97 protein-coding genes and 3 pseudogenes are annotated in these 105,517 nt (G+C 66.9%); 46 read left to right on the plus strand and 54 right to left on the minus strand.

The window, feature by feature from the left end; genetic code table 11:
• Positions 1-119 precede the first annotated feature (119 nt).
• The gene (locus tag DIE23_RS22135; protein WP_124614091.1) at positions 120-968 is read right to left on the minus strand and encodes a peptidoglycan DD-metalloendopeptidase family protein; all 849 of its coding nucleotides are present in this window, start codon (positions 966-968) and stop codon (positions 120-122) included.
• Between the two features lie 512 nt (positions 969-1,480).
• Between DIE23_RS22135 and DIE23_RS22140 the strand changes: the two genes are divergently transcribed.
• Both DIE23_RS22140 and DIE23_RS22145 read left to right on the plus strand, forming a co-directional pair.
• Entirely contained in the window at positions 1,481-2,377 is an 897-nt protein-coding gene (locus tag DIE23_RS22140; protein WP_124614092.1) for a LysR substrate-binding domain-containing protein, read from the plus strand.
• Between the two features lie 54 nt (positions 2,378-2,431).
• Positions 2,432-2,818 carry an ester cyclase gene (locus tag DIE23_RS22145; RefSeq protein ID WP_124614093.1) on the plus strand — a complete coding sequence of 129 codons (387 nt, stop codon included), beginning with the start codon at positions 2,432-2,434 and terminating at the stop codon, positions 2,816-2,818.
• 19 nt (positions 2,819-2,837) lie between these two features.
• Here DIE23_RS22145 and DIE23_RS22150 read toward each other — a convergent pair whose 3' ends face one another.
• A complete protein-coding gene (locus tag DIE23_RS22150; protein ID WP_124614094.1) occupies positions 2,838-3,578 on the minus strand; it encodes a sulfite exporter TauE/SafE family protein in 741 nt (246 codons plus the stop codon).
• 135 nt (positions 3,579-3,713) lie between these two features.
• A pseudogene (locus DIE23_RS40310) lies at positions 3,714-3,916 on the minus strand (aldo/keto reductase); the annotation flags it as partial.
• Between the two features lie 117 nt (positions 3,917-4,033).
• Here DIE23_RS40310 and DIE23_RS22160 point away from each other — a divergent pair.
• On the plus strand, positions 4,034-4,945 hold the full coding sequence (locus DIE23_RS22160; protein WP_124614095.1) for a LysR family transcriptional regulator: 912 nt from the start codon (positions 4,034-4,036) through the stop codon (positions 4,943-4,945).
• 50 nt (positions 4,946-4,995) lie between these two features.
• On the opposite strand, the gene DIE23_RS22165 is transcribed toward DIE23_RS22160, so the two are convergent.
• Complete coding sequence (locus DIE23_RS22165) at positions 4,996-6,150, minus strand: porin (RefSeq protein WP_124614096.1); 1,155 nt, start codon at positions 6,148-6,150, stop codon at positions 4,996-4,998.
• A 381-nt stretch (positions 6,151-6,531) separates the two neighbouring features.
• On the opposite strand from DIE23_RS22165, the gene DIE23_RS22170 reads away from it, so the two are divergent.
• Positions 6,532-7,635 carry an OpgC domain-containing protein gene (locus tag DIE23_RS22170; protein ID WP_124614097.1) on the plus strand — a complete coding sequence of 368 codons (1,104 nt, stop codon included), beginning with the start codon at positions 6,532-6,534 and terminating at the stop codon, positions 7,633-7,635.
• Between the two features lie 61 nt (positions 7,636-7,696).
• Positions 7,697-8,641, plus strand: a complete 945-nt coding sequence (locus tag DIE23_RS22175; protein WP_124614098.1) for an esterase family protein — start codon at positions 7,697-7,699, stop codon at positions 8,639-8,641.
• A gap of 117 nt (positions 8,642-8,758) precedes the next feature.
• Here the strand turns inward: DIE23_RS22175 and DIE23_RS22180 are convergent, their stop codons facing one another.
• The gene (locus DIE23_RS22180) at positions 8,759-9,997 is read right to left on the minus strand and encodes an SfnB family sulfur acquisition oxidoreductase (protein WP_124614099.1); all 1,239 of its coding nucleotides are present in this window, start codon (positions 9,995-9,997) and stop codon (positions 8,759-8,761) included.
• 294 nt (positions 9,998-10,291) lie between these two features.
• Here DIE23_RS22180 and DIE23_RS22185 point away from each other — a divergent pair, with 294 nt between their 5' ends.
• Both DIE23_RS22185 and DIE23_RS22190 read left to right on the plus strand, forming a co-directional pair.
• Entirely contained in the window at positions 10,292-11,557 is a 1,266-nt protein-coding gene (locus DIE23_RS22185; protein WP_124614100.1) for an acyl-CoA dehydrogenase family protein, read from the plus strand.
• A complete protein-coding gene (locus tag DIE23_RS22190) occupies positions 11,554-12,918 on the plus strand; it encodes an LLM class flavin-dependent oxidoreductase (RefSeq protein WP_124614101.1) in 1,365 nt (454 codons plus the stop codon). Before DIE23_RS22185 ends, DIE23_RS22190 begins: the two co-directional genes overlap by 4 nt.
• Before the next feature lie 96 nt (positions 12,919-13,014).
• On the opposite strand, the gene DIE23_RS22195 is transcribed toward DIE23_RS22190, so the two are convergent.
• On the minus strand, positions 13,015-14,229 hold the full coding sequence (locus tag DIE23_RS22195; protein ID WP_124614102.1) for an FAD-dependent monooxygenase: 1,215 nt from the start codon (positions 14,227-14,229) through the stop codon (positions 13,015-13,017).
• Positions 14,230-14,412: 183 nt separating this feature from the next.
• Here DIE23_RS22195 and DIE23_RS22200 point away from each other — a divergent pair, with 183 nt between their 5' ends.
• From DIE23_RS22200 to DIE23_RS22210, 3 genes are all read left to right on the plus strand, one after another.
• Positions 14,413-15,357 carry a LysR family transcriptional regulator gene (locus DIE23_RS22200; RefSeq protein ID WP_124614103.1) on the plus strand — a complete coding sequence of 315 codons (945 nt, stop codon included), beginning with the start codon at positions 14,413-14,415 and terminating at the stop codon, positions 15,355-15,357.
• 119 nt (positions 15,358-15,476) lie between these two features.
• Positions 15,477-16,235: an SDR family oxidoreductase gene (locus DIE23_RS22205; RefSeq protein ID WP_124614104.1), complete on the plus strand. Its 759-nt coding sequence runs from the start codon at positions 15,477-15,479 to the stop codon at positions 16,233-16,235.
• Between the two features lie 139 nt (positions 16,236-16,374).
• On the plus strand, positions 16,375-17,352 hold the full coding sequence (locus tag DIE23_RS22210) for a helix-turn-helix domain-containing GNAT family N-acetyltransferase (RefSeq protein ID WP_124614105.1): 978 nt from the start codon (positions 16,375-16,377) through the stop codon (positions 17,350-17,352).
• Positions 17,353-17,365: 13 nt separating this feature from the next.
• On the opposite strand, the gene DIE23_RS22215 is transcribed toward DIE23_RS22210, so the two are convergent.
• From DIE23_RS22215 to DIE23_RS22235, 5 genes are all read right to left on the minus strand, one after another.
• Positions 17,366-17,698: a cupin domain-containing protein gene (locus DIE23_RS22215; protein WP_124614106.1), complete on the minus strand. Its 333-nt coding sequence runs from the start codon at positions 17,696-17,698 to the stop codon at positions 17,366-17,368.
• A gap of 104 nt (positions 17,699-17,802) precedes the next feature.
• Positions 17,803-19,230 carry an MFS transporter gene (locus DIE23_RS22220; RefSeq protein WP_124614107.1) on the minus strand — a complete coding sequence of 476 codons (1,428 nt, stop codon included), beginning with the start codon at positions 19,228-19,230 and terminating at the stop codon, positions 17,803-17,805.
• 310 nt (positions 19,231-19,540) lie between these two features.
• Positions 19,541-21,019: a sensor domain-containing diguanylate cyclase gene (locus DIE23_RS22225; RefSeq protein WP_124614108.1), complete on the minus strand. Its 1,479-nt coding sequence runs from the start codon at positions 21,017-21,019 to the stop codon at positions 19,541-19,543.
• A gap of 145 nt (positions 21,020-21,164) precedes the next feature.
• Positions 21,165-22,259 carry a TrkA family potassium uptake protein gene (locus tag DIE23_RS22230; protein WP_124614109.1) on the minus strand — a complete coding sequence of 365 codons (1,095 nt, stop codon included), beginning with the start codon at positions 22,257-22,259 and terminating at the stop codon, positions 21,165-21,167.
• Positions 22,260-22,361: 102 nt separating this feature from the next.
• Complete coding sequence (locus tag DIE23_RS22235) at positions 22,362-23,696, minus strand: FAD-binding oxidoreductase (protein ID WP_124614110.1); 1,335 nt, start codon at positions 23,694-23,696, stop codon at positions 22,362-22,364.
• 247 nt (positions 23,697-23,943) lie between these two features.
• Between DIE23_RS22235 and DIE23_RS22240 the strand changes: the two genes are divergently transcribed.
• Positions 23,944-24,591, plus strand: coding sequence for a hypothetical protein (locus DIE23_RS22240; RefSeq protein ID WP_124614111.1), 648 nt, complete (start codon positions 23,944-23,946; stop codon positions 24,589-24,591).
• Between the two features lie 165 nt (positions 24,592-24,756).
• Here the strand turns inward: DIE23_RS22240 and DIE23_RS22245 are convergent, their stop codons facing one another.
• Positions 24,757-25,041 carry a hypothetical protein gene (locus DIE23_RS22245; protein ID WP_124614112.1) on the minus strand — a complete coding sequence of 95 codons (285 nt, stop codon included), beginning with the start codon at positions 25,039-25,041 and terminating at the stop codon, positions 24,757-24,759.
• A gap of 344 nt (positions 25,042-25,385) precedes the next feature.
• Positions 25,386-25,595 (minus strand): hypothetical protein, encoded by a 210-nt coding sequence (locus tag DIE23_RS22250; RefSeq protein WP_124614113.1) that lies wholly within the window; start codon positions 25,593-25,595, stop codon positions 25,386-25,388.
• 534 nt (positions 25,596-26,129) lie between these two features.
• Between DIE23_RS22250 and DIE23_RS22255 the strand changes: the two genes are divergently transcribed.
• The 4 genes from DIE23_RS22255 (at position 26,130) to DIE23_RS40315 (ending at position 30,579) form a co-directional block, all read left to right on the plus strand.
• The gene (locus tag DIE23_RS22255; protein WP_124614114.1) at positions 26,130-26,984 is read left to right on the plus strand and encodes a helix-turn-helix domain-containing protein; all 855 of its coding nucleotides are present in this window, start codon (positions 26,130-26,132) and stop codon (positions 26,982-26,984) included.
• A 120-nt stretch (positions 26,985-27,104) separates the two neighbouring features.
• Positions 27,105-28,772, plus strand: coding sequence for an ATP-dependent helicase (locus DIE23_RS22260; protein ID WP_124614115.1), 1,668 nt, complete (start codon positions 27,105-27,107; stop codon positions 28,770-28,772).
• Positions 28,773-28,963: 191 nt separating this feature from the next.
• Positions 28,964-30,181 (plus strand): DUF6402 family protein, encoded by a 1,218-nt coding sequence (locus tag DIE23_RS22265; RefSeq protein WP_185646515.1) that lies wholly within the window; start codon positions 28,964-28,966, stop codon positions 30,179-30,181.
• On the plus strand, positions 30,148-30,579 hold the full coding sequence (locus DIE23_RS40315; RefSeq protein ID WP_260436140.1) for a hypothetical protein: 432 nt from the start codon (positions 30,148-30,150) through the stop codon (positions 30,577-30,579). Before DIE23_RS22265 ends, DIE23_RS40315 begins: the two co-directional genes overlap by 34 nt.
• Positions 30,580-30,782: 203 nt before the next feature.
• Here DIE23_RS40315 and DIE23_RS22275 read toward each other — a convergent pair whose 3' ends face one another.
• Positions 30,783-32,342, minus strand: a complete 1,560-nt coding sequence (locus DIE23_RS22275; protein ID WP_124614116.1) for a methyl-accepting chemotaxis protein — start codon at positions 32,340-32,342, stop codon at positions 30,783-30,785.
• Between the two features lie 228 nt (positions 32,343-32,570).
• Between DIE23_RS22275 and DIE23_RS22280 the strand changes: the two genes are divergently transcribed.
• A complete protein-coding gene (locus tag DIE23_RS22280; RefSeq protein WP_124614117.1) occupies positions 32,571-34,085 on the plus strand; it encodes an MDR family MFS transporter in 1,515 nt (504 codons plus the stop codon).
• Positions 34,086-34,193: 108 nt separating this feature from the next.
• Here the strand turns inward: DIE23_RS22280 and DIE23_RS22285 are convergent, their stop codons facing one another.
• The gene (locus DIE23_RS22285; RefSeq protein ID WP_124614118.1) at positions 34,194-35,192 is read right to left on the minus strand and encodes a quinone oxidoreductase; all 999 of its coding nucleotides are present in this window, start codon (positions 35,190-35,192) and stop codon (positions 34,194-34,196) included.
• Positions 35,193-35,317: 125 nt separating this feature from the next.
• On the opposite strand from DIE23_RS22285, the gene DIE23_RS22290 reads away from it, so the two are divergent.
• The 4 genes from DIE23_RS22290 to DIE23_RS22305 all read left to right on the plus strand — a co-directional run bounded on the left by DIE23_RS22290 (position 35,318) and on the right by DIE23_RS22305 (position 38,852).
• Complete coding sequence (locus DIE23_RS22290; protein WP_124614119.1) at positions 35,318-36,232, plus strand: LysR family transcriptional regulator; 915 nt, start codon at positions 35,318-35,320, stop codon at positions 36,230-36,232.
• Between the two features lie 97 nt (positions 36,233-36,329).
• Positions 36,330-36,890, plus strand: coding sequence for a GNAT family N-acetyltransferase (locus tag DIE23_RS22295; protein WP_124614120.1), 561 nt, complete (start codon positions 36,330-36,332; stop codon positions 36,888-36,890).
• Positions 36,891-36,899: 9 nt separating this feature from the next.
• On the plus strand, positions 36,900-37,748 hold the full coding sequence (locus DIE23_RS22300) for a MerR family transcriptional regulator (protein WP_124614121.1): 849 nt from the start codon (positions 36,900-36,902) through the stop codon (positions 37,746-37,748).
• 123 nt (positions 37,749-37,871) lie between these two features.
• Positions 37,872-38,852 (plus strand): sulfonate ABC transporter substrate-binding protein, encoded by a 981-nt coding sequence (locus DIE23_RS22305; protein ID WP_124614122.1) that lies wholly within the window; start codon positions 37,872-37,874, stop codon positions 38,850-38,852.
• A 182-nt stretch (positions 38,853-39,034) separates the two neighbouring features.
• On the opposite strand, the gene DIE23_RS22310 is transcribed toward DIE23_RS22305, so the two are convergent.
• Positions 39,035-40,066 (minus strand): AraC family transcriptional regulator, encoded by a 1,032-nt coding sequence (locus DIE23_RS22310; RefSeq protein ID WP_124614123.1) that lies wholly within the window; start codon positions 40,064-40,066, stop codon positions 39,035-39,037.
• 179 nt (positions 40,067-40,245) lie between these two features.
• Between DIE23_RS22310 and fabF the strand changes: the two genes are divergently transcribed.
• Positions 40,246-41,514, plus strand: a complete 1,269-nt coding sequence (gene fabF / locus DIE23_RS22315; protein WP_124614124.1) for a beta-ketoacyl-ACP synthase II — start codon at positions 40,246-40,248, stop codon at positions 41,512-41,514.
• Between the two features lie 158 nt (positions 41,515-41,672).
• On the opposite strand, the gene DIE23_RS22320 is transcribed toward fabF, so the two are convergent.
• Together DIE23_RS22320 and speB are read right to left on the minus strand one after the other, a co-directional pair.
• On the minus strand, positions 41,673-42,038 hold the full coding sequence (locus tag DIE23_RS22320) for a nucleotide pyrophosphohydrolase (protein WP_185646517.1): 366 nt from the start codon (positions 42,036-42,038) through the stop codon (positions 41,673-41,675).
• 141 nt (positions 42,039-42,179) lie between these two features.
• Positions 42,180-43,142: an agmatinase gene (gene speB, locus DIE23_RS22325; protein ID WP_124614126.1), complete on the minus strand. Its 963-nt coding sequence runs from the start codon at positions 43,140-43,142 to the stop codon at positions 42,180-42,182.
• A 358-nt stretch (positions 43,143-43,500) separates the two neighbouring features.
• Here speB and DIE23_RS22330 point away from each other — a divergent pair, with 358 nt between their 5' ends.
• From DIE23_RS22330 to DIE23_RS22350, 5 genes are all read left to right on the plus strand, one after another.
• On the plus strand, positions 43,501-44,175 hold the full coding sequence (locus DIE23_RS22330) for a lysoplasmalogenase (RefSeq protein ID WP_124614127.1): 675 nt from the start codon (positions 43,501-43,503) through the stop codon (positions 44,173-44,175).
• A 243-nt stretch (positions 44,176-44,418) separates the two neighbouring features.
• Complete coding sequence (locus DIE23_RS22335; RefSeq protein WP_124614128.1) at positions 44,419-46,002, plus strand: NAD(P)/FAD-dependent oxidoreductase; 1,584 nt, start codon at positions 44,419-44,421, stop codon at positions 46,000-46,002.
• A 21-nt stretch (positions 46,003-46,023) separates the two neighbouring features.
• Positions 46,024-46,962, plus strand: a complete 939-nt coding sequence (locus DIE23_RS22340) for an SDR family oxidoreductase (protein ID WP_124614129.1) — start codon at positions 46,024-46,026, stop codon at positions 46,960-46,962.
• On the plus strand, positions 46,959-47,864 hold the full coding sequence (locus DIE23_RS22345) for a metal-dependent hydrolase (protein ID WP_124614130.1): 906 nt from the start codon (positions 46,959-46,961) through the stop codon (positions 47,862-47,864). The genes DIE23_RS22340 and DIE23_RS22345 overlap by 4 nt, the downstream gene beginning before the upstream one ends.
• A gap of 4 nt (positions 47,865-47,868) precedes the next feature.
• Complete coding sequence (locus tag DIE23_RS22350) at positions 47,869-48,792, plus strand: alpha/beta fold hydrolase (protein ID WP_124614131.1); 924 nt, start codon at positions 47,869-47,871, stop codon at positions 48,790-48,792.
• Here the strand turns inward: DIE23_RS22350 and DIE23_RS22355 are convergent.
• A complete protein-coding gene (locus tag DIE23_RS22355) occupies positions 48,753-49,307 on the minus strand; it encodes a putative glycolipid-binding domain-containing protein (protein ID WP_124614132.1) in 555 nt (184 codons plus the stop codon). The genes DIE23_RS22350 and DIE23_RS22355 overlap by 40 nt on opposite strands.
• Before the next feature lie 213 nt (positions 49,308-49,520).
• Between DIE23_RS22355 and DIE23_RS22360 the strand changes: the two genes are divergently transcribed.
• From DIE23_RS22360 to DIE23_RS22380, 5 genes are all read left to right on the plus strand, one after another.
• The gene (locus tag DIE23_RS22360; protein WP_124614133.1) at positions 49,521-50,414 is read left to right on the plus strand and encodes an urea transporter; all 894 of its coding nucleotides are present in this window, start codon (positions 49,521-49,523) and stop codon (positions 50,412-50,414) included.
• Positions 50,389-51,165, plus strand: coding sequence for a class II aldolase/adducin family protein (locus DIE23_RS22365; RefSeq protein ID WP_124614134.1), 777 nt, complete (start codon positions 50,389-50,391; stop codon positions 51,163-51,165). The genes DIE23_RS22360 and DIE23_RS22365 overlap by 26 nt, the downstream gene beginning before the upstream one ends.
• 52 nt (positions 51,166-51,217) lie before the next feature.
• A complete protein-coding gene (locus DIE23_RS22370; protein ID WP_014898956.1) occupies positions 51,218-51,406 on the plus strand; it encodes a 4-oxalocrotonate tautomerase in 189 nt (62 codons plus the stop codon).
• Between the two features lie 105 nt (positions 51,407-51,511).
• Positions 51,512-51,733 carry a hypothetical protein gene (locus DIE23_RS22375; protein WP_124614135.1) on the plus strand — a complete coding sequence of 74 codons (222 nt, stop codon included), beginning with the start codon at positions 51,512-51,514 and terminating at the stop codon, positions 51,731-51,733.
• Positions 51,734-51,895: 162 nt separating this feature from the next.
• Positions 51,896-56,737, plus strand: a complete 4,842-nt coding sequence (locus tag DIE23_RS22380) for an NAD-glutamate dehydrogenase (RefSeq protein WP_124614136.1) — start codon at positions 51,896-51,898, stop codon at positions 56,735-56,737.
• Positions 56,738-56,752: 15 nt separating this feature from the next.
• Here DIE23_RS22380 and DIE23_RS22385 read toward each other — a convergent pair whose 3' ends face one another.
• From DIE23_RS22385 to DIE23_RS22410, 6 genes are all read right to left on the minus strand, one after another.
• Entirely contained in the window at positions 56,753-57,613 is an 861-nt protein-coding gene (locus DIE23_RS22385; protein WP_124614137.1) for a class I SAM-dependent methyltransferase, read from the minus strand.
• A 10-nt stretch (positions 57,614-57,623) separates the two neighbouring features.
• Positions 57,624-57,974 (minus strand): glyoxalase/bleomycin resistance/extradiol dioxygenase family protein, encoded by a 351-nt coding sequence (locus DIE23_RS22390; RefSeq protein WP_124614138.1) that lies wholly within the window; start codon positions 57,972-57,974, stop codon positions 57,624-57,626.
• Between the two features lies 1 nt (position 57,975).
• Entirely contained in the window at positions 57,976-58,152 is a 177-nt protein-coding gene (locus tag DIE23_RS22395; RefSeq protein WP_124614139.1) for a ribbon-helix-helix domain-containing protein, read from the minus strand.
• 101 nt (positions 58,153-58,253) lie between these two features.
• On the minus strand, positions 58,254-59,087 hold the full coding sequence (locus DIE23_RS22400; RefSeq protein WP_124614140.1) for an arylamine N-acetyltransferase: 834 nt from the start codon (positions 59,085-59,087) through the stop codon (positions 58,254-58,256).
• A gap of 121 nt (positions 59,088-59,208) precedes the next feature.
• Positions 59,209-59,901 (minus strand): hypothetical protein, encoded by a 693-nt coding sequence (locus DIE23_RS22405; protein WP_124614141.1) that lies wholly within the window; start codon positions 59,899-59,901, stop codon positions 59,209-59,211.
• Between the two features lie 246 nt (positions 59,902-60,147).
• Positions 60,148-61,632 (minus strand): amidase, encoded by a 1,485-nt coding sequence (locus DIE23_RS22410; protein WP_124614142.1) that lies wholly within the window; start codon positions 61,630-61,632, stop codon positions 60,148-60,150.
• A gap of 396 nt (positions 61,633-62,028) precedes the next feature.
• Between DIE23_RS22410 and DIE23_RS22415 the strand changes: the two genes are divergently transcribed.
• The 3 genes from DIE23_RS22415 (at position 62,029) to DIE23_RS22425 (ending at position 65,066) form a co-directional block, all read left to right on the plus strand.
• Positions 62,029-62,463 (plus strand): universal stress protein, encoded by a 435-nt coding sequence (locus tag DIE23_RS22415; RefSeq protein ID WP_124614143.1) that lies wholly within the window; start codon positions 62,029-62,031, stop codon positions 62,461-62,463.
• 668 nt (positions 62,464-63,131) lie between these two features.
• Complete coding sequence (locus DIE23_RS22420; RefSeq protein WP_124614144.1) at positions 63,132-63,380, plus strand: adhesin; 249 nt, start codon at positions 63,132-63,134, stop codon at positions 63,378-63,380.
• A gap of 402 nt (positions 63,381-63,782) precedes the next feature.
• Positions 63,783-65,066, plus strand: a complete 1,284-nt coding sequence (locus tag DIE23_RS22425; protein ID WP_124614145.1) for an Nramp family divalent metal transporter — start codon at positions 63,783-63,785, stop codon at positions 65,064-65,066.
• Between the two features lie 36 nt (positions 65,067-65,102).
• Here the strand turns inward: DIE23_RS22425 and DIE23_RS22430 are convergent, their stop codons facing one another.
• The 18 genes from DIE23_RS22430 to DIE23_RS22515 all read right to left on the minus strand — a co-directional run bounded on the left by DIE23_RS22430 (position 65,103) and on the right by DIE23_RS22515 (position 82,300).
• Positions 65,103-65,504, minus strand: coding sequence for a PPC domain-containing DNA-binding protein (locus DIE23_RS22430; RefSeq protein ID WP_124614146.1), 402 nt, complete (start codon positions 65,502-65,504; stop codon positions 65,103-65,105).
• A 127-nt stretch (positions 65,505-65,631) separates the two neighbouring features.
• Positions 65,632-66,654, minus strand: a complete 1,023-nt coding sequence (locus tag DIE23_RS22435; protein ID WP_124614147.1) for a 2Fe-2S iron-sulfur cluster binding domain-containing protein — start codon at positions 66,652-66,654, stop codon at positions 65,632-65,634.
• A gap of 13 nt (positions 66,655-66,667) precedes the next feature.
• The gene (gene hcp, locus DIE23_RS22440) at positions 66,668-68,335 is read right to left on the minus strand and encodes a hydroxylamine reductase (RefSeq protein ID WP_124614148.1); all 1,668 of its coding nucleotides are present in this window, start codon (positions 68,333-68,335) and stop codon (positions 66,668-66,670) included.
• Positions 68,336-68,528: 193 nt separating this feature from the next.
• Positions 68,529-68,756 carry a DUF3079 domain-containing protein gene (locus DIE23_RS22445; protein WP_124614149.1) on the minus strand — a complete coding sequence of 76 codons (228 nt, stop codon included), beginning with the start codon at positions 68,754-68,756 and terminating at the stop codon, positions 68,529-68,531.
• A 167-nt stretch (positions 68,757-68,923) separates the two neighbouring features.
• Positions 68,924-70,324 (minus strand): MFS transporter, encoded by a 1,401-nt coding sequence (locus DIE23_RS22450; RefSeq protein WP_124614150.1) that lies wholly within the window; start codon positions 70,322-70,324, stop codon positions 68,924-68,926.
• A 38-nt stretch (positions 70,325-70,362) separates the two neighbouring features.
• Positions 70,363-71,607, minus strand: a complete 1,245-nt coding sequence (locus DIE23_RS22455) for an NAD(P)/FAD-dependent oxidoreductase (RefSeq protein WP_124614151.1) — start codon at positions 71,605-71,607, stop codon at positions 70,363-70,365.
• On the minus strand, positions 71,604-72,566 hold the full coding sequence (locus DIE23_RS22460) for a VOC family protein (RefSeq protein ID WP_124614152.1): 963 nt from the start codon (positions 72,564-72,566) through the stop codon (positions 71,604-71,606). Before DIE23_RS22460 ends, DIE23_RS22455 begins: the two co-directional genes overlap by 4 nt.
• Positions 72,567-72,584: 18 nt before the next feature.
• The gene (locus DIE23_RS22465) at positions 72,585-74,075 is read right to left on the minus strand and encodes an aldehyde dehydrogenase (protein WP_124614153.1); all 1,491 of its coding nucleotides are present in this window, start codon (positions 74,073-74,075) and stop codon (positions 72,585-72,587) included.
• 98 nt (positions 74,076-74,173) lie between these two features.
• Positions 74,174-75,001 carry an aspartate dehydrogenase gene (locus tag DIE23_RS22470; protein ID WP_124614154.1) on the minus strand — a complete coding sequence of 276 codons (828 nt, stop codon included), beginning with the start codon at positions 74,999-75,001 and terminating at the stop codon, positions 74,174-74,176.
• On the minus strand, positions 74,994-76,661 hold the full coding sequence (locus tag DIE23_RS22475; protein WP_124614155.1) for a thiamine pyrophosphate-binding protein: 1,668 nt from the start codon (positions 76,659-76,661) through the stop codon (positions 74,994-74,996). The genes DIE23_RS22470 and DIE23_RS22475 overlap by 8 nt, the downstream gene beginning before the upstream one ends.
• Complete coding sequence (locus DIE23_RS22480) at positions 76,654-77,451, minus strand: SDR family oxidoreductase (RefSeq protein WP_124614156.1); 798 nt, start codon at positions 77,449-77,451, stop codon at positions 76,654-76,656. The genes DIE23_RS22475 and DIE23_RS22480 overlap by 8 nt, the downstream gene beginning before the upstream one ends.
• Complete coding sequence (locus DIE23_RS22485) at positions 77,448-78,308, minus strand: IclR family transcriptional regulator (RefSeq protein ID WP_124614157.1); 861 nt, start codon at positions 78,306-78,308, stop codon at positions 77,448-77,450. Before DIE23_RS22485 ends, DIE23_RS22480 begins: the two co-directional genes overlap by 4 nt.
• Positions 78,305-79,201: an alpha/beta fold hydrolase gene (locus DIE23_RS22490; protein WP_124614158.1), complete on the minus strand. Its 897-nt coding sequence runs from the start codon at positions 79,199-79,201 to the stop codon at positions 78,305-78,307. The genes DIE23_RS22485 and DIE23_RS22490 overlap by 4 nt, the downstream gene beginning before the upstream one ends.
• A gap of 18 nt (positions 79,202-79,219) precedes the next feature.
• Positions 79,220-79,747, minus strand: coding sequence for a cupin domain-containing protein (locus DIE23_RS22495; RefSeq protein ID WP_124614159.1), 528 nt, complete (start codon positions 79,745-79,747; stop codon positions 79,220-79,222).
• Positions 79,748-79,781: 34 nt separating this feature from the next.
• On the minus strand, positions 79,782-80,552 hold the full coding sequence (locus DIE23_RS22500; protein ID WP_124614160.1) for an SDR family oxidoreductase: 771 nt from the start codon (positions 80,550-80,552) through the stop codon (positions 79,782-79,784).
• Positions 80,545-81,615, minus strand: a complete 1,071-nt coding sequence (locus DIE23_RS22505; protein WP_124614161.1) for an aromatic ring-hydroxylating dioxygenase subunit alpha — start codon at positions 81,613-81,615, stop codon at positions 80,545-80,547. The genes DIE23_RS22500 and DIE23_RS22505 overlap by 8 nt, the downstream gene beginning before the upstream one ends.
• A 54-nt stretch (positions 81,616-81,669) precedes the next feature.
• Positions 81,670-81,981, minus strand: a complete 312-nt coding sequence (locus tag DIE23_RS22510; RefSeq protein WP_059608472.1) for a recombinase-like helix-turn-helix domain-containing protein — start codon at positions 81,979-81,981, stop codon at positions 81,670-81,672.
• A gap of 1 nt (position 81,982) precedes the next feature.
• Positions 81,983-82,300, minus strand: a complete 318-nt coding sequence (locus DIE23_RS22515) for a non-heme iron oxygenase ferredoxin subunit (protein WP_124614162.1) — start codon at positions 82,298-82,300, stop codon at positions 81,983-81,985.
• 449 nt (positions 82,301-82,749) lie between these two features.
• Here DIE23_RS22515 and DIE23_RS22520 point away from each other — a divergent pair, with 449 nt between their 5' ends.
• On the plus strand, positions 82,750-83,829 hold the full coding sequence (locus DIE23_RS22520; RefSeq protein WP_124614163.1) for a porin: 1,080 nt from the start codon (positions 82,750-82,752) through the stop codon (positions 83,827-83,829).
• A 107-nt stretch (positions 83,830-83,936) separates the two neighbouring features.
• Here DIE23_RS22520 and DIE23_RS22525 read toward each other — a convergent pair whose 3' ends face one another.
• The 3 genes from DIE23_RS22525 to DIE23_RS22535 all read right to left on the minus strand — a co-directional run bounded on the left by DIE23_RS22525 (position 83,937) and on the right by DIE23_RS22535 (position 86,388).
• On the minus strand, positions 83,937-84,881 hold the full coding sequence (locus DIE23_RS22525) for an IclR family transcriptional regulator (RefSeq protein ID WP_124614164.1): 945 nt from the start codon (positions 84,879-84,881) through the stop codon (positions 83,937-83,939).
• Between the two features lie 375 nt (positions 84,882-85,256).
• Positions 85,257-85,463, minus strand: coding sequence for a hypothetical protein (locus tag DIE23_RS22530; RefSeq protein WP_124614165.1), 207 nt, complete (start codon positions 85,461-85,463; stop codon positions 85,257-85,259).
• Between the two features lie 319 nt (positions 85,464-85,782).
• Positions 85,783-86,388 carry an alpha-ketoglutarate-dependent dioxygenase AlkB gene (locus tag DIE23_RS22535; RefSeq protein WP_124614166.1) on the minus strand — a complete coding sequence of 202 codons (606 nt, stop codon included), beginning with the start codon at positions 86,386-86,388 and terminating at the stop codon, positions 85,783-85,785.
• Between the two features lie 253 nt (positions 86,389-86,641).
• Here DIE23_RS22535 and DIE23_RS22540 point away from each other — a divergent pair, with 253 nt between their 5' ends.
• On the plus strand, positions 86,642-87,226 hold the full coding sequence (locus DIE23_RS22540) for a malonic semialdehyde reductase (protein ID WP_124614167.1): 585 nt from the start codon (positions 86,642-86,644) through the stop codon (positions 87,224-87,226).
• A 6-nt stretch (positions 87,227-87,232) separates the two neighbouring features.
• Here DIE23_RS22540 and DIE23_RS22545 read toward each other — a convergent pair whose 3' ends face one another.
• Positions 87,233-88,381 carry a metallophosphoesterase gene (locus DIE23_RS22545; RefSeq protein WP_124614168.1) on the minus strand — a complete coding sequence of 383 codons (1,149 nt, stop codon included), beginning with the start codon at positions 88,379-88,381 and terminating at the stop codon, positions 87,233-87,235.
• A gap of 54 nt (positions 88,382-88,435) precedes the next feature.
• On the opposite strand from DIE23_RS22545, the gene DIE23_RS22550 reads away from it, so the two are divergent.
• From DIE23_RS22550 to DIE23_RS22580, 6 genes are all read left to right on the plus strand, one after another.
• Positions 88,436-88,852, plus strand: coding sequence for a hypothetical protein (locus DIE23_RS22550; protein WP_124614169.1), 417 nt, complete (start codon positions 88,436-88,438; stop codon positions 88,850-88,852).
• Entirely contained in the window at positions 88,849-89,142 is a 294-nt protein-coding gene (locus DIE23_RS22555) for a hypothetical protein (protein ID WP_124614170.1), read from the plus strand. The genes DIE23_RS22550 and DIE23_RS22555 overlap by 4 nt, the downstream gene beginning before the upstream one ends.
• The gene (gene mdtN, locus DIE23_RS22560; RefSeq protein WP_124614171.1) at positions 89,139-90,188 is read left to right on the plus strand and encodes a multidrug transporter subunit MdtN; all 1,050 of its coding nucleotides are present in this window, start codon (positions 89,139-89,141) and stop codon (positions 90,186-90,188) included. The genes DIE23_RS22555 and mdtN overlap by 4 nt, the downstream gene beginning before the upstream one ends.
• A complete protein-coding gene (locus DIE23_RS22565; protein ID WP_124614172.1) occupies positions 90,169-92,271 on the plus strand; it encodes an FUSC family protein in 2,103 nt (700 codons plus the stop codon). Before mdtN ends, DIE23_RS22565 begins: the two co-directional genes overlap by 20 nt.
• On the plus strand, positions 92,258-93,805 hold the full coding sequence (locus tag DIE23_RS22570; protein WP_124614173.1) for a TolC family protein: 1,548 nt from the start codon (positions 92,258-92,260) through the stop codon (positions 93,803-93,805). The genes DIE23_RS22565 and DIE23_RS22570 overlap by 14 nt, the downstream gene beginning before the upstream one ends.
• Positions 93,806-94,112: 307 nt before the next feature.
• Complete coding sequence (locus DIE23_RS22580) at positions 94,113-94,820, plus strand: MgtC/SapB family protein (protein WP_124614175.1); 708 nt, start codon at positions 94,113-94,115, stop codon at positions 94,818-94,820.
• A gap of 57 nt (positions 94,821-94,877) precedes the next feature.
• On the opposite strand, the gene DIE23_RS22585 is transcribed toward DIE23_RS22580, so the two are convergent.
• On the minus strand, positions 94,878-95,597 hold the full coding sequence (locus DIE23_RS22585) for an autoinducer binding domain-containing protein (protein WP_124614176.1): 720 nt from the start codon (positions 95,595-95,597) through the stop codon (positions 94,878-94,880).
• A gap of 73 nt (positions 95,598-95,670) precedes the next feature.
• Between DIE23_RS22585 and DIE23_RS22590 the strand changes: the two genes are divergently transcribed.
• The 3 genes from DIE23_RS22590 (at position 95,671) to DIE23_RS22600 (ending at position 97,746) form a co-directional block, all read left to right on the plus strand.
• Complete coding sequence (locus DIE23_RS22590) at positions 95,671-96,114, plus strand: DUF4902 domain-containing protein (RefSeq protein ID WP_124614177.1); 444 nt, start codon at positions 95,671-95,673, stop codon at positions 96,112-96,114.
• A gap of 209 nt (positions 96,115-96,323) precedes the next feature.
• Positions 96,324-96,932, plus strand: a complete 609-nt coding sequence (locus tag DIE23_RS22595) for an acyl-homoserine-lactone synthase (RefSeq protein ID WP_124614178.1) — start codon at positions 96,324-96,326, stop codon at positions 96,930-96,932.
• A gap of 52 nt (positions 96,933-96,984) precedes the next feature.
• Positions 96,985-97,746 (plus strand): hypothetical protein, encoded by a 762-nt coding sequence (locus DIE23_RS22600; protein ID WP_185646516.1) that lies wholly within the window; start codon positions 96,985-96,987, stop codon positions 97,744-97,746.
• A gap of 336 nt (positions 97,747-98,082) precedes the next feature.
• Here the strand turns inward: DIE23_RS22600 and DIE23_RS40860 are convergent.
• The 6 genes and pseudogenes from DIE23_RS40860 to DIE23_RS22630 all read right to left on the minus strand — a co-directional run bounded on the left by DIE23_RS40860 (position 98,083) and on the right by DIE23_RS22630 (position 103,972).
• A pseudogene (locus DIE23_RS40860) lies at positions 98,083-98,797 on the minus strand (GNAT family N-acetyltransferase).
• Between the two features lie 98 nt (positions 98,798-98,895).
• A complete protein-coding gene (locus DIE23_RS22610) occupies positions 98,896-100,119 on the minus strand; it encodes an MFS transporter (protein WP_124614179.1) in 1,224 nt (407 codons plus the stop codon).
• 146 nt (positions 100,120-100,265) lie between these two features.
• A complete protein-coding gene (locus tag DIE23_RS22615; protein WP_124614180.1) occupies positions 100,266-101,099 on the minus strand; it encodes a shikimate dehydrogenase in 834 nt (277 codons plus the stop codon).
• Positions 101,100-101,123: 24 nt separating this feature from the next.
• Entirely contained in the window at positions 101,124-102,509 is a 1,386-nt protein-coding gene (locus tag DIE23_RS22620; protein WP_124614181.1) for an MFS transporter, read from the minus strand.
• A gap of 834 nt (positions 102,510-103,343) precedes the next feature.
• Positions 103,344-103,853 (minus strand): annotated as a pseudogene (locus DIE23_RS22625) (tyrosine-type recombinase/integrase); the annotation flags it as partial.
• Complete coding sequence (locus DIE23_RS22630; protein ID WP_409364246.1) at positions 103,823-103,972, minus strand: transposase DNA-binding-containing protein; 150 nt, start codon at positions 103,970-103,972, stop codon at positions 103,823-103,825. The gene DIE23_RS22630 and the pseudogene DIE23_RS22625, both read right to left, overlap by 31 nt.
• Before the next feature lie 264 nt (positions 103,973-104,236).
• On the opposite strand from DIE23_RS22630, the gene DIE23_RS22635 reads away from it, so the two are divergent.
• On the plus strand, positions 104,237-105,352 hold the full coding sequence (locus tag DIE23_RS22635) for an HPP family protein (RefSeq protein ID WP_124614182.1): 1,116 nt from the start codon (positions 104,237-104,239) through the stop codon (positions 105,350-105,352).
• The last annotated feature ends 165 nt before the right edge of the window (positions 105,353-105,517 follow it).

Raw genomic sequence — 105,517 nt, forward strand, 5'->3', positions numbered from 1 at the left:
GCGACGGCATACGCCGCGCATCCCCGAAGACGTCCGTCGACCCCGCATGCGGCGGGACTCGCATGAACAGACCCTAGCGTAGCAGCGACCGCGGCCGCGTTCCAGCGGCGCGGCCCGTGTCAGCCTTGCGACGAAGGCAGGTACGGCATCGGATTGACGGGCTTGCCGTCGCGCCGCACTTCGAACAGCAGCGCGACACGCGAGTTGTCGAGGTCGCCCATCTCCGCGATCTCGTCGCCCTGGCGCACGATGTCGCCGGTCTTCACGAGCAGCTTGCGGTTGTGCGCATAGGCCGTGAGGAAATCCGCGTTGTGCTGGACGATGATCAAGGTGCCGTAATCGTTCAGGCCGGTGCCCGCGTACATCACGCGACCGTCGGCCGCCGCGCGAACCGGATCGCCCGGCCGGCCGGCGATCTGGATACCGCGGTTCTGCCCCGGCCGGAACGCGTCGACGATCCTGCCGCGCGCGGGCCACGAGAGCGCCACCGCGCCCGCATGCCGCCTGGTTTCCTTCACGACCTGCCGGTCGCTCGCCGTCGACGCGCTCGCCTGCGCGGTGCCCGCCGCACTGCTCGCGGCGACCGGCGCGGCCGCCTGTGTGCTGCCGTTCGTGCCCGGCGCCGGCAACGGCTGCTGCCGGACGATGCGCAGCACCTGCCCCATGCGCAACTTGCCGCGCGCGTCGAGCTTGTTCCACGTACGCAGGTCGGCGACGCTGCAGTCGTTCGCGGATGCGATGCCCGACAGCGTGTCACCGCGTTTCACCACGTACTTCTGCGCGACGAGAATAGGTGCCGGCGGCGCCGCTGGCGTGGCCACCGGCGCGGCGGCGGGCTGGCCCGACGGCGCGCCCGCCAGCGTGTCGCTCGGCGGAACGGACTGCGTGCCGGCACAACCGGCCATGACGAGCACGGCGGCCAGGCCGGACAGCCACGCCGACTTGCGGCAAATCTCGCGCAGTTTCATGGACGATCGACTCCGGTTTGACAATCTTTCAAGCATCTCAAAAACGGAACGGCCGACGTGTAACCGGATGCAAACAATGATGACAAACGATCACGAACCGGGCGCCGGCAGACGCTTGTTACCGGTAATACGGTCGAATTCGGAAAAACTTGACGGTATTGGGTGGGCAGTGCGGAAGAAATTTCGTGACGTGCCATTATTTCGAATGGCTTTCACCGCACGGCTGGTCGCGCCGGCCGCCCGCTCAACGCAGCCAGTCGACCAGCTCCGCGCAGGCCCACGCGACGCCGATGCACAGGAACAGCAGGTGCAGCGCGATCTTGAACGACACACCCCACGACGAATCGACGCGCATGACAGTCTCCCCCGGTTGATATGCGGCCATGATCCGGCATCGATCCCGCCCCGAAAATGCGGAACCGGCGAACGGGGTCTCAGGCCCAGCCTGAGACCGGCGCGGCGGTTCCTGCTAAGTTATCGGCCATACCAAACCTCACGCGCCCCACCCCACCATGCGCTTCGACCTGACCGACCTGCGGCTCTTCCTGAACATCTGCGAGGCCGGCACGATCACCGGCGGCGCCGAGCGGACCCACATCACGCTGCAGGCCGCGAGCGAGCGCATCCGCGGGATGGAGGACGAACTCGGCGTGCCGCTGCTGCACCGGACCAAGGCGGGCGCGCAGGTGACCGACGCCGGCCGCGCGCTCGAGCACCACGCGCGCACGGTGCTGCAGCAGATCGACCACATGCGCGGCGAACTGCAGCAATACGGCCAGGGGCTGCGCGGACACATCCGGCTGCTGTGCAACACGGCGTCGCTGAGCGAATACCTGCCCGACGCGCTTGCCGCGTATCTGCCGCATCATCCGAAACTGTCGATCAGCGTCGAGGAACGCTCGAGCCAGGAAATCGTGCATGCGATCCGCAACAAGACGGCCGAGGTCGGCATCGTCGCCGATTCGGTCGGGCTCGGCGGGCTCGAACAGAAGCCGTTCCGCGAGGACTGGCTGATCGCGGTCGTGCCGGCCGGACATCCGCTCGCCGCGCGCGACAAGGTCGCGTTCGACGAGATCGCCGACGTGGACTTCATCGGGCTGACCGACGGCAGCGCGCTGCAGGTCCATCTCGCGGACCAGGCGCGTGCGCTCGGCAAGCGGATCCGCTACCGTGTGCAGCTGAAGAGTTTCGATGCGATCTGCCGCGTGATCGAAAGCGGCGTGGGGATCGGCATCGTGTCGCGCCATGCGGCCGAGCGCGCGATGCAGACGATGGACGTGCGGCTCGTCGAGCTGTCCGACGCGTGGAGCCACCGCAAGCTGACGCTCTGCGCGCGATCGTTCGATGCACTGCCGAAGTACACGCAGGCATTCGTGTCGTATCTGTCGTGCGAAACACCGCCGCACTGAACGCCGCGCGCCCTCCGCAACAGCCTGGGCGATACACGAGGAGACACCGCCGCCATGACCGAACCCGACCTCGCCACGCACTACCGCGCCTACATCGACTGCCTGAACCGGCAGGACTGGCCGGCGCTCGGCCGGTACGTCGCCGACAACGTGATCCACAACGACCGGCCGCTCGGCCTCGCCGGTTACCGCGCGATGCTGGAGCAGGATTTTCGCGACATTCCGGATCTCCGTTTCGAGATCCGGCTGCTCGTCTGCGAACCGCCGAGCATCGCATGCCGGCTTCGCTTCGCCTGTGCGCCGAAAGGGACATTCATGGGACTCGCCGTGGACGGCACGCGCGTCACGTTCGCCGAGAACGTGTTCTACGAATTTCACGACGGCAGGATCCGGCAGGTATGGTCGGTGATCGACAAGGCCGCGATCGAAGCGCAGCTGTAACGATGCCGGCCGTCACGGCTTACCGCAGCCCCGACACGGCCATGTAGGCGCCGAGCGCGATCATCCCGACGAAGAAGCAGCGCTTGAACGCCTTCTCGCTCATCACGCGCCGCGCATATTGCCCGCCGATCATCCCGGCGAGCGCCGGCACGAGCGCCAGCGCGGATACGCCGAGATCGACCGTCTGCAGCGCGCCCGTCACGTGCAACTGCAGGCCGAGCGCGATCGTCGACGCGGTAAACGACAGCCCGAGCGCCTGGATCAGGTCGTCCTTCGACAGGCGCAGCGCCTGCAGGTATGGCACGGCCGGCACGACGAACACGCCGGTCGCGGCCGTCACGACGCCCGTCAGGTAGCCGACCGCGGCCGACAGCCACGGTTCGTGACGGCCCGGCGCGGGCAGCCGCGCGGCGGCGAGCCCCCAGCAGCCGTACGCGACCAGCACGATGCCGAGTGCCGCGTGGGTCCACGCGCTGCCGGCCGCGAGCGCCGGCAGCCCGCCCGTCAGCGTGCCGATCGTCAGCCCGGCGAGCAGCGGCCACAAGCGCCGCAGCAACGGCCCGAACGACGGGCCGAGCCACAACTGCCACACATTGGTGATGAACGACGGCACGAGCAGCAGGCTCGCCGCGGCGGACGGCGGCATCGCGAGCGTCAGCAGCCCCATCGCGATCGTCGGCAGCCCGAGGCCGATCATGCCCTTGACCGCGCCGGCCAGCAGAAAGACCAGCACGATGATCGTCAGCGTATGAACTTGCATGGAAGGCGCTCCGTCCGGTGAATACGGCGCCGATGGTGAACCACCGTCACGCCGCCCGCCATCTGGTTTTGCCTGAGGCTGGCTCGGGCTCGCCCAGCGCGCCCCGTCGCCTCATCACCCCGCCAGGCTCTCCGTTCAGGCCCCATGCGCCGGCCCCCGTCCCTGCTCGCTGTCGAGGCGCGCCATCCGGGGCCGGATAACGCTCGCCGACAGCCGCCCCGGCGGGAACCGCCGTTTCGATGTCATCGGGATCATTGACCGTTAGTTGCGAAATAGAGGATTGCAATGCGTCCTGAATCTGAATGCGCTTGCGCGCCGATCAGCGGCACGATGCCGTCGCGGTGCGGCCAGCACCCATGCGATCACGGATGCAATGAACGCGAAACGCCCAACCCAATCATTCGATGCTGATCAACAATGGAGGCTGCCCCCATCCGCCCACGCTCCCGCCCCGCATGGACCATCTGCATGCAATGCGCATCTTTGCGCGCGTCGCCCACCTCGGCAGCTTCACGAAAGCGGCCGAGCAGCTGCAATTGCCGCGCCCGACGGTCAGCAATGCCGTCCAGTATCTGGAGAAGCACCTGAACGTACGCCTGTTGCAGCGGACGACGCGGCGGGTCGCACTGACCGCCGAAGGCGCGACCTACTACGAGCGCTGCACGCGGCTGCTGGCCGATCTGGACGACGCCGAGACGCTGTTCGACGATGCCGGTGCATCGCCGCGCGGCCTGATCCGCGTCGACCTGCCCGAGCGCTTCGCGCTGGACAAGGTGATTCCGGCGCTGCCGGATTTCCACGCGCGATATCCCGACCTGCGCGTCGTGCTCGGCACGACCGACCGCTTCGTCGATCTCGTCGCCGATGGCGTCGACTGCGCGGTGCGGGTCGGCGTGCTGTCCGACACGTCGCTGGTCGCGCGCCGCGTCGGCGAGATGGCGCAGATCAACTGCGCGTCGCCCGCGTATCTTGCGCGATACGGCACGCCGCGCTCGCCGGATGATTTGCCCGACCACGTCGCGGTCGGCTATTTCTCGAGCCGCACGGGCCGCGAGCTGGACTGGGAATATGCGGACATGGATTCGGGCGCGCTGCAAACCGTGAAGATGCGCAGCGTGGTCGCGGTGAACAGCTCGCACGCGTATCTCGCGTGCTGCATCGCGGGCCTCGGGTTGATCCAGGCGCCGCGCGACGGGCTTGCACCGCTGCTCGAGGACGGCTCGCTGGTCGAGGTGCTGCCGGAATGGCATGCCGCGCCGCTGCCGGTGTCGGTCGTGTTTCCGAACAGCCGGCATCTCGCCCCGCGCGTGCGGATCTTCGTCGACTGGCTCGCGCACACGCTCGACGACACGCACCGGGCGGAATGACGACAGCCGGCGCCGGGGCAACCCGCCCCGGACACCGGCCGGTCAGCACATCAGAACTTGTGGCGAATCGCGGCGCGCACCGCGAACTGGTTCGCCGACGACGACGGACCGTCCGTCCCGATCACATAGCCACCGTCGGCCGCGGTGCCCGTCTTGTCGCCGGCGACCTTCTGCCACGCGCCCTGCAGGTAGACGTCGGTACGCTTGGACAGGCTGTAGTCGGCCATCAGCCCGACGGTGTGGTATTTCGGCTTGAACGGACCGGCCGCGGCATCGAACTTGCCGTCCGTGTATACGTACTGCGCTCCGAGATAGAAATCGGGCGTGAGCTGGTACTTGCCGTTGATCTCGAAGTTCTGGAACTTGGTCGCGGTCAGCCCGAGGCCCGAGAACGTCGACGCCGGCAGATAGACGGTCGACACCGGGTTCTTCACGTCCGTCTTCGTATAGACGAAGCCGACCGTCGCCGGGCCGAACGTGTAGTTCACGCCGCCGCCGAAGATGCGCAGGCGGTCGGCGATGAAATTCGCATCGTCGGCCGCGATCGCGCCCGCGCTGCCGACGCCCGGGCTGTTCGCCTGCAGATACGCGGCCGCGACCTGCAGCCCGGCGAGCGAATACTGCGCGCCGATGCTGTACTGGCGGTTGGTCGAGAAGCCGGTGCTGTTGCTGAAGCTGTAGGTGCCGCCGAACGACAGCCCGTTCCAGTCGGGGCTCGCGTACTTGACCGTGTTGTTGACGCGGAACGAGTTGTCCGTGTTGTCGTTGTCGAACGGGTGCGAGAACAGCGTGCCGCCCCAGTTGCCGTTCGCGGTCAGCGGCGCGAGATAGTCGACGACGGAATCGTACTGACGGCCGAACGTCAGCGTGCCGAAGCGCGACGCGCTCAGCCCGACGAATGCCTGGCGGCCGAACATCCGGCCGCCCTGGTTGAGCCGGCCGTTGTTCACGTCGAAGCCGTTTTCCAGCATGAAGATCGCCTTCAGCCCGCCACCCAGGTCCTCGCTGCCCTTCAGGCCCCAGCGGCTGCCCTGCGCATAGCCGCTCGCGAGCTGGTAATTCGCTTTTCCGACCCCATTCACGTTCACGTTGTTCGTGTAGTTGAAGCCCTCGTCGATCAGGCCGTACAGCGTCACGCTGTCCTGCGCGAAGGCCGGCGCGGCAAAAGCGGCCAGCGCGGCGGCAAAAATGACGTGCTTCTTCATGACGGATCTCCGGAGCCGGGTGCCGGGCAGGTCGTTCGCCCGGCGATTGTTTGGTCTGTTTTATAGGGGTGGCCCGCAGGGCGGACTGCGCGGTGTGCGGCCGCGAGGACAAAATGGTGTCACGTCGCAAACCGCCCGTCTATCGGGGCGTGGGCGCGGTGCGCAAAGCGTTGCGCTCGTCCAACTGCGCCGTTCGTCCGATTGCCTGACCAGGCTTGCCGGCAACGACTGGCCGGCCCGCCATCCGCGTAAACCCGGGCGGCGTCGCATCGGTGGCACAATGCGCATCCGTTCGTCATTTCTTCACGAAGTCATGCTTCACCCCGATTCATGCGCGGCGGGTGCCGGCCGCGCACGCGGCGCGCGCCGGGAGGCGGCCCGATGACCGCCGCCGCCCGGGCCGGTCGCTACGCCGAGCTCGATTTCTTCCGCGGCCTCGTGCTGCTGGTGATCGTCGTCGACCATATCGGCGGCAGCATCCTGTCGCGCGTGACGCTGCATGCGTACGCGCTCTGCGATGCGGCCGAGGTGTTCGTGTTCCTCGGCGGCTTCGCGACCGCCATCGCGTACAACTCGCTCGCCGAGCGGCACGACGAGGCCGCCGCGCGCCAGCGTTTCATCCGCCGTGCGTTCGAGATCTACCGTGCGTTCCTCGTGACGGCCGGCCTGATGCTGCTGATCACCGCCGTGCTGAACGCGTTCTCGATCGACGGCCCGAACATGCCGACCAACGATCTCGACGGCCTGCTCCACAAGCCGCTTGCCGCGCTGCGCGACATCCTGCTGTTCCGCCGCCAGCCGTATCTCGCGTCGGTGCTGCCGATGTATGCGTTCTTCGCGCTGCTGGTCCCGCTTGCGCTGCCGCTCGCACGCACGCAGCCGTGGCTGATGCTCGCGTTCAGCGGCTCGCTCTGGTACGCGGCGCCGCACATCGCGCGCTTCCTGCCGACGGTCGAAGGCGCGCCGTGGGACTTCAACCCGTTCGCGTGGCAGTTCCTGTTCGTGCTCGGCGTGATCGCGCGCTGCCAGCCCGTCTACCAGACCCTCGCGCCGAAGCCGCAGGGCTGGCTGCTGACGGCCGTGTCGCTCGCGATCGTCGCGGCCGGTGCGTACTACCGGCTGCGCATCGAGCCGTTCCCGACCGATCCGTCGATCAAGCAGAACCTCGGCGCGCTGCGGCTCGCGAACTTCCTCGCGATCGCGTGGCTCGCGGCCAAGCTCGTGCACCTCGGGTGGATGAAGAAGGTCGCGCACGCGATGCCGTGGATCGGCACGATCGGCCGCCAGGGGCTCCTGTGCTTCGTCGCCGGCACCGGCATCTCGCTCGCGGTCGACTCGCTGCTTTACCAGGCGACCGAAGGCTACCTGAACGTGCCGCTCGGCCTGGCCGCCGACGTCGTCGCGATGGGCCTGCTGTATCTCGTCGCGAAGCTCCATGCGCCGCTCGTGTCGCGGCTGCCGTTCCCGTTCCGTTCGCGGCGATGATGCGCCGCGCCGTCATGCGCCGCTGCTACGATAGCGGGCGCTTCTCCTGAAACGCTTCGCCATGCGCCGACTCGCCCTTCCGTTCGCCGTCGCCCTGATCGCCGGCTCCATCGCCACCGCCCACGCCACGCCGGGCGGGCCCGCCGTTTCGCCGGCGCCGTCCGTGCCAGCTGCCGCGATCGTCCCGCCTGCAACGGTCGCGCCGGCCGCCCAGGAGCCGCCGGTCAATCCGGGCAGCAGCGTCATGCTGCGCGCGTTCCGGTCGGCGTCCCTGAAGCGCGACTGGTCGTACACGGTCTACCTGCCGCCCGGCTACAACCCGGAAGGCGCGCGCTATCCGGTGCTGTACCTGCTGCACGGCAATGCCGGCAATGCGAACGACTGGATCACGCAGGGCCGGCTGCAGGCCACCGCCGACACGCTGATCGAGCGCCGCGAGATCCCGCCCGTCGTGATCGTGATGCCGCAAGGCGGCACCGACTGGTACGTCGACCGCAAGGAGAAGATGCAGAGCGCGTTCCTGAACGACCTGCTGCCGGAAGTTGAAGCGCACTTCGCGGTGTCGAACCAGCGCGCGGGCCGCGCGATCGGCGGCGTGTCGATGGGCGGCTTCGGCGCACTGCGATTCTCGCTGCTCGAACCGGGCCTGTTCTGTGGCGCGATGCTGCTGAGCCCCGCGATCTACGCGAACGAGCCGCCGCTCAATTCCGCCGCGCGCTATGTCGGCGTGTTCGGCGACCGGCAGTTCGATCCGCGCGTGTGGCACGAACTGAACTACCCGGCGCTGTTGCGCGGCTATTTCGCGCGCAACTGGCGCGTGCCGATGTTCATCGCGGCCGGTGACGACGACCTCACGATCCAGGCCGAATCGAGCGTGCTGTACACGCAACTGCGCCGCGCGCAGAACCCGGCCGAGCTGCGCATCGTCGACGGCGGGCATACGTGGGAAGTGTGGCGCGGGCTGCTCGGGCAGGGATTGAAGTACGCACTGGAGTGCGTGAAGTAACGAGACCGGATGACGCGTCAGGCAGCCGCACGCTGGCTATCCGACGCGTCATCCTCCATCGAGTCGCCGTTCCCGGTGCACCGCACGAGTCGGCGCGCCCGCCGGACCGCACGCGATTCAATTCCACGCATGACGCGCCGGCCGCACCCCGTTCAGGTAGTAGTTGCCGACGAGGTGATACTTCCACCGCACCGGATCGTGCAGCGTGTGCGTGCGCGCATTGCGCCAGTGCCGGTCGAGATTGTGTTCGGCGAGCGTCGACTGCGTGCCGGCCAGCTCGAACAGCTTCTCGCCCGCGAGCAGCGCGATCTCGGTCGTCAGCACCTTCGCCTCGCCGACCGCGACCGACGCACGCGCGACATCGTCGTCGGTCACCGTGCCGCGCGCGCCGATCGCGTCCAGCGTGCGCGCCGCGCGTTCGAGCAGCGCTTCGGCCGCATGCAGCTGGATATGCAGGCGGCCGATCTCGCGGACGATCAACGGATCGTCGGCCGCCCGCTCGACGCCGCTGTCGACCCACGGCCGCGTGCGGGTGCGCACGAACGCCTCCGTATCGGCGATCGCAGCCTTCGCGATGCCGGCATCGATCGCCGCCTGGATGATCTGCGACAGCGGGCCGTTGAGCGTCGGTTCGTCCGATACGCGCTGCGCGTTCAGCACATGTGAGGCCGGCACGCGCACGCCGTCGAGCACCACCGTGCCGCTCGCGGTCGTGCGCTGCCCGAAACCCGACCAGTCGTCGATCACGGTCAGCCCCGGCGTCGGCTGCGAAATGTAGGCGAGCCACGCCTGCCGTGCATCGTCGAGGCCGAGCACCGGCACGTAGTGCGCGAACAGCGCACCGGTCGAATAGAACTTCGTGCCGTCGACGACATAGTCGTCGCCGTCGCGCCGCACGCGTGTCTTCAGGTCGAGCACATGCTTCGTGCCCTTCTCCGAGAAGCCGTTGCCGAAGCGCTTGCCGCTGAGGATCTCCGCAAAGAAATGGCGCTTCTGCGCGTCGGTGCCAGTCAGCGCGATCACGTCGACCAGCCCGAAGTGGTTCTGCGGCAACTGCCCGAGCGACCCGTCGGCCGCCGCGACAATCTTGATCACCTCGGTGAGCGTCACATGCGACACACCCGCGCCGCCGTATGCCTTCGGCACCGTGATCGCCCACAGCCCCGACTGCGAGAACCATTCGATCTCGTCGCGCGGCAGCCGGCGCTCGCGATCGCGCTCGGCCGCCCCTTCCGCCAGCCGCTGCGCAAGTGCATGCGCAACCGCGATCGCCTGTGCGTCGTCGGCAATCACGCGGGCCACTTGCGGCTTTGCGTCGGCCGGTCGCGCCTGAATCGTCGCGCTCGTATCTGACATCAGGTTCTCCTGTCGAATGACGAAAGCATTCAATCTAGCAGCGCGCCGCAGGCCGGCAAACCGAGCGATTCTCGTAACGATATTCCTTCGGATAACAAACGACATGCCGAAGCACGGCGCGCGACCCCGTGCTTCGGCGTCGCAATCGATGCCCGAGCGTCGACGCCGCCCGTCGCCGATCCGCGTAATGCGCAGCGACGATAACGATCTGCGAATCCGTTATTGGAACGCGCGTGTCGTGCTTCCTATACTGACCTCCCGGTGCAAACGGCCCCGCCTTTCGAGGAACACCGCATGACTTCGTCGCACGCAGATACCGATCTTTCCACCGGCACCGACTACGACGCACTCGCGAGCCGGTTTCGCCCCCTCTTCGACCGCATCGCCGCCGGCACCGCCGAGCGCGAACGCCGCCGCGCACTGCCGCACGAAGCGATCGGCTGGCTGAAGGCCGCCGGCTTCGGCGCGGTACGGCTGCCGGTACGCGACGGCGGCGCCGGTGCGTCGCTGCCGCAGCTGTTCCGGCTGCTGACCGAGCTCGCCGCCGCGGACTCCAATCTGCCGCAAGCGTTGCGCGGCCACTTCGCGTTCGTCGAGGACTGGCTGAACGCGCCGCCCGGGCCGCAGCGCACGACGTGGCTCGATCGCTTCGCGAGCGGCCAGCTCGTCGGCAACGCGTGGTCGGAAGCTGGGGACGTCCCGCTCGGCCAGACCATCACGAAGGTATCGGAGCAGAACGGCCGGCTCGTGTTGAACGGCCGGAAGTTCTACAGCACCGGCAGCCTGTTCGCGGACTGGATCGACGTGTTCGCGCAGCGCGCACACGACGGCAGCGACGTGATCGTCGCGGTGGCCACCGCGCAGCCCGGCGTGATCCGCGACGACGACTGGGACGGCTTCGGCCAGACGACGACCGGCAGCGGCACGACGCGCTTCGAGAATGCGGCGGTCGACGCCGACAACGTGATCGATTTCGCGCGCCGCTTCAAATACCAGACCGCGTTCTACCAGCTGTTCCACGTCGCCACGCTGGCCGGCATCGGCCACGCAATCGTGCGCGACGCGGGCGAGCTCGTGCGCAACCGCACGCGCGTGTACAGCCACGGCAACGCCGCACGCGCCGGCGACGATGCGCAACTCCAGCAGGTGATCGGCGAAATCGCGTCGTGGTCCTATGCGGCCGATGCGCTCGCGCTGCGCGCCGCGCAGCCGTTGCAGCAGGCGTATGTCGCACGCTTCGGCGGCGACGACGAAGCCGAACACGCCGCGAACGTCGCGGCCGAAATCGAATCCGCGCAGAGCCAGCTCGTCGTGTCGGAACTCGTGCTGCGCGCGGCCACGCGCCTGTTCGACGCACTCGGCGCGTCCGCGACGCGCAGCACGACCGCGCTCGACCGGCACTGGCGCAACGCGCGCACGGTGTCGTCGCACAATCCGCTGGTGTACAAGGCGCGGATCGTCGGCGACTGGGTCATCAACGGACGCACGCCGCCGTTCGTCTGGCGCGTCGGCAACGGTGCAAGTGCAGACGCCGGCAAGGAAACGGAGGTCGCACGATGAGCAAGACCATCCGCTTCAACGCGTTCGAGATGAACTGCGTCGGCCATCAGTCACCCGGCCTGTGGGCGCATCCGCGCGATCGTTCGTGGCAATACAAGGATCTCGACTACTGGACCGATCTCGCGCGCGTGCTCGAACGCGGGATCTTCGACGCGATCTTCATCGCGGACGTGATCGGTTATTACGACGTCTACCAGGGCAGCAACTACCACGCGCTGCACCAGGCCGCGCCGATCGCGATGGCGACCGAGCATCTCGGCATCGGCATCACCGCGTCGACGACGTTCGAGCATCCGTACACGTTCGCGCGCCGGCTGTCGACCGCCGACCATCACACGAAAGGCCGGCTCGCGTGGAATATCGTCACGTCGTACCTGGAAAGCGGCGCGAAGAATGTCGGCGACAACGGACTGCGCACGCATGACGACCGCTATGCGGTCGCGGCCGAATACGTGGAGGTGCTGTACAAGCTGTTCGAAGGCAGCTGGGAAGACGGCGCGGTCGTGCGCGATCGCGACGGTCGCGTGTTCACGCATCCGGAGAAGGTGCACGAGATCGGCCACAAGGGGCGCTTCTTCGACGTGCCCGGCTATCACCTGTGCGAGCCGTCGCCGCAGCGCACGCCGGTGCTGTTCCAGGCCGGCGCGTCCGGCCCCGGCAAGGCGTTCGCCGCGCAGCACGCCGAATGCGTGTTCGTCGCCGCGCCGACCCGCCCGCAGCTTGCGCGCTATGTCGCCGACGTGCGCGCGCAGGCGGCGGCCGCGGGCCGCGACGCGCACGACGTGCTGATCTACAACCTCGTCACGGTGATCGTCGACGAGACCGACGAGAAGGCGCAAACCAAGTTCGACGAGTACCGCCGCTATGTGTCGTACGACGGCTCGCTCGTGTTCATGTCCGGCTGGACCGGCATCGATTTCGGCCAGTACGCGCCGACCGATCCCGTCAGACGCGTCGAGACGAATGCGATCGTGTCGGCCGTCGAGCATCTGGCGGGCGGCGACACCGCGTGGACGATCGAGGAACTGGCGGCCTGGGGCGGCATCGGCGGAATGGGGCCCGTGTTCGTCGGCTCCGCGCAGACCGTCGCGGACATCCTGCAGGAATGGGTCGCCGCGACCGACGTCGACGGCTTCAATCTCGCGTATGCCGTTGCGCACGAAACCTTCGAGGACATCGTCCGCTACCTCGTGCCGGAGTTGCAGCGGCGTGGCGTCTATCCGACCGAATACGCACCCGGCACGCTGCGCGAGAAGCTGTTCGGCAGCGCGGCGCGGCTGCCGGACGCGCATCCGGCCGCTCGGTTTCGCGACATCGAGCAGATCAAGCGCGATGCGCAACGAGTGGCCGACTACGCGTGACGGCAACGCGGCCGCCCCGCTTTCCCGGCGGACGACCGCGTCACTGTCGCACCGGTCGCCCGACGCACCACCGCTGATCGCGCCGCACCTTTCAGCTCAAAGCCACGTCCCGCCCTGCCGCTCGCTCGGTTCATCGGCGAGCGCGTCGAAATCGTGAATCCAGTCCAGGTGATGCAGCACGCTGTCGCGCTCGCCGAGACGCGCGTTGCGCGCCTGCGCGGCCGGCCCGTCGGGCAGATGCAGCACGTCGGCCGCGGAGATCGACGCGTACTGCACCTTGCGCGTGCGGCCGCGCCGCAGCCGCTCGTACGCTTCCTGCGCCTCGCGCCAGTTGCCGGGCCCCGCCTTCGCCAGTTGCGCGGCCAGCACCATCGCGTCCTCGATCGACTGATTCGCGCCCTGCCCGTGATGCGGCACCAGCGCATGCGCGGCGTCGCCGATCAGCGTCACGCGCCCGCGGCTCCAGCGGCCGAGCGGCGGCCGGTGGAACAGCCCCCAGCGCTGGCTGATCGGCACCGCGGTGATCATCTGCACCACCGCCGGATGCCAGTCCCTGAACAGGCGCAACTGCTCGCCCTCTTCCGCCGGCATCACCCAATCGCGCGACGGCCACGGCGACGGATGACGCTCGACCAGCAGGAAGTTCTGGTCGCCTTTGTCGCCGATCGGATAGTGCAGCAGGTGGCCGTGCGGTCCGACCCAGAACTGAATGGTCTCGGGATCGGGCAGCAGGTCCATCCGCTCGGCCGGCACCACGCCGCGAAAACCCGAGCAACCCGAATACAGCACGTCGTCGTAGCCGAGCATCCAGCGCCGCGTGATCGAACGCGCGCCGTCCGCGCCGATCACGAGATCGGCATCGACACGTTCGCCGTTGTCGAACGACAGCGTGACGCGATCCGGATGCTGCGCGAGATCGACGAGCCGATGGCCGAGATGAATCTGCTCGACCCCGACCGCCTTCGACAGGATCGCCTGCAGGTCCGCGCGGTGCACGCCCCAGTACGAGCCGCCGAACTGGCGGCGATAGTCGGGTTCGCCGCGATGATGGCCGATCACCGCACCGCTGCGCCCGTCGCGATAGACGAGGCCCGGAATCTCCGCGCACACCGCGTCGAAAGCCGGACGTAATCCCATCCGTTCGTAGAAGCGCGTCGCGTTGGCCGACAGCGCGACGGCCGCCCCTACCTCGCGCAACACGTCGGTCTGCTCGTACAGTTGCGCGTCGATGCCCTGCTCGCGCAAGGCGAGCGCCAGCGTCAGGCCGCCGATGCCGGCCCCGACGATCGCGATCTTCAGATTCGTCTGCATGATGAACGTGTCTCCGATATTCAGATGATGAATGGTCGAGGCCGCGGCGCGCGTGGCCTGCCAGGCGCGCCTGTCGAATGCAGGCGCCGTATCGGTATTGTCAGCAGCGCCCCCTCATCCCACAATAAAATGCACGGAATCTGCTTCATCACTGAACGGAATGACCGGAGGCCACGCCGAACCATGGAACTGAGCGAAATCGACCTCAACCTGCTGTTGCTGTTCCAGCGGCTGATGCAGGAGCGGCGCGTGTCGACCGTCGCCGAGCAGATGAACATGAGCCAGCCGGGCGTGAGCAACGCGCTCGCGAAGCTGCGCCGCCGGCTCGGCGATCCGCTGTTCGTGCGCGGGCCGGGCGGCGTGGTCCCGACGCCGTTCGCACTGCGCCTGGCCGAACCGGTTGCGCACGCGCTGTCGACGCTTCATGCCGCGCTCAACCCCGAGACCGGTTTCGATCCGCTGCGCGCGTCGCGCACGATGACGATCGGGATGACCGATATCGGCGAAGTCGTGTTCCTGCCCGCGCTGCTCGAACATCTTTCGCGCGCGGCACCGGGCATTGCACTCAATACTGTGCGCAACACGAGCGTCAACCTCGCCGACGAGATGGCCGACGGCCGCGTCGATCTCGCGATCGGGCTGTTGCCGCAACTGCAGGGCGGCTTCTATCAGCGCCGGCTGTTCGATCAGCGGTACGTGTGCCTGTTCCGGCGCGGGCATCCGCTCGAAGACGCGCCGCTGACGGTCGACGCGTGGCGGGACGCCGAGCATCTCGTCGTGGTGTCGGCCGGCACCGGTCACGGGCAGGTGGACGAATGGCTGAAGCGGCGTCGCGTGAAGCGCCGCGTGCGGCTGACGGTGCCGCATTTCATGAGCGTCGGCTATATCCTGCAGCGCACCGACCTGATCGCGACCGTGCCGGAACACCTCGCGTTGCAGCTCGCCGCGCCGTTTTCGCTGGGCTGGCGCGCGTTGCCGGTCACGCTGCCGGGCGCGCCGATTCACATGCTGTGGCATACGCGCGTGAATCAGGACGAAGGCAACCGGTGGTTGCGGGATGTCGTGGTCGGCCTGTTCGCGGAAGCCGGAACGCGCGGACGGAAGGCCGCACCGGCGCGCAGGAAATAGCGGCGCGCGCGGCGAAACCCGTGGTACGCCGCGGTACGATGTCGCTTCGACCGGCGCACGGCGAGTCCATCGCGCACCCGCCGCCTCTTTCCACCCCCCAACCCGCAGGGAATCAAGCCATGTCTGTCTCGAAGCAGTTCGCCGCCGTCACGGGCGCCGGCTCCGGCATCGGTCGTGCCGCAGCGATCGCGCTCGCCAACGCCGGATTTGCCGTCGCGCTGATCGGACGCAAGGAAGCATCGTTGCGTGAAACGAAAGAGGCGATCGTCGCCGCCCACGGCGACGCGCACATGTTTCCGGCCGACGTCACCGACGAAACGTCGGTCGAACATGCGTTCGCCCAGATCGCGCAGCGGTTCGGACGGCTGGACGTCCTCTTCAACAACGCCGGCCGCAACGCGCCGGCCGTTCCGCTCGACGAATACGACGTCGGCGTATGGAACGACGTCGTCGCGACGAACCTGACGGGCGTCTTTCTGTGTGCGCGGGCCGCGTGGCGCCTGATGAAGGCACAAACGCCGCAGGGTGGCCGGATCATCAACAACGGCTCGATCTCCGCCTATACCCCGCGCCCGAACACGATCGCGTACACGGCCACCAAGCATGCAGTGGCCGGCATCACCAAGTCGCTCGCGCTCGACGGCCGTGCGTACAACATCGCCTGCAGCCAGATCGACATCGGCAACGCGGCGACGTCGCTGACGGACCGGATGACGGAAGGCGTGCCGCAGGCGGACGGACGCATGGCGCCCGAAGCACGGATGGATGTCACGCATGTCGCCAACGCGGTAGTTCAGATGGCGAATCTTCCGCTGGATACGAACATCCTGAACATGACGATCATGGCGACCACGATGCCGTTCGTGGGACGCGGATAGGTCGAGCCGCCGCTCCTTTTTCGCCACACCGGCCCGCGATGTCGGTCACGCTGCCCGGTGTCCCCACGAAGTCGTCCTTGACAAGTTGCGGGTCGCAACTATTATTACTTGCGACTCGCAACTTTCCGTCGGACTGGTCATGGACCTCATCGATATTCCCGCGAAGCCTCGCGATGCAACGATCCTCGAGCTTCGCGATTTTTCCCGCAAGCTGGTTCGCGAACTGGGTTTCATGCGCGCGACATTGGCCGATAGCGATCTGGCGCCGTCGGCGGTTCACGCCGTTCTCGAAATAGGCATGGCGCCCGGCATCAGCGCAAAGGATCTGGGCAGCATCCTGCGTCTGGACAAGTCAAACACGAGCAGGCAGCTTTCCCGGCTCGAAGCGGCCGGCTTCGTGACGCGCCGCATCTCGCCCGACGATGCGCGTGCGACGGAGTTGTACCTGACTGACGACGGGCAAGAACTTCGCGAAAAGATCGACCAGTTTGCGACACGTCAGGTGTCGAACGCTTTACGCCGGATGGTTCCGGCGGACCAGCAAACCCTCGTCCGCGCCCTCGCCCTTTATAGCGATGCACTCGCGCAAGACAACGTTGCCGGGGCGCCGACGCCGAAACCGGACGCCGCGCGGATTGTCGACGGCTACCAACCCGGCTGTATCGGCGACATCGCAAGCCTTCACGCGCGGTTCTATTCGGAACACTGGGGGTTTGGCGCCTTCTTCGAGAAAAAGGTTGCCACCGAGCTCGCGGAATTTGCCGGCACCCTGCCAGCCGCAGGCAAGGCTCTGTGGCTCCATGCCGAAAACGGCCGCGCGCTCGCCTCTGTCGCAATCGACGGGAATCAAGCCACGGGCGTCGCGCATTTGCGATGGTTCATTGTCGACGACGTATTGCGCGGTTCCGGTATCGGGCGGCAACTGATGACGCGCGCGATGCATTTCGTCGACGCGCAGCAGTTCGGCGAGACTTACCTGTGGACGTTCAAGGGGCTGGATTCGGCACGTCACCTGTACGAATCGTTCGGCTTTACGCTGACCAGCGAATCGGAGGGCGCGCAATGGGGAACCCACGTCATCGAGCAGCGCTTCAGCCGGCGCCGGCCAAGCCAGTAAATCGCCGCACGCTTCATCGATCGTGATAGATCGCGAGCCAGATGCTCGGCTCGTCAGGATGCGTCCACGCGACACGATGCCGGCAATGCGGTTCGATCAGCACGTAGTCGCCGGGGCGCATGTCGTGCAGCGTCGCGTCCGCCTCGAACTCGAGCACCGCCGCGCCTGACAGCAGCACCACCCATTCGGCGCGCGAATCGTCGTACCAGAACCCGTCGGGACTCGTGTGCCCCATCGACACGATCCGCTCGACGTTCAGGCGCGCGCCGGTGACGAGCACGTCGACGCGCTCGTCGTCGCCGCGCGCTCCCTCGATGCTGAACAGGTTGCCGGTTTGGAGGTGCATGGTTCAACCCCGGGTCGGCCTTCGACTGAAGGCGAATGACGCCCACTGTAGCGCGAAGGCCGGCATCGCGGCGAACTTGTTGAGGGTCCCGGCAAAGCCGGCACTCACACGGCCGCCTCGTCATCGATATCGCGCGCCGTCGGTTCATGACGCACGATCCACAGAAACACGATCGGCGTGGCCGCGCTGACCGCGACGATCCAGAACATGTCCGTGCCGAGGCGGGCCTGCAGGATCGGCAGCACGAACAGCGCGAGCGCCTGGCCGATCCCGCACAGCGACCGCCCGAAGCCGACACCGGTGCCGCGGATGGCCGCCGGATACGACAGCGTGGGATAGATCATCATCTGCGCGCCCGGCCCGAAGCCTTCGGCGAACAGCCAGGTGCCGAGCATCAGCAGCACGAGGCCGACCGCGAGCGCGCCGTGCGGATGCCCCGTCAGCGCGAGCGCGACGAGTGCGACGAACTGCAGCGCGAAACCCGCGATCGCGACATGACGCGACGGATAGCGATAGGCAAGGCGCATGCCCAGCAATCCGCCGGTGAACGCAAACAGCACGTTCAGCGCGAGCGACGCCGCGATCGTCTCGAACACGCCCGCGCCGAGAAACTGCGACAGGATCGACGGCAGGAAGAACGCGATCGCCGTGTATTCGAACGGGATGCACAGGTTCATCACGCTGGCGACGATCGTGCGGCCGAGATACGGACGCTGGAACAGCACGCGAATCCGCACGGGCGGCTGGCTCGGCGCGCGCGGCGCGTCCTCCGCTTCGTGGGCGTGAATCCCGTACGACTCGCGAAGAATGCGCGCGGCATTGGCCAGGTCGCCCTGGTTCGCGGCCCACAACGGCGATTCGTTCATGAAGCGATTCCGGACCAGGATGATGACGAGCGCGGGCACCGCGCCGAAGATCAGCGACGCGCGCCACAGCCAGCCCGCATGCTCGGCCGGCAGCAGGAAGTACATGCCGAAGATCAGCAGGAAGCACACCGACGACGCCACGTACCACATCGGGCACCACGCGGCGAGCCGCGACGCCTTGTTGCCGCGGCCGTCGAACTTCGAGAATTCCGCGAGAAACGCCATCGCCACGGGCAGGTCGATGCCGACCCCGAGGCCCATCACGAAGCGTGCGGCGATCAGCACCCAGACGTTCGGCGCAAGCCCGGCCGCGATCGCCGCGACCACGAAGAACAGCATGTCGGCCATGAATACCTGATAACGACCGATCCTGTCGGTCAGCCATCCGCCGATCAGGCTGCCGAAGATCGTGCCGATCATGATCGCCGAGCCGACCAGCCCGGTCAGCGCGGGCGTCAGGCCGAATTCTCGCGCGACGTCGTCGATGCCGTACGACAGCGTCGTCAGGTCGTACGCATCGAGAAACACGCCGCCGAGCGCGAGCAGCACGATCATCCGTGCATGGCTGACGGAGCTGTCCGCCGTATTGATCAGGCGCGCCACATCGCTCGCGGAGCGGATGGGCGCGGAAACCGGCGTGACAGCGTTCAGATCGATCGAACTCATCGCATTCCCTTGTTCGCCGCATGGCCGGCGATGTCCACATGGAGACAGGAACCCGACACGTGCATGCTCGATCGCCATCACTTGAAAAGCGGATGCTGGAGCGTCGGCACGCATGCGTTCGGGTTCCGGAAGCGACGATTCTGTTCTCGCGATCCGGTATTCCCAACCGATATAAATCGATAAATTATTCGGTGTACGTCATAAAGTTGCCCGGCCGCGTGCGCCTGGACGCCGCGCGCATGCGCAATCGCGCCGCGGCGGGCGCGAGGCAATTTTCATGCTGCCACGCGCCGGCGTGTCGTGCCCGGCGTCATGCCGGCGGCTGAAACGCGGCGACCTTGTTCCGGCCGGTCGCCTTCGCGTAGTACAACGCCTCGTCGGCAGCCTTGATCACGCTGCCGGCCTCCTCATCGTGCTCGGGCGTCCAGCTCGCGAGGCCGATACTGGCGGTGACACGCCCATGCTCGCTGCCGGCGTGCTCGAGCGCCAGCTCGTCGATCGCCGCACGAATTCGCTCGGCGATCTGAGCGGCACCTGTCTCGGATGTGTCGGGGAGCAGCACGACGAATTCCTCCCCGCCGTAGCGGGCCGCGGTATCGGCCGGCCGCCGGATGTTGTCGCCGATGCAGCGCGCCACCGCGGCCAGCGCGTCGTCGCCCGCCTGGTGGCCGTAGGTATCGTTGTAGGCCTTGAAGCGGTCGACATCGACGAACAACAGCGAGAACACCGATCGCGCCCGCCGCGCGCGACGCCATTCGTGATCCAGCACTTCCGCGAAGCTGCGGCGATTGTTCAGGCCGGTGAGACCGTCGGTGCGGGCGAGCAGCACGAGTTCCGACTCGGCGCGTATCCGGCGCCGGAGTTGCGTGCCGAGCATGAAGGACACCGCGATGAACGCGGCGCCGAACATCGCCACCAGCGCGCCGATCGTCACGGCCCGGTGCCGCCACGCCGCAAAGATATCCTCCTCCGCTTCGGCGACCATGATCATCAACGGCAGCTTCGGCAGATGCCTGAAGTAGTAGAGCCGGCGCACGCCGTCGAGCGACGCGGTTTCCGAGAACACACCCTCCCGCGCGGTCTGGAATCGCTTGAAGGTCGCGGCCTGGCTGATGTCGCGGCCGATGGTGCGGACGTCGTATGGCTGACGCATCACCATGACGCCGTCGCTGCCGATCAGCGACATCGAACCATGCTGCCCCAGTGACAGGCCCGCAAACAGCTGGTGGAAATACTCGAGATTGACCGCAATGACCACGACCCCGGCAAACGAGCCGTCCGGGTTCGAGATCCGCCGCGTCAGCCCGATGCTGAGCGCGCCCCCGCGCAGGCGCGACGGATAGGGGTCGCTCACATAGAGTCCGGCATCCGGATTGTCACGATGGACGGTGAAGTACTTGCGATCGGCGAAATTGCCGTGGCGCGGCTGGTCGTTGGCCGAATCGAGGATGATGTTGCCGCTGGCATCGAGTACCAGCATCGAGCCGAGAAATCGTGCCGTCATCGCGTTGTCGAACAGCACCGCGCGCCGCACGCTCGCAGGCGCGGCCGTCAGGTCGTGACGTTGAAGCCCCGCGATCACCGCCTGCAGCGACAGGTCATAGAGTTCGAAATTGCGTTCGATGTCGCGCTCGGCGATCAGCCCGAGATTGCGGGAGGTTTCGCTCGCTCGCTCGAGCGCGTCGTTGCGGCTCTGGAGCAGTTGCAGCACGCAAAGCCCCATGAGCGCGCAGGCGACCACGATGCCTATCACGACGATGGTATAGGGAGCCGCCGACCTGGATTGCATGTGTCTCCTCGGTGACCGCGCTCGTGCGCAGGCGCGCGACGCGATTACTTCATACTAAAAAACACGCGGCGGCTTATCAAGAGGGGGATACGCCGGCCGCGGCGCGACATCGGGTGTCGATGCCGTTTCCTTTTACACACGGCCGTCACACGTCCGGATCCGGAATCCTCGCCGACTGAATCACGACGAGCGTATCGCCCGCCTCGATCCGGCACGGCGGATCCTCGTAGAACGAATGGATCTTCCCGCAACGATCGAGCCCGACGACGATCGCGCCCGGCACGACGTTCGTCATGCAGCCGATCTCGTGCGGCAATGCCTCGCGCTCGAGCAGCGTCGCCCGCCCGCGCGTCGACAGCATGTCGTTCACGAACGGCACGATGTAGCGGCTATGCACCGCATCCGCGAGCAGCAGCGCACCGATCTTCGTCGACGACACGATCACGTCCGCACCCGCCTGCCGCAACTGCCGCTGATACAGGTTCTCCTGGATCCGCACGACGATCTTCGTCTCGGGCGCGATGCTGCGCACCGACAGCGTCAGCAGGATCGCGGTCGGATCGTCGGTCACCGAGATGATCACGGCCTTCGCCGCGCGCACCTGCGCCTGCTGCAGCAGATCCTCGTGCGCGGGATCGCCGAGCAGCCCCGTCACGCCGAGCGACGTCGCGGCCTCGAGCGCCTGCTGCTGCGCATCGATCACGATGATCGTCGACGGATCGACGCCGCTTTCGAGCAGCTCGCGCACGGCGATCGACCCCGACAGGCCGTAGCCGCACACGACGATGTGATCGGACAGTTGCTTCTGCAAGCGTTTCATGCGGAATTCCTCGATGACGCGCTGGATCACGAACTGATACGCCGTGCCCAGGAAGATGAACCAGATGCCGATGCGGATCGGCACGATGAAGAACGCGTCGATCAGACGCGCGCGCGCGGTGACCGGCACGATGTCGCCGTAGCCGACCGTCGCGACCGTGACCATCGTGAAGTACACGAGATCGGCGACGTTCATCGGCGTGCTCTTGGTCGAATCGCGCAGGCCGTCGCGATCGAGATACAGCACGAGAAACGCGAGCACGCACAGCACCACGACCGCGCCGAGACGGAACAGCAGCGTGCGCCGCGGCGACGTCGCGGGACGCGTGAACAGCGTGCGCGCACGCGGCGCCTGCCACGGATCGCGGGCACGACGCAGGCGTGAGCGCAACGAGCGGCGCTTGTCGGTGGGCGTTGCCAACGGGGATTCTCCTGATGGATGCGGGCTCGATTCTACGACGGGAACATGGGGGCCCGTCCGCAACCGGTCGTCCGCGACCGGCCGTCCGCGACCGGCCGTCCGCTACAGCATGCTGCGCGGCCGGACCATCGTCCCGTCGATGAAACGCCGTGCTCGGAACGCCGACAGGTCGAGCGACGGCTCACCCGTATCGATCCATTCGGCCAGCAGCCGCCCGACGATCGGCCCCATCGCGAAGCCGTGTCCGCAGAAGCCGGTCGCGATCGCGAGCCCGGACGGCGTGCCGGGCGCGTCGATCACCGGAATGCCGTCGGGCACCACGTCGATCAGGCCGGCCCAGGCCTCGACGATCTGTGCGTCCTTCAGCGCGGGGAAGATCGCCTTCAGCTTCGCCAGCGCGCGCGGCGCATGCGCGCGATTCGGCTGCGGCTGCGGATCGCGCGGCTCGATCGGCCCGCCTCCGCCGCCGATGCGCGCACAGGCATCGCGCCACGCCGCCGCATTCAGATGCAGCCGGAATTTCTCGCGCTGCGACCAGAATTCCGGCCAGAACAGGCTCAAGCCACGCAGGTGGCCGAGCGTCAGGTCGACGTCGACCTGCATGTCGTCGGCGAGATTGATCGCGCCGTTCCTGCGCTGCCGAATGCCGAGGCCGTGCCCCCAGATCGTCGACGCGGACACGTCGGGCAGCACGTTGGTGCGCATGCAGGTGCCGCGCACGGCCTGCTGCGGCAGTCGGATGCCGACGCCGTCGAGCAGCCGGAAGCTGGTCGCGCCGGCCGCGCAGATCATGCGCCGCGTGCGGATCGTGCCGCGCTCGGTCACGACGCCGACGACCGCGCCGCCGGCCGTCTCGATCGCCGTCACGCCGCAGCCTTCGAAGAAACGTGCGCCGGCTTCCGTCGCGCGGGCCGCGAACGCGGCGGCCACGCGGCGCGGCTCGGCCTGCCCGTCGGTCGCCGTATACAGCCCGCCGAGCGTGCGTGCTTGCGTCGACAGGCCGGTCACGCGTTCGTCGATTTCCGCACGCGTCAGCGTGCGCGTGTCGAGCCCGTGTTCGCGCGCAACGGCGAGCCACGCCTGGAACGACGCCCAGTCGTCGTCGTTGTCCGCCATATAAAGGCAACCGCCCTGCCGCCATTCGAGGTCGAAGCCGAGCGCCTGCTCGAGCCCTTCCCAGATCCGCATGCCGGCCATCATCAGCGGCACTTCGGCGGACTCGCGGCCCTGCTGCCGCACGAAGCCCCACGCGCGCGTCGATTGCTGGCCGGCGATGCGCGACTTGTCGAGCACGACGGCCTTCAGGCCGCGCAGGCCGAGGTAGTACGCGGCCGCGCAGCCCATGATGCCGGCGCCGGCGATCACGATGTCTGCTTCGGCCGGAAACGCCGTGTCGGCGTGCGTCAATGTGTCGTGCAGCGGATAGGTTGTCGTCATTGTTTTCTGTTGGCGTCGATGCGTCCGGCGCATCCATCGACGTTCGCGATGGCCGGCGCGGGATCAGGCAGTCAGGTTCCGGATGGGGATGGCGAACGTGCGGGAAGGTCGATGAATGGTATCCGCCGGCCGCGGCCCCCCCGCCGCCGGTCAGGGTTGCCCATCGGCCGTCCCCATTTTTTCGCCTTGACGGCGCTATGTTACCGCGCGATAAACTGTATATCCATACAGTATTTATGCAGTAGAAATGATCCTCCCCCCATTCGATCCTCCGAAGCTGAACGACCTCACCGAATGGTGGACGAAGTGCACCTATGCAGACGTCCAGCGGCTGATACTCGAAGTGCAGCACCTGCGCCTGACGCTGTGGGAACTGAAGGCGCACGTCGCGGATGCATCGCGCCGGATCCGCGTGCTCGATCCGGCCATGCTCGCGCACGGCTCCGCGCTTCGGCGGCTCGGCTACCTGCTCGACAAGGAGATCGAGCGCGCGAACCCGATCGGCCGCACGCGCGATGTGTATGCACCGTTTTCAGATGAGTGGCGCGCCCGCGAAGCGCTGCGCTGCGCATTGCGCGCGCAACCCGAGCCCGCGGAAGCAGGCACGTGCCCGCGCGCGATTCCGGAATTTCAGCGCGTTACCTGGGCCGAGCTTCGCGACCGCTGGCGTCACCTGAGCGACAAGCAATCGAGCCGGCAGAACATCGAGCAACGCATGGTGCTCGAGATCGCGCGCCAGCGATCCGTGATCCTGGCGCGGGCGAGGAAACTCGTCGATGCCGCGATGGCCGAAGCGGCGGCAGATGGAAAGCAGTTGTTCGCGCTCGATCAACTCAAGCGGCTGCTGTCCGTCGAGCGGGAGGACGGCGAGCCGTTCACGTACATGCCGGCGTAAGGCGATTGGTTAGTACTTCTCAAAACGTAGGAAATACAATGCTCGCAATGTGATCGAGAACCTTACGTCGCTTTGCCAACTGATACCTGATCGAAGGGGAAGCCGAGGTCGATCTGGAAGGATGGCATGCGCGGCTCGCGCCGGGACCATCCCGCGCAATCGGCATTAGTGAGATCGGTATGAATAGCCCATCCGTGCGCCCGTCGCACGGACGAACGGCTGAAGCCGCGCAAGCTGCTCGAGCGACATCGCGACGACTTCGAGCACATGCCGGGCGATTTCGTCGTCCGCCATACCGGCGTTGACGTACTGTTCGATACTCATCGTCCGGGGCGGATGGCTGCCCGCTTCGTCGTCGACGATGAAAATCCTGGCGGTACGACGCTCCAGCGACAACACGACCTGGACAGTTTTACCGTGAACGGCGGTCTGCATGCATAAGCTGGTCATTCGCAGCCTCCCATTGCGTTGCCTTCAATCGATCGTCGAACGATACCTCACAGTTTGAGGAATTAATCTACAAACTTCCCCGGGTATTGACAACCATCAGAAATGAATACGGACTGGTCGCCCGTTCACGCCGCGGACCATCGATCGGCACGCCGATTCAGACGTCGCAACGATGCAAAGGCAAAGGCGCGATGGAGCAATGGCGCACGACACCCATGCCGTGCATTCGTGGCGTCCGTCGTGTTTTTCGCTTTGAATGGGACACCCATCCGGGAGGCCGGCGGCTCACGATGCATGCGTCTGCCGGTCAAGCCGGCGCCCGTCCCGCGCGGGCGAACGACGCGCTACGCGTAGCGGCTCAACCACTCTTCGGAGAATTGTCTCGCGTAGGCGACGGCTTCGGCTTCGGTATCGAATTCGCCCAGCTTGCGGAATGCCGCCTCGCGGCTGAAACCCGTCTTCGTGACCTCGACCTGAGCGGCGTACTTGCCGTCCTCCGTCACACGCGGTTCGCAGTTCATCTCGTACCCGCGCATCACAAATTTCTTCTGCATCGCTTCAACACTATTTTGAGACGGGGGAATCGTAGCATGGGGGCTCCGCCGCGTTCATGCCCCCTCCCGAAAAGGTATCCGCATCGGGTTCATTAGAGTAAACCATCAAACGATCCGCGTATAAGATGCGGTTCCGCCCGACCCGACGCGCGCTGTCATGTAAAGATTTGTCGCCGACGCGGCGGCAGGATGCCGCAGTCCGGGCGACGGATGCGCCCTGCCGTGGTGCATCCTGCTGGCAGCGCAGGGCGATTACGTGCTGCCCTGCGAGGAATCGTGTCCCGACCCATCGTGATCGGCACCTGAAGGTTGCGAACGGGCCAACGGCGCCCGGTGCAACGTTCCGGGCCACGCGTAACGTCATGACACACCTTTCACAGAAACGCACCTTTCGCGACATGGAATGACAGTCGTTTTGCGGTAAAGTTATCTTTTTCGCGCGTGGCCGGTCGGCTCGCCACTGGACGTCGTCAAGACTGTCCGCCGAGACTGCCGAAAGGCGTCGTTCTGAACGTCACGATCCGTTCCCGTAGCATGACCACTGAAGCAATCACCACGGATTCCCTCGCGGTTGCCGAGCGCGTGCGCGAGTTGATGACCCGCAATGGCATCGGCAAGCGCCAGCAAACCACCGAGCTGTGCCGCATCCTCGACCTGAGCTTTTCGCAGGGTCACCGCAAACTGCGCGGCAGCAGCCCCTGGACGCTCGCGCAGATCAAGAAAGTCGCCGAAGCCTACGGCGAGCCCGCCGCTCAACTGTTCGGCGCGCAGACGCTCGACCCCGGCATGGTCGGCGCTTATTCGCAGGAAGCCGTCCTGTACGCCGGCGTCGCCGAAATTCCGTGCACCGCCTGGATCGGCGCACCGCTTGAAGCCGGCGCGCGCCCCGAGTTCGTCGCGTACGAACAGAACGGCCGCTGGCGCGTGCTGCGCCATTCGGGCGTGCTGTATCAGAACGCGTACGACGTGCACAAGATCGAGATCTATCCGCGTCGCGCGGAGAGCGACAAGCTCGTCGTCGCGGTGATCGACCCCGATCGCGTCAGCGCGACCGAGCTGTGCCGCTATCTCGAGCGGCAGGGGTTCGCGACGGCCGCGTTCGATGGCCTCGCGCCGTTCGTCGACGCGCTGCAGGGCCAGGCGTTCGACGCGGTCGTCACCGAATGGCTGTTCGACGACAGCACGGCCGCCACCGCGATCAAGGCGGTGCGCACGTCCGACAATCCGGGCGCGCCGATCTTCGTGCTGACGGGCGACCTGCTCACGGGCCGCGCGAGCGAAGCGGACATCAGCGAAGTGATCCGCGCGTTCGACGTCGTCTGCTACGAAAAACCCGCGCGCATGGCGATCCTCAGCGCCGATCTCGCGAAGCGGCTCGCTCGCGGGTAATTCCCGCACGCCGCCCACCTTTTTCGCATGGCCGGCGCCCGTGCGGCGCGGCGGTCGTGAACAGGTTCCTCAGTACAATAGCCGGACCCTGTTCACGACCGGCATCCGCCGCCCGACTTCATGGCCCGCCTCATTCCCGACGACTGGAAAAGCCTCGCCGCCACCGGCGCGGCCGAACGCGAGCGCGAGACGCTTGCCGCCCTCGAACACGCGCTGCCGGACAGCTACACCGTCTATCACGGCGTGCACTGGACGCGTGCCGACCAGGGTTTCTCGGTGTTCGGCGAAGCCGCGTTCGTCGTCGTGAGCCCGGCCGGCCGCGTGCTGCTGATCGAGCAGAAGGCCGGCTTCCTGCGCGAAACGCCGAAGGGGCTCGTGAAGGTCTACCTGCAGAAGGAGCGCAACGTCCCGATCCAGCTCGCACGCACGCAGGAGACGCTGCACCGGCGCCTGACCGCCGCGCTCGGCGCGGGCGTCTACGGCGTCGAGGCGCTGCTGTATTGCCCCGACTACTCGATCCGCGAGACGGCGATTGCCGGCGTCGCGGCCGACCGGATCGTCGACGCGTCGCGCAAGGCGCAGCTCGCGCGGGTGATCCTGCAGATCCTGCCCGAGCACGACGAAGCATTGCCGAACGCGGCGAAGCTGCATCACTTCCTCGCGGACGAGCTGGCGCTCACGCCCGACACGAGCGCGCTCGTCGGGCAGGCCGGCACGCTCGTCACGCGGCTGTCGGGGGGGCTTGCCGCGTGGGCGCGCCAACTCGAGTTCACGCCGTTCCGCTTGCGCGTGACGGGCACCGCCGGTTCGGGCAAGACGCAACTTGCGGTGCAGGCGATGCGCGACGCGGTCGCGGCCGGCAAGCGCGTGCTCTACGTGTGCTTCAACCGGCCGCTCGCCGACTACATCGCGCGCATCGCGCCGTCCGGCGCGAAGATCGCGAACTACCATCAGCTGTGCGACTGGGTGGCCCGCGACGGCGGGTATACGCCCGACTTCGACGCGCCCGGCGCGTTCGAGCGGCTCGAGGCACGCTTCGCGGAGGCGCCGATTCCGGAACGCTGGCGCTTCGATGTGCTGATCGTCGACGAAGGACAGGATTTCCACGCGCCGTGGGCGGCGGCGCTGGAGCGCCTGCTGGTGCCTGACGGCGCATGGTGGTGGCTGGAAGATCCGCTGCAGAACCTCTATCTGCGCGAGCCCGTCGCGCTGCCCGGCTGGGTCACGCTGAAGGCGCTGACGAACTACCGCAGCCCGCGCGACCTGCTCGAATTCGTGCGCGACGTCGTCGGCCGCGTCGAACCGCTCGCGGCCGAACTGCGTTCGGGCAGCCCGTTCGACGGTTCCGATCCGTCGGTGTCGTCATATGGGGAAGACGGCGCGTCGGGCGACGCGCTCGCCGAAGCGTGCATCGACGCGACCAAGCGCGCGATCACGCACGCGCTGTCGCTCGGCTTCCGCAAGCAGGACATCGCGGTGCTGTCGTATCGCGGCCGCGAAAGCTCGGTGCTCGCGCGGCTCGACCAGCTCGGCCCGCACCGGGTCAAGCGCTTCACCGGCAAGTACGACCTGTTCGGCAACCCTGAATATCGCGAAGGCGACGTGCTGCTCGATTCGATCTACCGCTTCAAGGGGCAATCGGCGCCGTGCGTGATCCTCACCGAGATCGACTTCGGCACGCTCGATGCGCGTGCGGCCCGCAAGCTGTTCGTCGGCGCGACGCGCGCGACGATGAAGCTGCTGCTCGTCGCGTCGGCGCGGGCGGCCGCGCAGCTCACACACGATTGACGGGGCAGGACGACTCTTCGACCGCGCGAACGATCTTCCGCATAATGCGCGTTGAAACAATCCGGCACATTTCTTTCTGCTCGCGACCCTTATCCACTCGCCTTTCGGCCTGTTCCGGCCACACCTGATGGTTCATCCGCTTGCAGCCTGCCATTACGATGCCAGGCCATTCGTTGCAAGCGGAGTATTCGATGGCCGACGTCCAGAAGGTGCCTTACTACAAGCCGCAAAAAGGGGTGTTCGGATCGGAGTTGAAGGAATACAAGGGAGTTCAAGGATGCATTCCCCTTGACACTCAAAAAAGCGTGTCATTCGACCGGCCCGCTCCGGGGTCAAGGCCACCACCCGCTCCTCCCGAACCGATTTCGCGCGCACCGAAGACTCCGTCGCAAAGTGCGGCTCCCCGACCGCTGCCGAAAACCGATCCGGCAATAGCGAAAGAATCGCCAAGGCAACCAGAGTCGGAAGTTTGCGAAAACCCGCCGCCTTTCGACCTCCAGGACATACCAATTGCGATGGACAATCTAGGCTGGAAAGTTTCCGCCAGACTCGCGCGAATCTGGTTTGCGGGTGCAGCACATACCTACAATGACGACCCAACTTCACCTCAGCCATTAAATGACGACAGCATCACACTCGACTGGACGTTGAAATTTGGCAACATCCGGAGGAAATTCGAACACCTCCTTGAGAACGGCATTTATAGCGGGCGATCCGTAGAAACAGCGACAAATATCATCAAGCCTTTCGTCAAACATCTCTTTCTCGAAAGAAATCCGACATTCAATTTCAACACCTCACAATCAACCGATAACTTGCTCAAATTTCATAACGATTGGCAATTTCAGATGCTATCGATAAGAAACTGGGACACACTGGAAAATTTCGCCCCGACGGATCTGACGGGAGCACTGGCCAACTTCAACATCTACACCGCCATAGGGAATGTTGAAATTACGTGTGAAAAATACTTCAAGTACGAGAAATCAGGAAACTTGTACTGCATCAATGCAGTCGGAAAAATCACGCACATCTATGCTTACGTGAAGGACAATTACTCATTCAACGGAAAGCAGTATTTGGGACATTGGAACAGGCATGGAGTCATCATTGCACCCGGCTCGCTGCTCACCAGTTCCAGTTCACCGAAGCGGGATTCCGATATCGATATTTGGGCGAAAAGCATCAACAAACCCGTAGACACACGAAAAGGCTTGTTCAGAAATTTCAGAAAATCCGACGTTTACTTTCCAGTCTACAACGCGGACTACGACCGTTGGCGAGAGAGGCATCAACGCGGCAAGGACTTCATGATATATTCGAAGCCCACCTATCTAAAATTGAAGAAGCCGATCGATCTTGATCTTGGTGAGATATGCAGATTAGAACCATCAGATACGTTGGCCTAGCCATTATTGCCTATATCGGCATCGGTTTGATCATTCACCTTAATCGACCCACCTATGGGCGCTGCGATTTTTATGATCGCCCTGAAACGCTAGACGGCGGCATAAAAAAAATGAATGGAGTTTCATACCGATTCACAATGTGTGGCACCGGCGGAAATGATCAGGATGGAACGAATGACAAAATAGAGCTGAGAGTGTTCAGTGGCAACGGCGAACTCCTGGCCAGACGATATTTCTCCGTGAACTGGTATCACGGAAAGAGTTTTCATCAGCCCTTGAATTATGAGGGCAGCGTGGTTCGCTACATCGACGTGACCGATGAATCAAACTACGACAAATACCTGACAATTCCACCAAGCAAGTGGGATTGGCTTCGTGCCAGGTTGCCTTTGTTTTGAGCTTATCGAAGTGATACGTACTCCGGGACGGGCACGTGGATGTATGTACGTTGACCAGCTCGTAAAGCCCTACGGACGATGCCAGCCTTTTCGACCGAATCCATCGCGACAGCGTGGACCAAGCCCACAGTAAAGAGCATCGCGGGCGACACGCCTGAACAACCCCGCTGCCGCCCCGTCGCCCTGCCCGTCCCCGCTATCCATCAAGCCACCCGAAACGCCCCCACCGCCCGCCGCAGCCCATCGGCCTGCTCCTCGAGCGACGCGGCGGCAGCCGCTGCCTGCTCAACGAGCGCCGCGTTCTGCTGCGACACCTGATCCATTTGCGACACCGCGCGGTTCACCTGCTCGATCCCGTCGCGCTGCTCGTTCGACGCGGCCGCGATCTCGGTCATGATGCCCGTCACGCGGCCGATCGCCTGCTGGATGTCCTGCATCGTCGCGCCGGCCACGCCGACCAGCCGCGAACCCGTCGCGACGCGCTCGACCGATTCGCCGATCAGCGTGCGAATCTCCTTCGCGGCCGACGCCGAGCGCTGCGCGAGCGTGCGCACTTCGCCCGCGACCACCGCGAAGCCGCGGCCCTGCTCGCCCGCGCGCGCAGCTTCGACCGCCGCATTCAGCGCGAGGATGTTGGTCTGGAACGCGATGCCCTCGATCGTGCCGATGATGTCGGCCACCTTCTGCGAACTCTGGTCGATCTCGTTCATCGTGCCGATCACCTCGCCGACGACCGTCGCGCCGCGCGTCGCGATCTCGCTCGCGTTGTCCGCGCATGCTTGCGCCTCGACCGCATGATCGGCGTTCTGTTTCACGGTCGCCGTCAGTTGTTCCATGCTCGCGGCCGTCTCCTGCAGCGCGGACGCCTGCTCCTCGGTGCGCTGTGACAGGTCGGTGTTGCCGGCCGCGATCTGGTGCGTCGCGGTCGAGATCGCTTCGGAGCCCTGGCTGACCTGGCGCACCGTATCGGCGAGGCTGCGCTGCATGCCCGTCACACCCTTGACCAGTTCGGCCATCTCGTCGCGCGACGACCAGCGCACTTCCGACGTCAGGTCACCGTCCGACAGGCGGCGGAAATGCGACAGCAACCGGTTCACCGGTTGCGTGATCGCGAAATGCAGGCCGACCGCACAGCCAAGACACGCGGCGAGACCGAACGCAATGCCGGCGATCGCGCCCACGCGCATCCAGCCGTAATAGGCCTGCGCGGTGTCGTAGACGTCCTTGCCGCGCGCGGCCTGGTACGCGTCGAGCGCATCGGTCGCCTGCGTGAGCGCGACCGACAGCGGCGGTGCGACCGTCATCAGCAGCCGGTCGGCGTCGTCGCGACGTCCCGCGCCGATCGCGTCGATCAACGGCTTCAACGCCTGTCCAATCAGCGCCTGGCGTGCGGCATCGAGCCGGGTCGCGAACGGGCCTTCGTCGCCTTCGTGCGGCATCGTCGCGTAGGTACGCCACGCGGCGTCGGCCTTCGCGAGATAGTCCTCGGCCTTCTTGACGAGATCGGGCACTTCCGGCGCCTCCGGATGCAGCAGCGCGCGGTCGAGCGTGGTGCGCACGATCGTCAGGTTCAGGCTCGCGGCGGACAGCGCGGTCTTCGCGGCCAGCTGGCGCGTATAAGCTTCGTCGAGCGCACGGTTCGAGCTCTGCATGCCGGTGAGGCCGATCAGGCCCGACACGACGAGCAAGACGGCAACGAGACCGAGCGTGGAAAAAATCCGCGTACGGATCGAGAAACGGGAAAACAGGGCGTTCAGGTTCATGACGGGACGTGAGCGATAAAAGGTGCCGCGGCAATCGGTCCGCGGCACTCTGGATTACGGTTTGCCTGCAAAAAACTTGAGCCCGGCCCGCTTTCTGGCTGATCGTGGTCAATTTCCCGGCCGGCAATCTTCCGTTACCGATGCAACAAATCGAGGCCGGGCAGAAATTGACCAGGCAATCAATTGTCTCTATATTTCGGTCAATTCCCTGCCATGGCAGATATCTCGATGAGAACCGATACCCTCCTTGCTCCGCCGGCCGCCGAAGCGGCCCGCCGCGACGCGCCGACCGGGCTGATCGTCGCCGCGCTGCTGCTCGTCATGCTGTTGTCCGCGCTCGACCAGACGATCGTGTCGACCGCGCTGCCGACCATCGTCGGCGAGCTCGGCGGCCTCGACCAGCTGTCGTGGGTCGTCACCGCGTACCTGCTGTCATCGACGGTCGTGCTGCCGCTGTACGGCAAGCTCGGCGACCTGTACGGCCGTAAGATCGTGCTGCAGGCCGCGATCGTGCTGTTTCTCGCCGGTTCCGCGCTATGCGGCGTCGCGCAGGACATGACGCAGCTGATCGTGCTGCGCGCGCTGCAGGGGCTCGGCGGCGGCGGGCTGATGGTCGTCACGATGGCCGCGATCGGCGACCTGGTGCCGCCCGACCGCCGGGCGCGCTATCAGGGGATGTTCGGCGGCGTGTATGGCCTCGCGACGATCGTCGGGCCGCTGCTCGGCGGCTTCCTGGTCGAACACCTGTCGTGGCGCTGGATCTTCACGATCAACCTGCCGCTCGGCTTGCTCGCGCTCGCGGTGATCGGCATCGCGTTCCGGCCGCACACGGCGCACGTGAAGCACCGGATCGACTACATGGGCGCCGCGTTCCTCGCGACGGCCCTCACCTGCGTGATCCTGTTCACGAGCGAAGGCGGTTCGCTGCTGCCGTGGTCGTCGCCGCAGCTGTGGATGACGCTCGTGCTCGGCGTGGTCGCGATCGGCGGCTTCATCTATGAGGAGCGGCTCGCGGCCGAGCCGATCATGCCGCTCGAACTGTTTCGCCAGCGCACCTTCGTGCTGATGAGCCTGATCGGCTTCGTCGTCGGCATCGCACTGTTCGGTTCGGTCACGTTCATTCCGCTCTATCTGCAGGTCGTGAAGGGCTCGACGCCATCGCAGGCCGGGATGCAGCTGCTGCCGATGATGGGCGGGATGCTCGCGATGTCGGTCGCGAGCGGCCGGCTGATCTCGCGGCTCGGCACGTATCGGCCGTTTCCGATCGCGGGGACGCTGATCGGCGGCGTCGCGATGGCACTGCTGTCGACGCTGTCGCTCGACACATCGCTGCACACGATGTACGCGTACATGGCGCTGCTCGGGATCGGGCTCGGCATGGTGATGCCGGTGCTGACGCTCGCGGTGCAGAACACGGTCGAATTCCGGCACATGGGTGTCGCGACGTCGGGCGCGACGCTGTTCCGCTCGATCGGCGGCTCGCTCGGCGTCGCCGCGTTCGGCGCGCTGTTCTCGCACGGGCTGCAGTCGCGGATCACGCAGGCGCTGCCGAACGGCACGGAGCTGCCGCCCGCGCTCGGCCCGGCGGCCGTGCACCAGTTGCCGGATGCGGTGCGCGATGCGTACCTGCATGCGTTCGCCGGGTCATTGCATGTCGTGTATCTGTCAGCGGCGGGCGTGATCGCGATCGCATTCGTGCTCGCGTGGTTCGTCGAGAGTGTGCCGCTGCGCAAGCATCACTGATCACTGATCCGCGGGCAGGCAGCGGCAGCGTGGCTTCGCCGCCTGCCCGCAAGATCGACGCCGCGACGCGACCGTCCTCACGGCTTGCGATCGCCGCCCGATCCGCCGTCACGGCACCAGCACCACCCCGCCCGTCGTCTGCCGTGACTCCAGCAACCGATGCGCGTCGGCCGCCTGCTCCAGCGGCAGCCGCGCGCCGATCTCCACGTGCATCCCGTCCGCGAGCCGTTCGAGCGTCGCGCGCGCCGCTTCCCGATACCCCGTCACGTCACGCGCAATGAAACCCAGCACGCTCGGCCGCGCCAGCGCGATCGAGCGGGCCGGGCCCAGTTCGTCGAGATCGATCGTCTGCCGCGCGCCGATCGCGGCAACCTGCCCGATGCTCGCGACCATCCCGAACGGCCGGACCGCGCCGAGCGTGCGCGTCAGCACGTCGCCGCCGATCCCGTCGATCGCATAGTCGACGCCCGCACCGCCGCCGAACGCACGCGCCGCCGCGACGAAATCCGCCTCGCGATAATCGACCACCGCTTCCGCCCCCTGCGCGCGCACCAGTGCCGCCTTCGCGGCCGAGCCGACCGTGCCGATCACCCGCGCGCCGAGCGCGCGCGCCCACTGCGTCGCCAGCAACCCGACGCCGCCGGCCGCCGCATGCACGAGCACGGTATCGCCGGCACCAACCTGCCGCACGCGGTGCAGCAGCATGTAGACGGTGATTCCTTTCAGCAGCCCGGCCGCGGCCGCGTCGTCGCCCACGCCGTCGGGCACGGGCACCACGCGCTCGGCGGGCACCGTGCGCAGGCTCGCGTAGCTGCCGGTCGGCAGTCCCGCATACGCGACGCGCTGGCCCGGGACGAGTGCCGTCACGCCGGGCCCGACCGCATCGACCACCCCGGCCGCCTCGACGCCGAGCGCGTCCGGCAATGCCGGCAACGGATGCGCGCCGGTCCTGAAATAGATGTCGACGAAATTCACGCCGACGGCGGTCTGGCGAATCCGCACCTCGCCGGCCCCGGGCGGCACGACGGGTATATCGACACGGCGCAGCACGCCGGCGTCGCCATAACGGTCGATCCCGATCCGGGTGGCGGTAGCAATTTGGGTCATGACGTTCCTCGCAATCGAATGAAGTGACACGATCATCCCATCGTGCATAATCGATCGGAATTCCCCTTCAACGCCCATCTACTGTGCAAAATTCAACCGATTCGACGCCCGCGTCCGCGCTGCCGATGAGCTGGGACGACCTCCGCTATTTCCTCGCGGTGATGCGCGGCGGCAGCCTGTCGGCCGCCGCGCGGGCGCTGCAGGTCCAGCACTCGACGGTCGCCCGGCGCATCGATGCGCTGGAGTCCGCGCTCGGCATCCGGCTGTTCGACCGGCTCCCGCGCGGCTGGCCGCCGACCGACGAAGGCCTGCACCTCGCCGAGCATGCGGCCCGCGTCGAAGCCGACGTGCATGCGTTCGCGCGCGCCGCGCAGGGGGCGGCGGCGCTCGACGGTGTCGTGCGCGTGTCGGCGTCGCCGGTGTTCGCGAGCCACTTCCTCGCGCCGCGGCTCGCCCGCGCGCAGCGCGCGTGGCCCGCGCTGCGGATCGACTTGATGGGCGAAATGCACGCGGCCAATCTGTACGCGCGCGAAGCCGACCTCGCGGTGCGCCTGTCGCGGCCGAGCGAGCCGGGGCTGGCCGCGCGCCGCCTCGGCACGATGCGCTTCGCGCTGTGCGCGTCGCCCGACTGGGCCGCCGCGCCGCCCGACACCTGGGCATTCCTCGGCTACGACGACGCGCTCGCGCAAATGCCGCAGCAGCAATGGCTCGAACGCTTCGCGGCCGGACGCCGGTTCGCGTTCATCGCCAACGACCTGGCCGCGCTGCATCGTGCGTGCGTGGCCGGCGCGGGGATCGCGTTGCTGCCGCGCTTTCTCGTCGACGCGCCGGCGATGGACGCGGGCGAGAGCGCGCCGGCCTCGGTCGACCCTTCGCTGTCGGCCGCCGCAGCGCTCGTCGAACTGACGTCCGTGCCTCGTTGCGATGTCGAGCGCGAGATCTGGCTCGTCGTCCACCCGGACGTGCGCCGCTCGCCGCGCGTGCAGCGCGTCGCGGATGCGATCGCCGACGCCGTTCACGACGCGGACGGCCATCTGTAGGCTTGGCCGCGTCAGCACGCACGCGACGCGGCCAATGCCTTTACCGCCCCGCCCAACGGCCGGCATAGTAGCGGTTTCATCCGCCCGCTCCGCCACCATGCCCGCCTCTCCCGCCTGCGTCGTCCGCGACGCGACCGATGCCGATCTCGACGACATTCACGCGATCTACGCACACCACGTGCGCCACAGCGTCGCGTCGTTCGAGGAAACGCCACCCGACGTCGACGAACTGCGCGCGCGCCGCGACGCGGTGCTGCGTCACGGGCTGCCCTATCTCGTCGCGGAATGCGACGGCCGCATCGCCGGCTACGCGTATGCGACGCCGTATCGCACGCGCAGCGCGTACCGCCACACGATCGAGGATTCGATCTACATCGACGACGCGCAGCGCGGCCGCGGCATCGGCCGCGCGCTGCTCGCGGCGCTGATCGCGCGTTGCGAGGCCGGCCCGTGGCGGCAGATGATCGCGGTGATCGCCGACGGCGGCACCGGCGGCTCGACGTCGCTGCACCGCGCATTCGGTTTCGAGCCGGCAGGCGTGCTGAAGGCTGTCGGTTTCAAGCACGGCCGCTGGATCGATACCGCGCTGATGCAGCGCGCGCTCGGCGACGGCGCACACACGCTCCCCGCCTCGCCCGAGCCTGTCGCGTCGCGCTAGAATGGCCGCATGTCAAAACAGACTCGAACCATGCCAGACGAGGCCGCAGCGGATTCCCGCAACGAGTACACGGTCGACGAACTCGCGCGCGTATCCGACACGACCGTGCGCAACGTCCGTGCATACCAGGATCGCGGACTGCTCGCGCCGCCCGAGAAGCGCGGGCGCGTCGGCATCTACGACGACACGCACGTCGCACGCCTGAAGCTGATCAACCACCTGCTCGCCCGCGGCTACACGCTGTCGAACATCCAGGACCTGATCATGGCGATCGACGAGGGTCACGACCTGCGCTCGATCCTCGGCCTGGAAAACGCCATCGGCGGCCGCTGGTCGCACGAACTGCCGAAAACCTATTCGCTCGCCGCGCTTGCTCAGATGTTCGGCCCGCAGACGGCATCGCAGCTGTCGCGCGTGACCGAGCTCGGGCTGCTCGAACGGCGTGGCCTGTCGTTCGTCGCGAAAAGCCCCGCGCTGCTCGAAGCGGCAGCCGCGATGACGAAGGAAGGCATCCCGCCGCGCGAACTGCTCGACGTGATCAGCCTCGCGCGGCCGCACTTCGACGCGATCGCGCGGCTGCTCGTCGATCTCGTCGTCAAGCGGCTCGACCGCTATGACGAAGGCACGCTGCCGCCGGTGACCGACGTGCCCGCACTCGTCGATGCGATCTGGCGCCTGCGTCCGCTCGCGGCCGTGTTCGTCGAAGGCGAGACGAACCGCGCGCTCGAAAACGCGGCCAGTGCGTATCTCGGCGGCCGTGTCGCGACGATCCTCGACAGGAAACTCAGCGACGAAGCGGCACGGCAGGCCGGTGCGCCCGATGCGTCCGGCACGCAAGGCGACGACGACAAAGCATAGGGCCGCCGCCGTCATATTCATATCGGCAATGCTTCGTTTGCGGGCCCGATCGCCCATGCGACGATTCTTCCAACCGAGCGGCACGCGCTGCTCCCCGAAGACGTTTCGCATGGAGTCCGTTCGATGATTCGTTTCACCCGCTGGATCACCCGCACCACCGCGACGGCGCTCGTCGCCGTCGCCGCCACATCGGCCTTCGCGCAAGGCAGCGCCGACAAGGTCGTGCGCATCGGCTACCAGAAGGCCGGCCTGCTGTCGGTCGTCAAGACGCAGGGCTCGCTCGAGACGCGCCTCAAGCCGCTCGGCTACAACGTCCAGTGGTTCGAATTCCCGGCCGGCCCGCAACTGCTCGAGGCGCTGAACGCGAACAGCATCGACTTCGGCTACACGGGCGCGCCGCCGCCGGTGTTCGCGCAGGCGGCCGGCGTGCGCTTCGTGTACGTCGCCGCGGAACCGCCGTCGCCGCACAACGAAGCCGTGTTCGTGAAGGCCGATTCGCCGATCCGCTCGCTCGCCGACCTGCGCGGCAAGAAGGTCGCACTGCAGAAGGGTTCCAGCGCGAACTACCTGTTGCTCGAAGCGCTGAAAAAAGCGGGTGTGCGCTACGACGAGATCCGCCCGGTGTACCTGCCGCCCGCGGACGCGCGCGCCGCGTTCGAGAGCGGCAACGTCGACGCGTGGGCCGTCTGGGATCCGTACTACGCAGCCGCCCAGAATTCGCTGAAGATCCGCACGCTGTCCGACTACACGGGCCTCACGCCCGCGAACAACTTCTACGAGGCAACGCGGGGGTTCGCGGAGCAACACGCCGACGTGGTCGGCGCGATCCTGAAACAGTTGCGCGAGACCGGCCTGTGGGTCAACGGGCATCTGGCCGAGACGGCCGCGCTGATCGCGCCGAAGGTCGGCCTGCCGCTGCCGCTCGTGGAAACGTGGATCAAGCGCGTACCGTTCGGCGCAGTGCCGGTCGACGAGAAGATCGTCGCCGTGCAGCAGGGCGTGGCCGATGCGTTCTACGCAGCGAAGCTGATTCCGCAGAAGCTGAGCGTGGCGGAGAACGTGTGGACCGACAAAGGCGTGGCGCGCGCACTCGCGGCGAAGTAACGCGCGGACGCAGCGCAATGTAGTCGAAACAGGCCGACGGGCACCCTGCCCGGCGGCCTGTTTTGTTCGTGTCGGTCCTTCGGGAAAGGCGGGATGAACTGTCAGGGTTCGACTGCGGATTCGCCCGGTCGACACTCGCCTTCAAAGTCGTTGAAAGTGTGGTCAGGCTGGACTCTTTCGTGTCACTCGCCCTGGCGGGTGTCCTTGCGATAGTCGGAAGGACTACTGCCGGTCCAGTGCTTGAACGCGCGGCAAAAACCGGTAGCGTCGGAGAAACCGAGATCAAACGCCAGCACTGCCACGCTCGTGTTCGAGTTGGTCAGCCGATCGACAGCGATATCCCGTCGCAGTCCGTCTTTCACCTGCTGGAAATGGGTTCCTTCTTCCGCAAATCTGCGATTGAGCGTGCGGACAGAGGTATGCAGTGCCTGCGCAAGGCCCTGAATCGTCATCGGCTGCGCGATGTTCCGCTCAAGATACTCGCGCGTTTTGGCCACAATGGAGCCATGATGAAAGGCGCTGAATGTCCAGTCCCCGGGCGCGCCTTTCAGGAACGCCCATAGTTCGTGTTTCTCGCGTTTGAACAGCTCGGCACAATCCCGGTACGAGAAGTAAATGCTCGTCATCCCGGCATCGAAGTGCACCGCGCCGGGGAACAGGAATGCATAGTCTTCGACGTGCCTGGGCCTGGCGAAACTGAACTCGGCCCGGTGCAGGATGATTTCTCTGCCAAGCAGCCAAGATGCGATGCCGTGCGCCAGCTTCATCATCAACTCGTGCCCAAGCGGAGTGACCTGCGTATCAGGCGCCCTTTCCACCAGAGCCAATCGCACCAGATCGTTCTTCGTCGAAATCTGCAACCGGTAGTCATCCAGTAGCAAATTCCAGAAACGAACGAACCGATTGAACGCGACCAGCACGGTCGGCGCGTCCAGCAGGCTGAGCATCAGATACTTCAACGTGCCGCCCCGGATCGGCCTGGACCATAGTCCCAGCATTTCGTCGTCGAGCGTCGCCGCAACCGTCTTGTACAACACGACGTATTGCTGGCGTGTGATTCGCGCATCTGGCTGATTCAGAAGCGACTGCGGGATGGCGGCGCTTGCGAGTAGCTGTGCTGCCACGTCTTCTCCGTAACGGGTGCGAACGCTGCGCAGCATCCCGTGCAGGAAGTGAGCCGAAACGGTGAGAGAACTTTGCCGGGACAGGTTCATGATCCGGTCATTATGGCGCATTTTGCATATCGATTGGCACGATGCGCCAGTTCTTCATCCGCCCGATGCCTATACTGACAGGCAATTTCCGTGATTCTTGAAGTTTGCGAGCATTGCCAGATGGCGCATTGCGCCAATCGCTGGCGGCATTTCTTCGTCAGTCAAAAGAGGAGCATGGCTTGAATACGAGACGTATCGTCGTGACCGGGATGGGTGTCGTTTCGCCGTTGGGATGTGGCGTTGAATCGGTATGGAACCGTCTCCTGAAGGGGCATTCCGGCCTGGCCGGTTTGCCCGACGACGTCACTGAAGGGATTGCATCGAAGGTCGGCGGCGTGGTGCCCATGTTGACGTCAGACTGTCCATGGGGATTCGATGCTGCCCTCGCGGTAGAGCCCAAGGATCAGAAGAAGATGGACCGGTTCAGCCTGTTTGCGCTCGCCGCGGCGCAAGAGGCGCTGACTCAAGCCGGGTGGCAACCTGAATCCGAAAACGCACGCGAAAGAACGGCAACCATCGTTGCGTCTGGCGTGGGCGGGTTCGGCGCGATCGTGGACGCCGTCAGGATCACGGATAACCGCGGACCAAGGCGGCTTTCTCCTTTTACCGTTCCCAGTTTCCTTGCCAATATGGCAGCGGGCCATATCTCCATCCGTCATGGCTTTCGTGGCCCTCTGGGCGCACCGGTGACTGCCTGCGCTGCCAGCGCACAGGCCATCGGCGACGCAGCGCGCCTGATTCGGGCCGGCGAAGCCAGTATTGCCGTGTGTGGTGGGGCCGAGGCCTGCATCGATCGAGTCAGCCTGGGGTCGTTCGCCGCGGCAAGAACCATGTCCACCGGCTTCAATGATCATCCCGCGCAGGCGTCCCGCCCGTTCGATACCGGACGAGACGGTTTTGTCATGGGAGAAGGCGCCGGCATGCTCGTCATCGAAGACCTGGAGCACGCATTGCAGCGAGGCGCCAAGCCGATCGCGGAAGTGCTCGGTTATGGCACGAGCGCCGACGCATATCACATGACGTCTCCGCCTGATGACGGCGCCGGCGGGCGACGTGCGATGGAGCTGGCAATCCGGCAGGCGAATCTTGAACCCGGGATGATCGGGCATTTGAACGCACACGCGACGTCCACGCCCGTAGGCGATATCAGCGAGCTCGCGGCCATCAAGGCGATATTCGGAACAGGTCGAGGCCCCGCCGTATCAGCCACCAAGTCGTCGACAGGACATTTGCTTGGGGCAGCCGGCGGCGTGGAAGCCATTTTCACCGTGCTCGCGCTGCGCGATCAGCTCGCGCCGCCTACGCTCAACCTGACGGAGCCTGATTCAGCCGCGGAAGGCATCGACATCGTCGGCGGTTCGCCCCGCAAGCTATCGACGGAATATGCGATCTCCAATGGCTTTGGTTTTGGAGGCGTCAATGCCAGCCTGGTGTTCCGTCGACTTTGATCCTGGCTGCGAGCCGAACGAAGATCCCGAACGCAGCCCCTGGCGCCATTGACCGAATCGGCTACGGGGACCGTGGCCTGCAGGTTTCGCGGGCATCGATCCACAGTCACTCAAGTAGATGTCCGCGTGGGGTGGATTGCTATAGCTTGCATACGACCTCACTTGCCTGATCTTTTATACTCAGTATATTTTCGCGAATCGCCTCGCACTTTGTCGGCAGGATACTTTTCTCGATTGATCTCCATTTTCTCCAGCACAGCCTGAAAAAGATCAACGTTCATTTTATCTGCAAGGCGAATCAAATATACCAATACATCGGCCATTTCGTGGCGAATTGCCGTTAGGTTGGCTTCATCAAGCTCACTTTCCTCACCGGAAACAAGCCATTGGAACGGCTCTAGCAATTCACTTGCCTCTACGCTGAGAGCTGTCGCCAGGTTCTTTGGTGTATGAAACTTGTCCCAGTCACGCTCGTTCACGAACTGGCGAACAAGCTCACGCAACTCTACTAGATCATTCCGCATCTCAAACTTTTCCACGTAGCGACTCCCTGCTGCATTTCCAGATGCCAAGTACAGACTGCTCCGAATGATATAAGACCCAATGCGTACAAACGGCGCACGAACATCAATCGACCGAAGCGCCCCACGCCCCGCTCACTCACTTCACCGTCCCCTCACCTTCTTCTGCCGCCACAAACACAGCAGATCACAAGCAACATGCGCCGCCGCGATCGCCGTGATATCCGCGTGATCGTACGCAGGCGCAACCTCGACAACATCCGCCCCAACCAGATTCACCGCCCCGAGCCCACGCACGATCGCAAGCGCCTGCGCGGACGACAACCCGCCCGCAACCGGCGTCCCCGTCCCCGGCGCGAACGCGGGATCGAGACAGTCGATATCGAACGTCAGATACGCGGGCCGCGCGCCGACGATCTCGACGATCCGCTCGACCGCAGCACGCGAACCATGGTCATGCACCCACGCAGCATCGAGCCGCTCGATCCCGAGAAAATCGTCGTTCCACGTGCGAATCCCCACCTGCACCGACGTCGCCGGATCGATCAGCCCTTCCTTCACCGCCTTGTAGAACATCGTGCCGTGATTGAGACTGTCCGGCTCATCGTCGGCCCACGTATCGCAGTGCGCGTCGAAATGGATCAGCGACAGCGGCTTGCCGTAGCGCTCCGCGTGCGCGACCAGCAGCGGATACGTGATGTAGTGGTCGCCGCCGAGCGTCAGCATCTTCGCGCCCGAGCGCAGGATCGTGCGCGCATGCTCGACGATCGCCGGCTTGATCGACAGCGGGTTGTGCGCGTCGAACCAGCAGTCGCCATAGTCGACGGCCGCGAGATCGTCGAACGGATCGAAGCCCCACGGATACGGATGGAGCTCCGCGAGTTGCACGCTCGCTGCACGAATCGCGGCCGGCCCGAGCCGCGCGCCGGAGCGGTAGGTCGTCGCAAGATCGAGCGGCACACCGGAAATCGCGACGTCGACGCCGTCGAGCGCACGCGAGTAATTGCGGCGCATGAACGACAGCACGCCCGCATAGGTGTTTTCGATCGACGAGCCGTACGGCGTCGTGCGACGGATCGCACCGTCGCCGTGGAGAAGTTCGGTCATGGTCGAACCTGTTTTCGAGGTGGCCGGACCGCCCGGCTTCGGCTGAGCGCGCGGGTCGGGCACGGCGTGGATTTATCGGACACGCACCGGCTTGCGCATCCGGTCGCGCGGCCAGGCGGGACATCGACAGCGACAGCGGCAATACCGCGGCGATCATAGCAAGCCGAATCGCAGCCGTTGCCCCGGTTCAGCCGGGGCAACGCGCGGAAAAATCCGGCGGCGGCATCGCGGCGCGGCGCGCTCGTTTCCTAGAAGGATTCGCCGGTTTTCGCGCACGCGTTCTTCCGGATAATGGCCGGCGGCGCGCTCGACGGCTCGCCGTCCAGCCCAGACACATAACAATCCGGAGACACCCGCCTTGATCGCCACGCTTCCCGCCACCTATCGCCGGCTCTGGCCGCTCGCCGTCGCCGCCGCGCTGCTGTACGGACTGTCGCTCGCCGCCGCGCCCTATCCCGGCCAGGCCGCCGCGAAAGCCGCGATGGGCATCCTGCTGCTCGCGGCCGGCAGCACCTGCGCGGCACCGCGCGAACGCACGTGGCTGTGCGCGGCGCTCGCGACGGCCGTGCTCGGCGACGTGCTGCTCGCGCTGCCCGACTGGCCGCTGTCGTTCGTCCTCGGCCTTGGCGCGTTCCTGCTCACGCACCTGTGCTACTGCGCGATCTTCGTGCGCTGGCGCGCGCGGCCGCACGGCTGGCGCATCATCGCGCTGATCGGGTCGTGGATCGCCGCGCCGGCGTTCTACGCGGCGTTCCTTCCGCACCTGGGCGAGCTGCTCGTACCGGTCGCCGTCTACATGCTCGTGCTGTGCGCGATGGCGAGCTTCGCGCTCGCGGCCCGCACGCGCGGCCCGCTGGTCGCCGTCGGCAGCCTGATCTTCGTGGGCTCGGACACGCTGATCGGCGTCGGACGCTTCCTCGGCGCTTTTCCCGGTATCGACTACCTGATCTGGGGCCTCTACGCGCTCGCGCAGGTCACGATCGTCGCCGGGGTTTTCCATGAGACGGCCGCCCGTTCGATCCGTCCCCGGTAGTGTTTCAAACAGGCCGCCGTGCGCCGGCGGCCTCGTCCATCTCCTCTCCCGCCCTGCCGACGGCCCTTTCCGCGCATTCCGCCATGCGGAAACCGCACCGTTCCAAACCCCGCTCAGCCTTTTCCCGCGCGGCTTGCGGCCCTTAGAGCGCCGCTTCTAGCCTCTTGCGGTTTCCGGGTTCACCCACTATCGTTACATCAACCAATGTAACATTCAAAAATGAGCCAAATCGGAGACCCCCGGATGAATGCTCGCACGTTGCCTTTCGGCCCGCCCGGCCACGACGGCCTGGACGAAACCATCGACATCGCCATCATCGGCACCGGCTTCGCCGGTCTCGGGATGGCCATTCGCCTGCGGCAGACCGGCGTGACCGACTTCGTCGTCCTCGAGAAGGCCGCGTCGGTCGGCGGCACGTGGCGCGACAATCATTACCCCGGGTGTGCCTGCGACGTGCAATCGCACGTCTATTCGTTCTCGTTCGCGCCGAACCCGCGCTGGACGCGCATGTTCGCGCCGCAGCCGGAGATTCGCGCGTACCTGGAAGACTGCGTGCAGCGCTTCGGCGTCGGCCCGCACCTGCGCCTGAACCACGCGCTGCAGCGCGCGGAATACGACGAAGCCGCGCAACGCTGGCGCCTCACGTTCGCGAACGGCAAGCGGCTGTCGGCGCGCGTGCTGGTGTCGGGGATGGGCGGGCTGTCGCGCGCCGCGCTGCCGGCGATTCCCGGTGTCGAGAACTTCCAGGGCCGCGCGTTCCATTCGCAGCAGTGGGATCACGACTACGCGCTCGACGGCAAGCGCGTCGCGGTGATCGGCACCGGCGCGAGCGCGATCCAGTTCGTGCCGCAGATCGCGGCGCGCGTGAAGGAACTCGCGCTGTTCCAGCGCACGCCGCCGTGGATCATGCCGAAGCCCGACCGCAACCTGACCGGCTTCGAGAAATGGCTGTTCCGCACGCTGCCGTTCACGCAGAAGGCCGTGCGCAGCGGCATCTACTGGATGCTCGAATCGCGCGTGCTCGGCTTCGCGATCCATCCGTCGCTGATGAAGAACGTGCAGAAGCTCGCGCTGCGCCATATCCGCAAGCAGATTTCCGATCCGGAACTGCGCAAGACCGTCACGCCGAACTACACACTTGGCTGCAAGCGTGTGCTGGTCTCGAACGACTACTACCCGGCGCTGTCGCGCAAGAACGTCGACGTGATCACGACCGGTATCGACCACATCGAGGCCGACGCGGTCGTGACGACCGACGGCAAGCGTCATGAAGTCGACTGCCTGATCTACGGCACGGGCTTCCAGGTCGCCGATCCGTATCCGCGCGGCGCGATCATCGGCCGCGGCGGCCTCGACATCGTCGACGCCTGGCGCGACGGCGCGCACGCGTATCTCGGCACGACGCTGCCGGGCTACCCGAACTTCTTCATGATCGTCGGCCCGAACACGGGTCTCGGCCACAACTCGATGGTGTTCATGATCGAGTCGCAGATCGAATACATCCTCGGCGCGCTGCAGGCGATGCATCGCGAACGCGCGGATGCGATCGAGGTGCGCCCGCTCGTCGAGGCGCAGTTCAACAGCGATCTGCAGGGCAAGCTGAAAAAGGCGATCTGGTCGACGGGCGGCTGCAAGAGCTGGTATCTGGATCCGCGCACCGGCAAGAACACGACGCTGTGGCCGGGCTTCACCTGGCGCTTCCGCCAGGCCACCGCGCACTTCTCGATCGCCGATTACCACGCGTATCGCGCGCCGCACCACGACACGAGCGCGCGGCCCGTCGCCACGCCCGCCGCTTCCGCTTCCACGTCCGCCGAAGCGGCCTGAGTCAGACAAGGAGCCAACGACATGAGAGATTTCGCCAACAAGGTCGCCGCGATCACGGGCGCAGGCTCGGGCATGGGCCGCTCGCTCGCGGTACAGCTCGCACAGGCCGGCTGCCACGTGTCGCTCGCCGACAAGAACGGCGTCGGTCTCGCCGAAACCGAGCGGATCGTCCGCGCGATCGCGCCGAACGTGCGCGTGTCGACGCGCGTGCTCGACGTCGGCGACCGCGACGCGATGTTCGCGTGGGCCGACGACACCGCGAAGGAACACGGCAAGGTCAACCTGATCTTCAACAACGCGGGGGTCGCGCTGTCGAGCACGATCGAAGGGATGGAATACAGCGATCTCGAGTGGATCGTGAACATCAACTTCTGGGGCGTCGTGCATGGCACGAAGGCATTCCTGCCGCACCTGAAGGCAGCGGGCGACGGTCACGTGATCAACACGTCGAGCATCTTCGGGATCTTCGCGCAGCCGGGGATGAGCGGCTACAACGCGACCAAATTCGCGGTGCGCGGCTTCACCGAATCGCTGCGCCAGGAACTCGACATGATGAAGTGCGGCGTGTCGGCCACCTGCGTGCATCCGGGCGGCATCCGCACCAACATCGCGCAGTCGAGCCGCGTCGCGAAGAACATGGTCGGCTTCATCGTCGAGAGCGAGCAGCAAGGCAAGGACAGCTTCGAGAAATTCTTCATCACGACCGCCGACGATGCCGCGCGCACGATCCTCGCCGGCGTGCGCAAGAACAAGCGCCGCGTGCTGATCGGCCGCGACGCGAAGGCCGCGGACTGGATGGCGCGCGTCCTGCCGGCCGCGTACCAGGCGCTCGTCGTGCTCGCGACGCGCCGCGAGGCCGCGAAGGCCCGCCGCGCGGCCGCCCGCTACGGCACGCCGGCGGCCGCGCCGCTTCATGCCACCTACAACAACGCAGGCAATCAGGGAGGAGAACAATCATGACGATCCCGAACATGATGCCGGTGCGGCGCGACATCCGTTTCGCGCTGCCGCCCGAACACGCGAAGGACTGGCACGTCCAGGGCGTGCCGGTCACGCACTTCATGAACGCGCTGTCGCTGCTGTTCCCGGCCGGCGAGCGCTTCTTCATGGATTCGGTGCGCAACTACCGCGACCGCATCGAGGATCCGGAGCTGAAGAAGCAGGTGCTCGGCTTCATCGGTCAGGAAGCGATGCACACGCGCGAGCACATCGAGTACAACGACCTGCTGCAGTCGTCCGGCCTGCCCGCGCACAAGCTCGACAAGCGGCTGTGGACGATCCTCGGCTTCTTCAAGAAGACGTTGCCGCACTCGATGCAGCTCGCGATCACGATCGCGCTCGAGCACTACACGGCGATCCTCGCGAACCAGTTGCTGTCGGGCCACGAGCACCGGATCGACGGGTCGGTCGAAGGCTATCAGCAGATGTGGATGTGGCACGCGATGGAGGAAACCGAGCACAAGGCGGTGTCGTACGACGTATGGAACGCGGTGATGAAGCCGGGCCTCGGCAGCTACCTGCTGCGCACCGGCACGATGCTGACGACGACCGTGCTGTTCTGGACGATCGTGTTCGACTTCCACGTGCGGCTGATGCTGTCGCACCGTCGCAAGCACGGCGGGTTCGGCGGCATGTGGCGTCTCGTGAAGTACCTGTACAGCCCGAGGACCGGCGTGTTCCCGAGCATCGCGGGCGAATGGCTCGACTATTTCCGTCCAGGTTTCCATCCGTGGGACCACGACAACCATCAGTACCTGCAGGGGCTCGACACGCTGCTCGCGAACATCGACGCGACCAACGCGCGCTACGCGGCGCAGGCCGCCCCGCGCCGCGTGCCGCTGCATCCGGTTGCGCAGGCATGACGTCATGGCGCGCGCAGACGAGATGCTGACCGTCCGCTCCGGCGACGTGAAACTCGCCGTCCATGTCAGCGGCCCGCGCCGCGCGCCGCCGCTGATCCTCGTGCATGGCTATCCCGATTCGGCGGCGGTGTGGGCGCCGGTCCGCGCGCGGCTCGCGAAGCGCTATCGCGTGATCGCCTACGACGTGCGCGGCGCCGGCGCATCCGATGCGCCGCGCCGCCGCGCGGACTACACACTGGCGCGGCTCGCCGACGACCTGAAGGCCGTCGCCGACGCGACCTGCGGCAACCGGCCGTTCCATCTGGTCGGCCACGACTGGGGGTCGATCCAGTGCTGGGAGGCCGTGACCGATCCCGCGTTCCGCGGGCGCATTGCGTCGTACACGTCGATCTCCGGCCCGTGCCTCGATCACGTGTTCCGCGCGAAGATGCGGCTCAAGCAGAGCCTGAAGTCGTGGTACATCGCGTTCTTCCATCTGCCGGTCGTGCCGTCGCTGGTGTGGCGGCTCGGCGGCGCCGCGCTTTGGCCGCGCTGGCTGCAGCTGACCGAACGCGTGCGGCCCGAACGCGATCCCGCGCAGCTGAAGAACGCGCTGAACGGGTTGCAGCTCTACCGCGCGAATTTCCTCGCGCGGGCGAGAAAGCCGCGCGAGCGGTACGCGCAGGCGCCGGTGCAGATTCTCGTACCGGTGCGCGACCGCTATGTGACGCCCGAGATGTCGGTCGGCCTCGATCGCTGGCTCGGCGAGCACGTGCGCGAGGAAATCGACGGCGCGCACTGGGTCGTGGTGCGCAATCCGGATTTGATCGCGGCACGGATCGACCGGTTTGCCTCGGCGCATGAACGACCGGCGGTCACGGCAGCGCCCGCGGCAGCGCGCGTGGCGGTTCAGCGCAACGGCGGCAGCCGCTTGAACAGCGTTTCGTAGTCGATCACGAGCCCGTCGGCGTCGATGTCCATCTCCGCCGTGAAATTCCTGAAAATGCCTTCGTAGCGGTAGCGCCGGCCAGGCTCGATGCATGCGTAGGCCTGCTTGACCGGCGTCACGGTCAGGTCCGGCGTCGAGATGTAGGCGACGTCGATCGGCCGCCGCTCGCCGCGCGCGAGGCCGAGGCGGCCGATCGGCAGCGCGTTCGTGAACGGCGTCGCCGCGATGTCGATGTCGACGCACCCATCCAGTTCCGGCAGCGCGCGGCCTGAACCGTCGCGCCAGTGCCCGGCGCCGTCGCCATGCAATTCGAGCGTGCCGCCACCCATCACCCTGAGCACCGCAACCCTGACCCGCCACTGCGGATCGCACTCGACCCGGTATGCGAGCCCGTACGCACGGCCGTATCGCTGGCCGACCACGGCGCTTTCGACGACGATGCCGGCTTCGCTCCGGTCGAACGTCAGATGCTCGATTCCGTCGCCCTCGAGCGACGCCCAGCGCAGTTCACGCATCGTTCCTCCGCGAAAACACTACCGATGATCCGAATTTGCTACCGAACCGCATCAATCTCGCGAAAACGCTAACACACGTTCCGGGTACGCGCCGACCGCCTCGCCGCGCCCCAATTCAGGGCACCCGCCACAAATCCTGACTATCCAGAATTCCCTATTCCGGTGCATGGAATTGTGTCCTATGCTCGCGACTCGTCCTGTTCCACCGCCGCCATGCCTACCGTCCGCCCCGCTTCGCCGTCGATCGATCTGCGCATCCTGCTGCGCGGCATCGGGCAGATCGTGCTGCAGGCGAACGCGTTCACCGGCGCGATGCTGGTCGCCGCACTCGCGCTGACCGACCTGCGGCTCGCGTGCGCGGCGCTGGTCGGCGCGGCCGCCGCCAACCTGACCGCGGTGCTGACCGGCGCGGCACGCCGCGACGTCGAGCAGGGTCTGCACGGCTTCAACGGCGCGCTCGCCGCGCTGGTGGCCGTCCTGTTCGCGCCCGCCCCGCCGGCGGCGCTCGCGCTGGTGCCGCTCGCCGCGATCGGCGCCGCGCTCGTGCAGCGCGCGATGCGTACCCCGCTCGCGAAATGGCGCCAGTGCCCGTATTCGAGCCCGTGCCTGGCGGTCACCGCGCTGTGGCTGCCGTTTGTCGCGACGCAACATGCGAGCGATGCCGCGACGAGCGCGGCGCTGATGCCCTACTCGGTCGCCGACGCGCTGCTGTCGGGCGTCGCCCAAACCACCTTTGCTCAAGGCGCGTGTGCCGGCGCGCTGATCGTCGCCGGCATCGCGGCCGCCTCCCGCCGGGCAGCCGCGTTCGCGCTCGGCGGCGCGATCGTGTCGACCGTGCTACTGGTCGCGCTCGGCGCAAGCGGCGCGGCATTCAGCGACGGCCTGCTCGGCTTCAATGGCACGCTTGCCGCGCTCGCGCTGATGTCGCGCGGCACGCTCGCGGCGCTCGCGGCGGCCGCGCTGGCCGCGCTGATCCAGTGGCTCGCGATGCATGCGGGCATCACCGCGCTCACGGCCCCGTTCGCGCTTGCGTCGTGGATCACCGTGGCCGTCACGCGCCGCCTTTCCCTCGGAGAACCCGATGTCGTCATTCGCACACCGTCCTGACACCGTGAAACCCGGCGGCCCGATCTCGGACGCCGAGCGCCGGCTGCGCGTCGATCTCGCCGCCGCGTATCGCCTCGTCGCGCTGAACGGCTGGGACGACCTGATCTACACGCATCTTTCCGCGACGGTGCCGGGCGCACCCGGCCATTTCCTGATCAACCCGTTCGGCCTGACGTTCGACGAGGTTCGCGCGTCGAATCTCGTGAAGATCGACCTGGCCGGCAACCGGATCGGCGAGAGCGAACACGCGGTCAACGTGACGGGCTTCGCGCTGCACGCTGCCGTGCACGCCGCGCGGCCGGACGCCGTCTGCGTGATGCATCTGCACAATACGCCCGGCATCGCCGTGTCGATCCAGCGCGACGGGCTGCTGCCCGCGTCGCAGCACGCGCTGCGGTTTCACGGCGACCTCGCGTATCACGACTACGAGGCGCTCGCGTTCTCGCCGGCCGAAGGCGCGCGGCTGACCGCCAGCCTCGGTGCGAAATCCGCGATGCTGCTGCGCAACCACGGCACGCTGACGGTCGGCCGGACGGTCGCCGAAGCGTATGTGCTGATGGATACGCTGATCAAGGCGTGCGACATCCAGGTGCGCGCGCAGGCAGGCGGCGGGCCGCTCGTGCTGCCCGAGCCGGCCGTCGCCGACCGCACCGCCGAACAGTTGCGCGACGGCGGCGCGATCGAGGGCGAACTGGAATGGCCGGCGCTGCTGCGCCGCCTCGACCGGATCGATCCGTCGTATCGTGACTGACGCCAATGGCATTCCACCGAATTTCCACCCCCAACCCTCGGAGCATCCAGTCATGCCGACTTTCAATATCCAGCTGTTCGAAGGCCGCACGGTCGAGCAGAAGCGCGCATTCGTCGAAGCAATCACGCGCGTCACGTGCGAAACGCTCGGTTGCGACCCGGGCTCGGTCGACATCATCCTCGCCGACGTGAAGAAGGAGAACTGGGCAACGGCCGGCAAGCTGTGGAGCGACGAGCGCTGATGCCGGCCCGTTCGGCGCCGGCGGAACCTGCCGGGCGACAGGCGTTCGAATTGCGGTGACATCCGGACGAACGCGCCGCACGATGCGGCGCGGCAAGGAGAACGCATGATCGACGACAAACGTATCGCCACCGCACTGAACGACATGATCCTGTCGATGGGCGCGCAACTGGATCAATCGCTTCGGCAGGTCGATGAGACCTGTCCGCAACACGAATGCGTCGCCTATCGCGAATTCGTGTCGCAAGTATTGACCACGATGCTGCTCGACTTCATGAATCCGCTCTACGCGCGGCACCCCGACCTGAAGCCGCCGGACCTCGCTTGACCTTCTCCCGCAACGCCGGGCACGCGCGTTGCAGGCGGCCTCCCTGCCCCGCACCGCGTTGTGCGCCCGCACATCGCGCCGTCACGCAATCGGCGCATCAATCGGCGCATAATGCCGAACACACTACGCAGCAGCCAATGGCCACCCGACCAGGAGACCGCCATGGAAGCGAAGAACGAAGAAGTCGTCGCACACCTGCTCTCCGATGTCGTCGAATTCGCGCGCGGGCGCCTGCCCGAAGCCACGTTCCGGATCGTCGAACCGTTCCTGCGTCATTACTACGATTTCGTCGATGCCGATGATCTGCAGAATCGCAGCATCGCCGACCTGTACGGCGCCGCGATGGCGCACTGGCAGACCGCCCAGAAATTCGTGCCCGGCAGCGAGCGGCTGCGCGTGTACAACCCGATCCTCGAGCAGCACGGCTGGCACTCGGATCACACGGTGATCGAGATCGTCAACGACGACATGCCGTTCCTCGTCGATTCGGTGACGATGGCCGTCAACCGCCTCGGGCTCGCGCTGCACTCCGCGCTGCACCCGGTGTTCCGCATCTGGCGCGGTCGCGACGGCGCCATCGAGCGCGTCGACGCCGGCGGCGCGACGCCCGACGACGGCCGGTCGCAGCTCGCGTCGTTCATCCATTTCGAAGTCGACCGCTGCGGCGACGCCGCGCTGCTCGACACGTTGCGCGACGACATCGCGCGCGTGCTCGGCGACGTGCGCGCGTCGGTCGAGGACTGGCCGAAGATCGTCGACATCGTGCGCGCGACGATCAAGGACATGAAAGCCCGCGAATCCACCGCGGAAGACATCGAGGCGCGCGCGTTCCTCGAATGGATGGCCGCCGATCACTTCACGTTCCTCGGCCAGCGCGACTACTCGCTGGTATCGGACGGCACCGGCTTCGGCCTGCGCGGCGTCGAAGGCTCGGGCTTCGGCCTGCTGCGCGAATCGCTGCGCCCGCCCGGCGCGCCGGACGTGACGCCGCTGCCGCCGGCCGCCGCCGAGATCGTCACCGGCCCCTGGCCGATCTTCGTGACCAAGGCGAATTCGCGCGCGACCGTGCACCGGCCCGGCTATCTCGACTACGTCGGCGTGAAGCTCATCGGCCCCGACGGCAAGGTGACGGCCGAGCGGCGCTTCATCGGGCTCTATACGTCGACCGCCTATTTCGGCTCGTACACCGAGATCCCGATCGTGCGCCGCAAATGCGCGAACATCGTGCAGCGCGCGGGCTTCTTGCCGAAGGGACATCTCGGCAAGTCGCTGGTGACGGTGCTCGAAACCTATCCGCGCGACGAACTGTTCCAGGCCGACGAGGACCAGCTCTACGACATCGCGCTCGGCATCCTGCGGCTGCAGGAACACCAGCGAACGCGCCTGTTCGTGCGGCGCGACCGCTTCGACCGCTTCGTGTCGTGTCTCGCGTTCGTGCCGCGCGACAAGTACAACACCGACCTGCGCCGCCGCATCGCGAAGCTGCTCGTCGACGCGTACAACGGCGTCAACGTCGAGTTCACGCCGTTGCTGTCGGAATCGGCGATCGCGCGCATCCACTTCGTCGTGCATGCGGAGCCGGGCACGATGCCGGAAGTCGACACGCGCGAACTCGAAACGCGGCTCGTGCAGGTTGCGCGCCGCTGGCAGGACGATCTCGCCGATGCGCTGCTCGACGCCTTCGGCGAAGAACAAGGCAACCGCCTGCTGCAGCACTATGCGGACTCGTTCCCGGCCGGCTATCGCGACGACTATCCGGCGCGCACGGCCGTGCGCGACATCGAGCTGATCGAGCGCGTAAAGGCGTCGGGCCAGCTCGCGATGAACCTGTACCGCCCGATCGAGGCCGAGGCGCGCGCGTTCCGCTTCAAGGTGTATCGCGCGGGCGACCCGATCGCGCTGTCGCGCAGCCTGCCGATGCTCGAGCATCTCGGCGTGCGCGTGGACGAAGAGCGGCCTTACCGGATCCAGACGCAGGACGCCGCGCCCGCCTGGGTGCACGACTTCGGCCTTGAACTCGCCGACGATACCGAATTCGACATCGAGCGCGTGAAGGACCTGTTCGAGGACGCGTTCGACCGGATCTGGAGCGGCCGGATCGAGAACGACGATTTCAACCGCCTCGTGTTGCGCGCGCACCTGAGCGCGCGCGAAGTCACGATCCTGCGCGCGTATGCGAAATACCTGCGGCAGGTCGGCTCGACGTTCAGCGACGCGTACATCGAGCGCGCGCTGACCGGCAACCCGGCGATCGCGCGGCAGCTCGTCGAGCTGTTCCTGGTGCGCTTCGACCCGGCCACGGGCAGCACGCGCGACGTACAGGCCGAACGCCTGCTGAAGGCGATCGAGGCGGCCCTCGACCAGGTGCCGAATCTCGACGAGGACCGGATCCTGCGCCAGTTCCTCGGCGTGATCAACGCGACCGAGCGCACCAACTATTTCCTGCACGACGCGAACGGCGAATCGAAGCCGTACCTGTCGTTCAAGTTCAATCCGGCGAAGGTGCCCGGCCTGCCCGAGCCGAAGCCGATGTTCGAGATCTGGGTGTACTCGCCGCGCGTCGAGGGCGTGCACCTGCGCGGCGGGCGCGTCGCGCGCGGCGGGCTGCGCTGGTCCGACCGCCGCGAGGATTTCCGCACCGAGGTGCTCGGGCTGATGAAGGCGCAGATGGTGAAGAACGTCGTGATCGTGCCGGTCGGCTCGAAAGGCGGCTTCGTCGTGAAAAACCCGCCGCCGCCGAGCGATCGCGAAGCGTGGATGCGCGAAGGCATCGCGTGCTACCAGACGTTCCTGCGCGGCCTGCTCGACCTGACCGACAATCTCGCCGGCAACGCGATCGTGCCGCCGCCCGACGTGGTGCGGCACGATCCCGACGATCCGTATCTCGTCGTCGCGGCCGACAAGGGCACCGCCACCTTCTCCGACTATGCGAACGCGATCTCGCACGAATACGGCTTCTGGCTCGACGATGCGTTCGCGTCCGGCGGCTCGGTCGGCTACGACCACAAGAAGATGGCGATCACCGCGCGCGGCGCGTGGGAATCGGTGAAGCGGCACTTCCGCGAGATGGGCGTCGATACGCAGGCGACCGACTTCACCGTGGTCGGCGTCGGCGACATGTCGGGTGACGTGTTCGGCAACGGGATGCTGCTGTCGCCGCATATCCGGCTCGTCGCGGCGTTCGATCACCGGCACGTGTTCCTCGACCCGAACCCCGACCCGGCGACGAGCTTCGCGGAGCGCCAGCGGATGTTCGCGCTCGAACGCTCGAGCTGGGCCGACTACGACACGTCCGTGATCTCGGCGGGCGGCGGCGTCTATCCGCGCACCGCGAAGACGATCCCGCTGTCGCCGGCCGTGCAGGCCGCGCTCGGCATCGACGCGCACGCGCTGCCGCCGACCGAGCTGATCCGCGCGATCCTGCAGGCGCCGGTCGACCTGCTGTACAACGGCGGCATCGGCACCTATGTGAAGGCAGCGCGCGAAACCCACCAGCAGGTCGGCGATCGCGCGAACGACGCGGTGCGCGTGAACGGCGCGGACCTGCGCTGCAAGGTCGTCGGCGAAGGCGGCAACCTCGGCTGCACGCAGTTCGGCCGCATCGAGTTCGCGCAGCGCGGCGGACGCATCAACACCGACGCGATCGACAACTCGGCCGGCGTCGATTGTTCGGATCACGAAGTCAACATCAAGATCCTGCTCGGGCTCGTCGTCACCGACGGCGAGATGACCGAGAAGCAGCGCAATGCCCTGCTCGCGGAAATGACCGACGAAGTCGGGCTGCTCGTGCTGCGCGACAACTACTACCAGACGCAGGCGCTGTCGATCGCCGGCCGCTACAGCGTCGAGCTGCTCGACGCCGAGGCACGCCTGATGCGCTGGCTCGAACGCGCGGGCCGCCTGAACCGCGTGATCGAGTTCCTGCCGACCGACGACGAGATCGCCGAACGGCAGGCCGCGAAACAGGGCCTCACGTCGCCGGAACGCGCGGTGCTGCTCGCCTACAGCAAGATGTGGCTGTACGACGCGCTGCTCGAATCCGACGTGCCCGAGGATCCGCTCGTCGCCGCGATGCTCGTCGACTATTTCCCGAAGCCGCTGCAACAGCGCTTCAGCGAACCGATGCATCGCCACCCGCTGCGCCGCGAGATTCTGGCGACGCACCTGACCAACGCGCTCGTCAACCGCGTCGGCTGCGCGTTCGTGCACCGGCTGATGGAAGAAACCGACGCGAAGCCGGGCGACATCGTGCGCGCATGCATCATGGCGCGCGACGTGTTCGATCTCGATGCGGTGTGGCGCGACATCGACGCGCTCGACAACCGCGTCGCCGACGACGTGCAGGCGCGCATGTTCGTCGACGTCGCGCGGCTGCTGGAGCGCGCGGCGCTGTGGTTCCTGCGGCAGTTGCAGTCGGGCACGGTGGCCGACGGCGGCGTCGCCGGATTGATCGCACGCTGCCGCGACGCGGTGCAGCGCATCGCGCCGCAATTGCCGTCGCTGCTGCCGGCCGACGATCTGGAGGCGCTGTCCGAGCGGCAGCGCGTGCTGGTCGACGCCGGTGTCGACAGCGCGCTCGCGGTGCGTGTCGCGAGCGGCGACATCTCGGCCGCGCTGCTCGACATCGCCGAAGTGGCCGCGACCTGCGATCGCAGCCTCGAACTGGTCGCGGGCGTCTACTTCTCGCTCGGCACGTTGCTGAACTACGGGTGGATCGGCGAGCGCGCGGCCACGCTGCCGACCCCGACGCACTGGGACATGCTGGCGCGCGCGGCCGCGCTCGCGGAAGTCGCGCGGCTCAAGCGCACGCTCGCCACCAGCGCGCTCGCGGAATCGGCCGATTCGACGGCGCCCGAGACGATCGTCCACGCGTGGCGCGAACGCCGCGAAGCCGCGCTGCAGCGCTACGAGCACCTGCTCGCCGACCTGCGTGCGTCGGGCGGCGCGAGCCTCGCGGTGCTGCTCGTGGTCGTGCGCGAAATGGCCGTGCTGGAGCGCGCGTGACGGGTAACGGCGCGGTTACACCGTCGCGACCAGCAGCTCTTCCGCGTTGTTCGGCGGACGCAGGCCGTCGGTACGATCGGCGAAGTAGCGACACGTGAGATCCGCGGCCGACACATGCTCGGCCTGCGTAAAGCCCGCTTCCATCGCGAGCGCGCGGATCTCCGCCGGCATGAAGAAGCTGATGAACGGCGTGCCACTCGCGCGCGCGCCCTTCTCGGCCATTTCGAGCCCGGGGCGCACGTCCGGATCGGCATGCTCCAGCGGCAGCAGGAACGTCATCGCGAACGTCGAGCCCGGTGCGAGCGACGCGACTTCGCGCAGCGCCGCCGCGTTAGCGTCGCGCGTCAGGTACATGCTGACGCCGGTGGACACCACGACCGCCGGTTTCCCCGCATCGAAGCCCGCACGCACGAGCGCGTCGCGCCACGCTTGCTTCTGCTCGAAATCGACCGGCACGAACCGCAGCCAGTCCGGCACGCCGAAACCGAGCTCGGTCAGCCGGCGGCGCTTCCACGCCTGCGGCGCGGGCGGATCGACCTCGAAGACGGTCAAGCGCGACGCCATCTCGGGCCGGCGCTGCACGAAGCTGTCGAGGCCCGCGCCGAGGATCACGTACTGGCTCACGCCCTGCGCGGCCTGCTCGACGACGAGATCCTCGATGAAGCGCGCCCGCGCGACGATTGACGCGCGAAACGGCCGCGTGAACTGTGGATCCATGTCGCCGCGCTGCTGCCAGCCGGGCGCCGGCGCGAGCAGGCGCAGGCCGACTTCGTCGGCGAGCACGTGCGGCGGCGCATCGAGTTCGACGTGCAGCGCGCGCCACAGTGCGACGCGCGCGGCGGTGCTGTCGGGGGCGTCCTGATGGAGGTCGGTCATCGCCGCGGCCTCACGCGCCCGCCTGGCCCGGCGCCTGCAGGCGCCACACGCGGCCGTCGGGATCGCGCACGGTCATGTCGCGCGTGCCCCAGTGCGTATCCTCGAACGGCGTGACCACGTCGACGATCGGCTGCGGCCGGACCGCCTGCTCGTCGGGCACCTTCAGCACGACCTGCATGTCCGGCGTCTCGCTGGCCGGCACTTCGGCGATGAACAGAAACGGGCCGTCGCCGCTTCTCAGCTGGCCCGAGTGGTGGTCGGTTTCGAATTCCAGCCTGAAGCCCAGCGCCTGGAAGAACTTCGCCGACTTGCCCCAGTTGTGCGTCGTCAGGTACACGGCTTCGATTCGCTCGGATGACATGTCAATCCTCCTTGGTGGACGGCCCGCCCCCCGGCTGCGGCGCGGCCAGATACGCGCGCAATGCGTCGGCCACCAGCGCGGACAGCGACTGCTCCGTTTCGATGGCGCGATGCTTGACCTGCCGGATCAGGCTCAGCGGCAGGTACACGTTGAATTGCTTCACTTCTTCGTCGGTCATGGAGGCTAGTATGCTAGCAAAATAGCAAATATCAAACAGGAACCCACGATCGGCAGCGCCGCGGACGTCGACGCCCGCCCGCACCGCCGCTCGCAACGCACTTACATCGTGTTCGCCCGCGCCGCCACCCGCGCGAACAGCGCGTCGAGATCGAAGCCGGTCGTATCGATGCCGATCGTGTCGCGCAGGCACGCGCCCCACGCGGCCGCGTCGTCGAACGTGACGGTGCGCCCCGCGCCCGCCGCGTCGCGCAGCGTCAGCGCGGTGTTGACCAGCGCCGCGCGGCCGTCCGGCAACACGCGGCACGCGATCAGGTCGTTCACGAAGATCGATTCGGGATAGGTCGACGTGAACCAGTTCGCGGCGTCGTAATCAATCCACTCGGCCGGCTTCAGCGAAAAGCGGTAGGTCGTCTGCCAGCCGTCGGGGATCTCGAACTGCATGTCGAACTCGCCGTCGACCGGCGCACCGACGACACGAAACGCGCCGTGCGGCGTCAGTTGCCGCTCGCCCGGCACGAAATGCAGCGGCGCGGTCAGCGTCGCGCTGCCGAAGCCGATGTCCGCGAGCCACGCCGCGCCATCGAGATCGATGCGCAGCAGCATGTGCGTCTGCGCGGTGACGACCTCGGGCGGCCGCATCCAGCGCACGCGCGCGATCAGCGGCGTCACGCGAAAGCCGATCGTCGTGAGCGCGGTGTAGAAGAGCTTGTTGAGTTCGAAACAGTAGCCGCCGCGGCGCCGCCCGATCACCTTGTCGACGATCGCGGGCAGGTCGAGCGCGACACGCGCGCCGGTCAGCGGATTGAGGTTTTCAAACGGAATCGCCTGCGGGTGCAGCAGATGCAGCCGGCGCAGCACGTCGAGCGTCGGCTCGGCCGGGCCGTCGTAGCCGATGCGGGCGAAGTAGCGCGAGAGGTCGAACGAGTCAGTCATGAACCGGCACCGGGAACGGGGAACACGCCACGATAGCATCGAGCGATATCCCCATGTTGCGCGGGGCCATCCCGGATCGCCGCGCGCGCTGCCGGCGCCGCGGCGCGTGGGTCCGCCAGCTTTAAGGCAGCAGCTTCAGCGCGGACGACGCGACCGACGGCACCGAAATGCCCTGGCTCGTCGCGAACTGCACGGCCTGGCTGAGCATCGTCGCGAGCGACTGCAACTGGCCCGGCGCGCTTTGCGCGATATACGACGCGGCCTGCATGTTCTGCGGATCCAGGCCCGCCTGCAGCAGCGATGCGGCGCTGGTCGAACCGAGATTGCCGAGCCCCGACTGCAGCTGCGAGTACTGCGTCAGGCCCTGGCCGAGCGAGGCCAGGCCGTTGCTGAACGCCTGCTTGTCGACCGGGCCGTGCGTCGCACCGCCGCTCGCGAACGCCTGGCCGAGCGCCTGCGACACCGACTGCTGCGCGCCGCCCATCTGCGACAGCGCCGCCGGCGTCAGCGCATTGCCGCCGCCGAGCAGGCCGGCGGCCTGCTGCGCCTGCCCGGCCGCGCCGGTGAGCCCCATCGCCGACGCGAGCGACGACTGGCCGGTCAGCACCTGCCGGTTCGCACCGACGTACGCCTGCATCAGCTGCGCGACGCCGCCCTGCGCGGGTGCGACCTGCTGCTGCCCGCCGCCGAGCAGCGCCGATCCGATCGACTGCAGGTCGAGCTGCGCATGCGCGGTGCCGTTCACGCCCAGCAGGATGCCGAATGCGATGCCCGCCGATGCCAGGTGCTTGCCCGTCGCGCGAATGTGCTTCATCTGTTTCCCTCGTGCCCGAATCGTTGAGGCCGATATTGTCGAAGCGCGCCGCGCGCCGCCGCAACGACTGAAACACATCGAAACGAAATCGCGCGCCGCGGCCGCTTGCAATTCCGCGGCCGTCTCGCGTCGCCGCGCGCATTCATCCGCGTTTGCGGCGCGATCTCAGGCGCGCATCAGGATTCGTTCCTGGTCCGCATCAATATCGTTTCTCTCGGGTTCCGGGAATCGACGCCGCACCGCACGTTACGCAGCCATCCAGTCCGGCAGCCGCCGGCCGACCCAGTCGGCCGCCTGCTCGTAGCCGCGCGCGAGCCGCAGCACCGCGAGATCCGCGCGCGGCCGGCCGATCAGCTGCATCCCCATCGGCAGCCCCGCGTCGTTGAAGCCGACCGGCACGCTGATCACCGGGCAGCCGGCCAGCGTCCACGGCACGACCGTTTCCATCCAGCGGTGGTAGGTGTCCATCGTGCGGCCCGCGATTTCCTTCGGCCAGCGCTGCTCCACGTCGAACGGGAACACCTGTGCGGTCGGCGCCGCGATGAAGTCGTAGCGATCGAAGAAGCTCAGCACGGCCTGGTACCACGCGGTGCGCTCGATGCTGGCGTCGAACACCGCGGCGCCCTGCATCGCGAGCAGTCCTTCGACCTCGTAGATCGCCTCGGGCTTCAGCAGCGCACGCCGTGCCGGGTCGCGATAGTGCGCGAGCAGACCGCCGCCGGACAGCAGGTGCCGATGCGCGAGCCACAGGCGCCAGATCCGCTCGGGCGCGAATGCGGGCAGCGCCGCATCCACGTCGCAGCCGATCTCGCGCAGCGTCGCAAGGCCCTTTTCGCACTGCGCGAGCACGCCCGGCTCGATCGCGAGATAGCCGTTCCAGTCGCCGACCCACGCGATGCGCTCGCCGCGCAGGTCCTTGTCGAGCGGCTTCGTGAACACCGCCGGATCTTCCGCGAGCGACAGCGGATCGTTCGGGTCGTAGCCAGCCTGGATCGCGAGCAGTTGAGCGACGTCGCCGACCGTGCGGCCCATCGGCCCCTCGATGCCGAGCTGCTGCATGAACACGTCGACGGCCGGCCAGCGCGGCACGCGGCCCTGCGACGGACGGAACCCGTAGATGTTGCAGAACGCGGCCGGATTGCGCAGCGAACCGCCGAAGTCGCTGCCGTCCGCGACCGGCAGCATGCGCGCCGCGAGCGCCGCCGCCGTGCCGCCGCTGCTGCCGCCCGCGCTCTTCGTCAGGTCGTACGGATTGCGCGTCGCGCCGTGGACTTCATTGAACGTATGCGAGCCGAGGCCGAACTCCGGCGTGTTGGTCTTGCCGATGAAGATCGCGCCCGCCGCGCGCATCCGCCCGACGCCGACCGAATCGGCCTGCGGCACGTTATCTCGGAAGATCGGCGAGCCGTAGGTCGTCCGCAACCCTTTCGTCATCGCGAGATCCTTCGGCGCCTGCGGCATCCCGTGCAGCCAGCCGTGGTACTCGCCGCGGGCCAGCGCGGCGTCCTTCTCCGCGGCTTCGGCGAGCAGCGTCGCGCGATCGCGCAGCGAAATCAGCGCGTTCACCGCCCCGTTTACGCGCTCGATGTGATCGAGATACGCACGCATCGTCTCGACGCACGAGACCGCCTTGCTGCGGATCGCCGACGCGAGTTCGTCGGCCGGCAGGCGCACGATCGGGTCGACGGTGATGGATGCGGGAGCGAGAGGCTGCGGGGCGCCGTGCGGCATGCGAGGTCTCCTGGAATCGGAATGGAATGGCGGGCCGCATGGTGGCGGCGATCTGTCCCGAACGGCCGGGAAGGCGCCGGGACGAGGCCGCGCCGCAGCCGATGCTCTACTCTACGCGAGGCCGGATGGCCGACCTCCGATATTTTCCGCCGCGATTCATTGAGGATTCGACTGAATCGGCGTGGCGCGCCGCCGCTGGATGGCCCGCGTCGAGCCGTCGCCCGGCCGGTCGGTGAAAACGTTTATGCGCATAAACTTAAATTTCTTATATTTCTAGTAGGCGCGAAACGAGGCGGCGCACGTTGACGACATTTTTACGCGGCCGCCCGATCTCTTTAGGTCGAGCGGTCCAGCCGCGCGCTACGCTGGACACATCTCGATGACGAGGCATCTTTCATGCTCAAGCTGCTGGTTCCGGTCGGTCATTCGCCCCGCTCGCTGCAGGCGGTCCGCCACGCGACCTTCCTGTATCGCGAACGATGCGCATCGGAGATCGTGCTGATCAACGTACAGGCGCCGCTCGAAGCGACGCGGCTCGAGGCGTTTCACCCGCTGTCGCGGCTCCAGTCGATCGAGGACAAGTTCGCGTGCGACGATCTGGCGATGGCCGAGCAGGTGTTGCGGGAGGCCGGTGTCCGATACAGCATCGTGAAGAAGGTCGGGCCGGTGGCCGACACGATCGCGGCCGTCGCGGCCGAGACGGGCTGCGACGAAATCGTCGTCGTCGCGCCGCGGCACGATCCGTTTCACGCGATGCTGTCGATGTTCCGTCGCAGCGTGATGGACCGGCTCGTGCGAATCTCGAATGTGCCGGTGACGGCGGTGCGATAAACGACCGACCGCAGCCGCGTCGCCTTCGTGCCGTGCGGCACCACGCCGGAAGCCTCGACGCGCACACGTGCGACGAGGTCGTCATGGCCCGCCTCGGCGGGTCGTTTCATTTGGATCGACGCAACGATGCGTCCTGCACGACGCAACGCCGTCCTGTGCAATATACGAACGCTGCGACGCGCATGCTGCGCCTTCGCGCAGCGCCGACACGCTTACTGGATAACCTTGCGCACGAAGACGAGATAGGTCGCCAACGAAGACGCGCCCAGCAGAATTACCCACAACGGCGCCATGCTGATCAGGACGGAAGACACGTTAAGCATTTGGATTCCTCACTATTTCGACAGCGATGTTCAACACATACCTGCTTCACCAGGAACCGGTGCGCTCACCGCTCGTCGCACATCGCGTTCCGTTAAAACATGCATTCATGCTATCGCTTTGACCGGCGGCGCGGCCGTCTCGCCCTGCTCCAACCCTGACATTCGTCAAACTCGCGTCAATCGCGCGCCGATGAGGCCGGCCGCCGCCCCCTTTTCTTCGTTCGCGCGAAAAAAGGGATGCGATTACTCCGGCCAACCGCCATTTCCGCAGACGTTTACCGGGGGAAGCCCCAAGTGCTTCCCGAAACGTGTCCGCGTTACGCTCGAGCAACGAGGAGACGAATCATGAGACGCGTGGTACACATCGCTTTTTTCGCGCTGCTGGCCTACCTGATCGGCGATCGGGCGCTGCTGCACGCGCAAGGCCGCGACGCCAGCCCGACGGCATGCTCGCAGGGCGCCGAGCAGGTGAAATACGACGCGCTCAGCCGGGGCTTCGGCAACGCGGCCGCCAGCAGCCAGAGCGAGGCGTTCATGTCCGGCTGCCTGGTGACCGGGCGCGGCAATCAGGATGTCGCCATGGCAGCTCGTTGAGGCCGAACAGGCGCCATGCCGGTTGCTCATGTCGCACCGCCCGACCGCGAACGGTCGCAACCGGCACTTTCCGTCCTTTGCGCTCCGCGTCGCCGGCGCTGATGCGCCGGTAGCGACACTACGCCGTCAATCCGGCGACCGACTCATTCGATGTGCGGTCACCGCGCCACGTCGAGCACATCCTTGCCATAGCGGTTGACGCGGATCACCGGCAGCGTCCATCGCGACCGCGCTCCGGTCGTGCCGATTCGCGCGCGCACCGCCCCCCTTCCCGCCCCCCGCTTCCCATGCGTTGGCCGAACCAGCCTTCTGCCGCGCTGCGCGTCCGACGCCCATCAGCCGACCGATCCCGCCCGGGCACGCCGATTGCGGCTCGACCGCCCCTCCCCACGGACCGCCGACATGAACGACAACGAGTCCCTCGATTCCGCGCAGCCTCGTCCGCGTGCGGGCTGGCTCCGACGCCTCGGCCCCGGCCTCATCACCGGCGCCGCCGACGACGATCCTTCCGGCATCGGTACGTACTCTCAGGCGGGTGCGCTGTTCGGATTCGAACTGCTCTGGGTGCTGCTGCTGACCTATCCGCTGATGACGGCCGTGCAGCTGGTCAGCGCGCGCATCGGCCTCGTCACGGGCAAGGGCCTCGCGTCGAACATGCGGGCGCACTATTCGCCATGGCTGCTCCATGCGACCGTCGTGCTGCTGATCGTCGCGAACGTGATCAACATCGCGGCCGACCTGTCGGCGATGGGCGCGGCGGTCAAATTGCTGCTGCACGGCCCGCAGGAGCTGTACGTCATCGGCCTGGGCGGCGTGTCGGCCGTGCTGCAGATCTTCGTGCCGTACGACCGCTATGCGCGCCTGCTCAAATGGATCGCGCTGGTCCTGCTCGCGTATGTCGCGGTGGCACTCATCGTTCCCGTCCCATGGGGAGATGTCGGGCGGGCGATCGCACGGCCGAATGTCCAGTTGACCGCCGCATACCTGACCACCGTCATCGCCGTGCTCGGCACCACGATCAGCCCTTACCTGTTTTTCTGGCAGGCGTCGCAGGAAGTCGAAGAGCTGCGCGCGGCGCCGAACCAGCACGCGTTGCGGCGCGCGCCTCGGCAGGCGCCCGCGCAGTTGCGCCGGATCAACGTCGATACCTGGTTCGGCATGGGCGTATCGATCACGATTGCGTTCTTCACCACGCTGACGGCAGCGGCCACCCTCAACCTGCATCACATCGACGTGAAGACGTCGGCCGATGCCGCGCGGGCACTCGAGCCCATTGCCGGACACTTCGCGTACGTGCTGTTTGCGCTCGGGATCGTCGGTACCGGCCTGCTGGCGTTGCCGGTGCTCGCGGGATCGGCCGCCTATGCAGCCGCGGGCACCTTCCGCTGGCGTAACAGCCTCGCGTTGCGGCTGGGCGGCGCACCCGAATTCTATGCGGTCATCGCATTGGCGATCGTCGGCGGCGTCGCGATCACATTCATGCATTTCGACCCGATCCGCGCGCTCTACTGGAGTGCGGTCATCAACGGCGTGACCGCCGTCCCGATCATGGTCGTGATGATGCTGATGGCCGGAAGCCGGCGGGTCATGGGCAAGTTCGCCGTCACCGGCGCGCTCGCATGGGGTGGCTGGCTCGCGACGCTCGCGATGGCGATCGCGGCGATGGGGGTGTTCGTGCCGGGATAAGCGGCATCGGTCGCGCGCGCCGGACCGTGTGCGCGATCAACCCGTCTCCGGGCGAATCACCAGCTCGTTGAAACCGGTGCACGCGTCGGGTTCACGGGAGAATCGATGCGCGGGCAACAGCACGAGCAGAATCTCGGCGGTCGTCCGCACCACGCAGCCGCTCGCGACGTGTCCGCCCGACACACGGCCGTGTGCGTCGGACACCGACATATGCAGGTGCGCACCGTCCGGCGAGACCGAACCGGCCAGCGTCAGAATCTCGAGGTCGCCGCGCAGCTCGGTCGGTGCGTCGACGCCGGCAAAGCGCAATTGCGCGACGTTCAGGCTGCCGATCCCCTGGATCACGAATGCCGCGCGTGCGTCGAGCCGACGCAACGCCTGCTCGATCGACGCGCGCAGATCGTCGCCGGGGGAAAGGCGCAAAGGATGGGGTTGCATGGTCGATAACCTGCTGGTGGGCCTGGGTATCGACAAAGAGTACGTTCGCCCCGGCAATCCGGCAAGCAGCCGCCTGCCGGATGGACGAAACGCCGCGCCTGCGTCTCCGCACCGCGCGGCGCTCGCATCACGCAGTGAACCGCTCGCTCGCGAACTGCGCATCCGGTATGCCGGCGGCGACGGCAACTTCCCGCGCGCCCTCGACGAGCGGCGGCGGCCCGCACACGTAGACATCCGGGAGCACCTCGGCCTGCGCAAGCGCCCCGCGCAACGCATCGACCGGTGTCCCGCGGAACCCGGCCCATTGCGCGCCCGGCCGCCATACGCACAGGTCGACCCGCAATTGCGGCAGCTCGGCCTGTAGCCGCCCCAGCTCGTCGAGCATGAACAGTTCGTTTTCCTCATTGACACCGAAGAACAGCCGCGCGTCGCCCATCTCCTGATACTCGGCCATGCGCCTCAGCATCGACAGGACCGGCGCGAGCCCCGTGCCGCCCGCGACGAACCAGCGTGGCCGCAGGCTGTCCGCGAACAGGCCGAATCCGCCCATCGGCACGCGCACGGTCAGCGGGTCGCCGGACCGCGCGCGCTCGCGCAGATAAGTCGAGAACCAGCCGCCCGATCGCAGGCGGATCAGGAATTCCAGGCGGCCGTCCCAGTTGCTCGTGTTCGCGAGCGAATACGGCCGGCGCAAGCCGCTGCCGGGCACCTCCAGCTCCGCGAACTGGCCGGCTTCGAATTCCGCCGCCGCGCCGAACGCGTCGTCGGGCTCGACCTGCAACTCGACCCGCATCGTGTCGCGCGCGATGGTATCGAGCGCCACGATCCGCGCGCTACGCACGGGCACCGGCTGCAACAGCACCTTGGCGCGGTCGTACGGCGCGGCGACCCGCAGATCGCCGAGCGGCGTCGTCCGACACAGCAGCACCGCGCCGTGCTGGCCGGCCGGCATCGCATCGGCGCTGTGCGCCTGCATCTCGTACGGGCCGTCGACGACGGTCGCCTGGCAGGCGCCGCAACTGCCGCGCCGGCATTGCGACGGCAGCGTGATGTCGGCCTGCGCCGCCGCCGCGAGCAGATCCTGGCCGGGCTCGCAGTCGAAGCGGAACGGCGCGCCGTCGCGCGTCGTGATCTCGATCCGGTAGCTCATCGAACCGTCCCGCTCACGCAGCCCGACGCGCGAGCGCCGCGGCCAGGTCCGCACCCGCGTCGCCGATCGGCTGGATCCCGAACTGATCGACCAGCACCGCGAGCACGCCCGGCGTGACGAACGCCGGTAGCGTCGGTCCGAGCCGGATGTTGCGGATGCCGAGCGCGAGCAGCGTCAGCAGCACGGCCGCCGCCTTCTGTTCGAACCACGAGATGACGAGCGACAGCGGCAGGTCGTTCACGCCGCATTCGAACGCATCGGCGAGCGCGGTCGCGATCCGGATCGCCGAATAGCTGTCGTTGCACTGCCCGACATCGAGCAGGCGCGGAATGCCGCCGATATCGCCGAACGCGTGCCGGTTGAACCGGTACTTGTTGCAGCCGAGCGTCATCACGACCGTATCGTCGGGTGCCTGTTCCGCGAACGCCGTGTAGTAGTTGCGGCCCGGCGCCGCGCCGTCGCAGCCGCCGATCAGGAAGAAGTGGCGGATCTGCCCGGCCTTCACCGCGTCGATCACCTTGTTTGCGACGCCCAGCACCGCATGCCGGCCGAACCCGACCGTGATCGTCTCCTCCGGCGCGGTGGCCGGGAACCCGGGCAGCGCCAGCGCGGCACGGATCAGCGTCGAGAAATCGTGATGTTCGAGATGCCGCACGCCCGGCCAGCCGACCGGCCCCGTCGTGAAGATCCGCTGCCGGTATTGCGGCAGCGGCTCGATGATGCAGTTGGACGTCATCAGGATCGGTCCGGGGAAATGCGCGAAGTCGCTCTGCTGATCCTGCCACGCGCCGCCATAGTTGCCGGCCAGATGCGGGAACGCCTTCAGCGCCGGATAAGCATGCGCCGGCAGCATTTCACCGTGCGTATAGACCTGGATGCCGGTGCCCGCCGTCTGTTCGAGCAACGCATGCAGATCGCCGAGATCGTGGCCCGACACGAGGATCGCCTTGCCTGCCACCGGCGACACGCGCACGGCGGTCGGCTGCTGCGCGCCGAAGCGGCCGGTGTTCGCGTTGTCGAGCAGTTCCATCACCGTCAGGTTCAGCCGGCCGAGATCGAGCGCCTGCGCGAGCAGCGCGTTGATGTCGGCGGGATTGCCCGCGAGAAACGCGAGCGCCGCGTCGACGCCCTCGTAGATGTCGTCACGTTCGTAGCCGAGCACCTTCGCATGATGCGCATACGCGCACACGCCCTTCAGTCCGTACAGCACCAGCGCGCGCAGCCCGACGATATCCGCGCCCACGGTATCGAGGCCCGCGTCGATGCCGACGGTCGCCGCCTGCTTCAGCAAGCCGGCCAGATCGTCCGCCGGCTGCCACGCGGCCGGCCCCGTCAGCACCGGCACGGGCGTGCCCGCGGCCCGTGCGTGCGCTTCGCACGCGGCCTTCACGCGATCGCGCGTCTGCGCCGCTTCACGCAGCAGCGCGACGAAGCGCGCCGCATGGAAGTTCACGTTGGTCAGCGTGGTGAACATCGCGTACAGCACGAACCGGTCGGCGTCGCGATCGGGCTCGCCCATCGTGCGTGCGATCGCGGCGTACTGCGCGATGCCCTTCACGGCATGGACCAGCAGGTCCTGCAAGTCGGCCGTCGTCTCGTCCTTGCCGCAGTTGCCCTTCGCCGATGCGCAACCGGGCCGTGCGCCGGTCCGGTCGGTCTGTTCGCATTGATAGCAAAACACGGTGCTCTCCTTTCTCGATCATGGGGGGCGCGGGTCGGCGCGAACGGCGGCGCGAAACGTGTTCCGGGCCGCCAGGCATCTCGCCCGCTTCAAGATGCGTGCTTTATGCATCTTTTTCATGATGTTTCGGCGCACCGTCGGCCACCGTGACGCAGATCAAGAAACCGCGCGCACGCGGTGGGACAACTTGTCGCTACGGCTGTCCGTCGGCCGGCGCCGCGGTGGCCTCGTCGCTTTCGTCGTCCGCGCAGTCGATGCCCCAGTCGCCGTATCGATACCAGTCTTCGCCGAGCAGTTCGCACGGGTGCTGGGTCCGGCTGGAGCCGTTGCCACAACGCATCGCATGCGTCGGGCAGTAGTTGTCGCATCCCCAGCAGATCCGCTCCGGATGGTTGGGATGCAGCGGAAATTTCTTGGCCATCGTTCGTCGTCTTCCCGGTATCGTTGCGTCCGCCACCGTTCGACTCTAGTCCGCCCGGCGCACGAGCGGATGCGGCATTCGTTCGCACCGCACGACGGATCGCCCGAAAACAAGAAGGCCCGGACATCGTCCGGGCCTTCCACGTCAACCGACACTGCCGGCCGCGCTTACGCTTCCAGCGCTTCGAGCACCTTCCCCTTCGTCTCGATCCCGACGAGATGGACGGTCACGGCCGCGATCAGCGGCACGATGCCGATCAGGTAGAACGCCGGCCCGAGATTGCCGCCGATGATCGCGTGCGGCACGATCATCGGCGCCGCGAACGACGCGATCTTCAGCCACGCGCTGCCGAGCCCGCAGCCCGACGCGCGGATGCTCGTCGGATACTGTTCCGGCGTATAGACGTACGCGGTGATGAAGCCCGATGCCATCAGCCCCAGCGACAGCGAGCAGAAGATCGCGACGACGTACACCGACGACGCGTGATAGAAGCCCGCGAGCGCCAGCGACAGCGCGCACAGCACGAACGACCATACGATCACCGGCTTGCGGCCCAGCTTGTCGACCAGCAGCGCGGACGCCAGCGAACCGAGTACGCCCATCACCGAGCCGATCACCGCGAGATTCAGCGCGAGCTGCAGCGGCGCGTGATAGAAGTTCTTGTAGATCGTCGGCAGCCACGTGGACAGCCCGTACTGGATGAACCCGCAGGTCGCCCACAGCGTCGCCACCGCGAGCGTGCGCTTGCGATACGCGGCGCTGAACAGGTCGCTCATCCGGCGCTTCGGGTGCTGGCGCACCATCTCGTCGTACGCGGCCACCTGCGTGACCGGCGGGAGTTCGCCGCGCACCGACGATTCGAACACGCCGACCGCGCGCCCGGCTTCCGCGAGCCGCCCGCGCGACGCGAGCCAGCGCGGCGATTCCGGCACGAGACGCGTGAGCACCAGCGCGAGGATCAGCGGCAGCCCGCCGACGAAGTACATGATTTCCCAGCCGAACCGCGGCACGAGCCATGCGCCGAGCGCCATCGACACCAGTAGGCCGATCGGGAACACGATTTCATACAACAGCACGAAGCGGCCGCGGCCGTGTGCACGCGTGATCTCGTTGATGTACGTGGCCGCGACCGGCAGTTCGCCGCCGAGACCAAGCCCCTGCAGGATTCGCAGCAGCACGAACACCTCGAACGTCGGCGCGAAACCGCACGCGATGCTGGTGATGCCGATCACGGCGGAACTCCACGCGATCGCCTTCACGCGGCCATGCTTCTCCGCGAGCGCGGGGAACAGGAATGCGCCGATCAGCTGGCCGATCGCGCCGGACGCGATCAGCATGCCGATCTGCGTCGGCGACAGCCCCCACTTGTGGATCAGCAGCGGCAGCGTCGCCGCGATCGTGATCACGTCGAAGCCGTCGAAGAACGTCGCGGTGCCGATCAGCACGCGCGCGCGGATCTGCATCGCGTTGGCCGGAAGCCGCTCGAGCCGCGCGATGATCGCGCCGGGCGTGGAGGCGGCAGCTTCCGTCGTGGCCCTGCCGGCCACGACGTTGTCGAAAGTGCTCATGCGGGGTGTCTCCTGGATCTTTTGGCGGTCTTGGCCGGTCAGGCAAGCGCTTTGGTCGTGTCCGCCAGGGCTTCCGTGTCCACTGCCCGGCCCTGGTTCATCCACTTGCGCGCGAGCTTCAGCTCGCGTGCGTTGTTGATGGCGATGACACCTCTCACATGCCCGTCGCCAAGGAAAAACAGCGTCGCGCGGCGCGCGGCAAGATCGCCGCGCACGACGAGCTGCGCATCGGCCGGCAGATCGCCGAGGATCTGCAGGTTCACGTCGTACTGATCGGACCAGAACCACGGAATCTCCGCGTACGGCGCGCGCACGCCGAGCACGGCCTTCGCGGCCGCGATCGCCTGGTTCTGCGCGTTCGCCCACGATTCGAGCCGCACGCGCCGCTTCAGCCAGCCGTTGTGATGGTTCGCGACGTCGCCGCACGCGAAGATCGCCGGGTCGCTGGTCGCGCCGAATTCGTCGACCACGATGCCGTCGTCGATCGCCAGCCCCGCGTCGCTCGCCAGCGTCGCGTTCAGCGCGAGACCGATGCCGGCCACCGCGAAATCGGCGTCGATCGTCGTGCCGTCGGCGAGCGTCGCGCGCACCTTCGTTGCGTCGTCCGGCTGCGCGTCGAGCGACGCGAGCGCCGCGCCGAGCCGCACGTCGACACCGTTCGTGCGGTGCAGGTCGAGCAGGAAGTCCGATACGATCTGCGGCACCGAGCGGCCGCACAGCCGCGGCGCGCCTTCGACGACGACCGCTTCGACGCCGAGCTTGCGCGCGGTCGCCGCGACTTCGAGGCCGATCCAGCCGCCGCCGATCACGAGCACACGTTGGCTCGCACGCAGCTTCTCGCCGAGCGCGGCCGCTTCGTCGAGCGTGCGCAGGTAATGCAGGTTCGGCGTCCTCACGATCGCATCGGGCAAGCGGCGCGACGTGCCGCCCGTCGCGATCACGAGACGGTCGTATTCGATCTCGCGGCCGCTTTCGGTTGTCACCACGCGGCGCGCACGGTCGATCGACGCCGCGCGTTCCGGCTGCCACGCCTCGACGTTCAGCGCATCGAATTCGTCCGGACGCACGACGCGCACGGTCTCGATGTCGGCGTCGCCGGCCAGCACGGCCTTCGACAGCGGCGGACGCTCGTACGGCAGGTGCGGCTCGTCGGCGATCATCACGAGGCGGCCGGCGAACCCTTCCGCGCGCAGCGTCTTCAGCACCCAGCCGGCAGCCTGGCCGCCGCCGATCACGACGACCGTGCCCGGCGCGGCCGGCTCCTGCGTATTCGCTTCGGTCATGATTTGCGCTCCGTCATGAACTTGCCTTCCGGCGCCTTCGCGTTCTTCTGCCGGCGCGTGTTGCCGTCGAGGCCGCCGTCGACGGCCCATTCGGCGAACACGGTCGGGCCCGGTTCGAATTCGCGCGGCTGCCACTCGGGCGTCAGCACGTCCTCGTCCGCGTAGTACTCGATCAGCGCGCCGGCCGGATTCTGGAAGTACCAGAAATACGCGGACGACACCGGGTGACGCCCCGGGCCGAGTTGCGTTTCCCAGCCGCAGCGGTCGATGTGCATGCCGCCGCCGAACACTTCGTGGATGTCGCGCACGGTGAACGCGACGTGGTTCAGGCCGCGTTTGCCGTTCGGCAGCGCGAGCAGGAACAGGTCATGGTGGCCGCCGTGCGGCGCGCAGCGCATGAACGCGCCGCGGCCCGGATAGCGGTCCGACGTCTCGAAGCCGAGCAGTTCGTGATAGAACTTTTCCTGCGCGTCGAGGCAGTTCGTGAAGAACACGACGTGGCCGACCTCGACCGGCTCCGCGCGTGCATAGATCGGGCTCGGCTGGTCGACCCGCACCGTCCGGCCCCACACGTTCGACGGCGAGCCGGTGATGTCGAGCGCGCGCTTGCGCGTCACCTCGATGCGGATCGCCATCCCGTTCGGATCGATGCAGCCGACGGCATCGTCCTGCGCGTAATAGCCGGGCTGGCCGGCCAGCTTCGTGCGCAGCGCGTCGACTTCCTGTCGCGTCGCGACGCCCCATGTGACTTCACGCAGTGTCGGACCCTCTTCGAACGCGGGCGGCAGCGACGGATCGTCGGCCTTCACGACCAGCACGGTGCAGCCGTTCAGCGTCTCGAAGCGTGCGCGCGTGTCGTCGTGCGCGACCTCCTTCAGCCCCCAGTCGGCGAAAAAGCGCCGGCACGTCGCGAGGTCGTCGACACCGTACGTGATCTGCTCGATACCCAAGATGCTCATTACGTCATTCCCCTTCGCTCAGTTCGCCCACGGCAGCGGCGCGTCGTTCAAGCCCCAGTAGAGGCTCTTCTGCTGCATGTACTCGCGGATGCCGAGACGGCCCTTCTCGCGGCCCATCCCGCTCTCCTTCCAGCCCGAGAACGGCGTGGAGATCGAAAACAGCTTGTACGTGTTGATCCAGACGGTGCCCGTCTCGAGCGCGCGCGCGATGCGCCATGCGCGCTTGTAGTCGCGCGTCCAGATGCCGGCGGCGAGGCCGAACACGCTGTCGTTGGCCTGCGCGATCAGCGACGCTTCGTCGTCGAACGGCATCGCGACCAGCACCGGCCCGAAGATTTCTTCCTGGCAGATGCGCGCGCTGTTCGACAAGCCTTCGAGAATCGTCGGCTGGTAGAAGAAGCCGCCTTCGCGCCCGTCGCCCGACGGCCGCTCGCCGCCGCACAGCAGGCGGCCGCCTTCTTCCAGCCCGAGCGCGACGTAGCGCTCCACCGATTCGCGATGCTTCGCGGTGATCAGCGGGCCCATCTGCGTGTCGGGCCGCGTCGGGTCGCCCACGCGCAGCTTGCGTGCGCCGGCCACCAGCCGCTGCATGAATTCGTCGTACACGGCGCGCTGCACGAACAGGCGCGAACCCGCGATGCACGCCTCGCCCGACGAGCTGAAGATGCCGTACAGCACGCCGTTGACCGCGTGATCGAGATCCGCGTCGTCGAACACGATCGTCGGCGACTTGCCGCCGAGTTCCAGCGACACGGGCATCAGCTTTTCCGCCGCGATGCGCGCGATGCCGCGGCCCACTTCGGTGCCGCCGGTAAACGACACCTTCTTCACGAGCGGATGACGCACCAGCACGTCGCCGATCACCGAGCCCTTGCCCGGCAGCACGCTCAGCACGCCCTTCGGCACACCGGCTTCCTCGCAGATGCGGGCCAGCGCGAGCGACACGAGCGGCGTGACCTCGGCCGGCTTGAGTACCACCGCATTGCCGCCGGCGAGCGCCGGTGCGAGCTTCTGCGCGTCGGACGCGATCGGCGAGTTCCACGGCGTGATCGCCGCGATCACGCCGATCGGCTCGTGCACGCTCATCGTCAGGTAGTCGCCGCGCGACGGCGTCAGTTCCTCGTCGAGCGTTTCCAGGCAGGCCGCGAAATAGCGGAACGTGTTGGCCGCGCTCGCCACCAGCACGCGCGTCTCGCCGATCGGCTTGCCGTTGTCGCGGCGCTGCAGGTTCGCGAGCGCCTCGTGACGCTGCATGATCAGGTCGGCGATCCGGTACAGCACGAGCGCGCGCTGGTGCGGCTTGAGGCCGGCCCAGTCGGCGCGACGCCACGCTGCGTCGGCGGCCACGACGGCTTCGGTCGCGTCTTCCGCGTCCGCCGTCGAGACTTCCATGTTCAGCGACTGGTCGGCCGGATAGATGCTCGCGTAAGGTGCGCCGCGGCCGCGCCGCCACTCGCCGCCGATCAGGATGTCGCCGTTGGGTACGAGGCTCGTATCGAATGGAGTCATGTCACAAGTCCCACAAATCTGTCTCTGCGCAGCCGCCCGCGCCGTGGCGCTGGCGGCCGTTCAATGGCCCGAATGGCCGTGTTGGCCGGGAGGTCCGCTCAGATCACGCACCGCGCCGCGCGGTTGCGCAGCGCGCGGATCGCGCAGTACGCGGTCAATGCGGACGTCTTCGGGTTGTCGGGCAACGGCTTGCCGCTCATTTCGAGCGACATCTCGCCGAATGCGCCACGTGCGGTGATGCGGTGCACGTTGCGCGCGACGGCCGGATCGGCGATCAGGCGCACGCGCGTCGCGTCGAGGCCGAGCCCCGCGAGCGCAACCGTCGCCGCGACGTTCGCGTTCTTCGGATACAGCCGCGCGGCGTCGCGTGCGGTGCCGTCGAAGATCACTTTCTCTTCGGTCATCGCACGCAGGTCGCAGAGTTCCTCCGCAGGCGTGCCGAGCCAGCCGAGCGGCGGCTTGCGGCCGACGTACAGCACCTCGTCGAGGCCGCCCTGCTTCGCCGATGCCAGCGCGTCGATCCCGCCGATCGCGCCGGACAGCAGCGTCAGCGTCGCGTCGCCCTCGTCGGCGGCCTGCGACAGCACGTCGAGCAGCGCGAGATCGGACAACGCGCCGATCGATGCGACCGCGCAGTCGGTGCCGGCCTTCAGCAACGGCACGACGTGATCGACGAGCGCGCTGTGGCCCGCGCATTCGAGCGCGAACTCGGGGCGGCGGGCCAGCGCGTCGACCGACGACACGACTTCCACCGCACCGCCGAGCTCACGCTGCACCGCGTCGCGCTGGTGCTCGGGCACGATCACGTGCGCGACGCGCAACGACGCATCGTGCTCGACCGCGTGGTACACGGCGGCACCGATCGCGCCGAAGCCGATCATCGCGACGTCGACGGGCGCATGCCCGTGTCCCTGGCCGTTATGCATATTGGCGCTCCGACGGCGCTTCCTTCTTCACCGGCGGGCCCGCGAAGTTCGAGGCGAACGAGCCGACCGACAGCATGTCGACTTCGACCATCACCGGCCCTTCCTTCGCGATCCCTTCGCGCACGATCGCTTCCGCCTGGTCGAGCGACGTGATCCGGTAGTGCGTGAGGCCGAAGCTCGCGCAGAACTGCGCGAAATCGGGCTGGTGCAGCTGCACGAAGCAGCGGCGGCCGCCGTAGTGCGCGTCCTGGATGTTGCGGATCACGCCGTAGCACTGGTCGTTCATCAGCACGATCATCACGTTCGCGTTTTCCTGCACGGCCGTCACGAGCTCGCCGACGTTGACCATCAGGCCGCCGTCGCCGACCAGGCAGACCGTCTTCGCCGCCGAGCCGGCCAGCGCCGCGCCAATGCCCATCTGGATGCCCTGGCCGATGCCGCCGCCGAGCGCATGCACGCCCGCGCGCGGTTCGAAGATCTTCAGCAGGCGGTTGCCCCACGTGCTGTTCGAGATCGTCACGTCGCGCACCCAGTTGTAGTCGCGGCCCACCGCGCCCTGCAGCGTGTCGACCAGCTTCTTGTACGGCCCGAGGCCTTCCGCCACGCTGGCGACGGCCTGCTCGCGCGCCGCCGCGAGATCGGCCGCGAACTGCGGATCGACGGACAGGCGGCCTTCGAGGCGATCGGCCAGCTCGGCCAGCACGCGCTTCGAATCGCCGTGCACGAACAGCTCGTTGCGATAGCCGCGGTTGTCGGCGAGCGCGTCGGCATCGACGCGGAACAACGGTTGCGGCAGCGCGAGCTTGTACTTCAGCGTCTCGTTGCCGCGCAGGCGCGAGCCGACCACGACGAGCGCGTCGCAGGTCTTGTAGAACGCTTCGACGGACGCATGCACGTTGAACGCGCCGAGCGTCGCCGGGTGATCTTCCGGCAGCACGCCGCGGCCCTGCACGCTCGTCACGACGCCGAAGCCGAGCTTCACCAGGCGTTCGACTTCCGCACGTGCATGGCGCGCGCCGCCGCCGAGCCACAGCAGCGGACGGCGCTTGGCCGCCAGCGCGTCGGCGAGCTTCGCGACGCGTGCGTCGTCGTGCTCGCGCACCGCGACATGTGCCGGTGCGAGGTCTTCCGGCCATTCGATTTCGGCGGCCTGGATGTCGATCGGGATCTCGACCGACACGGGGCCCGTCGGCGCGGTCTGCGCGATGCGCACGGCTTCGCGAATCGTCGGCAGCACGGTCTCGACCGTGCGCACGCGGAACGCGGCCTTCGAGATCGCGTCGAGCATCGTGAGCTGGTCCGGCGCTTCGTGGATGTACGCCAGATCCTGATCGAGGTACGGCGTCTCGATCTGCCCCGTGATGTGCAGCAGCGCGGTGCCGGCCGTCAGCGCCTCGACCATCGCGCCGGCCGCGTTGCCCGCCGCCGTGCCCGTGCTCGTGAACGCGACGCCGAGGCCGCCCGACACGCGGGCCAGGCCGTCGGCCATGTTCACCGCGCCCGCTTCACCGCGCGCGCCGACATACCGGATGTTGCCGCGCGAGTTGATCGCGTCGAGGATCGGCATGTTGTGGATCGAGATGACACCGAATGCGGTTTTGACGTCGCACTGCTCGAGAAAGGCGGCAATCAGCTCGCCAACCGTGGTTTTTTTAGACATGGCGTGCAAAGCCTCCAGAAACGTCGATATGGCTGCCCGTCGTATAGGACGACAGATGCGTTGCGAGATAAAAAAGTGCCCAGGCTGCCTCGTCGGGCTTGCCGAAGCGGTTCAGCGGAATGTTCTTCTTGCGGGCGAGCGCGCCCGTCCAGTCCTCCCAGCTTTCGCCGGCTTGCGCCTGTGCTTCGTGGCGGCGGCGCCACTGACCCGACTCGACGATGCCGATCAGGATCGAGTTCACGCGGATGCGCTGCGGTGCCAGTTCGGTCGCGAGCGACTTCACGAGGCTCAGCACGCCCGCACGCGCCGACGACGTCGCGACCATGTGCGGCTCCGGCTGCAGCGCGAGCAGCGAGTTCACGCAGGTAATCGTCGGCGCCTGAGCGTCGCGCAGCAGCGGCAGGAACGCGCGCGTCGGGCGGATGATGCTGAAGTACTTCAGTTCGAGCTCGTCGCGCCATGCGTCGTCGGTCGTGTCGGCGAAAGTCGACACACGGCCCTGGCCTGCGTTATTGACGAGCATGTCGGCCCGGCCGAAGCGGTCGGACACGGCTTGCGCGAACGCGGCCACGTCGGCTTCGTCGAGCACGTTGCAGCGCACGGCGAGCAGTTGCGCGCCCGGATATTTCTCGCCGAGCATCGCTTCGGCGCGTGAGAGACGTTCACCGTCGCGGCCGCAAATCGCGACCGACGCGCCGGCCTGCAGGAACCGTTCGGCAGTCGCGAGGCCGATGCCGGACGAACCGCCCGTCACCACCGCCACCTGCCCGGTCAGATCGATCTGGATCATCGGAGTCCTAATGCTTTGAGAAACGTGTGCTCGTCGTCCGAGCGGTAATTGAGCCGCCGCGACAGTTCCGCCGCCGCGCGCTGCACCTTGTCGATCAGCCCGTCGGCGATCAGCGCCGCGTCGATCTCCGGTCGCGGCACCGTGACCGTGATGCACGCGACGATCCTCTGCGTGTCGTTGCGCACCGGCGCCGTGACCACCGAGATGCCGCGCTCGAACGACGAATTGCTGACGCCGTAGCCGCGCAGCGCATCCTCGCGGATCACTTCGTACAACGCGTCGACCGATTCCGGCGTCGCGCCCGTCATCCGGTTCAGCGTGCCTTCCGGATACAGCGCACGCAGTTCCTTCAGCGACAGGTCGCCCATCAGCACGTGGCCGTGGGTCGTCGCATGCGCGGGCAGCCGCGTGCCGACGTTCACGCGAATCGAGCTGAACACCGGCGACTGGCTCTGCGCCTTCGCGACGAACACCACGTCGCGGCCGTCGCGGATCACGATGTGCGTCGTGAAACCAGTCGCATCGCGCAGGCTCTCGATCACCGGCAGGCCGAGATCGGTCAGCTCGAGCGAGCTCAGGTATTCGAAGCCGAGCCGCAGCACGGCGATGCCGAGCTTGTAATTGCGATCCTTGTCCGCGCGCTCGAGAAAGCCGAGCGATTCGAGTGTCTGCAGCAGACGGAACACCGTCGTGCGCGGAATGCCGAGGCGCTTGGACAATTCCGGCGCACCGAGCACCGGCTCGCGCGGCGAGAATTCGGCGAGGATCCGCAAACCGCGTTCGAGACCCGGCACCACGTAGTTGGCCTCGGACTTCGCGGTGTCCGCATCCTGTTGTTGTTGCAACGGTTCGCTCATTCCAGCCCCCGTTGACGGTCGCATTGACGGCAGAACGTGTCGATCAGCGACGAATAGACCGCCGGCGCTTCCACGTAACCCGCATGACCGGCCTGCGGAATCACCTGCAGCCCGACGTGCGCGGCCGCGGCGATCCGCTCGCACGCGGCGGGCGGCGTGATCGCGTCGTTCGCGCCGACCGCCACCGCCGTGCGGCCGCGAAACCCGGCGAGATCGGACGCGAGATCGGCGTTCGCCAGCAGATGCGTGGCCTGCGCATAGCCGGCCGGCACGATGCGCGCCATGTTCCAGCGCACCCATGCACGCGCATCCTCGCTCGCGAAACCCGACAGCATGTTGCCGCTGCGCTGCTCGGCAAGCCCGGCCGCGCCGAGTTCCTCGAGCATCGCAAGGCGTGCATCGCGGCGCGTGTCGCGCGTTTCCGCGGGCGCGCTGCCATAGCCGCCCGCGGGCGAGATCAGCAGCAGGCCGGCGATTCGCGCGGGCATCACGCGGGCCAACCCGCCCGCGATGATCGCGCCGAGCGAATGCCCGACCAGCACGCAGCGTTCGATGCCGAGTGCCTCGAGCCACGCGTTCAGCGACGCCGCGTAATCGGCGGCCGCCGGCGACGCGCCGTGCACGGGGGTCGACACGCCGTAGCCGGGTGCATCCCACGCGAGCACGCGGCGCGACGCGCCGAGCGTGTCGAGCAGGCGCACCCATGATGCGGCGCCCGAGCCGATCCCGTGCAGCAGCACGACGGGCAGCGCGCGGCCCGCATGCTGCGCGCCGGCCTCGCGATAACCGATCGTGCCCGCCGCGCCGGCCGCGCAGCGCTGTTCGGGAAATTGCCCGAGCAGCGCGGCGAACGCCGCGGTGCGGTCGCGTTCACGTTTGTCGATGACACTCATTGCTTGCTCCGCCCCGTCTCAGCGCTTGATCTTCGCGAGCGGCGAATCCGGCGGATACGTCGGCGTGATGGGCTTCGGCGAACCGAGCATCACGCACATCAGCGCGTCTTCCTCGCCGATGTTGATTTCCGTGCGATACACGCCCGGCGGCACCGAGATCAGGTCGCGCTCGCCGAGGATCGCTTCCCAGCTCTCGCCGTCGCGCTCGCAGATCACCTTCATCTTGCCGCGCAGCACGAAGAAGATTTCCTCGACGTCGGTGTGGATGTGGCTGGGGCCGATGTTGCCGGCCGGGATGACCATCGTCGAGAACGTGAAGTTGCCGGCCGGCACCGTGTTGACGTCCTTCGCGACGCCCGTGCCGCCCGTGCCGACGTAGCGCATCTGCGCACGGCGATACTTCGGGTCGTAGTCGGCCTGGAACTTCAGCGCATCCCAGTCGTAGCGCCGCGTCGCGTAGCGCGCGACACGCCCTTCCATCCAGTCGCCGAAGCTTGCGTCTTCCGGCTGGTCCCACGACTTGCGTTCGAGATCTGCGTCCGCCATCGTCCTCTCCTTCATTCAGAGTAAAAACTTCAATTCAGTTCATTACGAAGCCGCCGTTCACCGGCAGCAGTTGACCCGTCACGAAGCGCGCGCCGTCCGACAGCAGGAACAGCACGGGGCCCGTCACGTCGTCGGGCACCTGCGCGCGCGTCAGCGCGCGGCCCTGCATGTAGAACGCGTGGCGCTCGGCCGGCACATAGGCCGTCGCCTCGACTTCGGTGAGCCCCGGCGCGATCGCGTTGACCGTCACGCCGTGCGCGCCGAACTCGCGTGCCTGCGCATGCGTCATCGCGATCACGGCGCCCTTGCTCGCGACGTACGCGAGCAGCTTCGGCGCGCCCCACAGCGCGGTGTCCGATGCGAGGTTCACGATCGCGCCGCGGCCCGACTGCGCGAGGTACGGCAGCGCCGCATTGCTGACGAGCCAGACGCCACGCACGTTCACGTTCATCACGGCATCCCAGGTCGACACGTCGAGTTCCGTCGACAGCTTGCCGCCCGAGTTCGTGATCGCCGCGTTGTTGATCAGCGCATCGACGCCGCCGAGCGCCGCCGCGCCCTGCGCGACGAAAGCCGTGACGCTCGCCGGATCAGCCAGGTCGAGCGTGAAGAAGTGCGCGGTGTGGCCGGCTTGCGCGAGCTGCGCCGCCAGCGCGCGGCCCTCTTCGGCGAGCACGTCGCCGAACGCGACCTGCGCGCCCGCCGCGACCAGCGCCTTCACGAACGCTGCGCCGAGACCGCGCGCACCGCCCGTGACGAGCACGCGGCGCCCCGGCAGCGACACGACCGGTGCGAACTCAGCCATTCGCGGGCTCCGATGCGGCGTGCGCCGCGCGGTGCGCGTCGAGCGCGGAAAGGTGTTCCTGCGCGCGCTGGCGCAGCATCCGGCGCACGCGCGTGATGCCGACGTCGTGCTGGTACAGGTATTCGTGATCGCGCGCGTGCGGCGCGAGGCTTTCGAGGACGTAGCGGTCCTGTTCGAGCACGTCCCAGTGCAGGCCCTCGAGGCGGTTGCGGTACATGAAGCGCCACACGTCGCGCTGCCAGCCGCTGACCTTGCGGGTACGCCAGAAGTAGACCTGGCAGTTGTCGCCGTCGACCGGCGTCGCGAAGCCGATGATCCCGAAGTTGCCGCCCGGGCCGAACTTCTGCTTGTACGGAATCGCGAGGCGCATCCACAGGCAGCCGGTGTCGCCGAGCTCGACCCAGTCGAAGTTCACGTCGCGCTGGCCGATCTTCTCGAACATCAGGCCCGTTTCCGTCTTGCGCACGCGCATCTCGGCCTGCTTGTCGCCTTCGGCCATCGAGTGCGACGTCGCGTGCAGGTACGCACCGTGCATCGGGTCCATCACGTTGTCGATCGCGTACTGGTAATTGCACTTCCAGTTCGACACGCACAGGAAGTGGCCGTATTCGTCGGCGACCAGTTCTTCCGGCAGGTTCAGCGGCACCGGCTCGCCGTGCGCTTCGTCGCCGAACCACAGGAAGATCGCGCCGGCCTTCTCTTCGACCGGATACGACTTCACGCACTTCGTGCCTTCGAGCGGACAGTTCGCGACCGCCGGCACACGGTTGACCGTGCCGCCGCCGTCGACTTCGATGCCGTGATACCAGCAGGCGATGTTGCCGCCGAGGTTCCAGCCGAGCGACAGACGCGCGCCGCGGTGCGGGCAGCGATCTTCCAGCGCGTGGACCTTGCCCTCGTGATCGCGCCACAGCACGATCTGCTCGGACAGGCGCGTGAGGCCGACGGGCGCGTTCGACACCTGCCAGCTCGGGGCGACGGGATACCAGTAGTTCTTGATGCCGCGGTCGAGATAGTCGCGGACCGGGTCGTGTTGGACTTCGTATTGTTCGGGGGACGTCATCAGTGTGCTCCGGATGCGGTTGTCGTCGGGTCGGCGGTCACGCGGCGCGCGCGCTCATTCCGCCAGCGAGGCCATTTCGGCGCGGAAGCGCTCGGGTGTCCACGCCGTGCCGTCCGGCGCGCGGAAGCCGATGCGGTTCAGGCCCGCGACGACATCGTCCAGCTCCGTCGCGCCGCTCTCGAACACGCGTTCGAGCGCATCGCCAAGGTCGTTCTCGTACTGGGTCGGCTCGGCCTTGCGGTTCTGCCAGACCTGGTTCTCGACCTGCCCGGGGATCTCGATCTGCCCCTTGCCGGCGACGTTGTTCGGCTGCGGCGCCACCCACGGCTTCAGGAAGGGATTGAAGTTGACGGTCGCTTCTTTCATGTCATTCCACCTTGATCTGGATTTCCTCGCCGGCAAGGCGCACCGCGTACTGCTTCAGCGCGCGCCCGCCCGGGCCCTTCAGGCATTCACCCGTCTTGATGTCGAATACGGCCTCGTGCAGCGGGCATTCGACCGTGCCTTCGTCGACGAACCCCTGCGTCAGCAGCGCGTACGCATGCGGACACACGTTCTCGAGCGCATACACCTCGTCGCCGACGCGGTAGATCCCGATCTCGACGCCGTCGGTCCGCTTGAACTCGATCGGCATGTCTTCCGACAGCGCGCCGGCGTGCCCGGCGCAAATCCATTGTTCAGACATCTCACACCCTTCCTTCTGATCGACTCTCGGTTCGCCCCGGGCTTGTTCCATACCCGGAACAGCAGTTTATGGATGGTGATTATAGGAGCGACTTTCCACGAGTAAAACAAAAAGCTGCATGCCCTAGGGAAAATACTGACCGCCGGGTCGGCGATCGCCTCACCCTCTCTCATCAAATGTGATTTTTTCTTTTATGTCGGGGATTTAAGTCGGTTTTTCAGGATTACCGAACCCGTGGTGAGGATCGTCCTCACCCCCATCCGGCCCGATAAATTTATTTTTGATCCGGCGCACGACGCCTCTATACTCCATTCCATCAGAGGCACACTGTTCCTTGTATGGAACACACGAAATGCCCGCCCGGTGGTGAAGAACGCGCGACGGCCGGCCGTCCCCGCGCCCGCCGCCACGGCACGTTTCTCATCAGGTCTGGAGAGTCAGGAGATCAAATGGTCAAGCACGCGGTAGCAGCAGCAATCATCGGAATGGGCGCGGTGTCGGGCGCCTGGGCACAGAGCAGCGTGACGCTGTACGGCAGCATGGATGCCGGCGTCGCCTATGTGAACAACGTCGGCGGCCACGCAAAGTGGGCGATGATCCAGGGCAACACGCAGCCCGATCGGTGGGGCCTGAAAGGCAAGGAAGACCTCGGCAGCGGCCTGTCGGCGATCTTCCAGCTCGAAAACGGCTTCTATACGAACAACGGCCAGTTCGCGACCGCGAACACGATCTGGAACCGCGCGGCGTTCGTCGGCCTCAGCTCGGACCGCTACGGCACGCTGACGCTCGGCCGCCAGACGCCGCTCACGTTCGACTATCTCGACCCGCTCAGCACCGCATACCTCGCGATGAGCTGGTATGCGTTCCACCCGGGCAACATCGACGGGCTCGCCGCGACCGGCAACGTGCCGTACAACAACGCGGTCAAGTACCGCTCACCGAGCTTCGCCGGCTTCTCGGCCGCGGCGGCGATGGCGCTCGGCAACACGACGAACTTCTCGACCGGCAAGTCGGTCGGCGTCGCGCTGAACTATGCGAACGGGCCGTTCAAGGCGTCGGCCGTCTACTCGAACGAGCACGACCGCTCGATCCTGATCAGCCAGACGGGCATCACGTCGTTCCAGGGGCAGAACACCGCGAACGGCTACATCGCGAACAAGGTCGAGAACATCGGCGCGGGCGCGTCCTACCAGTTCGGCGACTTCCTCGTGCACGGCCTCTACACGCGCACGAAGATGCAGTCGAACGGGTTTTCCGACACGTTCCAGAGCTACGACGCGGGCGTGAACTACCGCAGCAGCGCGTTCAACACGATCGCGGGCGGCGCGGCGACCACGACGCTGGCCGGCCGCCGCTGGACGCAGGTCGAACTCGGCGACATCTATTCGCTGTCCAAGCGCACGCAGCTGTATGCGAACGTGTTGTACGAGCACGGTTCGGGCGGCGCGAAGGCCGCATTCTTCACGGCCGGCACGTCGAGCACCGCGAACCAGGTGATCGTGCTAACCGGCATCCACCACTCGTTCTGAGCGGCGACGGGCGCATGCGCCCGAGGCCGGAAACGAAAAGAGCAGCCCGCGGGCTGCTCTTTTCGTTCGCTATTGGCAAAGCCGCGCGACGCGGCTCGCTCGATCGGTCAGAACATCGCGACCCGGTGGCGCGCGTGCGCGAACGTCGGGTCGCTTTCGAGCGGCCGGTAGTTCAACCGCTGCGACAGGTCGACCGCCGCGCCGCACACCGCTTCGACGAGCCGCTCCTTCTCGCCGGCCTCGCCGATCTCCGAGCGCGGCACCGTTGCGGTAATCGCCGCGACGATCGCGCCCGAATGGTCGCGCACGGGTGCCGTCACGGCCGAAATGCCGCTCTCGAATGCGGCCTCGCTGACCGCGTAGCCGAGCCGCGCGTAGTGACGCACGCGCTCGTACAACTCATCGACGGTGCCCGGCGTGCGCTCGGTGAACTGTTCGAGCCGCTTTTCCGGATAGAGCTGGCGCAGCGCATCACGCGTGAGGTCGCCCATCAGCACGTGGCCGTGCACGGTCGCGTGCGCGGGCAGCCGCGTGCCGACGTGCACCTTCACCGAACCGAACATCGACGTGTTGCTCTGCGCCTTCGCGACGAACACGACATCGCGCTGGTCGCGGATCAGCAGGTGCGTCGACAGGCCCGTCGCATCGCGTAACCGTTCGAGCACGGGTGTGCCGAGATCGGTCAGCTCCAGCGAATTCAAATATTCGAAGCCGAGCCGCAGCACGCCGACGCCGAGCCGGAAATAGCGGTCGCCGTTCACGCGCTCGAGAAAGCCGAGCGCTTCGAGCGTCTGCAGCAGGCGGAAGGTGGTCGTGCGCGGGATGCCGATGCGCTTCGACAGCTCGGGCGCGCCGAGCACCGGCTCGCGCGCCGAGAATTCGGCGAGGATCCGCAGCCCGCGTTCGAGGCCCGGCACCAGATACGACGACGCGCCGCCGGACGATTCGTCGTCGCCTGCGCCCTGCTTCGACGCGTTGTGGTCGACGTCGTCGCCGACCGTCGCGCGCGGCGCGCGTGCCGGCTTCGCCGGCGGTTTCGATGCGCCGCTCATCGTTGGATTGACCCTGTGCACATGGACGGAATGGAAGCGTTCACGAATGACCCGCAATGCTTGATTATGGATTTTCGACCGGACCGGATCAACACGATCCGGCGCAGGCGGCCGACAGCCCGGCGCGCCCGGCCGGACAGCCGGACTGTCATATAGCCTGATGCGATCGAAAGGATAACAGCGATAGACAGGACTGCCCACCGGAACGTCGGGGTGTGTCGGCTGGCGGCGAGCGATGGGCAAACGCGAACGCACCGCACGCGATGTCGCATGCGGATCGATTCGGGCAAGTCGGATGGAGGGAAAACGAACAGGAAAAACGCGTGCAGACGAACGACCGCACCGATCCGCGCACGGGATCGGCGCGACGCGACGTCAGGCCGTCACGGCGTCGTCATATTCGGCGCGCGCGAGCTGGCCGGCGGCGTACGCGTCGGCTTCGCCGTGAAAGCCTTCCGTGCTGAATGCAACGACTTTCACACCGACGCCGGACGCCCGCTTCACCGTCAGCGCCCATTGCCATCCGCCGTCTTGTTCGAAGACGTGCAGCGAGGGTTCGAGGGATGAGTCCAGTACGGTCACGGGTTGTGCTCCTGCCCTGCATGTCGCATCGGCGACGCGCCGGGCATGTCGAAAAGATGCGCCGCCTCGCGACGCGTTTCTACCATTCGACAGTCTAGTCAAGGAATGTTGCGACGCACCATCAGGGCTTACACTTGCCTATCGGAACCGGACGGTCGATGAAATCCAACTGAAACCCATATAGCACGGGCCTCACAGCCGGATTCCCGCAGCACGGCATACCACGCGTGCGGCAACGTGCCGCATGGACGACCGATTGCCCGGATCGGTTGAAAAACGGGTCGCGACCCCGGGCGACCGAGCCGGCCGATCAGCATCGCTACCGGCCCGCCCCCGCCGACACCACGCGCCGGAACGTCAGGTTGACCCGCTCGCCCTGCACGGCCGGCGCCTTCGGCACGCGGTGCTGCCATTCGGCCTGCGTGCGGCCGCGCATCACCAGCAGGCTGCCGTGCGTCAACCGGTACGCATGCACGACGCCGGTCGCACGATGACGCAGGTCGAACACGCGCATCGCGCCGAGGCTCACCGACGCGATCACCGGCGCATCGCCGAGCTCCGGCTCGTTGTCCGCATGCCAGCCGAGACTGTCCTGCCCGTTGCGATAACGGTTGAGCAGCACGCTGTTGAAACGCGCACCGCTGGTCGCCTCGACCGCGCGCTTCAGGTCGAGCACGGCCGGCGTCCATGGCGCGGGCACGTTGCGAATCCCCGAATACACGTAGACGGCGTCGGGCTCACCCTGCCACGCGGTGAGCCGCGGCAGCGGAATGCGGCCGCGCGGCGTGCGGATCGTGTCCTGCCGCCACGCGACCTCGTCGATCAGCGCGGCCAGCACGCGATCGGCATCGGCCGGCGCGAGCCAGTCGGGGTACCAGTCCACGTCGGGCACGGGCGAATCGGCGAAAAGATCGGGTGTCGACATGTCGGGACCAGGCAGCAAATGAACGATGCAGGCGAACCATGTCTGCATGGTAGCCAACGGCGACGCGCGCCGCCATGCGCTGTCATTCCGGCGCGTGACACGCCCGCGCGCCTGAATCGCCGATCGCGAAGCCCATGCGTTTTCGCGCGCCACGCTATCATCGCGCCGTGTCGCGGCGCGCCCTTATCCAGCGCGCTGCCTTCTCCCGCAATGCCGGCCGGCGCGACCCGGCCGAATTCTTCCCGGACCCACCATGACGCTCTCCGATTCCGCCCTCGACCAGCTGTTCCTCACGGCGCGCACGCACAACGCCTGGCAGGACAAACCTGTCGACGACGCGCTGCTGCACCGGCTGATCGACCTGACGAAATTCGGCCCGACGTCGGCGAACTCAAGCCCCGCGCGCTTCGTGTTCGTCAAGTCGCCCGAAGCGAAGGCGCGCCTGAAACCGGCGCTGTCCGCAGGCAATCTCGCGAAGACGATGGCCGCGCCCGTCACCGTGATCGTCGGCATGGACTTCGCGTTCCACGAGCACCTGCCGCGCCTGTTCCCGCATGCCGACGCGCGCAGCTGGTTCGCGGGCAACGACGCGCTGATCGAGGCCACCGCATTCCGCAACTCGTCGCTGCAGGGCGCGTACCTGATCCTCGCCGCGCGCGCGCTCGGCCTCGATGCGGGCCCGATGTCGGGTTTCGACGCCGCGAAGGTCGATGCCGAATTCTTCGCTGGCACCGCGATCCGCACCAACTTCCTCGTGAATCTCGGCTACGGCGACCCGGCGGGCCTGTTCCCGCGTGGGCCGCGCTTCGATTTCGACGATATCGCGCACATCGTCTGACACGCGCTAGCTGCCGCGCGCCAACCGGATCAGCGTGATTTCGGATGGGACGCCGAAGCGGTTCGGCGGCCCCCAGTAGCCGGTGCCGCGGCTGGTATAGAGCCACATCGCGCCGAACCGGTTCAGCCCGCCGATCACGGGCTGCTGCAGGCGCACGAACGGCGGCCACGGCAAGAACTGGCCGCCGTGCGTATGGCCGGACAGCTGCACGGTGAAACCGGCGCGGCTCGCCGCTTCCGCGCTGCGCGGCTGGTGCGCGAGCAGGATCCTCGTCGCGACGTCGCGCGGCGCGCCCGCCAGCGCCTGCTCGGGGTCGCTGCGATGCGCGGGATCGAACCCGCCCGCCGTGAAATCGGTGACGCCCGCGAGCACCGCGCGCGCGCCGTCGTGCTCGATCAGCACGTGCTCGTTGAGCAGCACCGTCAACCCGATCCGCCGGAACTCGTCGATCCATGCGTGCGCGCCGGCGTAGTACTCGTGGTTGCCCGTCACGAGAAAGCTGCCGTGCCGCGACCGCATGCGGCCGAGCGGCGCCGTGTGCTCGCGCAGCCGCTTGACCGAGCCGTCGACCACGTCGCCCGTCACGACGACGAGATCGGCCTCGAGCGCGTTGACCGCGCGCACGATCCGCTCGATATACGGGCGCTTGATCGTCGGCCCGACGTGAATGTCCGACAGTTGCACGATCGTCAGCCCATCAAGCGCGGCCGGCAGCCCGTCGACCGGAATCGATACGCGCTTGACCGCCGCCGTGCGGCGCGCGCCGACGAAGCCGATCGCGCTCACCAGCACCGCGCCCGCCAGCACGCCGAGCGCCGTGTCGGATGCCGCGCCGCTCCATGCGCCGTCATGCCCCAGATGCCGCCATGCGACGACACCGAGCAGCACCAGCTCGCGCAGGAACGTCAGCACCAGCAGCGACGAGAAGAAACCCATCACGAGCGAGCCGACCCAGCCGGCCAGCGTCGCGGCCCAGCCTTCGTCGAAGCGGCGCGAGAACATGCCGACCGGGATCAGCACGACGAAGCTCGCCAGCACGAGCGCCGCGATCGTGCGCGCGAGCGGCGACGCGAAGGCGTCGGGAATGATCCGCAGCCCGACATACAAATGGAACAACACGCCGATTGAGATGAACCGGACAAAGAAACTTCGCATGGAATACTCGTCCTCGTTGCGATACCGCTTCCGCGCCGCGCATCGGATGGGACCGTGACATCCGGTCTCGTCATGCGCCGCGTCCTTCGACGGATGGTACACAGATGCGACCCGGCTCGACCGAACGCGGATTCGTTCTCGCTCGCGCGGCAATCCGGCATTCGTCGCGGCGATTCGCGCACATCGACAGACAAACAAACGCCGCCGGCATGGTTTCGTCCGATGATCCTTTACAGTCCGTTAGCAACCCTGCAAGAGCATGCGCTGACAGCATCGCGTCCCGCGGTCACGACCTTCCCGGAACGCCCGCCGGGCGGCCTGCCGCATGCCCCCAATGCGCGCCGCATCGCTGGCGATCTATATCGCGCTGATTTATTATCGGCTCCGTATCGCGGAATCGTCGTCGCGGCGACGAACCGCATTGCGCCGCGCCCGGCATCCAACTCCAACGTCGAGCTCGTCACACCATGAGAAAAACAACGCCGCGCGCCCCCCTGCGCGTCGCCGCCGTCCTGGTGCCTGCCCTGCCGCTCGCGGGCTGCACGTCGCGCGGCGCACCGTCGTACGTGCTGTTCGGCGCGTATTTCCCGCTCTGGCTCGTCAGCGCGATCGTCGGCATCGTCGGCGCGATCGTTGCGCACCGCGTGTTCGTCGCGACCGGCTGGGCCGCCACCGTGCCCTACCAGCTCGCCGTCTGCACCGCGATCGGGCTCGTGGTCGCCGTGATCGTGTGGCTCACCGGCACGGGGCCGTTCGCATGAAGGCCGCCGGAACCGCCCGCCCGTCCACGAAAGGCCGCGTGATCGCGCTGGCGATCGTCGCGCTCGCCATCGCGGCGCTCGCGTACGCGTACCACCGCACGACCGCCTACCCGTCCACCGACGACGCGTCGATCGACGCGGACGTCGTCCACGTCGCGTCGCCCGTCGGCGGACGCATCGTGCAGCTCGCGGTACACGAGAACCAGCGCGTCGCGAAAGGCGACCTGCTGTATCAAATCGATCCCGTGCCGTACCGGCTGACGGTCGCGCAGGCGCAGGCCGATCTCGAGCTCGCGCGCGCGTCGCTCGACACGCGCCGCCGGTCGCTGATCGGCGAGCGCTCGAACGCGGCCGTGGCCGCCGAGCAGGTGAAACGCGCGACGCAGAATCACGATCTCGCGACGCGCGACGTGAACCGGCTCGCACCGCTCGCCGCGCAGGGCTACGTCAGCGCGCAGCAGTTCGACCAGGCGAAGGTCCGGCAGCGCGACGCGGCCGTGTCGCTCGCGCAGGCGCAGGAACAGCAGCGATCGTCCGCGCAGACGATCGGCGACGACGCCGACGCGATCGCCACGCTCCATGCGCGCGAAGCCGCGCTCGCCCGCGCGCAGCACGCGCTCGACGATACGGTCGTGCGCGCGCCGCACGACGGGCTGGTGACGGGCCTGACCGTGCTCGCCGGCGAAACCCTCGCGCCGAACCAGTCGATCTTCACGCTGATCGATGCGAGCGAATGGTTTGCCGTCGGCAATTTCCGCGAAACGTCGTTGAACCGCATCGCGGTCGGCGACTGCGCGACCGTCTATTCGATGATCGACCGCAGCCGTCCGCTGACGGGCAAGGTCGTCGGCATCGGTGCCGGCATCGCGGACAGCGATCGCATCAACCTGCCGCGCACGCTGCCGATCGTGCAGCGCTCGGTGAACTGGGTGCACGTCGCGCAGCGCTTCCCGGTGCGCGTGAAGCTCGACGAACCCGACGGCAAGCTCGTGCGTGTCGGCGCGAGCGCGATCGTCGAGGTCCGGCATGGCTCAGCCTGTCGCTGAGGTCCGCTCGCCCGGCCCGCGCGAAGTCCTGCGACTGCTCGCGCCGTTTCCGGGGCGCACGTCGATCGCCGTGCGGGTCGCCCTGATCTGCGCGCTGACCGTGCTCGTGACCAGCGCGTACGGTACGCCCGAGGCGGCGCTGTCAGCCTACGTCGTGTTCTTCATGATCCGCGCCGACCGCGTGACGAGCGTCGTGCTCGCGGCCGCGCTGCTGCTGATCGTCACGATCGTGATCGGGCTGGTGCTCGGCATCGCGATCTTCAGCATCGACTATTCGATCCTGCGGGTCGCGTGCATGGCCGTGCTTTCGGTCGGGCTGCTGTACCTGACGTCGGCCAGCAAGCTGCGCCCCGTGGGCGCGATCCTCGCGATGATAGTCGGCTTCGGGCTCGACCAGCTCGGCCTCGCGCCGTTCGGCGAAGCCGCGACGCGCGCGTTGCTCTATATCTGGCTGACGGTCGCGATCCCGGTCGGCATCGCGATCGTCGTCAACCTGCTGATCGCGCCGTCGCCGCGCCGGCTCGCGCTCGCGCAACTTGCGAAGCGGCTGCGGCTCGCCGCGCTTCGGCTGCGCGGTGACGACGACACGCGCGCCGCGTTCGACGCGAGCCTGCGCGACGGCGACAAGCAATTGCTGACATGGCTCAAACTGTCGAAACTCGAAGGCACGTCATCCGCCGCCGACGTCGCGGCGCTGCGGCAGGCCATTGCGTCGAGCACGGCGCTGCTGGTCGGCGTCGCGCTGGCCGATCGCGAACCGGACGCGCGGCTGCCCGCCGCGTTCGCCGCGCCGATCGCGGCCACGCTCGACGAGATGGCGGCCATACTCGAACGCGGCGGCTATCCGGTCGACGTGACGCTCGCGCTGCCGCCGGCCGATGCACTGCCACCGCTCGCGCGCGTCGCCGCGACCGATCTTCATGCGGCGATCACGTGCTTCGCGGAACCGGGCGCGACGGTCGATGCAGCGACGCAACCCGCGACCGACACGCCCGCCGCAGCGGCAACGCCCGTCGCCACGCCCGTCGCCACGCCCGAACCTGCCTCATCGCCGGCGCCGCGCGGCGGCTTCTTCCTGCCGGATGCGCGCAGCAATCCCGATCACATCCGCTATGCGTTGAAGACGACCGCCGCGGCAATCTTCTGCTATCTGCTGTATTCGCAGCTCGACTGGTCGGGCATCCATACGTGCGTCGTCACCTGCTACATCGTGTCGCTCGGCTCGACGGCCGAGACGGTCGAGAAGCTCACGTTGCGGATCGCCGGCTGCATCGTCGGCGCGCTGCTCGGCACCGCCGCGCTCGTGTTCGTCGTACCGGCGCTGTCGTCGATCGGTCAGTTGATGGCGCTGGTGTTCGCCGGCGCGTGGCTGTCCGCGTGGGTCGCGTTCGGCTCGCCGCGCATCGCGTACGCGGGCTTCCAGATCGCGTTCGCGTTCTTCCTGTGCGTGATCCAGGGCGCCGGTCCCGGCTTCGACCTGACGATCGCGCGCGATCGCACGATCGGCATCCTGCTCGGCAACGTCGTCGTGTATCTCGTCTTCACGCGCATCTGGCCGGTCAGCATCGGCAAGCAGATCGACGTCGCGCTCGCCGCGCTGCTCGAGCAGTGGCGCCGCGTCGTGCAGATCGCGCAGCCGGCCGAACGCCGCACGCTCGCCGCCGAAGCCTTCGCGCGCCACGGCGCGATCGCGCAGGACCTCGGCCTCGTCCACTACGAGCCGTCGTGGGTACGGCCGGCCGCCACGTGGCTCGCCACCCGACGACGCGCGCTCGCGGAACTCGGCGCGCTCGAAGGCCCGCTGTTCCTGCTCGCCGAACGCACGCCGGGCGATGCGGCGATCGGCGCACACCTCGCGCGCGTGGTCGAACTGCGCGACGACGACCCGGGTGCCGACGCCGCTATGCCGCCCCTGTCATCGACGGCAGACGCGGCAGCCGTGCCGGCCCCGCCGCCGGCCGCCGCCCCCGCCGACCCTGCACGCGACGCGCTGCTGAACCTGATCGACACGCGGCTCGCACATATCGCCGACGCCACGCGTCAAGCCACCCCGAAGGAGCCTGCCCCTCATGCGCGTCCCTGAACCGCCGGCCGCGTCGATCGCCGCCGCCGCGCTCGCGACCGCCATCGCGCTGACCGGTTGCGCCACGTCGTCGATCGATCTGGCGCCGGAGGCACCCGACCGCTCATGGCAGCCGCAAACGTCGGCCGCGGGCGACATCGTGCCGGCCCCGCCGCTTGCGTCCGCGCAACGTGCGCCGCACGACTACACGCTGCCGGCCTCGCCCGCGCTCGCGTCGGTGTCGCCGCCCGCCGCGCTCGATACCGCGCATCCGTACACGCTGCCCGAGTTGATCGATCTCGCCGAATCGACGAACCCGCTGACCCGCATCGCGTGGAACGACGCGCGCAACGCGGCGCTCGCGGTCGGCATCGCGAAAGCCGCGTACCTGCCGAACCTGTCCGCGACGGCAATGGGCGCGTACCAGACGAGCCACGGCTCGACGTCGACGATCCTCGGCGACGCGTCGAGCAATACGACCGTGCACGGCACGATCTCGGCGCTGTCGCTGCAATGGCTGCTGTTCGATTTCGGCGGCCGCGCAGCGCGCGTCGAGGCGGCCGAACAGGCGTCGGTCGCGTCGAACGTCGCGTTCACGGCCGTGCACCAGCAGGTGATCCACGACGTAACCGTCGCGTATTACCGCTACGAAGCGGCCCATTCGCGCGCGGCCAGCGCGCAGCAGGGCCTGACGAACGCGGACGCGATCCTTGCGGCGTCCCGCGCGCGGCTCAAGCAAGGCGTCGGCACCGTCGTCGAACTCGCGCAGGCGACGCAGAACCGCGCGCAGGCGAATCTCGCGCTCGTGCAGGCGAACGGCGCGGAGAGCGACAGCTACCTCGCGCTGGTTTCCGCGCTTGGCATCTCGCCGCTGTCGAAACCGTCGATCGCCGCGCTGCCCAAGCGCCCGCTATCGCCCACGCTCGCTTCGTCGGTCGACGCGATCGTGTCGGACGCGATCGCGCGCCGCCCCGACCTACAGGGCGCGTATGCGCTCGAGCAGGCCAACCGCGCAAAGATCAAGGCCGCGGAAGCCGCGTTCATGCCGAAGATCTTCCTGTCGGCGTCGACGTCCTACGCCAGCGGCGGCACCGCGATTACCGCGTTGCCCGCGATCGGCGACCAGGCCCCGACCGTGAACCTGAACGGCAGCCGCTACGGCGGCGGCGTGTTCCTCGGCGTGACGATTCCGCTGTACGACGGCGGCCTGCGCTCGGCGGTGCCGATGCAGGCGCGCAACGATTCGCAAAGCGCGTCCGCGCGCCTCACGCGAACCAAGGAGGAAGCCGTCCGCCAGGTCGTCGCCGCGCAGAATGCAGTGCAGACGAGCCTCGCGTCGCACGACGCGGCCAAGGCGCTCGTCGATGCCGCGCAGACAAGCTACGACGCGGCACTGACCGCGTACCGGAACGGCGTCGGCTCGGTCACCGATGCGACGATCGCGCAAAGCCAGTTGCTCGCGGCCCGCAACGCGGAGGTCGACAGCTACGCCGGCGCGCTGTCGGCCGCCGCCGCGCTCGCGCTTGCGACGGGGACGATCGGCGCGTCGCAGTGACGCGTTGCCGCCCCCGAACCGGTTGACGCCTGCGCGGCCGGCCCACTAGAATGCCGCCCATTCTTCCTTCAGGAACCATCGTGGACAGTTGCAGCACTCCGTTGCGTGCGCCGCTTGCCGCCTGAACGCCTGTCCGACGCAGTTCTCCTGCCGCGGCTCGCGTTCCGCGAGCCCGCACGCCATCCGTTTCACACTGAATGACGCATTCGCGCGGTACAGTACCGCGCGATGACGGCCATCGTGCCGCGTCCGGCCTCGCGCCGCCGCGACGCGGGCCGGCATGCGCACTTGGCACGGCAGGACAACCATGACTCTCGATTTCGCACTCCGTCTTTTCACCGCGTTCGCCTGCGGCGTCGCAATCGGCCTCGAACGCCAGATGCGGCAACGCACGGCGGGCCTGCGCACGATCACGCTCGTCGCGAGCGGCGCGTGCCTGTTCGTCACGCTCGGCGTGCTGACCGGCAACGGCGTGGCCGGCGTCACGCAGATCGCCGCTTACGTCGTGTCGGGCGTCGGCTTTCTCGGCGGCGGCGTGATCATGCGCGACAAGGGGTCGATCCAGGGCATCAACACGGCCGCGACGCTGTGGTGCTCGGCCGCCGTCGGCGTGCTGGCCGGCTCCGGCCATTTCGTGCCGGCGCTGGCCGGTACGGGCGTCGTGCTGCTCACCAACACGGTGCTGCGCGGCGTCAGCCAGGCGATCAACGCGACCCCCGTGTCGAACGCCGATCTCGTGCGCGAATACCAGATCACCGTGATCTGCCTGGCCGCCGACGAAGTGCACATCCGCACGCTGCTGTCGAATGCGATGTATGCGAAACCGCTGTCGTTCCAGAGCCTGACGAGCGAGGACGTACCCGAGCAGCCGGACCGGCTGAAGGTAACCGCGACGCTGAAGCTGCATCCGAAGGATCAGCAGAAGCTCGAGCAGATCGCGAGCCGGATGAGCATGGAGAAGAGCATTTCCAGCGTGAGCTGGACCGCGAAGGAAGCGGAGCCGATGATGGAATGAGCGGCGGCGGCCGCTCATGCGACCCGGCGGCACGACCGCCCCGCCGCCGGTGCCGCGTCAGGGCGTATCGATGAGCCCGGCCGAGATCGCCTTGACCACCGCCTGGACCTTGTTGGTCGCGCCGAGCTTCTCGAGAATGTTGTTCACGTGGAAGTTGACCGTGCGCTCCGAGATGCTGAGGATCTGGCCGATCTCGCATGCGGTCTTGCCTTCTGCCGTCCAGCACAGCACCTCGCGCTCGCGCGCGGTCAGCGTGACGCTCGCCTCGGGCGACAGCTTCGGCACCATGAAGCGGCTCATCAGCGAATGCGACAGGTTGGCGAGCCAGTTGGTCTGCAGCGTCAGCATGTTGATCTCGGCCGGCGTGAGCCGGTCCGCATGACGCGCGATGCTCAACAACCCGAACGCGCCGCGCGCCGCCCAGCTCGACTGCGCGATGCCCACCGACAGCCCGTGGTCACGCGCGTCCTGCCACAGCGGACACGGATCGATCCGGTCGACGTCCGGCCAGACGATCATGTTGGTGCTGAGCGCGCCGTCGCGAACCGTCGAGTCGATCTCGATGTAGTTCTGCGCCTGGTAGTGCGCCATCCAGCCGTCCGGATAGGTATTGAAGATCGCGACGGCCGGCTTCGACACGGGCAACGGCACACGAATGCCGTAACAGCAATATTCGAAGCCAAGGCGTTTAGAATAAGCGGCGATCCGCTGGAAGAGCTGCTGCTCGTCTTCCGCGGCGCTGAATTGTTGGTAGGCATCCTGCCAGCGCAGTTCCATTCTTTCTCCGACGACGTCACGCTGTCATACCTGTCAGGTGCCAGCGCCGGTTCGGGGCTGATACATTCCGCGCATGACTTCACCTTTGTTGCACCCGGTCCGCGGCCCGTCTCCGGACGGCTACGTGCGCCTGTCCGAAAGCGCACTGGCCGCGCTCGCGCTCGACCATGTCGCGAGCGGCCTCGATGCATCGCTGCTCGCGGAGCTGCGCGACAGCACCATCGACGCGCGCCTGGCCGGCTACACCGAATGGCACCGCCCGGCCAGTACCGGCGTCGCGTACCTGACGATCGGCTGGGACTGGTATCTCGAGCGCGCGACGGGCACGTTCGTGATCGCGGGCGGCGACGTCCGCAGCAACGTCATGGCCGTCGACGCCGCCGGCGCCGACCTCGGCATGTTCCGCACAGCCGCCGTGCTCGCCGCGCGGCTCGCACACATCGACTGGCCGGCCGCGGTCGCATCGGCGCTGCTCGGTCGCAACGACGCCTATCATGCCGGTCCCACGCTCCAGTGACAACCGGCCGCGCATTCCTCTGACATTTCCACAAGACTGGCGCTCTTTATAAGCAAAAGCCGCCCGTATTTCAATCCCGCCGATCAAGAAACCGTTACCACCGGTCGAATGGTGTCGGCGCACCCTCACCCTGTAAGAGTTACCAGTTACCGCCTCCTCGGGACGCGCGATGTAATGCGTGCATACCAAAGTACCGATCCGAGGACACCATGCGGACCTTCGTTCACGAGGAAGGGCGGTTGCCACACGAACTTGCAGCGGATCTCGGGCGCTATCGGCGCCGTGTGTTCGTCGAACAGCTCGGTTGGGCGCTCCCGTCGGCGAACGAGCGTTTCGAGCGCGACCAGTTCGATCGCGACGATACCGTCTACGTGTTCGCGAGAAACGCCGGCGGCGACGTGTGCGGATGTGCGCGCCTGTTGCCGACCACCCGCCCGTATCTGCTGAAGTCGCTGTTCGCCGACCTGATCGCCGAAGACGTCGCGCTGCCGCAATCGGCCGCCGTCTGGGAGCTGTCGCGGTTCGCGGCGACCGGCGACGAAGGCGGCCCGGGCAATGCCGAGTGGGCCGTCCGCCCGATGCTCGCCGCTGTCGTCGAATGTGCGGCGCAACTGGGCGCGCGGCAGCTGATCGGCGTGACGTTCGCGAGCATGGAGCGGCTGTTCCGCCGGATCGGCGTGCACGCGCACCGGGCAGGTCCGCCGAAACAGGTGGACGGTCGTCTGGTTGTCGCGTGCTGGATCGACATCGATCCGCAAACGTTTGCCGCACTAGGAATCGAGCCGGGACGGGTCACCCGGCAAGCCATCGCCGCCTGAGCCGGAACGCGCGTAGTCCGGCCGGGCGGCATCGTAACGAAGGAGAATCACCTTGGACCAATCTCAGGTCTTTCGCGCGATGATGCCCGGTTTGACGAGCGCCGGCGGCGCCCGCATCGCAGTCGCCTACCCGTCGTTTCCGCGGCCGCTGCCGCTCGTGCGGCTCGATCGTCGCGGGCTCGTGTTCCGGGCGCCCGGCGCCGCGCCGCTCGTGTGCGGGCTGCCGCGCGCGGCCACGCTGCTGGTTGCGGACGAGCCTCTTTGCTCGCTGCGCCTCGTGATCCGCGACGTCGCCGCTGCCAGCGACGGCCGGCACGACCTGACGATGCAGCCGTCCGGTGCCGCCGGCGACGAGCTGCTGTGGCACGCGCTGCGCGAGCGTGAACCGTACCGGCAGATCCGGCAGCCGCTCGCGCCCGTCGATGCGGCCATCGCGTCGAACGGCGAGCCGCAGGCCGCCGGCGACGCCGCGCGGCGTCCGTCGCGCAGCGCGGCGTTCCGTCTGCGCTGCCACAACGATGCGCTGTTCTTTGCCGACTGGCTCGAATATCACTTCGACGAGTTGCGCGCGCTGTCGCAACGGCACGGGCCGCAACTGCAGCTCAACCAGCTGCAGCGGCAAGTCGCCGACGACGAGGTCGGCGTGCGCTTCGTCTACGACGTCGACGGACACGCGACGCGGCACGCGCTGACCGACTGCGCGCGCGAGGCCTGCGCGTGGATCGAGACGGAAATGCGCAACAAGTACGCGGTGCCGGTTGCGCAGGAGCGGTTCGGCGCGTTTGCCGCACACGCGCGGGCGGGCCGGATGTGAGAGCGGCGGCCGCCGCACCGACGGACGTCGGCTTTTCGGCAGGACACTGTGGGACGCGCGCGACGGCTGGATGGCGCGCAGTTCCACCCTGGTCGGGAACGCCCGCTGACGCTGCGCTGCACAATTACAACTAGGGCTTGCCAGCCCTCGGGTTTTCCCTTAAAGTTACGTCTGTCTCCTCCATGTCTCCAAACATGGATTCAGCCCGCTCCAGTAGCGGGCTTTTTCTTGCCTGCGATAATTTATCGGGGCCACATCGAAGCACCATGCTATTCGCCCGCGGCGCGCCCAGGCCCGCCCCGGCGGCTTGTCGTCGGCTCAAACGTGCCCGGGCCATTACGCGCTGACGTCGCCGTCGAGACGAACGGGCGTCGCGTGCGCGACAATCACCACATGCCGCCGCAGTGCATGTCCTTGCGGCAACGCAAGATGAACGAAATCGCGCATTGGCTGCCGCACCATTCCGAGCCGCCGTGCCACGTACTGCGATCGCAAGTTGGCGGCAGCCGTCCACGCGAAGATTTCGTCGAGCCCGATCCTGCCGAATCCGTCGGCCAATGCCGCAGCGGCCGCTTCGGCGACATGGCCATGCCCCCTACGATGCGCGGGCCTGGCGCCACATGATCTCGACACACGGTGCCATCGGATGCTCGTCGCGCACTTCGCGCGACAAACCGCAGAGCCCGATCAGCGCGCCATCCGCACGGCGCTCGATCGCCCACACACCGAAACCGTGCGCGTCGAAATGTGCATCGAAGCGCGCGACGGTGACCTTCGCCTCATCGACGGACATCGGGCCACGCGCGAGCCACGCGGTTACGTCGGGATTCGCATGAATCGCAGTCAGCGCACCGGCATCGTCCGGTCGCCAGCGACGCAACGTCAAACGTTCAGTTTCGATCTTCACTGGCGGGTTCAACCGTGATCGGGACTTGCAGGAGGCACGCGATACGCCAGACCGCGCGCACGCAATTCTCGTAGCGCAGGAGCGAGCCCGAAGGCGAAGCGGCGAAACGAGGCAATCGCGATCACATCCCTGGCACCGATGCATTGCGGTCTAAACCCCTTCCCCGCGGAGCCCCCTTCACGCCTTCCCGTGCCTGTGTCGTGTCAAGAATCTCTTGATGCAACGGGTACATTGTTGCGGTCCTATTCCGACTTGACCGGCATCGTGACAGACTGCGAACCAGATCGCGGCAAATGGTCGAGCCGCGGCAACCAGCCGAAAGCGATGGTCATCAGCGCCGAACCCGCGATGAGCATCGGCACCACCATGGGCCAAGCGCCGAAGTGGAAATGCGGATCGACAAAGGCCGCCGCCGTCTGTCCCATGCAGAACGCGGTGAACATCATGAGGAATCCGGACCACGATACCGCGCGCGCTGCCAGGCGCGGCAGCCCTCCCACGGCGTTGGCCTGCCCGCAAGGCTGGTGGATGCCGTGTCCGAGGCTATATACCCCGTGCCCCAGCAGCAGCGGCCAGGCGGCGTCGGGTAGCAGCCAGCAACCCAGTGCTTGAATGACGGCACCCGACAGGCTCAGAATTGCGCCCAGCCGCACCGTCCGCAACACACCGTGACGATGGAGCAGACGTCGGCAGGCGATCGTGCTCACCATGTAAACCAGCGAGCCGCCAGCAGGTATCCAGCCGTACAACTGGGGTGACAGGCCCAGGTAGCCGATATACACCATCGGCGACAGCAAAAGAAAACAGAAGATACCGCTGTAGGTCGTCGCGGCCAACATCGCCCACGCCCGAAACTCCGCATTGTTGAATATCTCGCGAATACTCCCGACGGGCGCTTGTACCGTGCTCACCTGGTAACGGGTTTCCGCAAAGCCGCGCCAACACACGACGCACAGTACGAGCGCGTACAGGCTCATCCCTGCGAGCACCCACCGCCAACCCGCGTATTGCGAAACATAGGCGCCGATGATCGGCGCGGTCAGTGCTGCCGCTCCCAGCCCCGTGAGTCCACGCGCCATGACGTGAGGGCCATCGTTGGCCGGATACAGGTCTCGTACGGCAGCGCGCGCACACACGAGGATTGCTGCCATTGCCAGTCCCTGGCACGCACGCGCCGCGGTCAGCATCCATGCGCTGCCCGCGAGCGCTCCAGCCAATGCGGCGATGGCGTAGATTGCCAGCCCGGCTAGTAGCACGGGGCGGCGGCCATGGCGATCGGCGAGACTCCCCATCGGCAACTGTCCGATGCCGAATGCGAGTGCGAACATCGTCAGGCTGGCGCTGGCCGCCCCGAGCACGTCCGCGATCGCAGGCAGCGCCGGCAAGTAACTGTCGGTAGCGACCGGCTGCGCAGCCAGCAGGAAGGGCAATAGCAATGCGAAGCTCAGGGAGCCGCGGCGAATCATTCAGGCATATCTCGGTGAAGATGTATTCCACATGGGATCGTTGCGACGACTCGAAGGGAGCGGTCGGGAAACGGTACGCGCCGGACGGCACGTGCCGTCACACACGTCTGTCGAATCATTTTCGTGATGCAAAGGACAAATTGGCCTCAGTACGCGATGGTCGCGGCGCGCCGCAGTTCGTCGGCCGTGGCGCTGCCGAAGCCGAAGAACTCCAGATAGGCGGGAATCATCTCGAATAGCATGTCCGTGCCCACCTGTACTTCGCAGCCCTTGTCGCGCGCTGCGCGCAGAAACGGCGTGTACTCCGACTTCATCACCACTTCACCGACAAAACAGTCGGGCGACACACGTGCGACGTCGAACGGCAGCGGATCGTCCTCCCTCATCCCGATCGGCGTTGCATTGACCACCACCTCGAATCCGTCCGGATCGTTCGAGCCGGTACGCACCGTCAGCGTCGGATAATGCTCGCGCAGCCGCCGGGCCAATTCGGCGGCGACCTCGGGCCGCGTGTCATACAGCGCCAGTTCCGCCACGCCGGCCGCAGCAAGCGAAGCTGCAATCGCCGAACCTACCCCGCCTGCGCCCGCAACCAGCACGCGCGCGCCGTCGAGCCTCCTCCCCTTGCGCAACATGCCGCGCACGAAACCGGCACCGTCGAACTGGTCACCCAGCAGGGTGCCGTCGGGACGCTTGAGTACCGCGTTGCAGGCGCGGGCGATGCGCACCGCCGGGGTGACTTCGTCGACGAGCCCGACCGTCGTCACCTTGTGCGGCATCGTCACCAGCGCGCCGCGCAGGTTGGTGAAACGGAAGATCGACTCGAAACTCTGCACGTAGTCCTCGGCCTTGACGCCCATCGGCACCACGACCGCGTCGATCCCCTTCTGCTCGAACCAGGGGTTGTAGATCATCGGCGACTTGAAACTCTCGGTCGGGTAGCCGATGTGCGCAATGAGGGTGGTCTTTCCGGAAATCATGATCACTGGTGGTGCTCTCTTCCGTTAGGCGGCCAGGGCCTGTGCGCGCAACCGTTCGTACTCGGTCTTGCCAACCGGTTGCGCATCGGGCTTACCCAGATCGCTCATGTGGATCCGATAGGTTTCCCGAGCGCTCAACGCAGCCAGTGCGGCAATTACGGTGACCCCGAACGCGATCGCGCCGACGGTGAGCCAGATATTTGCGGCACCGGGTGGCGCCACGGCCGTGAAGAGCGCCGGCAGCATCGCGGTAGCGGCGGTACCGATGTTCTGCGAGATCGCCATCGCGGAGACGCGCGTGCGAGTCGGGAACAGTTCCGGGTAAAAGCTCGGGAATACCGCGTTGTACCCCTGATAGACCACGCCCCACATCAGAAGCGACATTGCAAAAGCCAGCGGCACGCTCTTGATGCTGATCGCGTACAGATACCCAAACGCGAGCAGGCCCGACACCAGCGCACCGAAAACGATCGGCGGCTTGCGGCCGATCTTATCGGACAGGTTGCCGACGTACGGAATCACCAGCACCGCAACGATATTGCCCGCAACCGGAATCCAGAGATAGACGTCCTTCGCGAAACCGATGCCGTAGGCCGGCTGCACCGCGTATGCCGCGCCAAAGATCGTCGCGACCACCGGGATCACGTTCATCAGCGCCATGCAGACTACACGCAGCATGTCCGTCCAGTTGTACTTGAACGCGTCGACGACGGGCGAGCGCGAGCGTGCCTGCCGTCCCTCTTTGTCAGTGAAGGCCGGCGTCTCGTCCACCTTGCGGCGAATGATCCAGCCAGCAATGATGACCACCACGCTCAGCAGGAACGGAATACGCCATCCCCAACTGTTGAACTGCTCGGTTGGCATGTAGTGCGCGAGCGGCAGGAACACGGCAGCCGCCAGCACCTGCCCTGCCTGCACACCTTGCAGTGTGAAACTGGAGAAGAAGCCGCGGCGGCCGAAGGGCGCGTGTTCCAGGATCATGGAACTGGCGCCGGAGATTTCTCCCGCCACCGCAAAGCCCTGAATCAGGCGGAGGATCACCAGCAATACCGGCGCGAGCAGGCCGACTTGGTCGTAGGTGGGCAACAGGCCGACCCCGATGGTCGAAAAGCCCATCAGGAACATGCACGAAAGCAGCACAGTCTTGCGTCCATGGGTGTCACCGAGGTGACCCAGCACGAACGCACCGATCGGCCGCGCAACATAACCGACGCCGTAGGTTGCCAGCGACGCGACGATCGCAGTCGTTGGATCGCCCTTCGGAAAGAATATCTGCGGAAAGATCAGCGCGGCCGCCGTCGCGTAGATGAAGAAGTCGTAGTATTCGAGCGCCGAGCCGATCCAGCCGCTCGCGGCGGCTTTCTTCGACTGGTGTTTGCCGTGGGGTTCGTGAGCCGCGGATGCGGTCATGATGGTCTCCGTTTTCTTTAGACAAATAACGATTCGCTTACATCGCTTTACTGATCGAAAGCGTAGCCGCGCGTGGCGGCTGGAGACAAGGGAGTAGTACAGATTTTCGTTCGATCATCGCGCGTTTACGTTCGTTGATCGTACGCTACAAGGGTTTCTCCGAGTCGGCGTCGTGGTGTGGATTACTGACGATCGAGATGACATGCCAATTTGTCCGACGATTTATTTCGAATGCAGCCCGATGCGAGCCGCACAATCTTCGTCTGCTGGTCACGGTATCGGGGAACCCAATGCTCGCTATGCGCTGCCGAGCGGACAACACCCTCGATTTGGATCAGGTAAGAACGGACGCACGTTCGTTCGCCTGCCCGAGAGTCCAGCACGTCGTCGGGCTATTGCCTGATGCGCGATTCGCGAACGCTGCTGTCGTCGGGATTGGGGACGATTCGTGAAACGGAGCGCTTCGTCGCAGTGCTCGGTGCGTCGAACTACACGTGCGCCGAAGCGACCTGGACGCAGCTGTTACCAGACTGGCGTACACAAGCCCAGCTTCTACGATCCGCTGATCAATCGTAAGCGGCTGGCCAACACGTCTTGGCGAGCAGTTTAGGCGGCCGTCGTGAGACGGCTGCCAACGATGCGGCAGCAGCGCGTCGATGTCGCTGCCTTTGTGGGTCGGCAAGCGTGTACTCGACGTCGTCAAGATGAGACTAACCTGCCACCAAGGCAAATCATCTTTCGTGTCTACAGCCGCACTCTGCTGTTAGACGAGCGTCGTGAGTTACTGCAAAACTGGGCCGATTTGATCGATACTCTGGCATCGGCTCGCTCTCGTTAAACGCGATTCGAGCGCGAGTCCAGGACTCGCGCTGCAAACGCCTGCGACATGGCAGACGTCATTGACTCACCATGCGCACGCTGACCAGCACAATACGCACCCCAGTCGTCCATCATCAGACGCCGTCGTTCAAGCTGGTCGCGACGCCGGTATGCCGCCACCGTCTGCGAAGTGATGATGTGAGCCAGGGCTTCTTCCGCTAACGAATCCGGGTATTCCGTGCATTCGGCCACCCAGTCGCGAAATGTGGATCGGAAGCCGTGCGCGGTGATCCCGAAGCATGACATTCGTTTCAGCAGCGACAGCATCGCCATGTTCGACAATGGTCGCCCTTCCTGGCAACCCGGAAGCAGATAGCCATATTTGGCCTTCGGTAGCGCGCTGCGCACGATTTCGATAGCGCGATCACAAAGCGGTACGCGAAGCGGCCGGCCGCTCTTCGTGCGATCACCTGGAATGCTCCAGGTGCGGGTGGTCAAGTCGAACTCCTCGGGTCGCGCAAAACGGCGGTCGGATTCCCCGACAGTTGCTCGGCCAGCAGGATCGCCCGCAGGTTCAGGCGCTTGTCGCCAAGATCAATACCCTTGAATTTCATTGCCGCCGAGCTCTCCGTTGCTCGTGCCATTCGCGCGTCGTGCAACAAGCAAGAGTAAACGGCAAGCCGCGAGAGTTTACAAGCCGCTCACGCCGGCTTGTGTGTAATGGAATGGGTAAATGGAGACCTTTGAGCGCCCACCAAAACAAGCATAACGCATGAATTATATTTTCCATCAAAAACATCAATTGTTGATATTTCTTGCCGGAGACTATTCTGGCCGCACCCGACGCGTGACGGTGGTTACTGTTCAACAGCACGGGGGATGATTGCCAACCAGTCCTGCCGACGCCTATGTCACATTCTGCGATTATCGAATGGCTTACGCGCTTCGCCCCCCATCCGGCAGCGCCGCAATGGCGGGAGCGCGTTCGCCGGTGCGTCGGCGCGCTCATCGGTATCGCATTCACGGGCCTTGCAACCCACGTGTTGTTCGGCCAGGCGGGGAACATCCCGCTCCTCGTCGCCCCCATGGGCGCGTCGGCCGTGCTTTTATTCGGCGCCTCGGACAGTCCGCTGGCCCAGCCGTGGTCGATCATGGGGGGCAACCTTGTTTCGGCCTTCGTGGGTGTGGCCTGTGCGCGATGGATTGAAGACCCTGTCACCGCTGCGTCTGTCGCCATTGCACTCGCCATCTGCGCGATGTTTGCCTGCCGATGCGTGCATCCTCCTTCGGGTGCCGTCGCATTGACCGCGGTGCTCGGCGGTCCCGCCGTACATGCGCTGGGCTTTAGCTTCGTCGTCGTGCCGATCGCATTCCAGTCAGCCGCATTGCTGTCCTTGGCGCTTGCCTTTCATGCGCTCACGAGACATCGCTACCCGCGCGCAATGGCAGCCGCGGCGCTCGATGCGAACCGTACAGTTGCATCAGGTCCCGGGGCGACGACATTGGGAGCGTCGCCCCAATCAGGAAGGGAGACGTTCATTGGCGCGCGTGGCAAGACGTTCGAAGAACTCACCTGCGAAGACGTCATGTCCACAACAGTCCGCGCTGTGCCTGCGTCGATGGAACGAAAAGCAGCATGGGAACTGCTCAAGCGTCATCGTGTATCGATGCTGCCTGTCGTTGACGCGATGAATCGCGTGGTCGGCATGGTGACGCACCACGAACTTGCGGATCTGCCTCCGGCCGGCATCTCGCGCACATGGCGTGCACTGCGCCGAGATTTTGTGCGCCGTTCGGGAATCGTCGAAGAAACAGTAGAGGCTGTCATGGCCGACTGTATCCATGCGGTTCATCTGGCGACGCCGCTGGCTAGCCTCGTACAAGTATTCACAGACCATGCATATCACGATGTGCCCGTGTTGAACGATGACAGACGGCTCGTCGGCGTGGTCAAGCATTCGGATATGATCCGGTGGCTCCATCGTGAAGCACGAGCCGCTCGATTTCTCGTCGATGCCGGTTGAGCGTGCGTGATGTGATCGCCGTAGAAGTGTCCGAGTCAACCGTCGACCGGCATCCAGTCGAGCTGCTCTCCTCTACCGCGCTCACGCCCGTTACTATCTTCACGCCCCGATAATTGGGGCTTTGGCCAGCCAGGCCCGGCATGATTCTCGCCCCCAGTCGCAGTC

It is taken from the genome of Burkholderia sp. Bp9143, assembly GCF_003853645.1.
In the GTDB taxonomy this organism is placed as follows: domain Bacteria; phylum Pseudomonadota; class Gammaproteobacteria; order Burkholderiales; family Burkholderiaceae; genus Burkholderia.

Coding starts and splice junctions, on each gene's coding strand:
- DIE23_RS22135 (WP_124614091.1), bottom strand. CDS start 968: ATGAAACTGCGCGAGATTTGCCGCAAGTCGGCGTGGCTGTCCGGCCTG.
- DIE23_RS22140 (WP_124614092.1), top strand. CDS start 1,481: ATGCGCTTCGACCTGACCGACCTGCGGCTCTTCCTGAACATCTGCGAG.
- DIE23_RS22145 (WP_124614093.1), top strand. CDS start 2,432: ATGACCGAACCCGACCTCGCCACGCACTACCGCGCCTACATCGACTGC.
- DIE23_RS22150 (WP_124614094.1), bottom strand. CDS start 3,578: ATGCAAGTTCATACGCTGACGATCATCGTGCTGGTCTTTCTGCTGGCC.
- DIE23_RS22160 (WP_124614095.1), top strand. CDS start 4,034: ATGGACCATCTGCATGCAATGCGCATCTTTGCGCGCGTCGCCCACCTC.
- DIE23_RS22165 (WP_124614096.1), bottom strand. CDS start 6,150: ATGAAGAAGCACGTCATTTTTGCCGCCGCGCTGGCCGCTTTTGCCGCG.
- DIE23_RS22170 (WP_124614097.1), top strand. CDS start 6,532: ATGACCGCCGCCGCCCGGGCCGGTCGCTACGCCGAGCTCGATTTCTTC.
- DIE23_RS22175 (WP_124614098.1), top strand. CDS start 7,697: ATGCGCCGACTCGCCCTTCCGTTCGCCGTCGCCCTGATCGCCGGCTCC.
- DIE23_RS22180 (WP_124614099.1), bottom strand. CDS start 9,997: ATGTCAGATACGAGCGCGACGATTCAGGCGCGACCGGCCGACGCAAAG.
- DIE23_RS22185 (WP_124614100.1), top strand. CDS start 10,292: ATGACTTCGTCGCACGCAGATACCGATCTTTCCACCGGCACCGACTAC.
- DIE23_RS22190 (WP_124614101.1), top strand. CDS start 11,554: ATGAGCAAGACCATCCGCTTCAACGCGTTCGAGATGAACTGCGTCGGC.
- DIE23_RS22195 (WP_124614102.1), bottom strand. CDS start 14,229: ATGCAGACGAATCTGAAGATCGCGATCGTCGGGGCCGGCATCGGCGGC.
- DIE23_RS22200 (WP_124614103.1), top strand. CDS start 14,413: ATGGAACTGAGCGAAATCGACCTCAACCTGCTGTTGCTGTTCCAGCGG.
- DIE23_RS22205 (WP_124614104.1), top strand. CDS start 15,477: ATGTCTGTCTCGAAGCAGTTCGCCGCCGTCACGGGCGCCGGCTCCGGC.
- DIE23_RS22210 (WP_124614105.1), top strand. CDS start 16,375: ATGGACCTCATCGATATTCCCGCGAAGCCTCGCGATGCAACGATCCTC.
- DIE23_RS22215 (WP_124614106.1), bottom strand. CDS start 17,698: ATGCACCTCCAAACCGGCAACCTGTTCAGCATCGAGGGAGCGCGCGGC.
- DIE23_RS22220 (WP_124614107.1), bottom strand. CDS start 19,230: ATGAGTTCGATCGATCTGAACGCTGTCACGCCGGTTTCCGCGCCCATC.
- DIE23_RS22225 (WP_124614108.1), bottom strand. CDS start 21,019: ATGCAATCCAGGTCGGCGGCTCCCTATACCATCGTCGTGATAGGCATC.
- DIE23_RS22235 (WP_124614110.1), bottom strand. CDS start 23,696: ATGACGACAACCTATCCGCTGCACGACACATTGACGCACGCCGACACG.
- DIE23_RS22240 (WP_124614111.1), top strand. CDS start 23,944: ATGATCCTCCCCCCATTCGATCCTCCGAAGCTGAACGACCTCACCGAA.
- DIE23_RS22245 (WP_124614112.1), bottom strand. CDS start 25,041: ATGACCAGCTTATGCATGCAGACCGCCGTTCACGGTAAAACTGTCCAG.
- DIE23_RS22250 (WP_124614113.1), bottom strand. CDS start 25,595: ATGCAGAAGAAATTTGTGATGCGCGGGTACGAGATGAACTGCGAACCG.
- DIE23_RS22255 (WP_124614114.1), top strand. CDS start 26,130: ATGACCACTGAAGCAATCACCACGGATTCCCTCGCGGTTGCCGAGCGC.
- DIE23_RS22260 (WP_124614115.1), top strand. CDS start 27,105: ATGGCCCGCCTCATTCCCGACGACTGGAAAAGCCTCGCCGCCACCGGC.
- DIE23_RS22265 (WP_185646515.1), top strand. CDS start 28,964: ATGGCCGACGTCCAGAAGGTGCCTTACTACAAGCCGCAAAAAGGGGTG.
- DIE23_RS40315 (WP_260436140.1), top strand. CDS start 30,148: ATGCAGATTAGAACCATCAGATACGTTGGCCTAGCCATTATTGCCTAT.
- DIE23_RS22275 (WP_124614116.1), bottom strand. CDS start 32,342: ATGAACCTGAACGCCCTGTTTTCCCGTTTCTCGATCCGTACGCGGATT.
- DIE23_RS22280 (WP_124614117.1), top strand. CDS start 32,571: ATGAGAACCGATACCCTCCTTGCTCCGCCGGCCGCCGAAGCGGCCCGC.
- DIE23_RS22285 (WP_124614118.1), bottom strand. CDS start 35,192: ATGACCCAAATTGCTACCGCCACCCGGATCGGGATCGACCGTTATGGC.
- DIE23_RS22290 (WP_124614119.1), top strand. CDS start 35,318: ATGAGCTGGGACGACCTCCGCTATTTCCTCGCGGTGATGCGCGGCGGC.
- DIE23_RS22295 (WP_124614120.1), top strand. CDS start 36,330: ATGCCCGCCTCTCCCGCCTGCGTCGTCCGCGACGCGACCGATGCCGAT.
- DIE23_RS22300 (WP_124614121.1), top strand. CDS start 36,900: ATGTCAAAACAGACTCGAACCATGCCAGACGAGGCCGCAGCGGATTCC.
- DIE23_RS22305 (WP_124614122.1), top strand. CDS start 37,872: ATGATTCGTTTCACCCGCTGGATCACCCGCACCACCGCGACGGCGCTC.
- DIE23_RS22310 (WP_124614123.1), bottom strand. CDS start 40,066: ATGAACCTGTCCCGGCAAAGTTCTCTCACCGTTTCGGCTCACTTCCTG.
- DIE23_RS22320 (WP_185646517.1), bottom strand. CDS start 42,038: ATGCGGAATGATCTAGTAGAGTTGCGTGAGCTTGTTCGCCAGTTCGTG.
- speB (WP_124614126.1), bottom strand. CDS start 43,142: ATGACCGAACTTCTCCACGGCGACGGTGCGATCCGTCGCACGACGCCG.
- DIE23_RS22335 (WP_124614128.1), top strand. CDS start 44,419: ATGAATGCTCGCACGTTGCCTTTCGGCCCGCCCGGCCACGACGGCCTG.
- DIE23_RS22340 (WP_124614129.1), top strand. CDS start 46,024: ATGAGAGATTTCGCCAACAAGGTCGCCGCGATCACGGGCGCAGGCTCG.
- DIE23_RS22345 (WP_124614130.1), top strand. CDS start 46,959: ATGACGATCCCGAACATGATGCCGGTGCGGCGCGACATCCGTTTCGCG.
- DIE23_RS22350 (WP_124614131.1), top strand. CDS start 47,869: ATGGCGCGCGCAGACGAGATGCTGACCGTCCGCTCCGGCGACGTGAAA.
- DIE23_RS22355 (WP_124614132.1), bottom strand. CDS start 49,307: ATGCGTGAACTGCGCTGGGCGTCGCTCGAGGGCGACGGAATCGAGCAT.
- DIE23_RS22360 (WP_124614133.1), top strand. CDS start 49,521: ATGCCTACCGTCCGCCCCGCTTCGCCGTCGATCGATCTGCGCATCCTG.
- DIE23_RS22365 (WP_124614134.1), top strand. CDS start 50,389: ATGTCGTCATTCGCACACCGTCCTGACACCGTGAAACCCGGCGGCCCG.
- DIE23_RS22370 (WP_014898956.1), top strand. CDS start 51,218: ATGCCGACTTTCAATATCCAGCTGTTCGAAGGCCGCACGGTCGAGCAG.
- DIE23_RS22375 (WP_124614135.1), top strand. CDS start 51,512: ATGATCGACGACAAACGTATCGCCACCGCACTGAACGACATGATCCTG.
- DIE23_RS22380 (WP_124614136.1), top strand. CDS start 51,896: ATGGAAGCGAAGAACGAAGAAGTCGTCGCACACCTGCTCTCCGATGTC.
- DIE23_RS22385 (WP_124614137.1), bottom strand. CDS start 57,613: ATGACCGACCTCCATCAGGACGCCCCCGACAGCACCGCCGCGCGCGTC.
- DIE23_RS22390 (WP_124614138.1), bottom strand. CDS start 57,974: ATGTCATCCGAGCGAATCGAAGCCGTGTACCTGACGACGCACAACTGG.
- DIE23_RS22395 (WP_124614139.1), bottom strand. CDS start 58,152: ATGACCGACGAAGAAGTGAAGCAATTCAACGTGTACCTGCCGCTGAGC.
- DIE23_RS22400 (WP_124614140.1), bottom strand. CDS start 59,087: ATGACTGACTCGTTCGACCTCTCGCGCTACTTCGCCCGCATCGGCTAC.
- DIE23_RS22405 (WP_124614141.1), bottom strand. CDS start 59,901: ATGAAGCACATTCGCGCGACGGGCAAGCACCTGGCATCGGCGGGCATC.
- DIE23_RS22410 (WP_124614142.1), bottom strand. CDS start 61,632: ATGCCGCACGGCGCCCCGCAGCCTCTCGCTCCCGCATCCATCACCGTC.
- DIE23_RS22415 (WP_124614143.1), top strand. CDS start 62,029: ATGCTCAAGCTGCTGGTTCCGGTCGGTCATTCGCCCCGCTCGCTGCAG.
- DIE23_RS22420 (WP_124614144.1), top strand. CDS start 63,132: ATGAGACGCGTGGTACACATCGCTTTTTTCGCGCTGCTGGCCTACCTG.
- DIE23_RS22425 (WP_124614145.1), top strand. CDS start 63,783: ATGAACGACAACGAGTCCCTCGATTCCGCGCAGCCTCGTCCGCGTGCG.
- DIE23_RS22430 (WP_124614146.1), bottom strand. CDS start 65,504: ATGCAACCCCATCCTTTGCGCCTTTCCCCCGGCGACGATCTGCGCGCG.
- DIE23_RS22435 (WP_124614147.1), bottom strand. CDS start 66,654: ATGAGCTACCGGATCGAGATCACGACGCGCGACGGCGCGCCGTTCCGC.
- DIE23_RS22445 (WP_124614149.1), bottom strand. CDS start 68,756: ATGGCCAAGAAATTTCCGCTGCATCCCAACCATCCGGAGCGGATCTGC.
- DIE23_RS22450 (WP_124614150.1), bottom strand. CDS start 70,324: ATGAGCACTTTCGACAACGTCGTGGCCGGCAGGGCCACGACGGAAGCT.
- DIE23_RS22455 (WP_124614151.1), bottom strand. CDS start 71,607: ATGACCGAAGCGAATACGCAGGAGCCGGCCGCGCCGGGCACGGTCGTC.
- DIE23_RS22460 (WP_124614152.1), bottom strand. CDS start 72,566: ATGAGCATCTTGGGTATCGAGCAGATCACGTACGGTGTCGACGACCTC.
- DIE23_RS22465 (WP_124614153.1), bottom strand. CDS start 74,075: ATGACTCCATTCGATACGAGCCTCGTACCCAACGGCGACATCCTGATC.
- DIE23_RS22470 (WP_124614154.1), bottom strand. CDS start 75,001: ATGCATAACGGCCAGGGACACGGGCATGCGCCCGTCGACGTCGCGATG.
- DIE23_RS22475 (WP_124614155.1), bottom strand. CDS start 76,661: ATGTCTAAAAAAACCACGGTTGGCGAGCTGATTGCCGCCTTTCTCGAG.
- DIE23_RS22480 (WP_124614156.1), bottom strand. CDS start 77,451: ATGATCCAGATCGATCTGACCGGGCAGGTGGCGGTGGTGACGGGCGGT.
- DIE23_RS22485 (WP_124614157.1), bottom strand. CDS start 78,308: ATGAGCGAACCGTTGCAACAACAACAGGATGCGGACACCGCGAAGTCC.
- DIE23_RS22490 (WP_124614158.1), bottom strand. CDS start 79,201: ATGAGTGTCATCGACAAACGTGAACGCGACCGCACCGCGGCGTTCGCC.
- DIE23_RS22495 (WP_124614159.1), bottom strand. CDS start 79,747: ATGGCGGACGCAGATCTCGAACGCAAGTCGTGGGACCAGCCGGAAGAC.
- DIE23_RS22500 (WP_124614160.1), bottom strand. CDS start 80,552: ATGGCTGAGTTCGCACCGGTCGTGTCGCTGCCGGGGCGCCGCGTGCTC.
- DIE23_RS22505 (WP_124614161.1), bottom strand. CDS start 81,615: ATGACGTCCCCCGAACAATACGAAGTCCAACACGACCCGGTCCGCGAC.
- DIE23_RS22510 (WP_059608472.1), bottom strand. CDS start 81,981: ATGAAAGAAGCGACCGTCAACTTCAATCCCTTCCTGAAGCCGTGGGTG.
- DIE23_RS22515 (WP_124614162.1), bottom strand. CDS start 82,300: ATGTCTGAACAATGGATTTGCGCCGGGCACGCCGGCGCGCTGTCGGAA.
- DIE23_RS22520 (WP_124614163.1), top strand. CDS start 82,750: ATGGTCAAGCACGCGGTAGCAGCAGCAATCATCGGAATGGGCGCGGTG.
- DIE23_RS22525 (WP_124614164.1), bottom strand. CDS start 84,881: ATGAGCGGCGCATCGAAACCGCCGGCGAAGCCGGCACGCGCGCCGCGC.
- DIE23_RS22535 (WP_124614166.1), bottom strand. CDS start 86,388: ATGTCGACACCCGATCTTTTCGCCGATTCGCCCGTGCCCGACGTGGAC.
- DIE23_RS22540 (WP_124614167.1), top strand. CDS start 86,642: ATGACGCTCTCCGATTCCGCCCTCGACCAGCTGTTCCTCACGGCGCGC.
- DIE23_RS22545 (WP_124614168.1), bottom strand. CDS start 88,381: ATGCGAAGTTTCTTTGTCCGGTTCATCTCAATCGGCGTGTTGTTCCAT.
- DIE23_RS22555 (WP_124614170.1), top strand. CDS start 88,849: ATGAGAAAAACAACGCCGCGCGCCCCCCTGCGCGTCGCCGCCGTCCTG.
- mdtN (WP_124614171.1), top strand. CDS start 89,139: ATGAAGGCCGCCGGAACCGCCCGCCCGTCCACGAAAGGCCGCGTGATC.
- DIE23_RS22565 (WP_124614172.1), top strand. CDS start 90,169: ATGGCTCAGCCTGTCGCTGAGGTCCGCTCGCCCGGCCCGCGCGAAGTC.
- DIE23_RS22570 (WP_124614173.1), top strand. CDS start 92,258: ATGCGCGTCCCTGAACCGCCGGCCGCGTCGATCGCCGCCGCCGCGCTC.
- DIE23_RS22580 (WP_124614175.1), top strand. CDS start 94,113: ATGACTCTCGATTTCGCACTCCGTCTTTTCACCGCGTTCGCCTGCGGC.
- DIE23_RS22585 (WP_124614176.1), bottom strand. CDS start 95,597: ATGGAACTGCGCTGGCAGGATGCCTACCAACAATTCAGCGCCGCGGAA.
- DIE23_RS22590 (WP_124614177.1), top strand. CDS start 95,671: ATGACTTCACCTTTGTTGCACCCGGTCCGCGGCCCGTCTCCGGACGGC.
- DIE23_RS22595 (WP_124614178.1), top strand. CDS start 96,324: ATGCGGACCTTCGTTCACGAGGAAGGGCGGTTGCCACACGAACTTGCA.
- DIE23_RS22610 (WP_124614179.1), bottom strand. CDS start 100,119: ATGATTCGCCGCGGCTCCCTGAGCTTCGCATTGCTATTGCCCTTCCTG.
- DIE23_RS22615 (WP_124614180.1), bottom strand. CDS start 101,099: ATGATTTCCGGAAAGACCACCCTCATTGCGCACATCGGCTACCCGACC.
- DIE23_RS22620 (WP_124614181.1), bottom strand. CDS start 102,509: ATGACCGCATCCGCGGCTCACGAACCCCACGGCAAACACCAGTCGAAG.
- DIE23_RS22630 (WP_409364246.1), bottom strand. CDS start 103,972: ATGGCACGAGCAACGGAGAGCTCGGCGGCAATGAAATTCAAGGGTATT.
- DIE23_RS22635 (WP_124614182.1), top strand. CDS start 104,237: ATGTCACATTCTGCGATTATCGAATGGCTTACGCGCTTCGCCCCCCAT.